The sequence below is a fragment of the Sphingomonas sp. SUN019 genome (genome assembly GCF_024758705.1).
Taxonomy (GTDB): Bacteria; Pseudomonadota; Alphaproteobacteria; order Sphingomonadales; family Sphingomonadaceae; genus Sphingomonas.
This window is the reverse complement of sequence record NZ_CP096971.1, coordinates 3584659-3693959: the sequence shown is the minus strand read 5'-3', so window position 1 is coordinate 3693959 and position 109301 is coordinate 3584659. Positions and strand designations below refer to the sequence as shown.

Sequence of the window (109301 nt, the reverse complement as noted above, 5' to 3'; positions counted from 1 at the left end):
GGTCGACGATCCCGTCGCGCCGCTCGGCGTCTATGGCGCGTCGAAGCTGGGTGGCGAACTGGCGGTGCGGACCGGCGGGGTGCGGCACGCGATCGTGCGGACGTCGTGGGTGGTGAGCGCGCACGGCAATAATTTCATCAAGACGATGCTGCGCGTCGGGGCCGAACGCGACACGCTGCGGGTGGTCGACGATCAGCACGGCGCGCCGACCAGCGCGGCCGATCTGGCGGCGGCGCTGGCGACCATCGCGATGCGGCTGGCGGACGATCCCGCGCTGCCCAGCGGCACGTACCATTTCAGCAATGCGGGCGAGACGACGTGGTGCGGCTTCGCGCGCGCGATCTTCGACCGTGCCGCGGCGCGCGGCGGCCCCTCCCCCACGGTCGAGGGGATCGCAACCAGCGACTATCCGACCCCTGCGACGCGTCCGATCAATTCGCGGCTCAGCCACGCGGCGATCGAAGCGGCCTATGCCATCACGCCGCGGCCGTGGCAGGACGCGCTCGACGACATCCTAGACGAATTGATCGGAACGCAATGAAGGGCATCATCCTCGCCGGCGGATCGGGCACGCGGCTCCACCCCGCCACGCTCGCGATCAACAAGCAATTGCTGCCGATCTACGACAAGCCGATGATCTATTACCCGCTGTCGGTGCTGATGCTGGCGGGCATTCGCGACGTGCTGATCATCTCCAGCCCCGAATATATCGGTAATTATCGCAATTTGTTCGGCGACGGATCGAACATCGGCATCAAGATGTCCTATGCCGAACAGCCGCGGCCCGAGGGGCTGGCGCAGGCGTTCACGATCGGCGCGGACTTCATCGGCGACGATCGGGTGGCGCTGGTGCTGGGCGACAACATCTTCTTCGGCGCGCACCTGACCGACCTGCTGGCGAGCGCAGTGGCGCGGACCGAGGGCGCGACCGTGTTCAGCTACCGCGTCGACGATCCCGAACGCTACGGCGTGGTCGAACTCGCCGCCGACGGCCGCGCGATCAGCCTGGAGGAAAAGCCCGCACACCCGAAATCGCACCATGCGGTGACCGGGCTGTATTTCTACGACAATCGCGTCGTCGGGCTGGCGCGCGACCTGAAGCCGTCAGCGCGCGGCGAGTACGAAATCACCGACCTCAACCGGCTGTACATGGAAGCGGGCGACCTGTTCGTCGAACAGATGGGGCGCGGCTATGCCTGGCTGGACACCGGCACGCACGATTCGCTGCTGGAAGCGTCGGAGTTCGTCCGCACGATCCAGCACCGCCAGGGCATCCAGATCGCGTGTCTGGAGGAGATCGCCTATCAATCAGGCTTCATCACCCGCGAACAGGCGATCGCGCGCGGCGAAGCGCTGAGCAAGACCGCCTACGGTCGCGCGATCCTGAACGCGGCGAACGAATAGACGTATCCCGCGCGGAAGGACCGGCATTGTGGCGACTGACCGATCAGAGGCTGCAGGCACGGTCGTCGGCGCGCTGGACAATGTCGAACAGGGCCACCGCGTCGCGGGCTGGGCGCGCATTCCCGGTGGTGGCGGTGAGCCGGTCGATGTCGAGATACTGGTCGACGGCGCTTTAATCGCGACCGTGACCGCCAATCAGTATCGCGACGATCTGTCGGCAAACGGCTGGGGCGATTGCGCGTTCTGGTGCGAGCTTCCGCCGGACCTGCTCGACGGGGACGAGCATCTGATTGGCGCGCGCTTTGCTGCGACGGCCGCTCCGCTCGGAAACGCCCCGCGCCTGTTTTCATTGAAGCCGGGCGACCCTGCCGTCCCCGCGAGCGTCCTGCGTGGCGCGCTCGACGGGATCGAGGACGGCGGCTGGGCGGCCGGTTGGGCGCACGCAGCATGCAACACCAAGCCGCAGACGGTAGATATATGGATCGACGGCGCGTTGATCGGGGCGGTGGTCGCCGACCAGTTCCGCGACGACCTGGACCGCGACGGCAGTGGCGATTGTGCGTTCTGGTTCGGGATTCCCGAAGCGCTGCTCGACGGGCGCGAGCATGAGATCGATGCGCGCTACGCCGGCACCAATCGATCGTTGCACGGTTCGCCGCAGACGTTTTGGATCCACGCCGCCAACGCGCTGCTGACCGATGGCGTGAACCTGATCCCGACCGCGGCGTTCGATTTCTGGCCGAACGGCCTGTGCGTGCAGCCGCGCGAGCGTTTCGAGGAGATCGTCAGCGGCTGGTATTATGATTTCCGCGGGGACCGCCCGCCGATCGTCACGATCGCGGCCGACAGGGATCACGATGCCGATCTGCCACGCCACGCTTACGCGATGCGCATTACGGTGGAGGAAGGCGGGACCGGCGGCGATATCCGCCTGATCGTGCCGATCGCAACCAGCCTGTGCGATCTGGCGCACTATCGTTTCACCATCGGCCTGTCGCGTCCGCCATCGGCCGACGACGACAGGCTTCACGTAGCGGAGATATTCATTGGCACGGTGAGGGGGTTGGCGGTGGAACCGCTGACGACCGTGCATCGCGCGCTGACACCGAACGGCGTGTATACACTTTCCGTCCCGCCTGCAGTCGACGATCCGGCATCGCTGCCGGACGTCGATCCCAACGCGACGCTCGCGTTGGTGATCGACCTTCGCGGTGACGGCGCGTTGTCGATCTTTTCGCCGGCGCTAATTCCGGCGTAGCCGCGCGCCCGTCAGTTTTCGCGCCGAGCGTCGACCAGCGCCGTCAAAACACGCGTTGCCCGACGACATTTCCGACCGGCGCATATCGGCAAACAAGATAATCGTCGCGCGCGTTCGATGCCGTCGCGCAACCCACGCGGGTCGAGCCGCGCCAGACGATCTGCGTGTAGTGCGCGACATCCTGCCAGCGGCCAGTGCGGCTGAACGCGGGGGTCGGTCCGTTGGTGAAATCGCGCTTTTCCGCGACCCAATGCCCGATCATCTCGTTATAGGCATAGGCGTCGCGCGTGCCGGTCCATAGATTCTCGCCCTCGCGCGCCGGTCCCTGCGGCTGTTTGGCGTGTTCGAAACGACGGGTGCGCGCCAGCGTCTGCGCATAGCCGCGGGCGGAGGCAACCAGGACCTCGTCCCACGATAGCGGCGCGACGTCGACCGCGGCGCGTGCGGCGTTATGCGCGGTCATCATCGTGCTTCGTAGCAGCGCCTCGCCGCGCGGCGCGGGGCCGTCAAAGCGATCGGCCTCGACGATGCGCTCCGGTCCTTGCGCGCACGAGGCCAGCAGGAGCAGGGCGGCAAGCCAATGGCGTTTCGCGGTCATCGCGACCATATCGGCGCGACCATGCCATCCGACAATGAACCATCAGAAGATTTGGCGCTGTACGTCCACTGGCCGTTCTGCGTTTCGAAATGCCCCTATTGCGATTTCAACAGCCACGTCCGCGCCGAGGTGGACCAGGCCGCGTGGCGGACTGCATTGCTGGCCGATCTGGCGCATGAAGCGGCGGTGCTGCCGGGGCGCCGGCTGGGGTCGATCTTCTTTGGCGGGGGCACGCCATCGCTGATGCCGCCCGCGACCGTTGCGGCGGTGCTCGATGAGGCCGAGCGCGCGTGGGGTTTCGCACCGAATATCGAGATCACGCTGGAGGCGAACCCGTCGTCGGTCGAGGCGGCGCGGTTTGCCGATCTGGCGGCGGTCGGGGTCAATCGCGTGTCGCTGGGATTGCAGGCGCTCGACGATGCGGCGCTCGCGTTTCTGGGGCGTGCGCATAATGTGGCAGAGGGTCTGGGTGCGCTGGATGTGGCGCAGCGCGCGTTCGATCGCGTCAGTTTCGACCTGATCTATGCGCGGCCCGGTCAGTCGGTCGCGGCGTGGGAGGCCGAACTAGTGCGCGCGCTGTCGTTCGGGACCGAGCATCTGTCGCTTTACCAACTCACGATCGAGCCCGGCACGCGCTTTGCGACCGAGGCGGCGGCGGGGCGGCTGGTGATCCCCGATGCGGACATGGGTGCGGACCTGTTCGAGGCGACGCGCGCGATGACCGCGGCGGCGGGCATTCCCGCGTACGAGATATCCAACCACGCGCGCGCCGGGGCGGAGAGCCGCCACAACCTGACCTATTGGCGGTACCGCGACTACGCCGGGATCGGGCCGGGCGCGCATGGGCGGCGCGGGAGGTGCGCGACCGTGCGCCATCGCAAGCCAGAGAATTGGCTGAACGCGGTCGCCCGCAACAGGCACGGCCTGCAGAGCGAGGAACCCCTGTCGCCCGAAACGCGCGCGACCGAGGCGTTGCTGATGGGGCTGCGGTTGCGCGAGGGCGTCGATCTGGCGTGGATCGCGGGGCGGACCGGCGTTCCGCTCCACGCTTTGGTGGACGATACGGCCGTGGCGCGCATCCCCGACCTTATCCGGCGCGACGGCGATCGGCTGCGCGTGACCGAAGCGGGGATGCTGCTGCTGGACGCTATCCTGCCCGAGGTGGTTCGGGCGGGTGAGGTGGTGTCGGCTTAGGTACTTCCGTCATCCCCGCGAACGCGGGGACCCATGGCCGAACTTCACCGACGCCACCGCGATATGTTGCGGCAAGCCGAACACCTTGGATCCCCGCTTTCGCGGGGACGACGGTTTACTTTGGCTACTTCCCGAAATTCGCCGGCGCGGGCGACACCGTCACCGTCGTTCCGCCACGAATCTCCTGCACTTCCAGCGCGCGTTCGGCCACCCCGTCGCGCCCGAAGCGGAACGCGCCGTCGATCCCGGCATAGCCCTCGCCCGACCGCAACCGCGCCTCGGGGAACGCCGCGCCTACGCGCCAGTCGCGCGAGATGCGCGCGGCGAGCAGCACCGCGTCGTAGCCAAGGCTGGACAACCGGTACGGCGCGCTGCCGAAACGCGCGCGATATTTCGCGGCATACTGGCGGTAGAGCGTATCCGACACGCTCGCGAACCACGCGCCGTTCAACGACGACTTGCTGACAATCGACGCTTCCGAATTCCACAATTCGGTGCCCAGCACGCGAGTGTTGGGACTCGCGCGTCGCAACAACGGCACCGCCATCGCAGCGGTCGTCCCGCTGTCGGCGATCAGCACGCCGTCGAATGGCGCGTCCTTGTCCATGCGGCTCACCGCGCCGGACAAGGCCCCGCCGCCGCGGTCATAGGTTTGCAGCGCCACGACGCGACCGCCCGCACTCTCTACCGCGCGCAGGAACGCGGTCGATGCGCGCGTGCCGTACAAAGCGTTGGGGACCAGCCCGCCGAAGTTCGTAACGCCGCGACCCTTGGCATAGGTCACGACGCGCTCGATCGACTGCGCCGGCGCATAGCCCATCACATAGGTGCCATCGCCCGCGACGCTGACATCGTTGGAGAACGCCAGCACCGGCACGCGCGCCTGTCGTGCGATCGGCGCGACCTGCCGCACATCCTCCGCCAGCAGCGGCCCCAGGATCAGTTGCGCACCGTCGGCGATCGCGCGGCTCGCCGCCGCCGCTGCGCCGGTCGCGGTGTCGTAATTGGTGATGCGGACCTTCTCGGTTTTGGTATCCAGCAACGCGAGCATCGTCGCGTTGGCGAGGCTCTGCCCCACGCCCGCATTCGGCCCCGACAGCGGCACCAGCAATGCGACGCGGTTGCGCGCCGAATCGCGGATCACACCTGTATCGACGCCCGTGTCGGGCCGCACCGGCGGCGGCGCGACACGATCCGGGCCGCGTGGCCCCTCCGCGCCGCGCGGGACGATCGTCGAACACGCGCCCAGCAGCATCGCCGCGCCAAGCGCAATTCCCCGAAATAGATCGCTCACCCGTTGCGGGACGGTTGCAGCCTCTGCCATGACACCTCTCGTGAACCCTCTTGTCCCCGGTCTGTACATCGTCGCCACCCCGATCGGCAATCTCGGCGACCTCACCGCGCGCGCCGCGGACGTGCTGTCGCGCGCGGACCTGATCGCGGCGGAGGATACGCGTGTCACCGCCGGGCTGTTGCGCCACATCGGCACCAAGCGTCCGATGACGCCGTACCACGATCACAATGCCGATGCGGTGCGGCCCGGCCTTGTCGCGCGGATGGGGATGGAGGCGATAGCGTTGGTGTCCGACGCGGGGACGCCGCTGATCTCCGACCCCGGCTTCAAGCTGGTGCGCGACGCGCGCGCGGCGGGGCACAACGTCGTGACGATCCCCGGCCCGTGCGCAGCGGTGGCGGCGCTGACGCTGGCGGGGCTGCCGACCGATCGTTTCCTGTTCGCGGGGTTCCTTCCCGCCAAATCGGTCGCCCGCGCGACCGCGATTGCCGAAGTCGCCGGCATCCGCGCGACGTTGGTCTTCTACGAGAGCGGGCCGCGACTCGGCGCGATGCTGGCCGCGCTGGCGGCGGGTCTGGGGGATCGCGAGGCGGCGGTGACGCGCGAGATCACGAAGAAATTCGAGGAAGCGGTGACGGGTTCGCTTTCCTCGCTCGCCGCCCGCTACGCCGACGCGCCGCCCAAGGGCGAGATCGTCGTTGTCGTCGCTCCACCCGGTGAGCCAGCGCCGCCCACCGCCGACGAAGGCGACGCGGCATTGATCGAAGCACTGGAACGGCTCCCGGCGTCGAAAGCCGCAGGCGAGGTGGCGAAGCGCCTCGGCCTCGATCGGAGGGCGCTCTATGCGCGGGCGATGGAGTTGAAGGCGTGAGGGACCGCCGCGTCGCCGAGGCCGCCGGACGGCGCGGCGAGCGGCTGGCAGGGTGGTGGTTGCGGCTGAAGGGCTGGCAGATTCTCGACCGGCGCGTGCGGACGCCTGCGGGCGAGGTCGATTTGGTGGCGAAGCGCGGCGACCTGATCGCTTTCGTCGAGGTGAAGACCCGCGCGACCGCGGCCGAACTGGACTTCGCGATCGACGAACGGCGCCTCGCGCGCGTCGCGGCGGCGGCCGAAATCCTGATGCCGCGCTATGCGACGAACGGCGAGGACATCCGCGTCGACGTAATCCTGCTCGCGCCCGGCGCACGGCCACGACATATCGAGAATGCGTGGATCGGGTGACTTCCCCGACCGCGCCCCCTACATCGCGCCGCATGACGCAATCGCTCACCGTCGCGGTCCAGATGGACCCGCTCGATTCGATCAACATTGCAGGCGATTCGTCGTTCGCGCTGATGCTGTCGGCGCAGGCGCGCGGGCATCGGCTGTTCCATTATAGCGCCGAAGACCTGAACTGGTCCGACGGGCGATTGTGGACGAAGGCGCACCCCGTCACGGTGCAACGCGTTGAAGGCGACCATTTCACCGTCGGCGATCCGGTGAAGCTCGACCTGGGCGATGAGGTCGACGTCGTGCTGATGCGGCAGGATCCGCCGTTCGACCTCGGCTACATCACCGCGACGCACCTGCTGGAGCGCATCGCGGACAAGACGCTGGTCGTGAACGATCCCGTCAGCGTGCGAAACGCGCCGGAAAAGGTCTTCGTGCTCGACTATGCGCGCTTCATGCCGCCGACGCTCGTCACGCGCAGCCTGGACGAAGCGCGCGCGTTCCTGAAAACGCATGGCGCGATCGTCGTGAAGCCGCTCCACGGCAACGGCGGCAAGGCGATCTTCCGCGTCGGTCCCGATGGCGAAAACCTGTCGGCGCTGATCGAGGTGTTCAACCAGACGTGGCGCGAACCGCATATGGTGCAGGCGTTCCTGCCCGGCGTCGCGAAGGGCGACAAGCGCATCGTGCTGGTCGACGGCAAGGTCGCGGGCGCGATCAACCGCCTGCCCGGCGAAGGCGAATTCCGCAGCAACCTGGCGGTCGGCGGCTCCGCGCAGAAAACGGAACTGACCGACAAGGAACGCGAAATCTGCGCCGCGCTGGGGCCGGAACTGAAGCGCCGCGGCCTGATCTTCGTCGGGATCGACGTGATCGCGGGCGAATGGCTGACAGAGATCAACGTCACCTCCCCCACCGGTATCGTCGCGATCGAGAAGCTCGACGGCACCGACGTCGCCGGGCTGATCTGGGACGCGATCGAGCGCAGGCACGCGGAACGAAGCTGACGCGCCCGCCGTTGGCGGATCATTCCATGACCGAATTCATCCTAAACCTGATCGCGTGGGGCGGCTATTTCGGCATATTCCTGCTGATGGCGCTGGAAAACGTCGTGCCGCCGGTTCCGTCGGAGGTAATCATGGGGCTGGGCGGGATGGCGGTCGCGCGCGGCGACATGGCGTTGGTGCCGTTGGTGCTGTGGGGCACCGCAGGAACCACGGCAGGCAATTACTTCTGGTATTTCATCGGCCGCAATATCGGCTACGAACGCTTCCGCCCGTTCATCGCGCGCCACGGCCGCTGGCTAACGATGGAGTGGCGGAACGTCGAGAACCTCCACCGCTTCTTTACGAAGCATGGCGGATGGGTGGTGTTCGTGTTCCGCTTCATGCCGACGTTCCGCACGATCATCTCGCTGCCTGCGGGCATGACCAGGATGCCGTTGTGGAAATTCCTGCTTTGGACGTTCGCCGGGTCGCTGATCTGGAACACCGTCCTGGCGGGCGCCGGCTTCTATCTCGGCTCGCGCTTTCAGGTGCTGGAGCAATATGTCGGCCCGGTCGCGATCGCGACCACCGTCCTGATCGCCATCGCCTACCTCTACCGCGTCGTCACCTGGAAACCGCGCGCCGAGCGCTAGGCACGCGGATGCGCGTTGCGATAGACGTCCATCAGATGAGCCGCATCGACCGCGGTATAGACCTGCGTCGAACTGAGGCTGGCGTGCCCCAGCAGCTCCTGCAGCGCGCGCAGATCCGCCCCGCGCCCGAGCAGATGCGTCGCGAACGAATGGCGCAGCGCGTGCGGCGTCGTCCGGTTTGACAGCCCCAGCCGCCCCCGCGCATCGCGCACGCCGGCGCGGATGACCCCCGGCGACAGCGGTCCGCCACGCGTCCCCCGAAACAGCGGCTGATCGCGCGACATCGCGTACGGGACCACAGCTACGTAAGCGTCGATCGCGTCGCGCACCTGCGGCAGCAGCGGCACGATCCGCGTCTTGTCGCGCTTTCCCGTCACCACCAGCGTCTCGCCCAGCGGCAGCACCGCGCCGGTCAGCGCCATCGCCTCCCCGATCCGCAACCCCGCGCCGTACAGCAGCAAGAGGATCGCCCAATCCCGCAGCCCGACCCACGGCGTCCGCGCCCCGTCCGCGACCTCCCCCGCCAGCGCCATCACCTCATCGGGAGCGATCGGCCGCGGCAGCCCGCGCTTGACGCGCGGCCCACGCAAGCGCGGGGCCGCCCCCTCACCGCCCGCCCAGTCAAGGAATCCACGCACCGCCGACAATTCGCGGGCGGCGGACGCATTGCCGAGCCCCTCGCCCCGCCGCAGCGCGAGGTAGGCGCGCAGGTCGGTCGCGCTCACCCGCGCCAAAGCCGCGCGATCGATCGGCTCGCCCCAATGTCGTTGCAAAAAGCCGATAATCCGCTCGGCCGTCGCGTGATAGGCGCGCACCGTATGCACGCTGCGCCGCCGGTCGCGCGCGAGATGATCGGCAAAGGCGCGGGGCAGGTCGGTCACCATGATCATCTATGCCAATCGACAAACAATATTAAGCGTTCGCGGATACCACGATCGTCATGGCTGTCGCGCGTTCACCGATCATCGACGAAACGAATCGTCTGGAGGCATTAAGGGCGCTGGGCGACCTGACGGACGGCACGGGGGCGGAGTTTTCGGCGCTGGTTGCGATGGCCGCGCGCTTCGTCGATTGTCCGATCGCCATGCTCAACCTGGTCGATCGCGACGCCCAACGCACCGTTGCAGGACACGGGATCGAACTCTCCGAACTGCCGCGAACCGTCGCATTCTGTAACCATACGGTACGCAAACGCGACCTGATGGTCGTACCGGACGCGCGCGAAGATGTCCGTTTTCAGATGAACCCGCTGGTGACCGGCGACGGCCTTCGCTTCTATGCCGGCATGCCGGTCCACGCGCCCGACGCGGACGGCACGCGCCAGCCGATCGGCGCGATCTGCGTGGTTGATACCGAACCGCGTCAACTGTCGCCCGCCGCCGCCGAGGCGTTGCGGCATCTGGCGACGGTCGCCGAGGCGCTGATTGCGGCGCGCGGAGCGGCGAACGAAAGCAAGCGGCAGGCGGAGCGGATGGCGCGTCAGGAGCGTGTCCTGCTGCAAGCCGAGCGTATGGCGATGATCGGATCGTGGCGGTTGCCGCTGGGCACCGATCATGTCGAATGGTCCGACAACGTCTATCGCATCCACGGTTTGGAGATGGGCGATCAGCCTGCGCTGAGCGAGGCGTTGGATTTCTATCCGCCACACGCGCGCGCCATCGTCAGCGGTGCGTTGGCGCAGTTGATCGACGAAGAACAACCGCTCGATATCGAAACCGATTTCGTGACGGCGCGTGGCGAGTTCCGCCGCGTTCGTTCGATCGCCGAACTGGAACGAAATGACGGCCAGCCGATCGCCATCGTCGGCATCGTCCAGGACGTCACCGATCGCTACACGATGGAACAGGCGTTGCGCCGCTCGGCCGAGCTCGACGACCTGACGGGAATCGCCAATCGCGCGGTGTTCAATCGCACGCTCGAAACCGAAATAACGATCGCACAGCGCGACGGCCTGCCGTTGTTGCTCGCGCTGGTGGACCTCGACGGGTTCAAGGCGATCAACGACACGCTCGGCCATCTCGCGGGCGACGATGTCCTGAAGGCGGTCGGGCGTCGCCTGGAACAGCCGTGGTTGAAAGGCAGCGTCGCCGCACGGCTGGGCGGCGACGAATTCGCGCTGATCGTGACCGATCCCGCTCTGGCCTCGAGCCCCGCCGCCTTCGTACGACGGCTGGAGGCGGCGCTGGCGGTGCCGGTCACCGCGAACGGCCTGACGATCATGACGGCAGGCACCGTCGGCGTCGCGCTCGTGTCCCCCGACACCGCCAATATCCGCGACATGATCCACCGCGCCGATACTGCGCTCTATGCCGCGAAGCGCGCACGCGTCGGTCTCGACCGGCGCGTGATGGAGCGCCGCGCCAGCTAGCCGCGCCGGTATCAAATCGCCATATGCGGGGCGTTCATGTCCCGCGCCCGCGTCCTCGTCCTCAATTCTGCGCTCGGCCCGCTCGACTACCGGGTGCCGCACGGCATGACGGTCGAGCCGGGATCGGTCGTCGTCGCGCCGCTCGGCCCGCGGCAGTTGCTCGGCGTGGTGTGGGAAGCCGATCGGATGCCGTCCGACGCGGAGGTCGGCGACAACCGGCTGCGCAACCTGCTGGGTGTCATGGACGTGCCGCCGCTCGCCGCGCCGCTCAGAAGGCTGGTGGAATGGACCGCGGACTATTACCTCGCGCCGCCCGCCGCAGTGGTGCGGATGGCGCTTGCCTCCACGTCGGCACTGGAGGGCGCGCGGCTGGTGGTGGAGTATCGCGCAACCGGCGTTACGCCCGACCGTCTGACCCCGCAGCGCGCGCAGGCGCTGGAACGGATCGGCGACCGCCAGGGGCTGATCCGCGAACTAGCGACGATCGCCGACGTGTCCGACGCGGTGATCCGGGGCTTGGTGAAGATTGGGGCGATCGAGGGGGTTGAGGTCGACATCGACAGCCCTTTTCCGCGTCCCGATCCGACCCACGCGCCGCCCAAACTATCCGACGATCAGCGTGCGGCGGCCGAGGTGCTCGCCGCGAACGTCGCGGCGCACGCATTCGCGCCAACCTTGCTCGACGGCGTTACCGGTTCGGGCAAGACCGAAGTGTATTTCGAGGCCGTCGCCGAAGCGATTTGCCAGGGCCGCCAGACGCTCGTGCTGCTGCCGGAGATCGCGCTGACCGAACCATTCCTGAAACGCTTTCACGATCGCTTCGGCTGCGAACCCGTCGCGTGGCATTCGGGGTTACGCTCGACCCAGCGCCGCCGCGCCTGGCGGGCGATCGCCAGCGGGCAGGCGCTGGTGACGGTAGGGGCACGCTCGGCGCTATTCCTGCCCTATGCAAATCTCGGTTTGATCGTGGTCGACGAGGCGCACGAAACCAGCTTCAAGCAGGAAGAAGGCGTCCACTATCACGCGCGCGACGTGGCGGTGATGCGCGGAAAATTCGAGGCCTGCCCGGTCATCCTCGCCTCCGCCACTCCCGCGATCGAGACGCGCCAGCAGGTCGAGATCGGAAACTATGCCGAACTAAGGCTGCCCGCGCGGTTCGGCGCGGCGGAGATGCCGACGATCGAGGCGATCGACCTGTTGCAGGAGAAGCCCGACCGCGGCCGCTGGCTCGCGCCGAGTCTGGTGACAGCGATGGAGGAGACGCTGGCGCGGGGCGAGCAGTCCTTGCTGTTCCTCAACCGGCGCGGCTACGCCCCGCTGACGCTTTGCCGGACCTGCGGGCATCGCTTCCAATGCCCCAATTGCACCGCGTGGATGGTCGAACACCGCCTGACGCGCCGTCTCGCGTGCCACCATTGTGGTCATGTCGAACCCGTCCCGCGCGTCTGCCCGGAATGCAGCACCGAAGATTCGTTGGTCGCCTGCGGCCCCGGCGTGGAGCGGATCGCGGACGAGGTCGCGGCGCTGTTCCCGGCCGCGCGGACCGCGGTCGTCACCTCGGACACGATCTGGTCCCCTGCCAAGGCGGCGGAGTTCGTCGGGCGGATGGAGGCGGGCGACATCGACATCGTCGTCGGCACGCAGCTGGTGACGAAGGGCTATCACTTCCCCAACCTGACGCTCGTCGGGGTGGTCGACGCCGATCTCGGGCTGGAAGGCGGCGACCTGCGCGCGGCCGAACGGACCTTTCAGCAAATTCGGCAGGTATCGGGCCGCGCGGGTCGTGGCGAGAAACCCGGACACGTCTTCATCCAGACGCACAGCCCGAAGGCGCAGGTCATGCAGGCGCTGATCACCGGCGACGCGACGGCATTCTACGAAGCGGAAACCGATGCGCGGCGCGAGGCGGGCGCGCCGCCGTTCGGCCGCTATGCCGCGATCGTCGTGTCGTCGGAGGATCAGCCCGCCGCGCTGGAAACCGCACGGCTGGTCGGGCGATCCGCCCCGACGGTCGACGGCATGGAAGTATACGGCCCCGCCCCCGCCCCGCTTGCCATGCTACGCGGCCGCCATCGGTACAGGCTGTTGGTTCACGCGCGACGCGCGCTGGATGTTCAGGACGTGATCCGCGACTGGCTGGGCGGGGTGGAGTGGGCCGCGAAGGTGCGGGTGACGGTCGACGTCGACCCCTACAGCTTCCTGTAGTCGACCACCTGCCGCACGCTCCAACTTCCGTTCGGGCTGAGCGAAGTGGAAGCCCATGCCCATGCCCTTCGACTTCGCTCAGGGCGAACGGAATTCAAGGTGCTCGCATACTCAATCCGCGTGCTCGGCCAGGACGGTCAGGCCCTTGGCGTTGACCTCGGCGAAACCACCGCGGATCGCGATCGTCTCGGGCGCTGCGTTCGCCGAACGCTGCACCAGCAGGTCGCCGTCGCGGATCGTCGACATTAGCGGCGCGTGACCCTCCAGCACCCCGAAATCACCTTCGGAACCGGGGACGGTGACCATGTACACCTCCTCCGACCGGACGAGCTTTTCAGGGGTGACGAGTTCGAAGTGAAGCATCTTTTTTCTCACTCCCCTCCCGCTTGCGGAAAGGGCTGGGGAGGTCTGTCGAGGGGCCGCCGCTTGCGGACAGCCCCACCCCTAACCCCTCCCGCTAGCGGGAGGGGAATCTTTTACGCGTCCTGCGCCATCTTCTCGGCCTTGGCGACGGCTTCGTCGATGCCGCCGACCATGTAGAAGGCGTTCTCGGGCAAGTGATCATATTCGCCGTCGACGACCGCCTTGAACGACCGCACGGTGTCCTCGATCGCGACGAACTTGCCGCTGATGCTGGTAAAGACCTCCGCAACGTGGAACGGCTGGCTGAGGAACTTCTGGATCTTTCGCGCCCGCGTGACCGTCAGCTTATCCTCTTCGGACAGCTCGTCCATGCCGAGGATGGCGATGATGTCCTGCAGCGACTTGTAGCGCTGGAGCAGCGACTGGACCGCACGCGCGGTGTCGTAATGCTCCTGCCCGACAACGCGCGGTTCGAGCACGCGCGAGGTGGAATCGAGCGGGTCGACCGCGGGGTAGATGCCGAGTTCGGAGATTGCGCGGTTCAGCACGGTCGTGGCGTCAAGATGGGCGAACGACGTGGCCGGGGCCGGATCGGTGAGATCGTCGGCGGGGACGTACACCGCCTGCACCGAGGTGATCGAGCCCTTGTTCGTGGACGTAATCCGTTCCTGCAGCGCGCCCATGTCGGTCGACAGCGTTGGCTGATAGCCCACCGCCGACGGGATACGGCCGAGCAACGCCGACACCTCAGCGCCCGCCTGCGTGAAGCGGAAGATGTTGTCGACGAAGAACAACACGTCCTGCCCTTCGACGTCGCGGAAATACTCCGCGATCGTAAGGCCCGACAGCGCGACGCGCGCGCGCGCGCCCGGCGGCTCGTTCATCTGGCCGAACACCAGCGCGACCTTCGAACCCTCCGACTGTGGATTGCCGTCGGCATCCTTGGCGATGACGCCCGCGTCGAGGAATTCGTGGTAGAGATCGTTGCCCTCGCGGGTGCGTTCGCCGACGCCTGCGAACACCGACGTGCCGCCGTGGCCCTTGGCGATGTTGTTGATCAGTTCCTGAATCAGCACCGTCTTGCCGACGCCTGCGCCGCCGAACAGGCCGATCTTGCCGCCCTTCGCATAAGGTGCGAGCAGGTCAATGACCTTGATGCCGGTGACCAGGATCGAGCTTTCGGTCGACTGGTCGACGAACAGCGGCGCGCTGGCGTGGATCGGCGAATGGAATTCTGAATTGACCGGGCCGCGCTCGTCGATCGGCTCGCCGATGACGTTCAGGATGCGGCCCAGCGTCGCCGGGCCGACCGGCACGGTGATCTGCGCGCCGGTGTCGGTGACGCGCTGGCCGCGGGTGAGGCCTTCGGTCGCATCCATCGCGATCGTGCGCACGGTATTCTCGCCCAGGTGCTGCGCGACCTCCAGCACCAGCCGGTTGCCGTTGTTGTCGGTCTCGAGCGCCGAAAGGATCGCGGGCAGGCGATCCTGTTCGAACGTCACGTCGACGACCGCGCCGATGACCTGGCTGATGCGGCCCACGTTGTTGCTGCCCGAGCTCGTCGTCGGGCGGATGTCTTCAGCGGCGGTTGCCATGTTCGCTTCCTTGCTTCGAATTCTTAGAGCGCTTCGGCGCCCGAGATGATTTCCACCAGCTCGGTCGTGATCGCGGCCTGGCGAGTGCGGTTGTACTGGATCGAGAGGCGGTTGATCATGTCGCCGGCGTTGCGCGTCGCATTGTCCATCGCGTTCATGCGGCTGCCCTGTTCGGAGGCGGCATTTTCCAGCATCGCGCGGAAAATCTGGATCGCGACGTTGCGCGGCAGCAGGTCGGCGAGGATCGATTCCTCGTCGGGTTCGTACGTCACCGCGGCGCCGCCGTTGTTGGCGGTTTCAGCCGTCTCCGGTACCGAGACCGGGATGATCTGGATGCCGGTCGGGATCTGCACCAGCGCCGACTGGAATTTCGCGAAGAACAGATGCGCGACATCGAACTCGCCCGCCTCGAACCGCGCGATCAGATCGTCGGCAAGCCCGCGCGCCTGATCGAAGCCCAGCACCTTGTGCTGCCCAAGTTCGTAATCGGCGGCGATCCCGTTCGGGTAGAAGCGCCGCAGCACGCGGCCCTTCTTGCCCGCAAGATAGAAGCGGACGGTCTTGCCATCGCGCTCCAGCTCCTCGGCCTTCTTGCGCGCGGCGCGGACGATGTTGGTGTTGAACGCGCCCGCCAGACCCCGTTCGGAGGTGGCGACGACGATCAGGTGCACCTGATCCTTGCCGGTCCCCGCGAGCAGCTTTGGCGTGCTTTCGCCGACCGTGACCTGCGACGCGAGCGACGCCATCACCGCCTCCAGCCGTTCGGCATAGGGGCGGCCCGCGATGGCGGCTTCCTGCGCACGGCGCAGCTTCGCGGCGGCGACCATCTTCATCGCCTTGGTGATCTTCTGCGTCGACTTCACCGAGCCGATGCGGATCTTCAGTGCCTTGAGACTGGCCATCGGGCGCCCTTACTTACGCAAACGTCTTCGCGAACGCGTCGAGCGCCGACTTCAGCTTGCCCTTCACCTCGTCACCCAGGTCGCGGGTATCGCGGATCGTGGTCAGGACATCGGCGTGGTTGGCGCGCAGATCGGCGAGCATCGCCTCTTCGTAGCGCACCACATCCTCCACCTTCACCGCGTCGATGAAGCCCTGCGTGCCCGCGAAGATCGACGCGGTCTGTTCCTCGAACGGCATCGGCGCGAACTGCTTCTGCTTCAGCAGTTCGGTCAGGCGCGCGCCGCGGTTGAGCAGCTTCTGCGTACTGGCGTCCAGGTCCGAACCAAACTGCGCGAACGCCGCCATCTCGCGGTACTGCGCCAGCTCCAGCTTGATGCTGCCAGACACCTTCTTCATCGCCTTAGTCTGCGCGGCGGATCCGACGCGCGACACCGACAGGCCGACGTTGATCGCGGGGCGGATGCCAGCGAAGAACAGGTCGGTTTCGAGGAAGATCTGGCCGTCGGTGATCGAGATCACGTTGGTCGGGATGTAGGCCGACACGTCGCCCGCCTGCGTTTCGATGATCGGCAGCGCGGTAAGCGATCCGCCGCCGTTCGCGTCGGACATCTTCGCCGCACGCTCCAGCAGACGCGAATGGAGATAGAATACGTCGCCGGGGTACGCTTCGCGGCCCGGCGGGCGGCGCAGCAGCAGCGACATCTGGCGGTACGCGACCGCCTGCTTCGACAGATCGTCGAACACGATCAGCGCGTGCATCCCGTTGTCGCGGAAATATTCGCCCATCGCGGTGCCGGTATAAGGCGCGAGGAACTGCAGCGGGGCGGGTTCCGACGCAGTCGCGGCGACGACGATGGAATATTCCATCGCGCCGTTTTCCTCGAGCGTCTTCACCAGCTGAGCGACGGTCGAACGCTTCTGCCCGACCGCGACATAGACGCAATAGAGCTTCTTCTTTTCGTCGTCGCCCTGGTTCGCCGCGCGCTGATTGATGAACGCATCGATCGCGACCGCCGACTTGCCGGTCTGGCGATCGCCGATGATCAGCTCGCGCTGGCCGCGGCCGACGGGCACGAGCGCGTCGATCGCCTTCAGGCCGGTCTGCATCGGCTCGCTGACGCCCTGACGCGGGATGATGCCGGGGGCCTTCACCTCGACGCGGCTGCGCTCGGTCGATTCGATCGGCCCCTTGCCGTCGATCGGGTTGCCGAGGCCATCGACCACGCGCCCGAGCAGGCCCTTGCCGATCGGCACGTCGACGATCGTGCCGGTGCGCTTGACGACGTCGCCTTCCTTGATCTCGCTGTCGGACCCGAAGATCACGACGCCGACGTTGTCGGCCTCCAGGTTCAACGCCATGCCCTGCACGCCGTTGCTGAATTCGACCATCTCGCCCGCCTGGACGTTGTCGAGTCCGTAGATGCGCGCGATGCCGTCACCGACGCTCAGCACCTGGCCGGTTTCGCTGACCGTGGCTTCGGTGCCGAAATTGGCGATCTGGTCCTTGATGACCTTCGAGATTTCTGCGGCGCGGATATCCATGACTTAACCTTTCATCGCGTGCGCGAGAGCATTGAGACGGGTGCGGATCGACGAATCGATCATCTGGGAACCGAGGCGGACGACCAATCCGCCGAGGAGCGCGGGATCGACCGAGAGATCGACGCTGACTTCGCGACCGACACGCGTCCGGAGAGACTGCTTCAATTCGCCGACCTGTTCGTCGGTCAGCGGATGCGCGCTGACGACCTCGGCGGTGGTTTCGCCGCGGTGCGCGGCGGCGAGCTGGCGATACGCGCGAATAATAGCGGGAAGCTGGGTCAGGCGGCGGTTTTCGGCCAGCACGCCGAGGAAGTTCTTCGTCGTCTGATCGACGCCCAGCGTATCGGCGGTGGCGGACACCGCCTTGGCCGCGGCGCCGCGTGCGACGACCGGCGACAGCGTGAGCGCGCGGAAATCGTCCGACTGGTCGAGCGCGGCGCGGACCTTCGTCAGGCTTTCCTCGACCACGTCGATCGTCTTCGCATCGCGCGCGAGTTCGAACAGCGCGGTCGCGTACCGCCCGCCGAGGCTCGCCTGAATACTGCCGCCTGTAGTACCGCTGGAACTATCCACGCGATTCGATTCCCTGTTCGGACAAGAATTGGCCCCAAGCGAACGAGCGGCGCGCTGAAGGCACCTTCGCTTGAGTTGGCGGGCGCGTAGCAAAGGGGTCGCGGGGATGCAATCCTTGCGTCATATCTCCCTCCGCAATCGGAGGAGAGAACCGGCGTGGGCGAGATGCAGACGATGACGATGTCGGACGGGGCCGCGGTGGCGGTTTATCATGCGGAACCGGAGGGCGAAAGCCGAGGCGGGCTGGTGCTGGTGCAGGAAATTTTCGGCGTCACCGACCATATTCGCGAGCTGTGCGACGAATATGCCGCCGACGGATATGAAGTGCTGGCCCCCGCGCTGTTCGATCGCGAGCATCCCGGATTCGAGGCAGAGTACAGCGGCCCCGGTTTCGAGCGCGCGGTGGAACTGGCGCGGAAACTTCACCCGTTCGACCTGTCGCTGAAGGACGTCCAGACCTGCATTGATGCGTTGAAGGACAAGGGGCCGGTGTTCGTCGTCGGCTATTGCTACGGCGGGTCAGTCGCCTGGTATGCGGCGACGCAATTGACCGGGGTAGCGGCGGCGAGCGGTTATTACGGCAGCCTGATCCCCGCCGCGAAGGACCAAGAGCCCAAGGTGCCGGCCATCCTGCATTTCGGGCGATTCGATTCAGGCATCCCGATCGAGGGCGTCGAGGAGGTCATCGCGAAGGATTGGCCGAACGCCGAGGTGCACGTGTACGACGCCGGACACGGCTTCAATTCCGACCGCCGCAAGGACTATCACGAACCGAGCGCCGATCTGGCGCGCGAACGGACGTTGGCGTTGTTCCGGGCGAATGGCGGATAGTCATTCGGCGGCCGCGCTCGGCTTGTCTCCCGCAGCCGCCATCACCGCCGCGCCTGTTTTTCCGGCGTCGAGCGCGGCGAGCATCCGCGTGGCGGGATTGTCGTTTCCCGCGTGGGGATCGTAGGCGAGCGGACGGAGCAGGCGTTTTGCGGCGTCGTTTTCCCTCGCCATGATCCGGCTCGCCGCCGCGGCGAAGCGCACCGACGGGTCTTGCGGCACCAGTTCCTGCGCGCGGTACAGACCGGTCATCGCCGATTTGATCGGCTCGCGGCCTTCCATCCCGAAGCTTTCCCAGAACAGCCACAACGGCTCCGCATCGTCGGGGTCGAGCCGGTTGGCGGCGATGATGGGTTTACGCGCCGCGGTCCAGGCGGCGGCATCGGCCTTCTGGTCTTGCGACAACGCACGCAATCGAACGCGCGCCTTGTAAAGCAGCCCCTGCACCGATTTCGCATCCGACGCGACGGCGCGATCGGCGGCCTTCTCCGCGACGGCGTTATCGCCCGCGTCATACGCCATTTCCGCAAACCAGCCCTGCGCCACTGAATCCTCTGGATACCGCGCGGCGATCGGCGCGGCCTTTGCGAACAACGGCGCGGCGGTTTTGGCATCGACGCCGCGGACCGATTCCATCCGCAGCCGGATCAGCGCTGCCTCCCCCGCACCAAGCGTCCGCACCGTCACTACCGGTTCGGGCGTGTCGCCCATCATCATCGTCATGCCCGGGATCGTCGATCGCCCGAGATATCCCGCCAGATCGCGATCGAGCGCCTTCAGGTCGCCGAACGCCTCGGTCGCCGCTACGACGCCGGGGGTGCCGGTATTAAGCAGGGTCAGATAGCGGACGAATTGTTTCCGGCGTTCGGGATTGAAGTGGAAATAATGCGTCATCAGCCAGCCGCGGCCATAGAATGCGTCGAAGCCGTCGCGCTTCAGCTTGCCCCATTGCGCGGTGTCGAACATCTGCGCGGCGCTCAGCCGCTGCCCGGCGAGCAGGCCCCAAGCGCGATGCTGCGCCGCGCTACCGATCAGCACCTTACCCGGCGATATCTTCATCGTGGAGGCGAATTCCGCGAACCCTTCCGAATACCAGGCCGGAAACGCGATGCCGTAACTGCCGAGCAGGAAATGGTGCGCATATTCGTGGAACAGCACGATCCGGCCGCTGTCCGACGTCCCCTCCCCCATGCCCACGCTCTTCGCGCTGAAGGCCACCGGCCCGTTGACGCGCGCCTGATAGAAGCCGGCGACGTTGTCGCATCGGCACAAGGACCGGATATCGCGTTCGCTGACGACGAACACCGTCAGCCTGTTCGATGCGGCCTCGGGCGGATCGTCGGTCTTCATGAAGCGGCGCAAACCCTGATCCATCCGCTCCAGCGCCACCGCCTGCTTGCGCAGACTGGCTTCGCTGGTGTCGGCGTACAGCACGAAATGCCGCGACGTCGCCTGCAGCCAATCGGCCGACGCGGGGCTGGCTGATGTGATCACGGTCAGCACCGCGGCTAAGGTCTCAAGAAGCTTCATGATTCTTCCCCCGGCGGAGAGATTATCGCGCGATCGGCAAAGCGCCAGACCCTATTGCGCCGGACCCTATTGCGATCGCCCGCGCGCCTGGACCGCCGCGCGGCGCGCCTCGACCGCTGCCGGAGTGACCGCGGCGTTCGCGGCCGATGACCGGCGATGCTCCAGCGCCAGCGCTTCGCCGAACGGCAGCGCGAAGCCGTCGTCGATCAGGCTCTTGTAGGCCGCGATGAAGGCGGCGTCGGCAGAGGCGATGTCGCGCGCGAGCAGCCGTGCGAGCGGCAGCAGGTCTTCGGGCGCGACGACGCGGTTGACCAGGCCCGAGCGCTCGGCAGTCGCCGCGTCGAGGAAGTTGCCGCTGAACGACAGTTCCTTCGCCCGCGCGATCCCGATCAACCGCGACAGTTTTTGGCTCAGTCCCCAGCCGGGCATCACCCCGACCCGCGCGTGCGTGTCGGCGAAGCGCGCGTTGGTCGACGCGATCAGGATATCGCACGCCAGCGCGACCTCGAACCCGCCGGTGATCGCCACGCCGTTGATCGCGCCGATCACCGGCTTGCGGCACGCTTCGATCGCCGTGACCGGATTTTCTTCGGCGCCGCGCGCATTGGCCGAGCCGAGCGCACCGGCAGTCGATCCCAGTTCCTTCAGATCCAGCCCGGCGGTGAACGCGCGTTCCCCCGCCCCGGTCAGCACCACCGCGCGCACCGCGTCGTCTGCGTCGACCGCCAGCATCGCGCGGTACAGTTCGGCCCGCAGCGCGGTGGACAACGCGTTCATCGCCTCGGGCCGGTTGAGCGTCACGGTGGCGACGCCGTCCGCGGTGTCTATGAGGACCAGATCGGCCATCCTCATCGCTCCTGCACCACATCGTGGCGCCCAAGAATCGCGCGCGCCGCGGCGGCAGGTTCGGCGATCACGGGAAGGACGCCCTCGATCTCCTCCGCGCGGTCGCGCCATTTGTCCGCTCGGGGGACGGAAACGACTGTCGGCGACAGCGGAAGCGTCGCAACCGCGCGATCCCACACCAAGCCCACAGCATTCGCCAGCGCGCGCATCGCCTTTGCCGGCGTCGCGGTGACAGCGGCATAGTCGATCGCATGAACCCGCCCCGGCGCCAACATGGCGAGGTCCGCCAACAAAACGTCGGTCGTCGCCGCCCATTGCCGCGCCACGATCTCGGGCAGCGCGAGACCATTCAGGTCGCGCCAGCCGGGTGTCAACAGCAGCGACCACGGCAATCCCCGCCAACCCGGCAACCGCGGATAGGTACGGAAGCGACCCGACGTCCACGCCTCGATCATGCTGGCCAGCGTTTCGCGCGGGTCGCGATAAAGATAGACGAACTGCGCATCGGGAAAGATGCGGTCGAGGAACGGAACGCGCAGGCTGTTCTTCGGCGTCTTTTCGATCAGTCGCACTCGCCCGGTTGGCGCGACCCCGTCACGGTCGCGCAAGTTGGCGTGAAAGCGGCGCGCCAGTTCTTCGGCGATCGGCGCAGTGGCGTCCTCGGCAGTCAGCCGGTTCGACGTCCATCCGCGCTGGAACGGGTGCAACCCAGGTACGCCTTCGATCAACTGGTGGCTTTCGCCGCCGATCGTGAAGGCGCCGGGCGCCTGCGCCAGCGAAAGGAACAGCATCGACGACCCCGCCCGCGGCGAGCTGACGATAAAGACCGGGCGGTCGAACTGCGCCCGCGCGGCTTGTTCGCTCAAGAGGCCAGCCGCACCGGTGCCGCCGCGGTCATCGGCAGGTCGAGCGTGTAGATCAGCTCGGCAATCTGGCGATAGACCGGCAACTGGTTGCGCAACAGCAATTGCTGTCCGCCCAGCCCAGGAAGATCGTCATCGAGCGCCTGCAATAGCCGCCGATAATCCGCGAAGCCCGCGGCATCGGCGCCATGCTGCGCCCAGATCCCGCGCCACGCGGCGACGAACCGGTCTAGCCGCTTCAGGACCATCGCCAGCCGCGGATCGGGTCGCGCGTGATCGGCGATGAAGCGGACGTGATGCGCCAGTTCCCACGGCGACATGACCGACGCGTCGTTCAGCCCCTCGAACGCCATGTCCTCCGCTCGGCCAGCGCCCGCCGGAATCGCAACGGCTGGTTCGCCAGCCGCAGCGCGTTCGACCATATCCCACAATCGTTCGCCGCCGACCGTGTCCATCACCAGATGGACCCGCGCCTCAGCGCTGTCGTTGCGGACATTGTGATGCGAAAAGGTGTCGAACATCCAGCATTCACCGGGCGCCATGTGCACCGTCTGCTGGCGGCAGGTGAACGACACCTGCGGCGTGGTGATGATCGGTACATGGATGCGGATGTGCCGACGCCAGTAGAAATTGGTATCGACGTGCGGCGGGACGACGGATCCGGGCGCCAGCTTCATCAACCGCGTCCGGCCCCATACCGCACCGATCGCCGCCATGACATGCATCGTATAGGGGGAGGCGCGCAGGAATTCAGTCGGCGCCATCGGGCCGGTCAGGTCTTCGTTGAGCCCGCCGTTCGTCGTGACCAGGAACGCCGCCTCATTGCCGGGCAGCTTGCCAGGATGCGGATGCCACGCCCGCGTCGGCAGCGCGCGTACTTCTTCCGCGAGCGCATCGGCATCGAACGCCAGCGGCAGTTTCACGAACGGATCGGTCTCGAACATCGCCTTTTCGTACCCCAAACCACGCGCGCTGTCATCGCCCCGCGCTTTGATCGCAAGGGGCGGGATGTCGCGCGCGGATCGATCGCCTACATCCCTGCTCATGACACAGACCATCGACATCAACGCCGCCTGGGATGCGTTCGAGCGGCGTGATCGGAATGCCGACGGCCGCTTCGTCGTCGCGGTGCGGACGACGGGCATTTACTGCAAACCCAGCTGCGCCGCGCGACATCCCAAGCGCGAGAACGTCAGCTTCCACGCCGACCCGGCAGCGGCGCGGGCGGCGGGGTATCGCGCGTGCCTGCGCTGCCTGCCCGATGCGGTGGGACGCGACCGGGTGGCGGTGGCCGAGGCGATCGCGCTGATCGAGGCGAGCGAGGAGCTGGTGCCGCTGGACGAACTGGCAGCGCGGGTCGGTTATGCGCCGCATCATTTCCACCGATTGTTCAAGCGCGCGACGGGGGTGACCCCCGCCGCTTATGCCCGCGGCCTGCGCGCGACCCGCGCGGGCGAGGCGTTGAAGAAGGAGGCGAACGTGACCAATGCGATCTACGAAGCGGGCTATTCCGCGCCCAGCCGCTTCTACGACCATGGCGCGAAGCGGCTGGGAATGAGTCCCAGCGCGTGGGCGCGCGGCGGCGCGGGGGTGACGATCCGCTGGACGGTGGCGGATACGAGTCTGGGCAAATTATTCGTGGCGGCGACCGACAAGGGGCTGTGCCGCGTTTCGTTCGACGAGAATGAAGCCGCATTGCGCGCGCGCTTCCCAAAGGCCGAGATCGTGCCGGGCGGCGGTGCGCTGGCGAAGCTCGCCGCGCAGGTGGTGGCGAGCGTCGAGTCGCCCGAGCGCGACCACGACCTGCCGTTAGACGTGCGCGGGACCGCATTTCAGGAGGCGGTGTGGCAGGCGCTCCGCGACATCCCCGCGGGCGAGACGCGGACCTATGCCGAGCTGGCGGCGATTGCGGGGAACCCGAAGGCGGTGCGTGCAGCGGGGTCGGCGTGCGGGGCGAACCATGTCGCGGTGGTCGTGCCGTGCCACCGCGCCCAACGCACCGACGGGACGCTTGGGGGCTACGCCTACGGGCTGGAGCGGAAACGGGTGTTGCTCGCGCGGGAGGGGGTTGAGGATTGAGACTTTCGATTTCCTCGTCATGCCGGACTGACGTTAAGTGGAGGGAGCCGCGCAATCTGTGAATCGTCGTTGCGAGCGCAGCGAAGCAATCCAGTGTCACGCGCGACGCTCTGGATTGCTTCGCTGCGCTCGCAATGACGGGTACAGATTTAGAGTTTGGCGCCCCAACCCGCGATCCGCGGTCCCAACTGCGCCGCGATCGCCTCGCAGCCCGCCGCATCCTCCGCATCAAAGTGGCCGACGTGCGGGCTGTCGAGGTCCAGCACACCGATCAGTCGATCCCCGACGACGATCGGCACGACCAGTTCGGAGGCGCTTTCCGCATCGCACGCAATGTGGCCGGGGAAAGCATGGACGTCCGCTATCAATTGCGTTTCGCGCGACGCCGCCGCCGCGCCGCAGACGCCGCTGCCGAGCGCGATGCGGATGCAGGCGGGTTTGCCCTGGAATGGACCGAGGACGAGTTCGTCCTCCACCAAGCGGTAGAAACCGGCCCAGTTGAGGTCGGGCAGATACTGCCAAAGCAGCGCCGCGGCGTTGGCCATGTTGGCGATGGAATCGGGTTCGTCCGCGGTCAACGCGTCGAGTGCGGAGACGATGTCGCGGTATAGTTCGGCCTTCGAGCCGGTCGATACGTCGAATTGGTACATTGGGACGCCTTAGCCCGCTCGTCACCCCAGCGAAAGCTGGGGTCTCATGCGATGGCGCGGGAAAGGAGCCGCTTGGGACCCCAGCTTTCGCTGGGGTGACGGGTTGGGGGTTGGGTGACCGGAAGAGTCAGTCCAGTTTCACCTTGCCACGCCCCGCCTTCACCGTGCTGCGGCCCTTCTTCTCGTCCACCCTACGCGCCTTCGCCGCCTTCGACGGCTTGGTCTTCACCCGCCGCGCCTCACGCGTCGCCGCCGCCTTCAGCAGTTCGTCCAGCCGTCCGCGCGCATCGGCGCGGTTCGATTCCTGCGTGCGGTAACGCCGGGCGGTGATGACAAGCGTCCCGCTCGCCGTCAGCTTGCTCCCCGCAACCAGCTTCAGCCGCCGGTACGTCTCGGGATCGAGGCCCAGCGCGAACACGTCGACGCGGAGCTGGCACGCGGTCGCGACCTTGTTGACGTTCTGCCCGCCCGGCCCGGTCGCGGCGAGGAAGCGTTCCTCGCTCGCCGCGTCGATCGTCGCCGCGTCAGGAAGCCGGATCACCCGCCGCGTCCGTTACATATTCCTCGGCGAAGCCGCCCGCGGCGAAGCGTTCGGGCCACGGCGCGACCGCGCCGATCGCTTCCTTTTCCCCGCGCGGGATCGTCAGTTCGATCGCGTGGAGCATCATTCCGCCGGGAAACGCGCTGCCATAGGTGGGGTCGCCGAGCACCGCGACGCCCAGCCCCTCCAGCGCATGAACGCGGATCTGGTGCGTGCGGCCGGTCGCAGGGCGGAACTCGACCAATGCGCGGCCGTCCCTTTCCGCCAGCAGCTTCCACGCCGTTCGCGCCGATTTGCCCTTTGGATCGCGCGTCATGCGCCAGCCTGTCTCGATCGTGGACACCTTGCCGAGCGGAATGTCGATCTCGCCCTCGCCACCCGACGGAACACCGTCCAGGATCGCGACATAGCGTTTGCTGACCAGTCCCTGTTCGAACGCCTGCTGGAACCGCGCGTGCGCCTTTGGGTTGCGTGACAGGAGCAGGCAGCCGCTGGTGTCGCGATCGAGGCGATGCACCGGCACGGGCCAGCGTTTGAAGCCGAAGGTGAGGTTCGACATATGATTTTCGAGGGCGATCGAGCCGTCGCGCGGGCGATCCACCGGCAATCCGGCGGGCTTGTCGATCACCAATGCCTCGCCATCGAGGAAGAGTACGCGCTCACCGATCATGCGCGGCCCCTTGCCACCCCCCGGCCCGGCGCGCCAGAGGCGGAGGCGTGATCCGCCACGCCTTCGTCCTTCTCGCAGTCGTCGCCGCGCCCGCGCAAGCGCAGATGTGCGATGGCGCGAACGCGACGATTTCGCCCGATGGTCGCGCGTTGGGCCATCTTCCTTATGGCGATGTGGCGGAGGGTGAGTTGGTCAGCGTGCCCGCGGGGCTGTCGGTGAACGGCTGCCGTGTGCGGCGCGATATGCTGCCCGATCTGGAGCGGTTGCTGGCCGCCGCGGCGGGCGATCCGGCGGTCGGCGGGCGTATTCTGGCGATGTCGTGCCACCGGTCGATCTCGCGGCAATCTGCGACGTTCTGCCGGACGAAGCAGACCGCGAGCGGGCTGGATCGTGCAATCTCGGTCGCGCCGCCGGGGCATAGCGAGCATGCGACCGGCTATGCGCTGGATTTCGCGGTCCGGCCCGCCAACGGGTGCCCCGATGCGGAGGCGTGCATGGCCGCGACGCCCGCCTTCCGCTGGCTGGTTGAGAATGCACCGCGCTACGGGTTCGAGATGTCGTTCCCGACCAGCAATACGCAGAATGTGAAATGGGAGCCGTGGCACTGGCGCTGGGTCGGGCGCAGCGCGAGCGTGCCGGGCGCGGCGCGGGCGCGGGCGCTGTTCGCAAAGGCGCGCGCGGCTTTCCCGGCCGACCCTCAGATCGTGCAGCCGCCGCGCGTCGTGCGGACGGTGACGCCGGTGTACATTCGGTTGCCGGTGCTGGAGCGGGACAAGAAGCGGCGGCGGAGGAAATAGATCCTCCCCGGCACGGGGAGGTGGCAGCGCGCAGCGCTGACGGAGGGGGCGGGCCGCGAGCGGCTCGCCTGCGGCCCGCCCCCCTCCACCAGCTTCGCTGGTCCCCCTCCCCGTGCCGGGGAGGAATTGATTACTTTAACTTCGCCGCGGTCTCCGCGATGCGCTTGCCCTGATACCGCGCGCCGTCCAGCTCCGCCGCGCTCGGCATCCGTGAACCATCGCCACCTGCGATCGTCGTCGCGCCATAAGGCGATCCGCCCTTCACTTCGTCCACGCCCATCTGGCCCTGGAAACCGTAATCCAGCCCGACGATCGTCATCCCCTGATGCAGCAGGTTCGTGATGATCGAAAACAGCGTGGTCTCCTGCCCGCCGTGCTGGCTGGCGGTGGAGGTGAACGCGCCGCCGACCTTGCCGACCAGGGCGCCACGCATCCACAGCCCGCCGGTGGTGTCCCAGAACGCCGCCATCTGGCTCGGCATCCGGCCGAATCGCGTCGGTGAGCCGACGATCACCGCATCATAGTCCGCCAGCGCATCGGGGCCTTCGATCAGCGGATGTGCGCTGTCGGTCTTGAAATGCGCGGCGGCCGCGACTTCGGGGGGCGCGGTTTCGGCGACGCGGCGGATGTCGACATCGGCCCCGCCGGCGCGTGCGCCCTCGGCGACGGCGTCGGCCATCTGCTCGATATGGCCGTAGGACGAGTAATAGAGGACGAGAACCTTGGTCATGGGATCAACCTTTCAATCGAAGAATGCCGCCCCGGCAGGGGAACCGGGGCGGCAGTGGTTGCCGCCCGGCGGGGGAGCCGGGCGGCGGGGGGAACTCATTCGGAATCAACGAGCACGATTTCGGCGTCTTCCTGCGCCGCGATCGTGACGGTCTGGCCGCCCGACAGCGCCGCGCCGTCACGCGCCTCGAACGGCTGGCCGTCGATCGTGATCCGGCCGGTCGCCGGGACCAGATAGGCGTGACGCCCCGCGCCGACCGGGTGCGTCAGCGTCTCACCTGCCTGCAGCGTCGCCGCCAGCACGCGCGCTTCGGCGCGGATCGGCAGCGCGTCGGTATCCTCTGCAAAACCGCTGGCAAGCGTCACGAAGCGGCCCGAACGGTCAGCCTTGGGAAAGGGCTTCGCACCCCAGCTCGGACTACCGCCGCTGGTGCGCGGCTCGATCCAGATCTGGAACAGCGTCGTCGTTTCGTCCTCAAGATTGTACTCGGCGTGGCGCACGCCCGACCCGGCGCTCATCACCTGCACGTCGCCAGCACCCGTGCGACCCTTGTTGCCCATCGAGTCCTGGTGCGTGATCGCGCCGGTGCGGACATAGGTGATGATCTCCATGTCGCAGTGCGGGTGTGGCGGGAAGCCGTTCTGCGGCTGGATCGTGTCGTCGTTCCACACCCGGATCGCGCCCCAGCCCATGCGGTCGGGATCGTGATAGCTGGCGAACGAGAAATGATGCCGCGCGTCGAGCCAACCGTGATTGGCATGGCCGAGACTGTCAAAAGTCCGGCGTTGAATCTTGGTGTCGGTGTCGATCATGGAAACCTCCATCTGTTGCGCTGGAGATAAGGCGCTGACCGACGCGCGAGAATAGAAACGATTGAAACGGATCGTTTCCCAACTTAAGTCCTCCCCGGAACGGGGAGGTGGATCGCGTAGCGAGACGGAGGGGGCGCGCCGCACAGGACCCGCTTGCGGCATCCCCCCTCCACCAGCTTCGCTGGTCCCCCTCCCCGTGCCGGGGAGGATTTTCTTATGCGCTTACCCGATCTCGAAGCCTGGGCGATCTTCGCAAGCGTCGTCGAGCACCGCTCGTTCAGCGCCGCCGCCGACGCGATCGGGCTGTCGAAGGCGACCGTGTCCAAGGCCGTCTCGCGGCTGGAAACCCAGCTTGGCCAGTCGTTGTTCAACCGCACTTCGCGGCACCTGTCGCTGACCGAGGCGGGGCGGCCGCTTGCCGAACGCGCCGCGCGTATCCTGGTCGAGGCGCGCTGCGCGGAGGAGGCCGCGCATGATTCGGCATCCGCGCCGGAGGGGCGCGTCCGGCTCGCCGCGCCGATGAGCTTCGGGGTGAAGAATGTCGCGCCGTTGCTCGCCGAATTTCTCGCCGCGCATCCCGGCATAGAGATTGAATTCCACCTGTCGGACGCGCGCGTCGACATCGTTGCGGAAGGATATGACCTCGCACTGCGCATCGCCGATTTGCCCGACAGTTCGCTCCGCGCACGTCGCCTTTGCAGTATCGCAGCGAGCATCGTCGCCGCCCCCGCCTATATCGCCACGCACGGCGAACCGACGCATCCGGGGCAGTTGGGCGAGCATCGCCTGCTCGGCTACACCAACATCACCGGCCCGTGGCGTTTCCGCGGTCCGGGCGGGGCGGAGGTGTCGGTCCGCGCCGAAGGGCCGCTGGCCGCCAACAGCGGAGAGGCGATGATGCCGACATTGCTCGCCGGGCTCGGCATCGCGCGACTGCCGGAGTTCATCCTCGGGGACACGCTGGAAACCGGCGCGCTGGTGCCGATCCTGAAAGACTGGACGCCCGCGCCGGTCGGGCTTCACCTGATGACCCCGCCCAGTCCCCTGCGTCCCGCGCGGGTCGAGGCGCTGATCGCGTTCCTGAGCGAACGGCTGCGCGACTAGTCAGGCCGCCCGAACACCAGGCGTTCCATCCGCGCCACGTCGTGGTCGACCACGCGCGCAGTGACGCTTTCGATCATGCGCTGCGCCTGCCGCCACGCGCCGGCACCGGGGAAGCGACGCTCGCGCGAGCTTTCTATTACCCGACTGCCCCAGTTTGCCGCCAGCAACCGGAGCCGGTCCGCGTCCCCCGCGCCCATATCGTGCGACACAACCAGTGACGGAAACGGCAGCGCGATTCGCGGCGAGGCGAAGCGCGCGGCAGTCTCGCCATCGCGATCGTCGGACGGCACGAACAGCAATGCCCCCGCGACACGCGAAACGTAATCTTTTGGCGTCAGCCGCGCCCACCATGCGGTGGCAAAGCAGCTCGCACCATTGGCGACCAGCAGCACGGCGCGATCGGCGTGCGCCACCGCAGTGTCGAGTTTCGCCGCCCATTGATTGCGCTGCGCCACGGTATCCGCCGACAGATCGACGTGCGCGTCGCCGAAGCGCGGCCAGGCGAACATCGTCTCCCACGCAGGCAAGGAAACGCCGCGATCACCCAGCGTGACGATCGAAAGATGCGCAGCATGAGAGACCATCAAATCGGACCTTTCAGACGACCGTGCCGAAACGCAATGATATTCCCATCGATCGACTATGCAATATCGCCGCGCCGGATGGGTCCGGATGCGGGACGGGTGCGAAGCGGCTGGGCTAGCCTCGCGGATTCTGCCACGATCGGTTCATGTGCCATGCGTTTCTCCGGCGGCGATGAACCGCCTGTCCCCCGATGCCGACGATGCGCGCTATGTCCGGCGGCTGATCCTGACATTGTTGGTCGCGGCTGTGGTTGGCGCGATCTATCTGGCGAGCGACCTGCTGATCCTGGCGTTCGGTTCGATCCTGGGCGCGATCGTGATCCACGCCATCGCCGAAATCTATGTCGAGCGGCTGCGCGTGCCGGCGAAGCCCGCGCTGGGCCTGGCGATCGTCACGGTGCTGGCGATCATCGGCCTGCTCGGCTGGCTGTTCGGGGTCGAATTCCGCGCGCAGGTCAACCTCCTCGTCACGCGCCTGCCCGGCCTGCTCGATCAGTTGGGCGCGTATATGGCGCAGACGCCGGTCGGCGCGCGGATCGCGGACGCGGTGCGGGCGGCGTTCGCGGGCAGCCGGATCGCGCAGGACATCGGCGGCGTCGCAGAGGGCGCGGGCGCGCTGATCCTGAATTCGCTGCTGGTGCTGGTCGGGGCGATCTTCTTGGCGGTCGATCCGAAAGTGTACGAACGTGGTTTCCTGCTGCTGATGCCGCGGTCGAAGCGCGCCGCGATGGAGGATGCGCTGGCCGACACCGCGGCGACGCTCCGCCTGTGGCTGCGCGCGCAACTGATCCAGATGACGACGATGGGGGTGATGGTCGGCGTCGGGCTGTGGATCGCGGGCGTCCCCTCGGCGCCCGCGCTGGGGTTGTTGACCGGCCTCAGCGAATTCATCCCCTATGTCGGGCCGCTGGCGGCGATGCTTCCCGCGCTCGGCCTCGCCGCGACGCAGGGGACCAGCCCGATCATCTGGACCCTGGTCGTGTTCGCGGTCGCGCGGCTGTTGCAGACCAACCTCATCACGCCCTTCGTCACCGCGCGGGTCGTCGCGATCCCGCCCGCGATCACCTTGTTCGCGATCCTCGCGATCGGCGCGGTGTTCGGCCTGTTCGGGCTGTTTTTTTCCGCCGCGCTGCTGGTGGTGATCTATACGCTGATTCGCAGCCTGTATCTGCGCGAGACATTGGGCGAGGACATTCCGACCGCCGAACACCGCACGCTTTTCACTCCGTCCGGCAAGCGGCGCGACTCGCCGGAATCACTCGATTAAGTCGAAATTAACCTTTTGCGTTCAGACGCAGTTTAGTTAATGAATCTGACGGGGGCCGGGCCACAGGGGGTCGCGGTTGCTCGAACGGGGGACGCGACGATGCGGGTGCTGCTGATCGAGGACGAGCCGACGACCGCCAAGGCGATCGAGCTTATGCTCACGACCGAAGGCTTCAATATCTACACCACCGATCTGGGCGAAGAGGGCCTCGATCTGGGCAAGCTGTATGATTACGACATCATCCTGCTCGACCTGAACCTGCCCGACATGCACGGTTACGACGTGCTGAAGAAACTGCGCGTCGCGCGCGTCGGCACGCCGGTGCTGATCCTTAGCGGCGTGAACGAAATGGATTCGAAGGTGCGGTCGTTCGGCTTCGGTGCCGACGATTACGTGACCAAGCCGTTCCATCGCGAGGAACTGGTCGCGCGCATCCACGCCGTCGTCCGCCGGTCGAAGGGCCACAGCCAGTCGGTCATCAAGACCGGCAAGCTCGCGGTCAACCTGGACGCCAAGACCGTCGAAGTCGACGGCAGCCGCGTCCATTTGACCGGCAAGGAATATGCGATGCTGGAGCTGCTCTCGCTCCGCAAGGGCACCACGCTGACCAAGGAAATGTTCCTCAACCACCTCTATGGCGGAATGGACGAGCCCGAATTGAAGATCATCGACGTCTTCATCTGCAAGCTGCGCAAGAAACTGTCGCTGGCGTGCCAGGGCGAAAACTACATCGAAACCGTCTGGGGCCGCGGCTACGTGCTGCGCGAACCCGAGGAAACGGTCGCGACCCAGGTCGCCTGACGTACACTCCCCGACGACGGGAGCAGGCCGCGACACTGGGGGGTGTCGCGGCCTTTCCCGTTTCAAAAAGCGCCGTAGCCATCGCGACATATATCTGTCACCCGTCTGACTTGTTTCGGACGGAGGCGTGTATGCCGTTCAGGTCGGTACGGGGAATTGCGGCGGTATCGCTGCTGATGCTGGTGGCCATTGCAGCAGCCTACGCATTGAACGCAAAGTGGTTTTTCGTCGAGGACGGCGTGGTAGAATGGGCGTCGGCGACGCTGTTTCTGGGCGCGGCCTACCTGGCGGCGATATCCCTGCTTCGTTCGGACGGCGTCGCCGATCGTATCGCAACATCCTATGTCCTGCTCTTGTCGGCTCTGTGCTTTCTGTCCGAAGTAAGCTTCGGCGCGCGCATGTTCGGTTGGGATATGCCCAAGATGGCGGGCGGGGGCGAACTGGATGGCGGACAGGATCTCGTACAGATCGCCATCACCGCAGAATGGAATCTGTATCTGTATCTGGTGTTGCCGAGCCTGCTTGCTGCGGTCGCAGCGATGGCGTTCTTCAGGAAACCATTGACGACCAGAATTTTGGATCCCTTCGTTCAGTATGTCCGGCGGGAAAGTGCGTTTGAATTCGTCCTGTTCGCGTCCATGGCGCTGTTGACGGCGATGGCGGTCGACATAGCGGAAAAGTGGCAACTTCGAATCCTCGAAGAGTCGCTTGAACTTGGCGCAGCCATGACGCTGTTCGTTTCCCAATACCGGTTCAGCGGGCGGAAAGCGGGGCGATTTGCAGCCGATCCCGCGAACCGATCGCGGTTGAACGCTGCTCGCAGCGGTCAAAGAAAGACCTTGGCTACGGCGTGCCTGTCTTCGGAGCAGTCCGATGAAGGTTGAGCAAGCCGATGGTCGCCAGATCTTCGGCTTGCTCAATTTCCCGCATCGCGCGCGCTGCCGTTCAGATCATCACCAGCCGGTCGGCTTTCCCTTGTTCTGCTGGTCAAGCCACGTCTTCAGCGGCGCGAAATAGTTCACCAACGCCTTGCCCGACATCTCGCGCGTACCGGTGAACGCCTCCAGCGCGTCGGGCCATGGCTTCGACATGCCCATTTCGAGCATCGTGTTCAGCTTCGCGCCGACCGCCTTGTTGCCGTAGAACGAACAGCGGTGGAGCGGCCCCTTCCATCCCGCCTGACGGCACGCCGCCTCGTAGAACTGGAATTGCAGCACGCGCGCCAGGAAATAGCGGGCGTAGGGCGTGCTGCCCGGCACATGGTTCTTCGCGCCCGGATCGAACCGCGTCTCGTCGCGTTTCACCGGGGGCACGACGCCCTGATACTTCAGCCGCAGCGCATCCCACCCGGCCTGATATTGGCCGGTCGGGATCGATCCGTCGAACACGCCCCAGCGCCATTTGTCGATCAGCAGCCCGAACGGCAGGAACGCGACCTTGTCCATCGCCTGCCGCAGCAGCAGCCCGATGTCCTTGTCCGCACTCGGCACCTTGGCGGGGTCGAGCAGGTTGATCTTAACCAGATAGTCGGGCGTGATTGATAGCGCGACGAAATCGCCGATCGCCTCATGGAAACCGTCGTTCGCGCCGTTCAGGTACAGATACGACTGCTTGTTGTAAGCGCGCTGATAGTAATTGTGGCCGAGTTCGTGGTGGATCGTTACGAAATCGTCGCCGTTCACCTTCGTGCACATCTTGATCCGCAGATCCTCGACATTGTCGACGTCCCACGCGCTTGCATGGCATTGTACTTCGCGATCGCGCGGCTTGGTAATCTGCGACCGTTCCCAGAACGTCGGTGGCAACGGTGCAAAGCCGAGCGAGGAGTAAAAACCTTCGCCGGTTTTCACCATCTTGATCGGGTCATAACCCTTGGCGACCAACAATTCGCCGGTGTCGAAGCCCAGATCGCCCGCGCCCTTCGGCGCGACGACGTCGTAGATGTTGCCCCATTCCTGCGCCCACATGTTGCCGAGCAGATCGGCGCGGATCGGGCCGGTCTTCGCCTGCACCGCATCGCCGTATTTCTCGTTCAATTTCCAGCGCACGAACGTGTGGAGCGATTTGTACAGCGGCTCGACCTCGGCCCAGATCTTGTCCGTAAGCTGCGCAAATTCGGCCGGCGGCATGTCGTAGTTCGACCGCCACATCGCGCCGAGATCGGCATAGCCAAGTTCCTTCGCGCCCTCGTTCGAAATCGCAGTCATCTTCGCATAGTCCGCGCGCATCGGCGCGCCGACCTGGTCGTGCCAGCTAACCCACATCTCCTTGGTCTTGTTCGGGTCACGTTCGGCGCCCATCGCGGCCTCGATATCCGATCCGCTGATCGGCTGGCCGTTCAGCGTGCCCTTGCCCTTGCCGTAGGCGGACTGGAGCTTGGTCGAGACCGTCGCCAACTCGCTCGCCGCCCCCGCGCGGGTCGGCGCAGGCAGGACGATGCCGGCGCGCAGGATGTCCAGCTTGCGCTTGGTGTCCGGCGACAGCCCCGGCGCGGTCGCGTATTTCGCGGCCTCGACCGCATACTTCACCGCCATCTCGGTCAGTTTCGCGCCGCTCGTCGCGGCCAACGCGTCGGTATCGTCGGTAATGTAGGTCGCGTTGACCCAGGCGGTGCGCGCGCCATCGACCGATTCGCGCGCCATCGTCGCCTCGGCCTCCGTGATGAAGGCGTCGGCCTGCGCCGCGGTCGGCTTGGCCGGCGCGGCGATCTGCGCGATGGCGGGAACAGCGGAAATGGCCGCGGCGAGCGCGGCGAGCGAAATGGCGTTGCGGATCATGGCTACCCTTGGTGTATCGTTATGCCGATACACTGGAACCGCCGCCCGGCCCGGTCAAGCGGCGAGAAAATCCGCCATCGCCTGACCCAGCTCGGGTTTCACCACCGCGCTCATATGCCCGCCCGGCACCTCGACATAGCGCGCATTCGGCAGCGCATCGGCCAGCGCCGCTGCCGACCCGTTGTCGTCGTCGTCCGCGCCGTTGACGCACAAAGTCGGCCAGTCGAACGCTTCGATCTCGGTCAGCGGCGTGCTCACAAACGTCTCGATGATGCCCAGCAGTGCGACCGGATCGCCGCCGGTCGTCTTCAGGAACGCCTCCGCCAGCCATTCCGGACTGCCGCGTTCATGGCTCCCGAGATTGGTGAGGATATTGCGGAAATGCCCGGCGCGCCGATCCGCGCCGGTCAGCCCTTCCAGCCCCATGCCGGAAAAGATCACCTTCCCCGGCGTCGCGCCCGTCGCCAGCATCCGCGACGTCGTGCGCGCGCCGAGCGAATAGCCGCCGAGATCATAGTCGGTCAGCCCGAGATGCGCGATCAGCGCGTGCCCGTCCTTCGTCAGCGCATCGGGCGGATAGGCAGCCGCGTCGTGCGGCTTCGCGCTTTCACCGTGCGCGCGCAGGTCCGGCATGATGACGCGGAAGCCCTTCGCGGCGATGGCGGCGGCGTGGCCGAATTTGATCCAGTTGGTCTCCGCGTCGGAGAAAAAGCCGTGCAGCAGGACGACCGCCCGGCCCGCCCCCATTTCGCGCCATGCCAGCCGCGTGCCGTCGAAACTGTCGAAATATTCAATCGGGCCGACCACCAGCCTTCTCCCATCGTTCGTTCAGCGGCGCATAGGTGTCGCTGCGCTGTTCGGGCAAGCCGCGTGTGTCCAGCCATGCCTCGTGCCGGCTCTCGACGCCAAAATGGCTGGTCGGTTTGAACCGCGCCGGATCGTCGAAGCTGCCGACCGTCAGATCCAGTTTGTCCGAACCCTCGTCGAATTCGAAGGTGAGCGGCGTTCCGCACGCCGAGCAGAATCCGCGCCGGGCGAATGGCGAGGAGCGATAGCGATCGGGTTCACGTTCCCACGCCACGTCCGCGCGCTTCACGTTCTTGAACGCGATCGACACCCCGCCGGTGGCGCGCTGGCACATGCGGCAATGGCATAGATACGCGTCGTCGCTGTCGATCTTCACCGTGTAGCGGATGCGGCCGCACTGACAGCCGCCGGTCATATTGCTCATCACTGCTCTCCCGATTGCAGAAATGACATTCGTCGTCTCGATCTTCGCATGAGACAGCTATTCCAATATATAAGCACACTCATTATATGCGCAGCCATGAGCGACAGTTTTGGATTTTTGTTGAGCGACGTATCGCGCCTGATGCGGCGTCGTTTCGATGAGCGGGCGCGGACGATCGGCGCGACGCGTGCGCAATGGCGCGCGCTGACCTCGATCAGCCGTAACGAGGGAATCAACCAGGGCGGTCTGGCCGACCTGCTGGAGGTGGAGCCGATCACGCTGTGCCGCATGGTCGATCGGCTTGAGGAAGCCGGGCTGGTCGAGCGGCGGCGCGATCCGAATGATCGCCGCGCATGGCAGCTTTTCCTGCTCCCGAAATCGCATCCGATCCTCGAATCGCTGCGCGGGATGGCGGACGAACTGTTCGTCGGCGCGCTTGACGGTCTTTCTTCCCGCGATCAGGCTCATCTGAGCGCGTCATTGTCGCGCATCCGCGAAAATCTGCTCGACCTTCCCGAACCGCGGGAGGCCGCGCATGGCTGACGCCGATCCGCGCCGCGATTTCGTCGCCGAAGAAGAACTCGGCATCCCGAGCGCGCCGCCAGAAACTCGGCCGAAACGCCGATGGGACCGGCTGGCGCTGATGATCAGCGTGCCATTGCTGCTCGCATTGGTCGCCGGCTATTTCTGGCTGACCTCGGGCCGCTTCATTTCCACCGACAATGCGTACGTCCAGCAAGACATGATCTCGATCAGCCCCGACGTGTCGGGCCGCATCGTCGAGGTCAACGTACGCGAGAACCAGCGGGTGAAGGCGGGCGACGTGCTGTTCCGTATCGATTCGCGCCCGTATCAGATCGCGCTCGATCAAGCGAATGCGTCGCTGTCCGCGGCGCGCGTGGAGGTCTCGACCATGGCGACCGACGCCGGCGGCGCGGCGGCGGACATCGCCAGCGCGCAGGCCGACATCCGGCTCGCGCAGGTGACCTATGACCGGCAGGACGCGTTGATGCAGCGCGGTTTCACGACACGCGCGGCGGTGGATGCAGCGACGCAACAGGTCGCCGCGGCCCGGTCACGCCTTTCCAGTGCGCAGGCCGATGCGGCGAAGGCGCGCCAGCAGGTCGGCAGCGGCAATGGCTCGGGCACCCCCGCCGCGATCCAGTCCGCGCTGGCGCAGCGCGAGAAGGCCGCGTTCGACCTCGAACGCACGACCGTTCGCGCGACCAAGGACGGCATCGTCAGCCAGACCAGCCGCCTGCAGGTGGGCAACATCACCCCCAGCGGCGTCCCCGCGCTCAGCCTGGTCGTTAGCCAGCAGCCGTGGGTGGAGGCGAACTACAAGGAAACCGACCTCGATCACATGCGCGTCGGACAACCCGCGACGATCGAACTCGACGCCTATCCAGATATGAAGGTGCGCGGCCGTGTGCAGTCGATCGGCGCGGGCACGGGCAGCGAATTCTCGGTCCTCCCGGCGCAGAACGCCAACGGCAATTGGGTGAAGGTGACTCAGCGCGTGCCGGTGCGGATCGCGATCGAAGGCAATCCGCCGCGGCAGATGATCGCCGGGCTGAGCGCCGACGTGTCGATCGACGTCCAGTCGCGCTGATGGCCAGCGCCGCGCAAACGCCCAGGATCGGCTCGGGCGCTGGCCCGATCACGCCGGCCGAGGGCAAGCCTTTGCTCGCGACGACGAACCGCGGGCTGCTGACGGTTGGCGTGATGGGTGCGATGATCATGCAGATCCTCGACACCACGATCGCCAACGTCGCGCTGCCGCATATGCAGACCAGCCTGGGCGCGACGGTCGACACCGTGACGTGGGTGCTGACCAGCTATATCGTCGCGACCGCGATCGCGCTGCCCGCGACCGGCTGGCTTTCCGAACGCCTGGGATCGCGCAACCTGTTCCTGATCGCGACCGGCGGCTTCGTCATCGCATCGATGCTGTGCGGCATCGCGACCAGCCTGGAGGAGATGGTCGCGTTCCGCATCCTGCAGGGCGTGTTCGCCGCCTTCATCAACCCGCTGTCGCAGACCGCGATGCTCGATATCAACCCGCCCGAACGCGCCGCGAAGGCGATGAGCGTGTGGGGCATGGGCGTGATGGTCGGCCCGATCATGGGTCCGGTGATCGGCGGCTGGCTGACCGAGAGCTATAACTGGCGCTGGGTTTTCTACGTGAACGTCCCCGTCGGCATCGCAACCTTCGCGATCCTGTGGTTCCTGTTGCCGTCGCGGCCGAAGGCGAAACGGTCGTTCGACTATGCCGGGTTCGTCTATCTCGGCGTGGCGGTCGCGGCGTTCCAGCTGATGCTCGACCGCGGGCAGAGCGAGGATTGGTTCGCCAGCTGGGAGATCATCATCGAAGGGCTGGTCGCGGTGGGCGCGGCATGGCTGGCGGTGATCCATTTCGTCACCGCGCGTGCGCCATTGTTCGACCGGCACCTGTTCCGGAACCGCAATCTGGTGATGGGGATGATCTTCATGGTCGTCGTCGGCATCTCGACGATGGCGCCGATGGCGCTGCTGCCGCCGATGCTGCAGCAATTGTTCGGTTATCCCGTGATCGACACCGGGCTGATGATGGCCCCGCGCGGCGTGGGCGTGCTGTTTACGATGTGGCTGGCGGGGCAGTTGATGGGGAAGGTCGACACGCGGATCGTGATCGTCGTGGGCCTCATCATCTTCGCCGCGTCGCTGCGCATGATGGCGAACTATTCGCTGGAGATGGATTACTGGCCGGTAGTGGTCAGCGGCTTCATCCAGGGCCTCGGCATGGGGCTGGTGTTCATGCCGCTGAACAGCCTGGCCTTCGCGACGCTGGAGGGCAAATACCGTACCGACGGCGCAAGCCTGCTCAACCTGATGCGCTCGATCGGACAGTCGGCGGGCATCTCGATGGTGACCGTCCTGCTCGCGCGCAACATCCAGACCAGCCATGCCGACCTTGTCCAGCACGTCACCGCGAACACGATCCCCGCGATGGATTTGGGTGCGCTAGACCGCTTTGGCTCACTGTCCGACGCGGCGATGATGGCGGCCGACGGCATGATCAATCAGCAGGCCGCGATGATCGCCTATATCGACGATTTCTATCTTATGGCGTGGATATCGATCGCGGTCGTGCCGCTGGTGCTGCTGCTGAAGAAGCCGAAGGGCAAGATAGAGGTCGTGCACGCGGAATAGGGAGGGTCGCTACTTGAGCAGTTCCACTTGCGTTGCGTATCCGGCGGCAATCGCACGACGCACGAATTTCTCGTCATGGGTGACGACCAGAGCATCGTGCCGTATCGCCAGCGCGAGATACAGGCAGTCGTACACCGCGTGTTGCAACTGCAAGGACAGCGCAAACGCTTCGTCGATCAGGTCGAGCGACGCCGCCGTCTCCGTAAGATAACTGTCCACTGCTGCCAGCGCCATGGTCGCGACCTGCGCGGGCAGACCGTCGGTACGGACTTTTTTCGACAACGCGGACGCCACCTCAAGTCGTACCCAGTCAGGTGCCAGTCGATCGGTCTCTTTGCTGATGCGCGCTAAGGCGGCGTCGGCCCCCGGCTCGCGCGTTATCAGTTTTACGGCAACCGTCGCATCGATGACGATCATCGATCGTCGCGCATCGACCGAATGTACGAGGTGCTGTCCACTACCGCGGCGCTTTCCGGCGTCATCGCCCACAATCGCTGCGACAATTCGGCGAGTTCCTCCACGGACGGCCTGTTCTTGGGGCGGCCTTGCGCCAACGCTGCGCGCAGTTCCGCCTCAAGCGAGCGACCATTGTTCTTCGCCGCCCGACGATAGTCGGTCAGCAACGCATCATCCAGATTGCGGATAAGAACCTGTCCCATGATCGAATGATAGCATCATGCTATCACAGCCTCAAGCCGCCTTCTTCAGATGCCGCCGCCCCAGCAGCTCCGCGATCTGCACCGCGTTCAGCGCCGCGCCCTTGCGGAGATTATCGGATACGCACCACAGGTTCAGGCCGTTCTCGACGGTCGAATCCTCGCGCACGCGGCTGATGAAGGTCGCGTAATCGCCGACGCATTCCACGGGCGTCACGTATCCGCCGTCCTCGCGCTTGTCGATCAGCATGACGCCGGGCGCTTCGCGCAGGATATTCTGCGCCTGCTCGGCCGAGATTTCGTCCTCGAATTCGATGTTGATCGCTTCGGAATGGCCGACGAAGACGGGGACGCGCACGCACGTCGCGGTTACCTTGATCTTCGGGTCTAGGATCTTCTTCGTCTCGACCACCATCTTCCATTCCTCCTTGGTCGAACCGTCGTCCAGGAAACTGTCGATGTGCGGGATCACGTTGAACGCGATCTGCTTGGTGAATTTCTGCGCGACCGCGGGATCTCCGACGAAGATGTTGCGGCTTTGTTCGAACAGCTCGTCCATCCCCTGTTTCCCCGCGCCCGATACCGATTGATAGGTCGCGACGACGACGCGCTTGATCCGCGCGACGTCATGCAGCGGCTTCAGCGCGACGACCATCTGCGCGGTCGAGCAATTCGGGTTCGCGATGATGTTGCGCTTCGTATAGCCGCTGATCGCCTCCGGATTCACCTCGGGCACGATCAGCGGCACGTCGGGGTCCATGCGGTAGAGCGACGAATTGTCGATCACGGTGCAGCCCGCCTTCGCAAACTTCGGCGCGTAAACCGCGGTCGCCTCGCTGCCGATCGCGAACAGCGCCATGTCCCAGCCCGTGGGATCGAAATGCTCGATGTTCTGAACCTTGAGCATCTTGCCCGTTTCGCCATATTCGATCTGCTCGCCCTGGCTGCGCGAGCTGGCGACCAGCGCGATCTCGTCGGCGGGAAATTCGCGTTCGGCCAGGATGTTGACCATCTCGCGCCCGACATTGCCCGTCGCGCCCGCGACCACGATCCGGTAACCCATTTCGACGTTCCTCATTGCGGTATCCGGCGCGCCCATAAACCGGGCGCGCCGCGTGCGCTACATAGCTTTACTTGGGCTACTTGTCCTTCACGTGGCGGTCGAGGAAATCGAGGATCGTGGTCCACGGATGCACGTCCTTCCCCGCGCCATGCGTCTTGCCGGGGTAGAACATCATTTCGAACGGCACGTTCTTCGCCTGCAGTTCCGCCGCCACCGCGGTCGAATTGTCGAGGAAGACGTTGTCGTCGGCCATGCCGTGCATCAGCAGCAGCGGATCCTTGATCTTGCCCGCGTCCGCCACCGCGCCCGATCCGGCATAGGCTTTCGCGTCCCTCTTCGGATCGCCCATATAGCGTTCGGTGTAGTGCGTATCGTACAGCGCCCAGTCGGTCACCGGCGCGCCCGATACCGCCGCGGCATAGACGCCGGGGTTCTTCTCCAGCATCTTCAGCGACATATAGCCGCCATAGGACCAACCATAGGTCGCGATCTTACCAGCGTCGACGAACGGCAGCGTCTTCAGATACTTCGCACCCGCAAGCTGATCCTCGACCTCGACCGATCCCATGGCGCGGAAAATCTGGTCCTCGAACGCCTTGCCGCGATTGTACGATCCGCGATTGTCGATCTGGAAGAATATCCAACCGCGATCGACCAGATATTGCGGCAACGCTCCCTGCCAGCCGCGCGTCACTTGTTGTCCGGTGCCGGGGCCGCCGTAATGCTGGAAGAATACGGGGTATTTCTTGCCCGCCACCAATGGCGGCGTAATCATCTCCCAATGCAAGGTCGATCCGTCCGCCGCCTTGGTCGTACCAAACTGCGTCGTCCGGTGGCTGGCGAGATATGGTGCATAGGGATGGCCAGCGACCACCGCATTCTCGTTGATCCAGTTCAGCCGCTTACCGCTGGTATCGGCGAGGTACGCTTGCGCCGGTTGCCTGGGATTCGACCGGGTGACGATCATCCGTGACGCCGCGCCGTCCATCCGCGCGCTATTGGTCCAGCCGCGTTCGGTCAGGCGTGTCAGCACGTTCGGTCGGGCGATATCGAGCGCATAGACGTGGCTTTCGAGTACGTCGTCCTTCAGCCCGCTCAGATAGATGCGGCCCTGCGCCTCGTCGACGCCGACCAGATCGGTGACGACCCAGGGCCCCTTGGTCAGCTGTGTCCAGCGGCTGTCGGCGTAGCGGTACAGATGACTGTAGCCATCGCGCTCCGAATTCCAAATCAGGCTGCCGTCGCGCAGGAAGCGGTAGTTGCTGGTGAGGTTTAGCCAGCTCTTCGCGCCCGCTTTCTCGGTGAAAACCACGTGCGTCGTGCCGGTAGCGAGGTCCACCTTCAGCATATCGAGCGTGCGCTGGTCGCGGCTCTGCCGCTGGACGTAGAGCGACCCGTCGGGCGCCCAGTCGACCCGCGCGAGATAGATGTCGCGGTTCGCGCCGAGATCGACCTTCACCTGTCCACTGCCGTCGGGGCGCATGACATAGAGGTCGACCAGCACGTTGGGCGTGCCCGCCGCGGGATAGCGCTGATCGTACAGCTTCGTCCCCGTCGCGCCGATCGCGGCGCGGGTAAACACCTTCACCGGCGCTTCGTCGAAACGCTCGACCGCGACGTGCGCGTCATCGGGCGACCACCAGTAACCCGTGCGGCGATCCATTTCCTCCTGCGCGACGAATTCCGCCTCGCCGAAATGGACCGTCCCGCCGCCGTCCTTGGTCAGCGCGCGCGGGGCGCCGCCGCCGAGCGGCTGAACCCAAAGGTTCTGATCGCGGACGAAGCTGACGAAGCCACCGCGCGGGGAGATTGCTGGGTTGAGCGCGTCCTTCGCTTCCAGCTTCCGCGCCGTGCCGTCGAGTCCGGCGAGATAGAGGTCTCCGTCGAGCGGGACGAGGATCGATTTCCCGTCGGGCGACCAGTCGTACTGCACGATCCCGGTCTTGCCGGTCAGCGATCGATCGCGCTCGCGCTGCATCTTCTCCGCCTCGGACAATTCCGCGCCGCTGCCGATCTTCTTCGAGTCGAGCAGCATCCGTGACATGCCGGTGCGCGTGTCGAGCGCCCACAGGTCGAACCGCGCCTTCTCGTCATCCCGGTTGCGCACCGACGTGATCAGCGTCCCGTTGGGCGACAGTTTCAGCGACTGCGGCTGCGCACCGGCCAGATCGGGACTGCCGAAGATGCGCTCCAGCGTCAGCGCCGCGGGTTTTTGCTCAGCGGCCAACGCGGGCGTTCCGAACAGCAAAGCCACATTTGCAACCCCGACCAACCATGCACGCATCCGTCTCTCCGGTGGAACCTTCGCGGCCGACCCGCCGCGCGTGCGGAGGGCTTAGCGGGTGGCGGGGCGGGCGGGAAGGCGGGTTGCGACCGGGGACGGGAGCGGCGCGGAAGGTTAGGGTAAGGTTAGGCCAAAAACGCTTTCGGCGCTTTTCAAAAGTCACGATAAGTTCACGCCAACGCACGCGGTTTGGGGGCGGGTTGGCAGGGACAGTCCGTTCATCAAAGTTCACACAAGTTCACACGAAACTAGCCGCCGGCATCAGGTCGCACCGGCGCGGGATGGGCGCGATGCACGCCGGCCCAGCCTCGACGAACGCGGCTCAAAATTGGCCAGGGTTCTGGCGGATTGCGCCGCGAATGTTGAGAATGTTGAGACGCTGACGCAATTTTCGTCGCGAATGTCGAGAACAGCGATTGGCGCGCTGCAGCGGGATGGATCGGCGAAGTCAAAGAGCGGCGGGCAATCAGAAAGCCGTAGCAGATCGACATCGTGTAGGAAAATGCAGCGACGGCTTCCGTCCACTCCCCGCCATTCAACCAATCAACGCGACACGCCGAAAGTCCCGTTTCTCCGTGTCCCATCGGCAGTTTTGGGAAAACGCAATCGGGAACATTTTTTAGGAACGTGGTGCGATCGGCGGTAGTCCGGCGACCTTCCCCGATGCGCTTTCCCGCTGAACGTTCCCAATCGGGAACGCTGCGGGGCAGGAAGCGGTCGTTTGCGTTATTGTCAGCGGGCCAGCACAGGCTGCTTCGACAGAGACTTCTCAGCCTCGTTTCGAGACGGGAAAATCCTAATTTCTCCGGATCGCGGCTGCGAATTGGAGCCACATTCGTTGGCGAGGTCATCAAAGAGTTTCTTGCCGATCGCAACAACCCTATCCAGTTTAGTCACGGCATGCGGCGGTAGGCGAGCGCGGAAGCGCTGATTGCGGTTGAGTTTAACCTCTACATCGCACCATGGATTGGGTACCGTGACCATGGTGCATGTCATTGCAACCGGGCTTCGATTGATGACACCTTGGAAGTAGGTTTCGTCATCGGCATAAGAGCCACCTCTCGCTTGCGCGGCATTCAACAGGGCGCTGGCGGACGCGATGGGCTTGACCTTGCCCTGCCTGTTCATGGGGGTTTGCCATTCCCACATGCCGTCCCCTCCGTATCGAGCTGGAAAGCCAAAAGAGACGCGCCGACTTTCATCAACACCCTCGGGCGCGCGCTCGTCCGTTTTAGGATCATCAAGATAGCTGAGAGGTATAGCCAAAGGGTCGTTGAAACCGCCCGGCACGACCTCAAACGGTTTCGACAACTCTATGTATCGACCACATGCCGCATACCTGTGGCGTGGATAGCCGCTCCAAGTGACGCTGGTTGGATCACCATTCGCCGGAACGACATAGCCGTTGGTTCTCTGTTCGTCAGGTCGCGTATCACCACAGCCGACGAGGAAAAGGAAGAGAAGGGGGAGAAGGGGGAGAAGGGGGAGAAGGGGGAGAAGGGGGAGAAGGGGGAGCGAACGCATAGCTGCCGTCTACACCAACATTCAACGGGTGCCGATCGCCGCCAAGCGGCACGCCTCTGCAAATCCCGAAATTGGATTACTTCTGGGACGAATAGGCCGCTAAATCTGCCCCGCCGCTACCAGTCGGCCCAGCAAGGCGTTCACGCGGGTCTGCCATCCGGGCCCGCTCCCACGCAGATGCTCGACCGTCGCGGCGTCCAAGCGGATTTTGACTTCCACTTTCGGCGTTTCCAGCCTCGGCCGACCGCGCCGGGAAGGCGTCATGCCAGCCATGAACGCAGCATCCAGCGGCGGGTTGTCGTCGTGAATTTCGGGATCAAACTTGGCCATAATAGAACCTCCCCTCGTGCTTTTCAGCGGGGCGCAGGCTGACGGCACGCACCGCATTTTTGTGAGAGCCTTCGGTGAACACCAGCACATGCAATCGATCACCGATCAGACCAAGGGCCACGAACCGGATCTCTCCGTAATCGAAGCGGTCGTCCTCGCGCTCCAACGCCGTATCCCACTCGAACCCTTCCGCCGCCGCCAGCGACATGCCGTGCTTGGCGGCATTGGCGCGATCCTTGGCAGGGTCGAACTCGATCTCCATAGATTCTGTACACCCGTTTTAATGGCGCTGACAATGATTATTGTGCACCCGTAAATCGGGTACGCGTCCCAATTTCTAGGTCGGTTCACGACCGACAGGCAGCGCGTTAAGGGATTCCCAGAACACCATCCTTTTCGGGAAAGCCCGTTACGTCGTGGGACGGCAGCCAATGGCTGGCGCAGACCTGAAACCGGCCCGTCGGCGGTCCCTCCGTTTCGATATCCTGACCCCCGGCAACGAAAAAGGGGCGGGGTGACGACCATCGTCACCCCGCCCCTTTCGTATCGATAGTCCCGTCCGATTACTCGGCGGCGACGGCGCCCTTTGCCGGCCGCGGGTCGCGGCGTTCGGCGATGCGGGCTGCCTTGCCGGTGCGGCCGCGCAGATAGTACAGCTTCGCACGACGGACGACGCCCTTGCGGACGACTTCTATCGAATCGATGTTCGGCGAATAGAGCGGGAAAACGCGCTCTACGCCCTCACCGAAGCTCATCTTCCGCACGGTGAAGGACGATCCCATGCCGCGATTCGCGCGGGCGATGCAGACGCCTTCGTAATTCTGGACGCGGGTGCGCTCGCCTTCGACCACGCGGACGCCGACCTTCAGCGTATCACCGGGGCGGAATTCGGGGATCGCGCGCTTGGCGGTCAGCTTTTCGATCTGCTCGGCTTCGAGCTGCTGGATCAGGTTCATGTGCGTCTACCTTCTTCGCGCCGCGCGCCAGAGGGAGGATCGACCCGAGCGCCCTCATGGCGCTCCCAAAGGTCCGGCCTCCGTAGCCGTGTATCGGTCTCGGCCATCGACTTTCGCCAGGCCGCGATCCTTGCATGATCCCCCGATCGCAGCACTTCGGGGATCGTGCGCCCTTCCCACATTTGCGGTCGGGTATAATGCGGATATTCGAGGAGGCCGCTTTCGAAGCTTTCCTCGTCCCCGCTGGAAGCCGCGCCCATTACGCCGGGAAGCAGCCGAACGCAAGCGTCGAGCAGCACCAGCGCCGCCATTTCCCCGCCCGACAGCACGTAGTCGCCGATCGACACTTCCTCGATCTGGCGCGCGTCGAACAGGCGTTCGTCGAAACCCTCGAACCGGCCGCACAGGATGATCGCGCCGGGGCCGGTCGCGAGACCGCGAATGCGGGCTTGTGTCAGTGGCTTTCCGCGCGGGGTCATCGCGAGGATCGAGCGGTCCTGCGGCTGGGCGTCCAGCGCGGCGGCGACGATATCGGCGCGGAGCACCATCCCTGCCCCGCCGCCCGCGGGCGTATCGTCGACGGTCCGGTGCCTGTCGGTCGCGAAGTCGCGGATGTTGACCGCATCGAGCGACCATTTTCCCTCGGCCAGCGCGCGTCCGGCGATGCTGTGGCCAAGCGGGCCGGGAAACATGTCGGGGTAGAGCGTCAGGATCGTCGCGGCGAAGGTCATTGGTGTGGTGCGACGGTAAAGCGCAGTTCCTGGATCGTCGGCTGATCGGTCGGGGCGAGCAGAATCGAGCCGTTCACGTCGGCGGTCGCGCATTTCCAGGTGAAGCGGCCCGCCATCGCGGTGGTCGGCTCGATCGGCGCGCTCGTGTCGCACGCGCCGGTCTGGCCTTGCAGTCGCGTCAGTTCGGCCTTCCAGTTGGCGGCTGGGCGATCCATCAGGAAATTCATCGCCAGCGATGGGCGGGCGGCCGCCACATCGCCAGCGCGCCAGATCGTCTGAGTCGCAGTGTAGGCGGCTTTGACGCGGGGGCTGAGCGGAACGGCTCGCGGCGTCAGCAGCCCCGCCGCCTTCATCGTCCGCAGCGCCTCGTAAGCGGCAGGCGACGGCGCGCCATAGGTGCGGCTGGAGAAAGCGAACACGCCGATCCCTGCCTCCGGTACCAGCATCACGACCGATCCGTAGCCCGGATAACCGCCGGTATGCGTGACGTAGGACAGGTCGCAATCGGTGACGACCTGCCACCCCATCGCGTAGCTGTTCGTGCGCGGGCACGCCGGGCCGAGCGCGGCCGGACGCGGGGCGACGACTGTGAAGTTCGATCCCTGCACGATCTCCCTCACGGTCGATCGCTTCAGCGGTCCCTTCTCGGCATCATCGCGCGCGGGCCACGCGGAGAGCAGCCATGCGACGTATTTCGCATAATCACTGGCGGTCGTCTCCACCCCGCCCATCGCACCGAATGCGCCATCCGCCATGTCGGGTTCGCGGACGAAGCGTTCGTTTTCCCAGCGATAGCCGATCGCCCGGCTGCCAGCCGGGCTTTTCGCGATGTCGTAGCCGGTAGAGTTCATACCGAGCGGGGCCATGATCCGGTCGCGGATATATTGCTGGTACGGCTTGCCCGAGACGTTGGTCACGATCCGGCCAAGCGTGGCGTAGCCGAAGTTCGAATATTCCATCGCCGATTGCGGGGCGCGGCTGAACGGGACGCCCGCCGCCAGCATCTTCGTGAAGTCCGCCTCTGGCAGCGATTGCTGCCGGTCGCCCCAGGGATTGTCGTCGACGAACCCGGCAACATGGTTCAGCAGGTCGCGGACGCGGATCTTCGAGCTGTCGGCGGTCGGATACTTCCACCCACGCAGTTCGGGGACGTAGGTTTCGGCGGGCGCATCGAGCGACAGCTTGCCCTGGTCCCGCAGGTCGAGGATCGCGAGGGCGGTGAACGCCTTCGACATCGACGCGATGCGGAACCGCGTATCGGCGTCGACCGCGCGCCCGCCGTCCAGATCGCGCACGCCCTTTCCGCCCGTCGCGATCAATTTTCCGTCCGCGACGATGCCCCAGACGAGGCCGGGCGCGTGCTGCGCGTCGGCCCACGCCTCGAACCCGCGCCGGACCTGCTCGACGGTCGCCGCCTCCGGCGCGCGGGCCTGGGCCGGGACCGTCAGCATGATCAGCGCGACTGTCAGATATCGCATTCGGCCATCCCCTTTTGCGACCAGTTTTCGACGATCAGTCCCGGGACATCCGCGAAATGCCGTTCATTGTCGGTGACGACGGTAAGCCCGTGGGAAAGGGCATGCGCTGCGATCAGCCGATCGTAGCTGGCGCGCTTGAAGGGCAACGACGCGTAGGCAAGCGCCGCCTTGTAGTCGAAACTCAAGACCTGCACCTCCTCGACGAACGCGCGAAGCTGATCGAATGCCGGAGGACGTTCACGCACCGAACCGTAAGCAACCTCGGCATACGCGATGGCGGAGGTCACCATGTCGCCTTCGTCGCACGCGGCGGCGCGGCGAATCACGCCGTCATCAGCGTTCATGACCAATGCGATGATGACGTTGCTGTCCAAGAGATATTTCACCGCCCGACGTCCGGATCCGATTCTCTCACCGGTTCATCTTCGAACAGCCTATCTTCATCACTGAGAAATCGCAGATCGTGCGCTGATCCCGCCACCTTACCGATGTTGAATTTGCGCTTCGTCGGCTCGATCGGCGTAAGATACAAGGCGTCGTCATTTTCAACGTCGAGGTCCATTTCGGCACCTGGCTTCAGACCCAAAGCGGCAGGAAGCCGCACCGCTACCGAATTGCCTGATTTGAAGACTTTTACGCGATAATGCTTACGCTCACCCGCTTTGAGCCAAGGCATTGACCCATAAACACGATCCAACTGCGTTTGCCGCCCCGACTCCTCGTTCGATGATCCCTCCGCCATCCGATCCTCCGTATCTACATAATGTATATACATACGGATTCGGCGATCGCAAGGAACCTCTCGCCCCGTCGTCGCTTGGCGCACGATCATGGACGATTGCATCATCATCGGCGCGGGGCCGGCCGGGCTGACCGCGGCGATCTATCTGGCGCGGTTTCACCTGTCGATCCGGCTGTTCGATGCAGGTGACAGCCGGGCGGCGTTGATCCCGACCAGCCATAACCATGCGGGCTTTCCTGACGGCGTCGGCGGGACCGAACTGCTCGCGCGGATGCTGGAGCAGGCGGAATTGTATGGTGCGGTGCGCGAGCAGGCGAAGGTTACCGCGCTTACGGTAACGGATGAAGGCTTCGCGGTTCGCGTGGGCGATCGCGCCTACGCCGCGCGCACCGTCCTGCTGGCGACCGGCGTGGTGAATCACCGTCCCGATATCGACCCCGACTTGCACGATCGCGCGCTGGCGCTTGGGGCGTTGCGCTATTGTCCGATCTGCGACGCGTATGAGGTCACCGACCAAAGTGTCGGGGTTATCGGCACGGGCGATCACGGCACGCAGGAGGCGCTGTTCCTGCGCGGTTATACGAAGAACGTGACGCTGATCGCACCCGGGGCGGAGCATATGCTCGATGAAGCCTGCGCAGCGAAGCTCGACGAAGCAGGGATCGTTCGCGTCGACGGGCCGTGCGGCGGCTATGCGCTGGACGGCGAGCGGCTGGCGCTGGACACCGCGCGCGGGCGGATGACGTTCGATAGCGTCTATCCCGCGCTCGGCTCGCGCATCCGGTCCAGACTGGCGGTGGCGGCGGGGGCGAAAGCGGACAAGGACGGATGCCTGGAGGTCGATCACCACCAGCGGACCAGCATCCCCGACCTGTTCGCGGCGGGCGACGTGGTGAAAGGGCTGGATCAGATCAGCAATGCGATGGGCCAGGCCGGGGTCGCCGCGACGACGATCCGCAACCTGCTCGACGATCAGCGCCCGATCCGGCGCTGACGCGGTTATTCGACGAACGCCGCGTCCACGACGAGCAGTTCCGCGCTCCATTCAGGCACCGCGGCCATCGGGGTCATGAAACGCTTGCCAGTATCGCGTTCGATCTCGATCACGTCACCGGCGCCGAAATTCTCTATCGCGACGACACGACCGAGCGCGGTCCCGTCAGTCGACACCGCGGGCAGCCCCAACAAATCGGCGTGGTAATACTCGCCCTCGGCGAGCGGCGGCAACGCGCTGCGCGGGACCGACAATTCGGTTCCGCGCATGGCCTCCGCCGCGTTACGATCGCGCACCTCGGCGAAGCGTGCGATCGCGCCATTGCCACCGTGGCGCAACGACGTCAGCGTCAGCGCGCCCTGGTTGAACGATCGGTGCGGCGTCAGGTCTTCGGCGAAGACCTTCAGCCGCACCTCTCCCGCAATGCCATGCGCGCCGATGACGACGGCCAGCGTGACGGGAGCATCGTTCGGCATCAGCCCTCGGCCGGGGCCTGGGCGCTCTTGCCCTCGGCGGTTTCGGCGCTGTCGCCGGCATCGCTGTCGGGTGTCGCTTCGTTCGCGGTTGCTTCTTCTGCCGGGGCAGCGGCGGGCGCTTCCGCTACGGCTTCCTCGACGGGCGCTTCCTCGGCGAGCGCTTCGGCGACCGGCTCAGGCGCAGGCTCAGCGGCCTTGGCGGCGGCAGCGGCCTTCGCCTCTGCGGCGGCTTCCTCGGCGGCCTTCACCTTCTCGGCGCGCTCGTCTGCACGTTCGGTCGCCTTTTCACCGGGCTTGCCCTTGTTCGGGTTGTTGCGCGCGGGGCGCTCCTTGATCCCGGCAACGTCCAGGAAGCGCGCGACACGGTCGGTCGGCTGCGCGCCGACGCTCAACCAATGCTTCGCGCGGTCGCCGTCGAGCACGACGCGCTTCTCGTCGTCCTTCGACAGGAGCGGATTGTAGTTGCCGATCTTCTCGATGAACTTGCCGTCACGCGGGCTGCGCGCGTCGGCGACGACGATGCGGTAGTACGGACGCTTCTTGGAGCCGCCACGCGACAGGCGAATGCTGAGTGCCATTGGTAGATTTTCCTTCTTCGTATTTGTAGACGTTGATTGTTTTTTGGGGTTATTTCTTGCCGAACTTGCCGAAGCCGGGAGGCAGGCCCTGACCGCCGGGAAGTCCCGGAAGCCCGCCGCCGCCCTTGCCGAGGATATCGCCGAGGTCAGGACCGCCGATCGCATTGCCGATGCCGCCCAGACCACCGCCCATGCCGCCCTTGCCCAGCATCGCCATCATGCCCTTTATCCCGCCCATCTTGCGGATCTTCTTCATCGCGCTGGACATTTCCATGTGCATCTTCAGCAGCTTGTTGACATCCTGCACGTTCGTTCCGCTGCCCTTGGCGATGCGGATCTTGCGCTTGGCGTTGATGAGTTCGGGTTTGCCGCGCTCCTTGGGCGTCATCGACCCGATCATCGCATCCATATGGACCAGGATCTTCTCGTCGACCGCGCCGTTCGCCATCGCGGCCTGCGCCTTCTTCATGCCCGGCATCATGCCCGCCAGCGCGCCGAGGCCGCCCATGCGGCGCATCTGAGCCAACTGCCCGCGCAAGTCGTTCATGTCGAACTGACCCTTGGCCAGCCGCGACGCCATGCGTTCGGCGTCCTCCTGCTGGATCGATTCGGCGGCGCGCTCGACCAGCGACACGACGTCGCCCATGCCGAGGATGCGGCCCGCGACGCGGCCGGGATGGAACGCCTCCAGCGCATCCATCTTTTCGCCCGTGCCCGCGAACTTGATCGGCTTGCCGGTGACCGCGCGCATCGACAAAGCCGCGCCGCCGCGAGCATCGCCGTCCATGCGGGTCAGCACCACGCCGGTCAGCGGCACCTGATCGGAGAAATTCTGCGCGACGTTGACCGCGTCCTGCCCGGTCAGCGAATCGACGACGAGCAGGATTTCCTGCGGACGGCTGACGTCGGCGACCGCCTTCATCTCGTCCATCAGCGCCTGATCGACGTGCAGGCGGCCCGCGGTGTCGAGCATCAGGACGTCGTAGCCCTGCAGCTTCGCCGCCTGCAGCGCGCGCCGCGCGATGTCGACCGGCTGCTGCCCGGCGACGATCGGCAAGGTCGCGACCTCGACCTGTACACCCAGCGTCGCAAGCTGTTCCTGCGCGTTCGGGCGATTGACGTCGAGCGACGCCATCAGCACCTTCTTGCGGTCGCGTCCCGCCAAACCCTGAGCAAGCCGTTTCGCGATCTTCGCGGTGGTCGTCGTTTTGCCCGACCCCTGCAGACCGACCATCATGATGACGGCGGGCGGGGTGACGCCGAGTTCAAGCTCGACCGCCTGATCGCCGCTGTCCCCGCCGAGCATCTCGACGAGCGCATCGTTGACGATCTTGACGACCTGTTGCCCCGGCGTGACCGAGCGCAGCACGTTCTGCCCGATCGCCTTTTCGGTCGCATCGTCGACGAATTTGCGCGCAACGGGCAGCGCCACGTCGGCTTCGAGCAGTGCGACGCGCACCTCGCGCATCGCCGCGCGCACGTCCGCCTCGGTCAGCGCGCCACGGCCGCGCAACCGATCGAACACACCGCCAAGACGATCGCTCAGGCTATCGAACATCGACAAACTCCATCCGCCCGAAAGCCCAAACGCAAAAGCGCCAGCGGGCGAAACCTCGCCGGCCAGCGTGCGCCCCGGAGCATCTGCTCATGCGCGTGTCTTTGCGTTCTTTGTCGGAACGTGGCCGGGCCAATAGCCGAGACGCGGCAAAAGGGCAAGCCGCGCGCCTTAACCGCTTCTAAATCGCGCCGTGCGACATGGTGATTCAGTATCGCCAAAGGATTGACAATGGCCGCGTATCCAGCCGGTGGAGGAGCGAAGAACAGAGCGAACGCGATCGTGGCGATCACCGCCGTCGCCATCGTGATGTTTGTCGCAATCGGCAGCACCGTCCTGTCGACGGTCCTGAAACAAGTTTCCGGAGGCGACGCGCATCTCGACCGGCTGCTGGTCGTGGCGCTGGTCCTCAATATCGCGCTGATCCTGCTCGGCTGGCGGCGTCACCGCGACTTGTTGAGCGCGTTCGTTCCGAAGGGCGCCGTGGAGGCGCGCGCGCGCGAAATAGCATCGCGTGATTCGCTGACCGGATTCCTGACCCGCCGCAGTCTGGCCGAGGACGGCGCGGCGTTGCTGGCGAACGTGCGGCGGCGGCGCAAGGCGGTCGCGATGCTGATGCTCGACCTCGATCATTTCAAGGGCGTCAACGACCTGCACGGCCATGCGGTCGGCGACGCCTTGCTGGTGCGGGTCGCGGGCGAGATCGCCGACGCGATGCCGCCGCAGGCGCTGGTCGCGCGGCTGGGCGGCGACGAATTTGCGTGTTGCATCGTGTTCGATCCGAATCATCCCGAGACGGTCGACCGCGTCGCCGAACGCATCGTCAGCCGGCTCGGCCAGCCGTTCCGCGCCGAGGGTCAGCATCTCCACGTTTCCGCGTCGCTCGGGGTCGCGCGATCCGATTTCGAGGACAGCACGATCGACGCGCTGATGCGATCCGCCGACATCGCGATGTATGCCGCCAAGAAGGCCGGGCGGAACCGCTATGTCTGGTTCGACCGCGCGATGGAACAGGCGCTGCGCAGCCGTTCGGAGCTGGAAGCGGGGCTGCGCGACGCCATTCCCAAGGGTCAGGTGGTTCCCTGTTTCGAACAGCAGATCGATCTGGGCAGCGGCCGCCTGACCGGGTTCGAGGTGCTGGCGCGGTGGGAGCATCCGACGCGCGGCCATATCGGCCCCGACAAGTTCATCCCGATCGCCGAGGAATGCGGCCTGATCGCCGATCTGTCGTTGTCGATCATGCAGCAGGCGTTCACCGCCGCGCGCGACTGGCAGGCGGATCTGACGCTGTCGGTCAACATCTCGCCGATCCAGTTGCGCGACGCGTGGTTACCGCAGAAGATCATCAAGCTGCTGACCGAAACGGGCTTCCCTGCGCACCGGCTGGAGATCGAGATCACCGAAAGCGCGTTGTTCGACAACCTCGCGCTCGCGCAGTCGATCGTCGGCAGCCTGAAGAACCAGGGCATCCGCATCGCGCTCGACGATTTCGGAACGGGTTATTCGAGCCTGGCGCACCTTCGCGCGCTGCCGTTCGACCGGATCAAGATCGACAAGAGCTTCGTCACCTCGATCGTCGACAATCCCGAAAGCGCCGCGATCGTCACCGCGATCGCGCGGTTGGGCGACAGCCTGAACCTGCCTGTCACCGCCGAGGGGATCGAGGACGCGGCGATCCAGGACAGGCTGCGCGCGATCGGTTGCGCGAAGGGACAAGGATATCTTTACGGGATGCCGCTGACGGTCGCCAACGTCCGTCGCCTGCTCGCCGAGCGCCGGATGCTGGCGAGCCAGACAGCCGAGGCGGAGCCTACCAGCCGGCGTCTGGCTGGCTGAGATAGTCCAGTTCGTCCGGCGTCGAGATCCGTCCCAATGCCGCGTTGCGCGATGGGTAGCGGCCGAAGCGTTCAATGACGGCGGCGTGGTCGCGCGCGAATTTCAGATTGTTGGCGATGCCGAGTTGCTCGAGTTTCGTGACGCTCAACGCCTGTAGCGGGGCATCCTCCGCGTGCATCAGCGGCATGTAGACGAAAGCACGCCGGTCGGGCGGGAGACGCACATCCCAGCCGCGATCGATCGCTAGCAGCGTTAGGGACACCGCCAGATCATCAGCCTCGAATGCGCGCAGCGTATCGCGGTGGATGTTGCGCGAGAATTGATCGAGCAGGATGATCGCGGCGAGCAGCGTATCGGGATCGTCGCTCCAGTCCTTGGCGTCATTCTCGAAGACCTCGTCCCGCAATTTGCCGAAACGCGTGGTGATTTCGCGGTCCAGCGCCGCGTCCTTCGCGAAATGCTGTTCCTCGGTCAGCCCGAACCAGAAGTCGAGCACGGCCCGCGCCTGTGCGTGGACTTCGCTGTCGGTCATCCCTAGATCGCTTGCCATGTTGCCTCCCCTCGGCCCCGACGTCATCACGCTGGGCTGTCGCCTGAACATCGCCGAAAGCGAAACGATCCGCGGTGCGCTGGGCGAGCGGCGCGACGTGGTGGTCGTCAACAGTTGCGGCGTGACGAACGAAGCGGTGAAGCAGACCCGCGCCGCGATCCGCCGCGCGCGGCGTGGCCGGCCGGGGTCGGAGCTGGTCGTGACGGGTTGCGCGGCGGAGATGGACCGCGCTTCGTTCGCGGCGATGCCTGAGGTCGATCGGGTAGTCGGGAACACGGCGAAATTGCTGCCCGCGACCTGGGGCGGCTTTCCCAACGCGCTGCCCCCACGCCGTCATGCACGTGCGTTCGTCGGGGTGCAGAATGGGTGCGATCATGCCTGTACGTTCTGTGCGATTCCTTCGGGGCGAGGCGCGAGCCGATCAGATCCTGTGGGCGAGGTGGTTTATCGCATCGCCGGGCTGGTGGAGGCGGGGCACAAGGAGGTAGTGCTGAGCGGGGTCGACCTGACCAGCTACGACGACCGCGGGATCACGCTGGGCGGCCTGATCGAGCGCATCCTGCGCGACGTCCCTGCCCTGCCCCGGCTACGGCTGTCCTCGCTCGACACGATCGAGATCGATGACCGCCTCTTCGACCTGCTGACCGGCGAGGTGCGGGTGATGCCGCATCTGCATTTGTCGCTGCAGGCGGGGGACGATCTGATCCTGAAACGCATGAAGCGACGCCACTTGCGCGCCGACGCGGTGCGGATTGTCGAGCGGCTCAAGGCGAAGCGCGACATCGCGATTGGGGCAGACCTGATCGCGGGCTTTCCGACCGAGGATGCGGCGATGTTCGCGAACACGCGGGCGCTGCTCGACGATTGCGACATCGTTCATGCGCATGTGTTTCCCTATTCGGCGCGTGCGGGGACGCCCGCGGCCCGGATGCCGCAAGTCGCGCCCGAGGTGCGGCGGGAGCGAGCCACGGTGTTGCGTGAAGCGGCGGCAGCGCGGAAGCGGCGTTGGCTGAGCGGCTTGGTCGGGACGACGCAGGCGGTTGTCGTCGAGAAGCCCGGCGACCGCGGCCATTCACCGGGCTTCGCCGAAATCCGTATCGACGCCCCATTGTCGGTCGGTTCACTCGCCCACCTGCGCATCGCCTCGGTCGACGACGCCCATCTCATCGGAACCCTTTCATGAGCACTTCCTGGCACGACAAATTGCTCGGCGGCTTCAAGCGTACGTCGGATCGGTTGGTCGGAAATCTCGCGGGGCTCGGCACCGCGCGGCTCGACGAGGCGACGCTCGACGATATCGAGGAGGCGCTGATCGCGTCCGATCTCGGCCCGCAGACTGCGGGGAAGATCCGCGGGCGGCTGGCGGAGGGCAGTTTCGAGCGCAACATGGAGGAACTCGGCATCCGGCTGGTGGTGGCGGAGGAGGTCGAGAAGGTATTGCGGCAGGTCGCGACGCCGATCGCGATCGAGGCGTTTCCGCGGCCGCAGGTGATCCTTGTGATCGGCGTCAACGGCAGCGGCAAGACGACGACCATCGCCAAGCTGGCGCATCTGTTCATGGAACAGGATTACGGGGTGATGCTGGCTGCGGGCGACACGTTCCGCGCCGCCGCGATCGGGCAGTTGCGCACCTGGGCCGACCGCGTGGGCGTTCCGATCGTCACTGGCCCGGAGGGCGGCGACGCGGCGGGCGTGGTGTGGGATGCGGTGAAGAAGGCGACCGAGACCGGCATCGACGTGCTGATCGTCGACACCGCCGGACGACTGCAGAATAAGCGCGAACTGATGGACGAACTGGCGAAGATTCGCCGCGTGCTGGGGCGGATCAATCCGGCGTCTCCGCATGACGTGGTGCTGGTGCTGGATGCGACGACGGGGCAAAATGCGCTCCAGCAGATCGAGGTTTTCAAGGAAGTGGCGGGCGTCACCGGGCTTGTCATGACCAAGCTGGACGGGACCGCGCGCGGCGGCGTGCTGGTCGCGGCGGCGGAGAAGTACGGGTTGCCGATCCATGCGATCGGGGTCGGCGAGGGGATGACCGATCTCCGCCCGTTCGATGCGAATGAGGTCAGCCGGATCATCGCCGGGGTGGATGATCGGCAGAGCTGAATCTTCGGCATCGGCACACTTGCCGCACTGGCGGGTTACGATCACATCGACATCGAAACTGGACCCCGGCCTGCGCCGGGGTGGTAAAGGACGCTATGACCGACACCCGCCCCGCCCCCTCCACCGGCCTGCGCATGGCGATTGACTACGGACCGCTTGCAATCTTCTTCGCGGTGAACTTCCTCACTCCTGGGCCTGCGCTGGCGCGGGTGCTGGCGGCGACGGGGGCGTTCATGGTGGCGACGATCGTCGCGATGATCGTGAGCCGGGTGAAGACCGGGCATATCTCGGCGATGTTATGGTTGTCGGGCGCGCTGGTGTTGGTGTTCGGCGGGCTGACGCTGTATTTCCACGACGAGACGTTCCTGAAGATGAAGCCGACGATCGTCTATGCGATGTTCGCCGCCATCCTGGCGTTCGGGCTGGCTACTGGTCGTCCGCTGCTTCAGGGATTGCTGGGCGCGGCCTATCCGGGGTTGAGCGGCGAAGGCTGGCGCAAGCTGACGCGCAACTGGGCGCTGTTCTTTCTGTTCATGGCGGTGCTGAACGAGATCGTCTGGCGATCGACGACATGGGACGTGTGGGTTTCGTTCAAATTGTGGGGCGCAGTGCCGATGACGTTGGTGTTCGCGATGGCGAACGTTCCGATGCTGATGCGGCATGGGCTGAAACTGGGCGAGGATGCGCCGCCGGTGCCGCCCTCGGCGTAACGTAATTCCTCCCCGGCACGGGGAGTGGGATCATCGAAGCTGATGGAGGGGGCTTGCCGCAAAGACATCGCCCGCAGCCAGCCCCCTCCGTCAGCCTACGGCTGCCGCCCCCCCCGTGCCGGGGAGGATTTGCGTTACGCGGCGTCGAAGCGCTTGCCGGCTTCGTCCCAGTTCACGACGTCCCACCATGCCTTGAGATAGCCGGGGCGGTCGTTCTTGTAGGTCAGGTAATAAGCGTGTTCCCACACGTCGTTGCCGAGGATCGGGGTGCCCTTTTCCTTGGCGTCGTCCATCAGTGGATTGTCCTGGTTCGGGGTCGAGGTGACCTTCAGCGCGCCGCCCGCATCCTTGATGACCCACGCCCAGCCCGAGCCGAACTGGCCCGCGCCCTTGGTGTTGAAATCTTCCTTCAGCTTGTCCAGCCCGCCGTAGGTTTCGATGGCGTCGGCCAGCGCGCCTGACGGCTTCGTCGAACCCTTGGCGGCCATGATTTTCCAGAAGAAATCGTGGTTCCAGAAACCGCCACCATTGTTGCGGACGAGCGGAGGAAGGGTCGAGATCATGCCGAGGATGTCCTCGATCGACTTGCCCTCCAGCTTGGGATCGGCAGCGACGCCTTCGTTCAGTTTGGCGGTGTAGGCGGCGTGGTGCTTGTCGTGGTGGAAGGTCATCGTTTCCTTCGAGATGACCGGCTCCAGCGCGTCATAATCGTACGGCAGCGGGGGAAGTTCGAACGCCATGGGAATCTCCTGTGGATGTTGGCGAAGGTAACGCGGAACGGGCCTAAACGCTCCGTGATCGTTACGCCACCGTTCCGATTAGATCATGACGACGGAGCGCGTGGCGAAGCTGGTCGTAGCTGAGGCCCAGCGCCTCTGCGGTGGCGCGCTGGTTGAAGCGGTGGTCGGCGAGTGCCCGGGTCAGCATGTCGCGTTCGAATTGCGCGACGCGGGATTTGAAATCCGACGGACCGACGTCGCAGGCCGCAACCTCGTCCCCGTTGTTGTCGGATGTTTGCACTGCCGGTGCCGAAGTTGGCACTGACGTGCCCGGACGGTACGGCGATGTGAACGGGTCGAATTCGATCCGCTCGATCGGATCGTCGGCGTCCCAGCGATAGACCGCGCGTTCGACGACGTTGCGGAGTTCGCGCACGTTGCCCGGCCAGCGATAGTCGCGCAGCGCCTCCTGCGCCTCTGGCGCGAAGCCGGGAAAGCTGTCCCAGCCCAGTTCGGCCGCCATGCGGCGCGCGAAATGGTCGGCGAGGATGAGGATGTCGGATTTACGTGCGCGCAGCGGGGGCAGCGTCACGACCTCGAACGAGAGACGATCGAGCAGGTCGGCGCGAAATTCGTGACGGTCGACCTTGTCGGGAAGGTGTTCATTGGTCGCCGCGACGATACGCACATCGACGCGGGTGGCGCGCGACGATCCGATGCGGTGGATCTCGCCATATTCGACTGCGCGCAGCAGCCGTTCTTGTGCGCCCATCGACAAGGTGCCGAGTTCGTCGAGGAAGAGCGTGCCGCCGTCGGCCTCCTCGAACCGCCCGACCCGCGCCTTCGTCGCACCGGTGAACGCGCCCGCCTCATGCCCGAACAATTCGGCTTCGATCAGCGTTTCGGGCAGTGCGGCGCAGTTCATGATAACCAGCGGCTGGTCCCAGCGTGGGCTGAGGCGGTGGAGGCGTTCGGCGACCAGTTCCTTACCCGTGCCGCGCTCGCCGATCACCAGCACCGGGCGGTCGAGCGCCGCGGCGCGGCTGGCACGTTCCAGCGCGTCGAGGAACGCGCCCGATTGCCCGATGACCTGAGTCGCCCGCTCCATTCCCAACGATTGGCGCAATTCCCCAACGCTTGGCAAGATGAGAAACGCATCGAGACCGAAACGATCGCACGAAACGACGCAAATCCGCCGTTTTCCGAATTGGCACGCACCCTGCAGAGCATCGTGCAACCTGCCAAGGAGCGGTTGCTAAAGTTCAGGAAAAGAGGAGTTTCGCCATGATCAAGTTCGAGAACATCGGCCGCACGCTTGCCGCCATCGCCTGCACACTGGTTCTCAGCACCACGATGGTGCTGGGCGCGGTAGGCCCGGCAGCGGCGAACAACGCGCCGGCGAAGATCGTTCGCGCGATTGCGTGAACGGGGCCGCCGGGGTGGCGCTGATCCCTCGCCCTGCCCCGGCGGTCAGTATATAAAGGGCCCGTCCTACAGGAGTTTCGTGAATGGGCATTTTTTCCCGCACCCGCGACATCGTCGCCGCCAACATGGCCGAACTGCTTGAGAAAGCGGAAGACCCGGCCAAGATGATCCGCATGATCATCCTGGAGATGGAGGAGACGCTGGTCGAGGTGCGCGCGTCCGCCGCGCGCACCATCGCCGACAGCAAGGAGATGCGGCGCCATATCGCCAAGCTGGAAGGCCTGGAGGTCAACTGGACCGAAAAGGCCGAGCTGGCGCTGTCGAAGGACCGCGAGGATCTGGCCAAGGCCGCGCTGGTCGAACGCCAGAAGGCGACCGACATGGCCGATCAGCTTCGCGCCGAGGTGAAGGTGCTAGACGATGCGTTGCGCAGTTCGGAGGAAGACATCGGCAAGCTGCAGTCGAAGCTCCGCGAGGCCCGCACGAAGCAGAACGGCATCGCGACGCGGCTGGAAAGCGCGAACAACCGCAGCCGCCTGCGCGAAATGTGGAACGGGCCGAAGACGCACGAGGCGTTCAGCCGGTTCGACGTGCTGGAACGCCGCGTGGACGAGGCCGAAGGCCGCGCCGATGCGATGGGCCTGGGCGCGCTGCCGAAGTCGCTGGACGAGGAAATCGCCGAACTGCGATCGAGCGAGCGCGTCGATGCGGACCTGGCGGCGCTGAAGGCGCGGCTGAACAAGAATAACGAAGCTTAGGGATCAAAGAGATGGAAGACGTTCTCGTACCGATCATGGTCGTCGGAATGCTCTTCATCGGGCTGCCGTGGGTCATCCTCCACTATATGACGAAGTGGAAGCAGGCCCCGCGGATCACCGATGAGGATGAGAAACTGCTCGACGAGATGTTCAACCTCGCGCGCCGCCTGGAAGACCGTGTCAACACCGTCGAACGCATCGTCGCCGCCGACAATCCCGAATTTCGCTCGCAGGTCGGCGATTACCGGCCACCAGCCGACTACCGGCTGGAAGACCAGAATCTGAGGAGGAACTGATGGCTGACAGCCGCACCAAATTCTACCTCGACCGCCAGAACCGCAAGTGGAAGGGCGTGTGTTCGGGGATCGCCGATTACACCGGCGTCGAAGTCCTCTGGGTCCGGATCGGATTGATCCTTCTGACGCTGGCGGGCGGGTTTCCGTGGACGCTGATCGCCTACATGCTGGTCGCCTGGATGGCACACGACAAGCCGATGGGCCTGTACGAGACGCCGGAGGACGCCAAATTCTGGCAGGGCGTCAGGTCCAACCCGAAGCGGTCGACCACCGAGGTCCGCAGCAAGTTTCGCGAACTCGACCGGCGCCTCGCCGACATCGAGACGCACTACACCAGCCGCAACACGCAGCTGGCCAATGAGATAGAGAGCCTGCGCTAAGCGCAGGCTCCACCAGGAGACGATCGATGCATTTTGGTGGACCGGGTTTCGTGCTGGCGATCATCGCGATCAGCACGATCGGTTGGGTGCTGACGACATGGATCCGCGCGAAGCACGGCTATCCGGTCGAAAACGAATGGAGCGGCGCGACGCATCGCGGCGACCCCGACGGCACGCGGAAGGTGCAGTTGCTGTCGAGCGAGAACGAGCGTCTGACCGGTCAGGTCAGCCGGCTGGAAGAGCGGATCGCGGTGCTGGAACGCATCGCCACCGATCCCGCCGAGCGGACCGCCCGCGAAATCGACGCGCTGCGCTGAATTCTGAAAGGATAGGATATGTCGCCCGAGAAACTTGCCATGTTGCAGACGCTGTTCCCGTTCATCGCGATCCTGGCGTCGCTGGGGATCGGCGGGTGGGTCATCACCACCTGGCTGCGGATCAAGAACGGTTACCCGCTCGACGGGCAATGGGGCCAGGCGCTGTATCCGAAGCGCGACGACGAGACGATCGAGCGCGTGAAGCTGCTGACGCAGGAGAACGCCGGGCTGCGCGCCGAACTCGGGTCGATCAAGGACCGGCTGCAGAACGTCGAGCGGATCGTGACCGACAGCGGGAATATGCTGAGCCACGAGATCGAAAACCTCCGCGACCGCGCGAACTGAGGGGCCGACATGCAGGACAAATACTGGTTCGTACTCGCCTTCTTCATGATCGTGGTCGGCCTGCCGGTGATCTTCGGCGTGGGCGGCGACATGTTCAAACGCTGGCTGAAGCACAAGGAGAAGCTGGCGGAGGCGCTGAACCACGAAACCGCGGAACGGGCGGCGCAATATGCGGCGCACACCGAGCGGCTGGAACAACGCGTTCGCGTACTGGAGCGGATCGCGACCGACAAGGGCGCCGATCTGTCCGACGAGATCGAACGGCTGCGCGAATTGCCCGGCCCGAACGCCCACCCGATCAACTGACTGTCTTTTCAAGGAGTACAGGAATGCCCTGGTCAGTCGCCCTCATGGTCATCGCGATCGTATTGATCGCCACGATCGGACGGATTTCAAAGGAACGTTACCGCGCGATGGGCCGCGCCGAGGTGCAGCCGATGGCTGGCCCGGACGCCGCCGCCGCGCGCGAGGAACTCCGCAAGCTGAAGGAGCGGGTCCAGGTACTGGAGCGCGTCATCACCGACGATCGCAAGAGCATCGATCTCGACCGTGAGATCGAGCGGTTGCGCGATAACTGATAGGAGGTTTGGCCGTGGCCGATCCCAATTTCTATCTCACCATGGCGTCCGCGGCGTTGGCGGGGCTGGCGATGCTGGTCTTTGCGGGCCTGTCGGGCTGGCGCGGCTGGCTGGAGCTGAAGCAGCGGCAGATCGTGACCGAGCATGACGTGCGGTCACCACAGCCGCCGAGCGCGACCGCGCGGATCGAGATCGCCGATCTGAAGGAGCGCATCCGCAAGCTGGAGGCGATCGCGGCGGGGGTGGATTTGTGAGCGGATCAAAACTCCTCCCCTGCAAGGGGAGGTGGCTCGCGAAGCGAGACGGAGGGGTGTCGACCTCTCGATAGGGTGATACCCCTCCGACGCTACGCGCCACCTCCCCTTGCAGGGGAGGATGAAGATGTCGCGTTAGTTGCCCCTGATGCCCGCACGCATTAATCGCCCCCCATGCCTGACGCTCCCCGCACGATCGCCGACATCCACGACGAATATGACTTCCTCGACGCCGACGACCGCTATCGCCTGCTGATCGAGCTGGGCCGCGCGCTGGAGCCGATGCCCGAGGCGCTGAAGACCGATGCGACGCTTGTGCGAGGGTGTTCGGCGTCGGTGTGGGTCTATCCCACGCGCGCCGACGCCGTTGGTTCAGAGGGGGGTGCGCTGCATTTCCTGGCGGACAGCAACGCCGCGATCACCAAGGGGATCATCGCGCTGGTGCTGGCGACGGTGCAGGATCGGACGCCCGCGGACATCCTGGAGACCGACATTGCGCGGGAACTGGCGCCGTTCGATCTGGGTAAACAGCTCAGCTCGAACCGGACGCAGGGCATCCCCAACATGATCGCGCTGATCCGAGAGACGGCAGGGCGGTATACCTCAGCCTAGCGATCGTCCCTGCGCGCCATAACCGTCATTCCCGCGAAAGCGGGAACCCAGGGCCAAACATCGCCAAGCCTACCGCCGGTTCGCCGGAGGATAGTGTCGGCGATGGGTTCCCGCTTTCGCGGGAATGACGGAGGAGTTGCGCGAGATGAACAGCATCCGTCGCTTCCGGCACCACCAGCCAGCGTTCCGGGCCGCGGGTGTCGACCACCGTCACCGCGCGTTTCGGGCAGAGGCCGAGGCATTTCGTTTCCACCACGCCGATCGCGGCCTTGCGCTTGCGGCCGAAGCCGTCCTGTTTCGACAGCGCCTTGGCGAGCGGGGTGCGGCCCTTCGGACCGAAGCCGCCGTCCAGCTTTTTCGAACATTTGCCGCAGACCAGAACGCAGCCGTGCCAATGCGACTTGGCAAGTTTCAGGGCTTCCACGTCCGCGCTTCCTCGGCCGCGCGGAGCACTTCGTACGCCGCCTGGATCGCCTGGAAACGCGTCGCGGCGTCGGCGTCGCCGGGGCGGACGTCGGGGTGGTTGGACTTGGCCAGCATCCGCCACGCCGCACGGATCGCATCGAACTCGACGTCGGGTTCCAGCCCCAGCACATCGAGCGCGCGCATCTCGTCGCGTGACCGGCTGCCGTCGCCCGGCCCAGCCCATTTGTGGTGGCGCGATTCCTCATAGCCGGAGGTGTCGCGGGTTTCCTCCGCCTCGCGCGCGGCGGCTTCCTCGGCGGTCAGCCCTTCGAAATAATTCCAGCCGCGGTTGTATTCGCCGGCGTGCTGTTGGCAAAAATACCAGCGTTCGGGGCTGTTGGGGGATTTCGGGGCGGGACAATCGCCGGGTTCGGTGCAGCCGTGACGGTCGCAGATCCGCACCGCCGTCGCCGCCGTGCCCGAGCCATAGCTGCGCCAGCGGGGAAAACCCCAGTCGTTACGGGAGGAAGAGCGGGCCATTGTGGGTGCAGGTAGAGGTTAGGGCGCAATGATGAAAGACCGGACACGCGAGTAAATCGCGTGTCGTCGGTCGTCGCTGGCGCGACGCCGGCCGGCTTCGCGCGCGCGTTCCGCGCCGCCGCCTCGTTTCCGAGGCGGCTCGCGCGAAGCACCAGAGGGCCTGTAAGCCGGGTTCTGTCCTCCCCTTGCGGAGATGTGCGACCATTCCTCTAGGCGCGCCGTTGCCGGCGCGCTCAAGCAATCAACCCGGGCGACGGGCCGGAACGAAGCCCATTTGCCGCCCCTATTCGATCTTGCTCCCGGTGGGGTTTGCCGTGCCGTCGCCGTTACCGGAAACGCGGTGCGCTCTTACCGCACCCTTTCACTCTGACTGGACCTAAGCCTTAGCCGTCTGCTCTCTGTGGCACTTTCCCTAAGGTCACCCTCGCCGGGCGTTACCCGGCACCGTCGTTCCGTGGAGCCCGGACTTTCCTCGCGTGCAAGCACCCGCGGTCGCCCAGCCCTCTGGTAGGACGGCTCCTACTCGTCCCCGGTCGGTTTGGGAAGCAGCAGCGCGAGGAGGATGCAGCGACATTCGGCGTCGATCTCGCCGTCGACCAGTTCGGAACGGAAGCGGCGCTGGAAGGCCATGATCGCGGCCATCCGGTCGGTCACGTCGTACCCGAACCTTTCTAGCGCGAGGCAGAAGCCCGCCTCGGTCCAGAACGGGTCCATCAGGTTTTTCGTCGGGCGCGGGAGGGCGAGACGGAGGCGGGCGAGGCGGTGCCACGGGAACAGTTCGCCGGGATCGCGCTTGCGTGCGGGGGCGACGTCGGAATGGCCGACGACGTTGCCGCGCGTGATCTCGTGCCGGTCCTTGATCTCGGCGACGAGGCGCACGACCGCATCGACCTGTTCCTCGGGGAACGGGCGATAGCCGAATTCGTGGCCGGGATTGACGATCTCGATCCCGACGCTGGCGCTGTTCACGTCGTCGATCTCGCGCCAGTGCGATGCGCCCGCGTGCCAGGCGCGTTTTTCCTCTTCGACCAGTTTCATGATCGTGCCGTCCTCTGCGACGACATAGTGCGACGAGACCTTGGATGCGGGATCGCGCAGGCGTTCGATCGCCGAGGGACCGTCCTTCATGCCGGTGTAATGGAGCACGATCATGCTGATCGGCAGCGCGCGGTCGTCGAAATTGGGCGATGGCGCGTCGATCGGTTTCATTTGGCCTCCCCGGCGCGCGCGGTGCGGACGGTGACGATCGCGACACCCAGCATCGCGATCGCCCCGCCCGCCAACATGGCCAATCCCAACGGACTGTCAAACCAATAGGCGGCGGCGAAGACCGAGATGACCGGCGCGGCGAGCGTCAGCGGAGTGACGGTGGAGACGGGATGACGCTGTAGCAGCCACACCATCGCCCCCTGCCCCAGCACGCTCGATCCGATCGCGGAGAACGCGACCCAGCCGAGCGACTGCAGGCGTATGTCGCCGACGCCAAGCATCGCATCGCGCTCGAACGTCCACGCCATCGCGCCCATCACGATCGACCCCATCAGCCCGACCCAGGCGTAGATGGTCAGGATCGGCACCCCGATCAGCTTGCGCTGGAGCAAGGAGCACACCGCCCAGATGAAGCTGGCGATCGCGGTCAGCGCGAGGCCCGGCCCCTCCTTCGCCGCGGCGGGATCGAACACCAGCAGCCCGACGCCCGCGAACGCCAGCATGATGCCGGTGATCCGTGCGGCGTGGATCTTCTCCCGAAAGACGAGGATCGCGAGCAACATCGAGAAGGGCACGCCCAATTGCCCGGCGATGGCCAGCGCGCCGACATTGTCCGCCACCGCCAGGCTGAGGTTGACCGCGACGTAGAATACGCCGCCCGACAATATGCCGAGCGCGACCAATGTCTTCATCCGGCCAGGCACGATGCGCAGCGCCCCGCCGCAGACTAACAGGACCATCGCCTGTCGCAGGAACCCGGCGGTCAGCGGCGCGATCTCTGTCACCGCCATCTTCACCGCGATGATGTTGAGGCCCCACAGCACGTTCATCGCCAGCACGACCAACAGGTCGCGCGGGCCGAAGCTGGTGGGACGCGGGGCGGTCATGCCCCACGCGTTGCGGCGATCAGGACGCGTTGTAAACCGCGCGCGGCTCCGCTGGCGGGGTTACCGCTTCATAGAAGCCGCGGAAACGGCGGCTGGGGACGAAGCGTTCGGTCTGCCCGATCACCGTTTCCCCGGCACCCAGCACGAGCAGCCCGCCCGGGCGCATCGCGGTGGCGATCCTGTCGAGCACCTGAGTCCGGAGCGCGGGGGTGAGATAGAACAGCACGTTGCGGCAGAATATCGCATCGAACGGCCCCGGCGGCGGACGGTCCGCGACCAGATTGTGACGGCGGAATGACACCATCTTCAGCAAATCCGGCGCTGCGACCCAATCCGCGCCATCGGGTTCGAACCATTGCATCATGCGCCGGATCGGCAGTCCGCGCTGGATTTCGAATTGATTGAAGCGACCGGCGCGCGCGCGCGCGATCGTCGCAGCGGACACGTCGCTGGCGATGATCTCGGGCCTGGCGCCATCGCCCTCCGCGAACGCCATCGCGAGCGACAGCGGCTCCTGCCCCGCCGCGCATCCCGCAGACCAGATCCGCGGTACGCCGGTGGCGATTTCCCGCACCGCCGCGGCGGTCGATTCGATCACGCCCGCGTCGCGGAAAAACGAGCTTTCCTGATTCAGCATCGCGTCGACGATGCGGTCGCCGACCGCCGTATCGCGTCCATCGAGCAATTGCCCGACGAGCTGTTCGATCGTGTCGAGCCCGCGTTCGACGAGCAAGGGCTTAAGACTGGTGTCGATCCGCCACGATCGATTGGCCGCGATCTGCTGCCCGGTCCTCGCCTCCAGCAAGGCGGCCAGCACGTTGACCGCGCCGGTGGTGGCGGGTGGCAGACCGGTCATGCGCCGCGCCGTCCGCCGGCGATCAGCGCGCCGATCTCGGCCGGGGTCAGCACTGCGTCGGCCAGCCCCGCGTCCACGACTGCGCCGGGCATTCCCCACACCACCGACGACGCCGGATCCTGCACCACGACCATTCCCCCCGCATCGCGCACCCGCCGCGCGCCCTCCAGACCATCCCGGCCCATCCCGCTCAGCACGATCGCGAGCAGGCGCGGGCCGAAGACGTTGGCGAGCGTGGCGAACATCGGATCGACCGACGGGACGTTGCCGTTTACCACCGGATCGCGCGATAGCCGTGTCGCCGCGCCACCGTCCGTCAGCGCGACGGCGGTCAGATGCGCGTCTCCGGGCGCGATGACCACGCGGCCGGGACGCAAGCGCACGCTATCCGCGGCGACGTCGCACGGACGCCCGGCCAGCAACGCGACCTGGGCCGCGAAATACGGGGTGAACGACGCCGGAAGATGCTGCGTCACGACGATCGGTTGCTGGAAATCGCGCGGCACCGCGGCGAACAACTGCCCGAGCGCGTGGATGCCGCCGGTCGATGCGCCGATCGCGACGAGGTCGAAGGCGTTCGGCTGCGGCGTGGACACGACGATCCGCGCCTGTCCTGCGGCCGTCCGCTCGGTCAGCCGCGTGATTCTTTCGACGAGGGTATCGGCAAAGCGCCCCGACAAGCCGCCCGCGCCGGGCTTTACGAGCGTATCCGCCGCCCCCAGCGCCAGCGCGCGAAGCGTGGCCGCTGCGCCATCGCCGCAGTTCGACGATACGATCAGCACCTTCGCCCCGCCACTGGCGCTGAGCAGTTCGGGCAGCGCGCTGAGCCCGTCGACGCCGGGCATTTCCAGGTCGAGCAGGATGACGTCGACGGTTTCGTTCGCCAGCAAGGCGAGCGCACGGTGAACGTCGGGCACCGCCCCCGCCAGCGTAAAGCCGCCCGTCTCCACCATGCGCGTCATCACGGTTCGCGCGACCACCGAATCGTCAACGATCAACACCCGTGGGCGCGACCGGGCGAGCGGACTCGCAGAGGATGTGACAGATGGCACGATCAGGCGTTCAGGCGACGCCGACGATCTGCAGCTTGCTTTCCAGCGTATCGCGGTCGAACGGCTTCATGACGTATTCGTCGGCGCCCGCCTCGATCGCGGCGCGGATGTGCGCCATGCCGTTTTCGGTCGTGCAGAACACCACCTTCGGCCGTGACGGCAGATCGGTGTCGCGCATCGCGCGCAGGAATTCCATCCCGCTCATCACCGGCATGTTCCAGTCGAGCAGGATCACGTCGGGCGTGCTGGCGATGCAGGCGTCGAGCGCCTCGCGACCATCGCACGCCTCGGACACGCTGAAATCCAGCCCCTCCAGAATGTGACGCGCGACCTTTCGGATCACTTTCGAATCATCGACCACCAAACAGGATTTCATGATGCTACCTTGAGCTTTGCGACCGGCATCGGTGATGCCAGAACAGGTGTGACGACCGGGTTAACCGGCGGGTTTCGACACCGCGTCGACCAGCCGGTGCAGGTCGATCGCCAGCATCGGTTCGCCTGCGCGATCCGCGCTGCCGGTGGCGACATCGGCCCAGCACGCGCCTAGCGCGACGCCGCTGGCCAGCGGCTGCACCGCGAATGGCGCGACGTCCTCCAGCGCGTCGACCAGCACCGCATAACAATGACCATCGACCTGCGTCACCGCCGCGCGCCGTGGCTGACCCTGCGGCGGCGGCAAGTCGAGCAGTTTCCAGGTGTCGATCACAGTCACCACGCGGCTGCGCAGCGCGGCGAGCCCGCGGATGGCGGGCGCGCTGCCCGGCGCCGGCACGATATCGCCGACGTCGATCACGGAATCGACCTGCGACGCGTCGAGCAGCAACCCGCGGCTGGCGATGTGCGCGACGAGGTGAAGACGTTCGGTCACGATACGATTTCCTTCGCCAGCGCAGCCATAACACCGGTGCGGTCGGCGCGGTGCAGGCCGCGGGTGCGGTCGCGGCTGAGCCGGACGACGCGCGGCGCGGGCGGATCGGAATCGTCCTCCATCGCCAGCGCGACCGCGGGCGTTTCGCCAGCGGCGAGACGGCGCGCGACGCGGTAGCCCGCGGCCTCGATCGCGGGCTTCAGAAATGCTTCCATCCAGTCCGAATCGGCACCGTGCAGCAGGCAGATCGGCGCGACGCGGCCTTCGGTGCGGAGCGTCGCATCGAGCAGCCACAACGGATCGACCAGTTCGACCGGTTCGCCCGCGATCAGCACGACTCCGGCGATCGCGCCGACCGCAGCGGCAGGAGCGATTTCCGACGGGAGCGTCACGATTTCCAGCGCCTCGGCGATCGGGTGCGCCACCGCGCCGCGATCGTCATGCAGACGCAGCATCGTCATGTTCCCGTGCCGGGGCGGCGCGGCGCTCAGCGGCACCATTCCGTCGGGCGTGGTCATCCACCACCGGCCCGCCGCGAAGCGCACCGCATCCGCGGTCGCGCCCTCGATCCGGTCCACCGCGGCCAGCGGGATCGCGCGGCGCGCGCCGTCGACGTCGTCGAACAACAAGGCGCGAACGCCCTCCTCGACCGGCGCTTCAGGGGCCGCCTCCTCGACGAATTCCGCGCGGGTGAAGGTCAGGCCCGCCACGGTCGCGATCCCCGCGCAGTCGAGCAGCAGCAACGGCCGCCCGTTGTCGGGCAGGGTCTGGCCCGAATAAATCCCTGCGCTCATCACCGCGGGCGCGGCGGGCTTCACCACCAGTTCCTCGGTATCGAGCACCGCGTCGACCGCCAGCGCATAGGCTCCGCCCGGCACCTGCAGGATGACCAGCATTTCGGGCGGGACCGCACACCCGCCAAGCACGGCCTCCAGCGCGACCAGCGGCAGCCGCCGATCGCGCACGGTCACGATGTCGGCGTCGCCGATCCGGTCGATCCGGACGACCGACGAATGGCCCGAGACGATCTCGTCCACCGCCTGGCGCGGCACGGCGAAGCGGACACCGTTCGATTCGATGACGATCGCGGACAGGATGGCGAGCGTCAGCGGCACCTCGATCGTGACCGCCAGCCCGTGCCCCGGCTGATTGGCCAGCGTGATCGCGCCGCCGATCTGTTCGACGTTGGTGCGCACCACGTCCATGCCCACGCCGCGCCCGGACAGGCTGCTGACGTCGTCGCGGCTCGACAGGCCGGGTTCGAAGATCAGGTCGAGCCGCCCGCGTTCGGACAAGCGGTGCAGCGCCATTTCGCGCGACGGGTCCGCGGCGGCGAGCTTCGCAACCAGCCGCTCGGTATCGACCCCGCGGCCGTCGTCGGCGATCTCGACCAGGATGCGATTGCCCGACTGGCGCGCGCAGACGTGCAGCCGACCCACCTCGCGCTTGCCCGCCGCGCGGCGTTCGGCGGGGGTTTCGATGCCGTGGTCGAGCGAGTTGCGCACCATGTGGACGAGCGGATCGCGCAGCATCTCGATCATCTCGCGATCGAGCTCTACGTCCGCGCCGTCGATCGTCAACGCGACCTGCTTGCCGAGCGATGCGGCGGTGTCGCGCACCACGCGGGGCAGCGCCGAAAACAATGCGTCGATCGTCTGCATCCGCGTCCGCGTCACTGTTTCGCGCAATTCGGCGACGGTCAGCGACAGCCGGTCGAGCGTCGATTCGATTCCCGTGTCGCCGCTGTCGCGCACGCGGCGGGCGAGTTCGTTGCGCGCCAGCACCATTTCCGACACGCCGCTCATCATCCGGTCGAGCAGATCGACCGACAGGCGTATGCTGCGGGTCGGCAGGCGTGGCGCGGCCGGGGTGGCGACGCTCGCGGCGGGCGCGTTCTGCGGTTCGGCGGATTCGTCGAGCGCGGCGATCAGCAGGTCTTCGCTGGTGTCGGGCAGCGAGGCGCCGGCGTCGATCGCCTCGACGATCTCGCCGATCCGGTCGACGATTGCGAGGACCGCGTTGACGAGGACGGGGTCGGGCGTCCGATCACCGCTGCGTACCGCGGACAGCACGTCTTCCGCTGCGTGGCTCAGACGTGCGAGGCGGGGCAGATCAAGGAAACCGCAACTGCCCTTTACCGTATGGACGAAGCGGAAGATCGCATCCAGCCGCGCGCGATCGGCGGGGTCCGCCTCCCATGCGACGATTTCCCCCGCGAGCGCGCCGAGCGTCTCGCGGGTTTCGGCGATGAATTCCTGCAGCAGATCGTCCATGTGCCCCCGGTGGCGTTGCTGCCGACGGGGATGGACCAGGGGTGGTTAAGGTGGTGTTTACTTGGCCTTCATCGATGCGCCGAATAGCAGCACGCCGTCGCCCGGCTCGCTGACGAGGACCGAACCGCCAGCGTCATGCGCGATGGAGTGAACCAGGAACGCCGCCGCGGCGCGCGGGGTGACCGTGGAATCGTCGACTTGCCCCCCGACCAGCATCGCGCGCAGTTCGGGATCGAGCACGATCCGCGGCCCTTCCGCCTTCAGCACGATCTCGACCAGCCCGTCGTTATTCTCGCCGCCGATGTCGAGCGTGCCGCCGCGGACCAGCGCATCGCCCGCGATCATCGCCAGGTTCAGCAGCACCTTGATCGCGGGTTTGGGAAGCTGCGGTTCCTCGACCAGCCAGTTGAGCGTCAGGCGCTTGTTGTCGCCGAGCAGTCCGGTGATCGCGGCCTGCGCCTCACGCGAATCGACCGCATCGCCGAACCCGCCCGCCGCGCCGAACGCCAAGCGGAAAAACTTCAGCTTGTTCGCCGAGGTGCGCGCGCTTTCCGCCAGCAATTCCATGCAACGTTCGCGCATCGCGGGATCGGTTTCGTCCGCCAGCAGCTCGAGCCCGTTGTTGAGCGCGCCGATCGGCGACAGAAGGTCGTGGCACAACCGCGAACAGAGCAGGCTGGCGAAATCGACCGGACTGATGGTCACTGAAAATTCCCGATTAAATGAAGCCGCGTCTTCTGGCGGACGCATGAGTCGCGCGCAAGGTCAGGCGCGGATCAATTCGACCGGATCGAAGCGGCCATGCACCGCCCCGTCGCGCCCGGCGCGCCACGCCGCCAGCGTGCGGCCATCGGTGATGATCCAGATCGCGCCGTCGGGCGCGGCGTCGGCGGCGTCGCGGGCGGATGGCGTCGTGACGCCAGAGGGATGCGAATGGTAATGGCCGATCACCGACGGCCCTCCCGCGCGAGCGGCGCGGTGCGCGGCGATCAGCGTGGCGGGGTCGATCTCGAAGAAGCGCGCGGGATCGGCGGCGACGTTCTTGCAGGGGACGAGTGTTTCAATATTCCCCTCCCTACCGATCAGCAGCCCGCAGATTTCCTCGCTCGATCCTCGCGCAAACGCGGCGATCGCGTCGTGGTCGGCGATTGAAATTTCGAGCCTGATCCCCATATCCGACGTCAGATGGACCTGGGGGTTAAGGTAATTCAAGCGACGATCACGGGCACGGCCGATGGCTGGCGGCTCGATCGTGCGCTTGCCGACGCGGTGCCGACGCTGTCGCGCGAACGGCTGAAGGTGCTGATCGCCGCAGGTCAGGTCACGCGCGATGGTATCGCCACCCGCGATGCCGCGAAGAAGGCGGCGGCGGGCGACCTTTTCAGCGTCACCGTGCCGCTTCCCACCCTGCCGCATAACGAGGCGCAGGATATCCCGCTGGCGGTGGCGTTCGAGGACGAGCATCTGATCGTGATCGACAAGCCCGCCGGGCTGGTCGTCCATCCCGCCGCGGGCAACCTCGACGGGACGCTGGTCAATGCGCTGCTGCATCATTGCGGCGGGTCGCTATCGGGTATCGGCGGCGTCGCACGGCCGGGGATCGTCCACCGCATCGACAAGGACACCAGCGGACTGATGGTCGCGGCGAAGACCGATCGTGCGCACGAGGGACTGGCCAAGCAGTTTGCGGCGCATTCGATCGACCGGCGTTACAAGGCGATCGTCAACGGGCGACCGATGCCGCCAGCGGGCAAGGTCGACGCCCCCCTCGCGCGCTCCCCTAGTAACCGAAAGAAGGTCGCGATCGTATCCACCGGCAAGCGCGCGGTGACGCATTTCACGACACTAGCGCCGCTGAAGGAGGCGACGATGGTCGAATGCCGGCTGGAGACTGGGCGCACGCATCAGGTTCGCGTGCACATGGCCTCGATCGGCCACGCCTTGCTCGGCGACCCGGTGTACGGTAGAACAAAGCAAGCTCACCGGGCGATTCTCGAAACGCTTGGTTTCCGTCGCCAGGCCTTGCACGCCGCCCGGTTGGGGTTCATCCATCCGGTGACAAGCACCGCTTTGGCGTTCGAAAGCGAGATGCCTGCAGACATGCAGGAACTGTTCAGTCAGCTTAACGTATAGCTTCAAGCCGTTCTTCGCTGCAGTGCGATACCGCATTGCGACAGGACGTGCCTCCAAAAGGGAGACGATGATCATGGCAGCCCGCAGCAACGTCCCCGCGACGATCCCTGCCCTCGGCGGGGAGCAGAGCCTCAACCGCTATCTGTCCGAGATCAAGAAATTTCCGATCCTGGCGCCCGAGCAGGAGTTCATGCTCGCCAAGCGTTTTCAGGAGCACGGCGACACCGATGCGGCGGCGCAGCTCGTCACGTCGCACCTGCGGCTCGTGGCGAAGATCGCGATGGGCTATCGCGGCTACGGCCTGCCCGTGTCCGAGCTGATCTCGGAGGGCAATATCGGGCTGATGCAGGGCGTGAAGAAATTTGAGCCCGATCGCGGCTTCCGCCTCGCCACTTATGCGATGTGGTGGATCAGGGCGTCGATCCAGGAGTTCATCCTGCGTAGCTGGTCGCTGGTGAAGATGGGCACCACTGCGGCGCAGAAGAAGCTTTTCTTCAACCTGCGCCGGATGAAGGCGCGGCTGGACGCGTTTGAGGACGGCGACCTGCGGCCCGAACACGTCGCGAAGATCGCGCATGATCTGGGCGTGACCGAAACCGAAGTGACCAGCATGAACCGCCGCATGGCGATGGGCGGCGATACGTCACTGAACGTCCCGATGCGCGAGGATGGCGAGGGCCAGTGGCAGGATTGGCTGCAGGACGATGCGCCATTGCAGGACAAGGTCGTCGCCGACGCGCAGGAGGCCGACGTGCGCCATGAAATGCTGACCTCGGCGATGGATGACCTGAACGACCGGGAAAAGCACATCCTGACCGAACGCCGTCTGACGGACGATCCCAAGACACTGGAGGAATTGTCGCAAGTGTACGGCGTGTCACGCGAACGGGTGCGCCAGATCGAGGTCCGCGCGTTCGAGAAGCTGCAAAAGGCGATGATGAAGATCGCGGGCGAGAAGCGACTGCTGACGGCGTAGGCATTTCAACCACCCCGACGAAAGCCGGGGTGGTGTGGAGTGTGCGGCCAGTGTAGCGAACCCACAAAGGGGGCGCTCATGTGGCTGGATATCAAGCGAATCTATTCCGACAGCGGCGCGTTTGCGCGGGCGTTGCCGTTCCTGTTCCTGATCCCGGTCCTGATCGAATTCGCGCAGCACGTCGTCGAGATCAACATCGGGATGTACGACAGCCGCGCGGCCGCGCGCGGGGTGTCGGCAGATGATTCGCGGCTGGCGCTCGGCTACGCCAAGGTGCTGGCGCTGACTCTGCCCGGCTATTGGTTCGTCCGTTTCATGGCGTGGGACCGCAGTGCCGCTAAGGCACGCGCAGTCGAACGACCCGCGGCGATGCTATTTGTGGTGCAGTTCGCGATCCTGGCCGCGGTTCAGTTGTTCGGCCTGTTCGGCCCGCCGGTCGGCGTGCTGCTGGGGCTTGAGGGCACCGTCGCCACAATCGCGGCGGCGGTGGCGGTGGTGATCCAGACGATTATCGGCGTCTATCTGACCGCATGGTTCGTCGCATGGCCGCTCGGCAATGCGGCGATCGGGCCGGTGCGATCGTTCGGAGTGATGTCGGGCAGTTTCTGGCGCGCGATCGGCTATATCATCGCCGGCGCGCTGCCGCTGATGGCGCTGCATTACGCGCTCGGCCTCGGCGCGATCGGCCTGCCGCGCGCGGTCGTATGGGTGATGATGGCGGTCGATGCGATCGTCGTCGGCTTTCTCGCGCTGACGATGATGGGGGCGAATTACACGGCGGCGCGGCGCGCGGCCGAGCGAAAAGGCGTGTCGCTGCTGCCCTGACCGCTTGCCGTCGACGGTGGCCACGATACAGACTTTAGCGATGCTTGCCCGCAGCCTCCGCTTCGTCCTGAAACTCGTCCTATGGTTCGTGCTGGCGTCGCTGCTGCTGGTGCTCGCCTATCGCTTCGTGCCGCCGCCGATCACATTCACGATGCTGGGCGATCTGCTCGGCGGCCATTCGGTGACGAAGGACTGGACGCCGCTGGACGACATCGATCCCGACATGGCGCGCGCCGCGATTGCGGGCGAGGATTCGCGGTTCTGCGAGCATCACGGGTTCGACTATCGCGCGATCGCGGGGGCGGCGCTGCGCAATGCCAAGGGCGGGCGCATTCGCGGCGGATCGACGATCAGTCAGCAGACCGCGAAGAACGTCTTCCTGTTCCAGGGCGGCGGTTACGTCCGCAAAGCGTTCGAGGCGTGGTTCACGGTCCTGATCGAGGGGCTGTGGGGTAAGCGCCGGATCATGGAGGTCTACCTGAACGTCGCGGAGATGGGGATCGGCACCTATGGCGCGGAGGCCGGGGCAATCCGGTATTTCAACCATTCGGCGAAGACGTTGTCCCCCAGCGAGGCCGGGCGAATTGCCGCGGTGCTGCCGCTGCCGAAGAAGCGCGAGGCGGTTGCGCCGCGGGGGTTTGTACGGCGGCACGGAAATGCCATCGCCAGCCGGATCGGCGTGGTGCGGCGCGAGGGACTGGATGCGTGTTTGAAGTAGCCGCCAAATTACCGTCGTCCCCGCGAAAGCGGGGATCCATGGCGTGACGCCGCCAGCAATACCGCGCCGGTAATGGACGACAATGCTGGCAATGGATCCCCGCTTTCGCGGGGACGACGGACAACCTCTATTCCACGCTCTTCTCGATCGCCGCGCCGGCCTTGTCCGCGGTGTCGCCGACGCTTTTCGCCGCCGAGGTTACCGCGTTGGTCTTGGCATTGTCGTTCTGCGACTGGTTGAACAGGAAGAACGCGGCGACCGCGACGAGCAGCAGTACCGCCAGCCCGATCAGCAAGCCGCCGCCACCGCCGCGCCGTTCGATCACAGTCGTGTGGGTGCTGGTGGCGACGGGTTCACCTGGGGCACGGGTTTTGACGATACGTTCTTCGACCATGATTTACGCTCCTGTTGTACTGGAGCGATCGAACGTACGCCTGACGGAGATTGTTCCCGTAGCGAAACGGTTAACGCGGTTTGAAGTGACCGGGACGCGGCGCGGCAAAGGCGCGCCGTCGGACGGCGCTCCCGCGCCGCCGGCCGCGCTTGGGCGTCTCGCCGCGACGCGGTCGCGGCGTGCGCCCTTGCGCGTTAAAACGGCAACTTGAATCCGGGCGGCAGCGGCATCCCGGCGGTCATCTTCGACATTTCGGACGAGGACACCGCGTCGGCCTTCGTCCGCGCGTCGTTGAAAGCGGCGGCGACCAGATCCTCCAGCATCTGCTTTTCAGACGGCTGGAGCATCGATTCGTCGATCGTCACGCCGATCACGCGGCCCTTGGCCGACGCCTTCACCTTGACGAGGCCGCCGCCGGCCGCACCCTCGACCTCGATCGTGTCGAGGTTTTCCTGCGCCTTCGCGAGTTCGTTCTGGACGTTCTGCGCCATCGCCAGAATGTCGTTCAAATCCTTCATAAAACGTTCCTTTTCGGGGTCCAGTCAATCAGTTCGGAAGCCGGAAACGTCTCGAACGCTGCCTTCACCATTGGCGTGTCGAGCACCGCCTGCCGCTCGGCCGCGGCGGCGGCATCCTCGATTTCCTTCAGCGTCGCCTCGCCGGGCGCGTCGCGCATCGCTATCTTCCACGGCATTCCGGTCACGCTCTTCAACGCCGCCGTCAGGTCGCCCAGCGTATCGGTGGCGATCGGGCGCGTGCCGCTAAACGCGATCGCGCCCGGGGTATAGTCGACGATCCGCGCGCCGTGCTTGAGCCGGGCGGCGAGCGCGTGGTGGCCCTTGTCCTCCAGCAACGCGACAAGCCCGGCGAAATCGGCGGGCGCGCCGGTGCGTGCAGGTTCGGGTATGGGCGCAGGCGCGGCGGCGGGCGCGGCGATCACTGGCGTCGCACCGCTGGCGATCTGTCGCGCCAGATCGCCCGGATCGGGCAGGCTGGAGGCGTGGATCGCGCGCAGCAGCGCCATTTCCGCCGCCTCGATCGGCAATGCGGCGCGTGCGACCTCCTCATGCCCCTTCAGGAACAATTGCCATAGCCGGTGGAGCGCCGGAAACGACAGCCGGTCGGCCCAGTCGCGATAGGCGGCGCGCTCCTCGGCCGGTTGCGCCACGTCGTCCGCCGCACCGACCTTCAGCAAGGTCACGCCGTGGACGCCCTCCAGCAAGGCGCGCAGCACGCCAGCCGGATCGACGCCGTGGTCGTATTGCCGCCGCAGACCCGCCAGCGCGCCGGGGGCGTCAGCGGCCAGAACGCTCGCCATCAGATCGCGGATTGCACCGCGATCGGACAGGCCCAACATCTCGCGTACCGCGCCCGCCGTGACGCCGCCGCCCTCCAGATCGGCGTGGGCGATGCCCTGATCGAGGATCGACAGCCCGTCGCGCGCCGACCCCTCCGCCGCGCGCGCGATCAGCGCCAGCGCCTCGGGTTCGGCGACCACGCCTTCAGCCGTACACACCGCAGCGAAATGCGCCGCGAGCTTTTCGGCTGGGATACGCCGCAGATCGAACCGCTGGCAGCGCGACAGGACGGTAACGGGCACCTTGTTCACCTCGGTCGTGGCGAACAGGAATTTCACATGGCCGGGAGGTTCCTCCAGCGTCTTCAGCAGGCCGTTGAACGCGGCCTTCGACAGCATGTGGACTTCGTCGATGATGTAGATCTTGTAGCGCGCGCTGACCGCGGCATAGCGCGACGCCTCGATGATCTCACGGATGTCGTCGATGCCGGTGTGGCTCGCCGCGTCCATCTCGATCACGTCGATATGCCGCCCCTCGGCGATCGCGCGGCATGGTTCGCACACACCGCACGGATCGATCGTCGGACCGCCGTTTCCGTCGGGGCCGATGCAGTTGAGCGCCTTTGCGATCAGCCGCGCGGTCGAGGTTTTGCCTACGCCGCGTACGCCGGTGAGCAGGAACGCGTGCGCCAGCCGGTCGCGCTTGATCGCATTGCCGAGCGTCTGGACCATCGCGTCCTGGCCGATCAACTGGCCAAAGGTCTGCGGACGGTATTTGCGCGCGAGGACGCGGTAGGCGTCGCCTTTCGCCGCGGGTTGCGGGGGCTCGCCGAGGTCGAGGGAGTCGCTCATTCAGGAACCGCGAATGTTGAGAATGTTGAGACGGTAGCGCACGGGTTCAACATAGGCGGTCGTGGGCGGGAAGTCAGGGGGAGATTGCGGGGTGCGGGGCATGGCGGGCGTCATGGCAGGGTGCGGGCGTGTAGGACAGGGGTGTGCTAACGGCCGCTCGGCTCATGCAAGGTCATCACATTGTGGCGAACGACAAGCCACGTCATTGTCGATAGCAAGATAAAATATGCGACTCTGAGTATCTCGAAGGAAATCAGCCCATTGACCGACTCACTTGCGAACAAGACCGGGGCGGTGAAGGCTGCAACTACCCACCAGCCAAAGTCGCCATCGTACTGCCAGCCAAGCGTGCTGCTCAAAAGCAATGCTGCCGGGACGGACCACAGATAGACAGAAAGCCAAGTCAGCACGATCCATCGACGCGACGATTGTCCGATCATAGATGACATAGAGCAGGCCAGCCGACCGCCCGCAACTTGTTCCGCCGCCTTCGCTACGAATCCACGCCGCGGCGAAGCCGCGTCGTCAGTCGGCGCGTTCGCGCCGCTGGCCGCGCTGGCGCATCTCGAAGGCGGCGCGCCTTCGTGTGCGCTGCGCGTTGCGCGGTGGGAGCCGGACGACCCGTGGCGAAATCGTTGTGGCTGCTTCCTTCCGGACCTGACCAAGTTGGCGACGACCACGTCCGCCCGACTCCCGCGCGCCATATGGCGGAGCCGGGCAGTGTGTTCAAGGTGGTGGTTGCGCCCCTCCCCGAAAGAAGGAGCGGCCACGTTCATCAGCGCCAGACGCGGAAGCAGCGGCGCTGCGGTCCGTAATAGCCGTCGACCCAGCGGCACACCGTGCGGCCGCGGCCGCGCCACCGGTTGCCGCGCCAGCCCCGATTCCACCCACGGTTCCACCCGCGATCCCACCGGTCACCACGCCAGCGGCGGTCGCCGCGCCAGCCGCGATCCCCGTCACCACGCCAGCCGCGGTCCCGGCCCCAGCCACCATCCCGATCGCCGCCGCGCCAGCCGCGATCGCCATATCCATATCGTTGTGCTTCGACCGGCATCGGCGCCAGCGCGGTCGCGGCGACCAGTCCGGCGGCCGCCAAGGCAAGCATCCTCATGTTCGTTACTCCCGATTTACACGCCCGTTTACGCACGAGCATCGGTAAGCTGCGCTATCGACCCTGCATGTTACGTGAACCGTCGGGGACGCGCACCGTCAGGCCCCCGAGCGATTCGTCGAGCACGATCTGGCAGGCGAGCCGGCTGGTCCGCGTCGCGCCATAGGCGAGGTCGAGCATATCCTCCTCGTCCTCGCTCGCCGCGGGCAGACGGGCGAAATCGGCGGGGTCGACGATGACGTGGCAGGTGGCGCAGGCCATATCGCCCTCGCATGTCCCCTCCAGCGGCTGACCGTCGCGCTGCGCCACGTCGAGCAGGCGTTCACCGAGTGTGGCTTCGCGTTCGCGGACGGAGCCGTCGGGGGCGACGAAGCGGACCTTCATGCCGCGATCCTCTGCGCATCGGCGGCGGCGGTGATGCGGTCGAGCACGTCGGCCAATTCGGCCTCTGTCGTGTAGCGGCCGAAGCCGAGGCGGATCGAACTGCGCGCCTGCGCGTCGGTCAGGCCGATCGCGCGAAGAACGTGGCTCGGACGGCCCGATCCGCTGGCGCACGCCGAGCCGGCGGAAAAGGCGATGTCGCGCAGGTCGCTCATCAGTCGCGCGACGTCGAGCCCGTCGCGTCGGATGTTGAGGTTGCCGTAGTAGCGGTGGTCGGTCGATCCGTTGATCGTCCAGCCGCGCAGGCGATCGGTGGCGAGCGACCAGAGGCGTTCGAGGTGTGCGCTGTCCTCGTCATGCCGCTCCGCCATCAGGCGCGCGGCGATGCCGAAACCGGCGCACAGCGCGGGCGACAGCGTGCCGGATCGCCCGCCCTCCTGATCGCCGCCGTGGAGCAAGGGTTCGAGGCCGACGCCATCGCGGATCCACAATGCGCCGATGCCCTTCGGCCCGTGGATCTTGTGCGCGGAGATGGCGATCAGGTCGCAGGTGCCGGGAATCGCGACGCGGCCATAGCCCTGCACCGCGTCGCACAGCATCAGCGCGCCCGCGTCGTGCGCCCGCGCGGCGAGGTCGGCGATCGGCTGGATCACGCCGATCTCGTTATTGACCAGCATCGCGGCGACCAGCCCCGTGCCGTGCCTGATCGCGTCGATCGCGACCAGACCGTCGTGCCGTACGCCTTGCACCGTCAATGGGCGGCCGGTCGCCTGCACGGTATCGAGCACCGCGGCGTGTTCGGTCGCGAGCGTGACGATGCCGCCGCGGGTGCTCTTGATCGCCCAGTTCAGCGCCTCGGTCGCGCCGCTGGTGAAAACGATTCGGCCGCCCTTCGGCAGCAGTGCCGCGACCTGTTCGCGCGCGACCTCGACCGCAGCCTTCGCCGCACGCCCCGGCCGGTGCGCGGAATGCGGGTTCGCGTGCTGGTCGCGCAGCCACGGAAGCATCGCGTCGAACGCCTCGGGCGCGAGCGGGGTTGTCGCCTGATAATCGAGGTAGGTCATGCCGCCCCCCTCATGCAGCAACCGTCCGAGCGCCCCGCGCGATGCCGCGCCAGGCGGCGATGGCGCGGTCGATGTCGGCCACGGTCGTGGTGCGGCCGAAGCTGATCCGCACCACTTCGCGCGTCGCTTCCTCGCTCCAGCCCATCGCGCGCAGGACATGGCTGGGCTTCAGGCTGCCGCTGGCGCACGCGCTGCCCGCAGACACCGCAATGCCCTGCATGTCGAATCGGATCAGTTGCGCGGCGGATGCGACGCCGGGCATCCGGTAGCTGCCGATCGCGGGGTGGCGCGGCCCGCCCTCCCCCACCACGATTCCGCCCGACCGCCGGATCGCGTCGTCCAGTTTCGCGCGCAGCGGCGCGTGATCGGGTTCGGCCTCCGCCAGCGCGGCGGCATAACCCATCGCGGCGGGCAGGTTTTCGGTGCCGGGCCGATAGCCGCGTTCCTGCCCGCCGGTCGGGTGCAGCGTCGCGAGGTCACGGACCAGCAACCCCCCGATCCCCGGCGGCCCGCCGCGCTTGTGTGCGGACAGCGCGATGAAATCGGCGTGCTCGGTGAGGTCGGGGCCGGCGGGCATCTGCGCGGCGTCGACCAGCAGCAGCGCGCCTGCGGTGTGGACGGCCTCGGCGATGGCGGCGATCGGCTGACGGACGCCGGTTTCGCTGTTCGCCCATTGGATGGCGACCAGATCGCCCGAGCCGAGCACCAAGGAGACCGGGTCGATCATCCCGTCCGCCCCCACCGGCAGAACCGTCGCCTCGCCCGCCGCGCGGATCACCGCATCATGCTCGACCGCGGAGATCACCCGTCGCGCCGCCACTGAGCGGCCAAGCGCGATCGCCAGCGATTCGCTTGCGCCGCTGGTCAGCAGCGTCTCGCCGCGCCAGCCATAAGCCGCCGCGATCTCCCCCCGCGCCGCCTCCAGCGCCGCCCGCGCCGCCCGGCCCTCGGCATGGGGCGAAGACGGGTTCGCCCACATCCCCTGCCCCGCGGCGACGGCTTCCATCGCGCGCGCGGTCATCGGAGTCGTGGCGGCGTGGTCGAGGTAAAGCCGGTCGGGCAAAGGACGTTCCATATTTCGCAAGGCCTGCCTATATAATGCAGCATCCCGCGGGGAGCACCCCGCCGCCCTAATTCACGCGAGTATCCATGCCAGAAGTGATTTTCCCCGGCCCCGAGGGTCGTCTCGAAGGGCGATTCGCCCCCGCCCCCAAGCCCCGCGCGCCGGTCGCGATGATCCTTCATCCTCACCCCGCGGCAGGCGGGACGATGAACAACCGCATCGTGCAGGAACTCTACAAAACCTTCCAGCGCCGCGGTTTCGCGACCCTGCGCTTCAATTTCCGCGGCGTGGGGAAAAGCCAGGGGACGTTCGACAACGGCATCGGCGAACTCTCCGACGCGGCGAGCGCGCTCGACTGGGTGCAGAGCTTCCACCCCGAGGCGTCGACGACGTGGATCGCGGGCGTCAGCTTCGGCGCGTGGATCGGGATGCAATTGCTGATGCGCCGCCCCGAAATCCGCGGCTTCATCTCGGTCGCGCCGCCGGCGAACATGTACGACTTCACGTTCCTGGCGCCGTGCCCCTCATCGGGCATCATCATCCAGGGCGAGGCCGACGAAGTCGCCACCCCCGCCGCGACGCAGAAGCTGGTCGACAAGCTGCGCACGCAGAAGCACATCACGATCCACCACGACACCATCCCCCGCGCGAACCATTTCTTCGAGCATGAGATGGAGTTGCTGATGGGCAGCGTGGACAATTATCTGGATATGCGGCTGGCGCCGGATAGTCCTATTCGCTGAGGTTGGCCGAGCGGATTAGCGCTCGCTAATCCGCGTCGCGCGGCCAACCCCGGCCGGCGGCGCTTCAGCGCCGACCGACGGCATGGGCTTTGCCCATGGTCGTTAGCGTAGTTCCGTTTCTCATAAGGAAGCTAGGAATTACACGCTGAAAGTGGCACGTTTGGCGTCGTGGACTTCTCTGGCATCCTGATTATTCCAATGAGCGCGATTATAACTGCGCTATTCATCATTGGCACCGCGATCTTCTCCCGACGAGAACCAGGCTTTCGCTTGCCTTTCGTCACGTCTTTTTTGCTTGGCGTCGCATTCCTTCAGCCTTGGCACGTCACCTCGATGGCCCAAGCGGGAATGGTCGTGCTTATGCTTACAATGATTTGCCTCTGGGCGGCAGCAGGATGCATCATTGGCGCAATCCCGGCATTGATCGCAGTCGCCATTGCCAAGAAGATCCACGGCTTAATCCGGTTGCGAGCGTGATGGCCAAGCCGGATCAGCCTCGTTTGACGAGGTTGACGCGGTCGCAGCTAGCCATCCCTTAGATCGTCCAGATCATCACATTCCCCACCAGCACCGCCGCCATCACCAGCAGCAGCACGCCCTTCCGCCGATCGCGGTTCCTGGCGATCATCCAGCCGCCGCCGATCGCGCAGGCGAAGGCGGCGAGCATCGCGATTGCGGGGGCGGTGTTGGCGAGGGATTGGAGGGGTGGGGTCATGGGTGGGCCGTACCTCATCCTCCCCTGCAAGGGGAGGTGGCGCGTAGCGCCGGAGGGGTGTCGCGTTATCGAGAGGATGACACCCCTCCGTCAGGCCTTCGGCCTGCCACCTCCCCTTGCAGGGGAGGATTATGTTTGAGTCATCGCCCGCCCATACGCCGCCAGGTCCACATTCCCGCCCGACAGCACCACCAGCATCCCGGCTTTCACCGCGACCTTTCCCGCCAGCACCGCGGCCAGCGCCACCGCGCCGCCGGGTTCCACCACCAGCCGTAGCTTCTCCGCCGCCCAGCGTTGCGCGGCGGCGGTTTCGGCTTCGCTGACCGCTACGCCGGTCGCGTCACGCCTCGACAATACGTCGAAGGTCAGCGGTGAGACCTGCTTCGTCATCAGCGCGTCGCACGCGGTCGGCGGGGCGTCGTCGGCGACCGGCAAAATCCACGACGCCTCCAGGCTGCGCTTCATGTCGTCCCAGCCGTCGGGTTCGACGACAGTGATCGCCGCATCGGGCAGCGCCAGCGCGATGCCCGCCGACAGCCCCCCGCCGCCGCACGGCACGACCGCCCGAACAGGCGAACCCAGCCCCAGCGCGGTCATCTGCGCCGCCGCCTCCAGCCCCGCGCTCCCCTGCCCCTCGATGATCCACGCATCGTCGAAGCTCGGCACCAGTGTGCTACCGCGCGCCTCGGCCAGTCGCGCGGCGATCGTCTCGCGCGATTCGGTCGCGCGGTCGTAGGTCACGACCTCAGCCCCCAGCGCCAGCGTCGATTCGACCTTCACCCGCGGCGCGTCGGACGGCATCACGATCGTCGCGGCGATTCCCAGCCGCTTCGCCGCCCACGCCACCCCCTGCGCGTGATTGCCCGAAGAAAACGCGACGACCCCCCGCACGCGCGCTTCGCTGCCCAAAGCAGTCAGCCGGTGCCACGCCCCGCGCACCTTGAACGCCCCCACCGGCTGCAGCGACTCGGCCTTAAAGGCCACGTCCACACCATTGATCGGCAACACGAAAAGCGGCGTCGGCGGCAGGATCAGTGCGATCTTCGCCGCCGCGTCGCGGACCCCGGCCCGCGTTGGTTGTCGTAAAATCGTCACACCCCACCCCCGTTCGGCGCAAACCACTTTACATCCGTGAGTTGCAACCATAGATCGCCCATCCGCTGCCCCATGGGACTTCCAACCGCAAGGCAGCTTTTTTCACCGTAGGCGCAAGCCACTTGGAGGTCCCTTGAGTTGCACAAGCATCATATTGCGCTGGGGCTAGCTGCCCCCTCGACCGTCTCCGCTTCCTCGGTTGCCGGAGCTCTCGATATTGCCAAGCGGAAGCCGGTCCAGCCGGTTACGCTGATTCGTCCCCACGCCGCGGCGCGGGCCGCCCGATTCTTCGTCGAGAAGTTTCCGGGCCGGTCGATGTATGCGGTGAAGGCGAATCCGTCGCCCGAACTGATCCGCACCCTGTGGGATGCGGGCGTGACGCATTACGACGTCGCCTCGATCGCCGAGGTGCGGCTCGTCGCACGGTTGCTGCCCGACGCCACGCTGTGTTTCATGCACCCGGTGAAGGCCGAGGAAGCGATCCACGAGGCGTATTTCACGCACGGCGTGCGCGTGTTCAGCCTCGACAGCCTGGAAGAGCTGGAAAAGATCATGCGCGCGACCGCCAGCAGGGATGGGCGCGATGCGACCGACCTGACGCTGTGCGTCCGGCTGCGCGTGTCGTCGGAGCATTCGAAGCTGAGCCTCGCGTCCAAGTTCGGCGTCGCCCCGCACGAGGCGAAGCCTTTGCTGTTCGCGGCGCGTCAGGCGGCGGATGCGCTCGGCATCTGCTTCCACGTCGGGTCGCAGGCGATGGCGCCCGAGGCCTATACGCAGGCGCTGGAGCGCGTGCGTGCGGCGATCGTCGATGCGGCGGTGACCGTGGACGTGATCGACGTCGGCGGCGGGTTCCCCTCGTCCTATCCGGGCATGGAGCCGCCCCCGCTGGAGCGGTATTTCGACGCGATCCACCGTGCGTTCGAATCTTTGCCGGTCAGCTATTCGTCCGAATTGTGGTGCGAGCCGGGTCGCGCGCTCTGCGCCGAATATGCATCGCTGATCGTGCGCGTCGAAAAGCGCCGCGGGAACGAGCTGTTCATCAACGACGGCGCGTATGGCGCGCTGTTCGATGCGGCGCATATCGGCTGGCGCTTTCCGGTCACGTTGCTGCGCGAACCGGAGTCGACCGTGCGCGATCATCCGTTCTCGTTCTACGGCCCGACCTGCGACGATCTCGATCACATGGCGGGGCCGTTCGAACTCCCCGCCGACGTGGTGGCGGGCGATTATATCGAGATCGGGATGCTCGGCGCGTACGGTTCGGCGATGCGCACCGCGTTCAACGGCTTCGGATCGGACGAAACGGTGATCGTCGAGGACGAACCGATGGCCTCGCTGTACCTCGACGAGGACGAGCAGGTCGCGTCGAACGTCGTCACGCTGTAACGAGCCATTGCAATTGAACGGTCGTCCCCGCGCAAGCGGGGACTCATGGGCTGACGTTCGGCCATGGGTCCCCGCTTGCGCGGGGATGACACGGAAGGATTTGAAATGACCGACACCCTCGCCCCGAACGACACCCGGCCAAACGACCAGAGAAAAGCCGAACTGCTGTCCAAGCAGGTCAAGCATATCGACATCACCAGCTTCGACGCGCGGCCGATCGTCGATGCGATGGCGGACATGAGCTTCACCAGCCGCGACCTGGGCCGCGCGACCAGCATCTACAACCAGATGCTGGCGGACAAGGATTGCACGATCGTGCTGGTGATCGCCGGATCGACCAGCGCGGGCGGGTGCATGGACCTCTATGCGGAGCTCGTCCGCAACAACATGGTCGACTGCATCGTCGCGACCGGCGCGACGATCGTCGACATGGATTTCTTCGAAGGGCTTGGCCACAAGCATTATCAGGCGCTCGAGGTGCCCGACGATGACACGCTGCGCTCGCTGCTGATCGACCGCATCTACGATACGTACATCGACGAGGAGCAGCTCCAGCACGTCGACCATACGATCTTCGAGATCGCCGAGACGCTGGAAGCCAAGCCCTATTCGAGCCGCGCGTTCATCCGCGAGATGGGCAAATATCTGGTCGAGCACGGCAAGAAGGACAACAGCCTGGTCAAGCTGGCGTACGAACATGACGTGCCCATCTTCTGCCCGGCGTTCGTCGATTCGTCCGCGGGCTTCGGGCTGGTCAAGCATCAGGTCGATTCCGCAAAGGCGGGCAAGCCGTACATGGTGCTCGACGCGATCGCCGATTTCCGCGAACTGACCGACATCAAGATCAAGGCTGGCACCACGGGCCTGCTGATGATCGGCGGCGGCGTGCCGAAGAACTTCATTCAGGATACAGTGGTGTGCGCCGAAATCCTCGGCCATGACGATGTCGCGGTTCATAAGTACGCGGTGCAGATCACCGTCGCCGACGTCCGCGACGGGGCGTGCTCATCCTCGACGCTGCAGGAGGCGGCAAGCTGGGGCAAGGTGAACACCGGCATCGAACAGATGGTGTTCGCCGAAGCCGGTTCGGTCATGCCGCTGCTGGCCAGCGACGCGTACCACCGCGGGCACTGGAAGGACCGCGCCAAGCGCAAATGGGCGACGCTGTTCGCCGATTGATACTTAGGAGTAGCTGACGATGGCCAAGGGTGAACTGTTCGAACGCCATCGTCAGCCGTGGACGACCGACGAAATCCAGAAACTGCACACGCTGGCCAAGAAGGGCATGGCGCTGAAGGCGATTTCAAAGGCGCTGAAACGGTCCGAGGAATCGACCAAGGACCGTGCGAAGGCGGACGGGCTGGCGATCGCGAAATTGCGTTAGGTCACGCCGGACACGGCCGCGGCCCCAGCACCTTCGCCGCACCGACCAGCGACTGCACGCTGGATTGCCCGTCGGCATAGCGGATCGTCACGATATCGCCCTGCCGCAGATTGCTCCACAATTCGCGCAACTGCTTCGACCTGGCGGATTTGCCCAGTTCGATCCCGCCCCTCGCATCGGTGGCGAAACGCATTTCGTGCGATCCGCGTCGTGATGACGTCGTCAGTGTGATGGCGCTGTTCGCGGGCGGTTCCTTGCCGTCGATCTGGGTCATGATCGATGCGGTTCCGTCGGTCGTGCGGCAGTTGACCAGCAACGCGCCGCCGGTCGGCGAATCCCACGTGCCGGTCGAATATTCGCCGATCCCCTGACCGAACGAGAAGTTCCAGAAGCTCCGGCCGCCTTCGGCGAGCGCAGGCGACGAACCGATCAGCGCGAAGATGGCGATTGCTTCCAAGGGTTTCATGGGCATTCTCCAGACCTTGCGAACGATACCAACGTGAAACGATACCGCCGTGTTCCGCGTTCATCGCTCCGGCGTCGGGTCGCGCTCCACGGTCCAGATGTGGTTCTGCACGATCACCGACGCCACTGGCCGGCCACTAACATCGCGCGACGGTTTGAAGCGGAAGCGTTCGCGGATCAGGCGGCACGTCGTTTCGTCCAGGATCGCGCTGCCGCTGGAGCGCACGACGCTGCATTCGGGCACGCGCCCGTCGGTGGCGACCACATACCTTACTTCGACCGTCCCAGAATTGCCCGCGTCCGCCGCTGCCTCCGGGTAATCGCGGTCGCTGATTCGGCCCTTTGTCTGGCGCGGCGGCGTCTCGTCGCCCCCGCCGCCATCGCCGTCACCCCATCGTCCGCTACCGGTGCCGTCGCCGATCCCTCCCGCGCCGGTGCCCGGCCCCGCGATATCCGCCGCCCCCGCCGACGTTTCAAAACCCAGCCCGGCCTTTGGCGCGGCGAGCACCGGGGGCGGGATGATCAGCGGGACGATCGGCGGCGGCGCGACGATTTCCGACGCGCGCGCGCGCAGGTTCGGGGGCGAGGCTGCGCCCTCGGGCCGCTTGCTCTTCACTTCATGTGGCTTGGTGGTTGGCGGTGGTGGCGGTGCGGCCTCGGGCAGCGCGTCGAAGATCTTCAGGCTTTCGCCGATCGTCTGCGGCATTTTCACCGACAGCCCGGCGATCAAGACGTAGAGCAACACGCCCTGCACCAGCACCGCGAACAATGCGCCACGGACGCGTTCGTGCGGGTCGGTGTGACCGTAACCGGAGGCGGGAAACTCGTTCATTGCCGATTAGATGGTGGGCGAACGGCGATGAACCAGTGCTTGCGGCGGTCAGCCGAACAGCCGCTTCAAACTCTTCTCCAGCATCACGAACTGCCACAATGTCCGGCCATGCTCGGCGCGCCCGCTGCGATGCGCCTCGGCCATCCGCCCCAGCGCGTCGAGGTCGAACCAGCCGGTATCGCCCAGCATCTTCGATCTGCCCAGCGCCGCCGCCTCCGCCGCCAGCCCGCTGCGGAACCACGCGCTGACGGGGGTCACGAACCCCATCTTCGGCCGGTACAGGATTTCGCGCGGAAGATAGCGTTCCATCGCCTTCTTCATCAGCCACTTGCCTTCGCCTCTTCGCAAGCGAAGCGAAGCTGGCAGGGTCGCGGCGAATTCTACCAGCCGGTGATCGAGCAGCGGTTCGCGCGCCTCCAGGCTGACCGCCATGCTGGTGCGATCGGACTTGGTCAGGATGTCGCCGGGCAGCCAGATTGTCATGTCGGCATATTGCGCGCGGTCGATCGCGTCGAGCGCGGGAGCGTCGCGCATCGCGGCGACATAGCGGTCCTCGGCGCGATGACCGCCCAGCGAACGTTTCGCAGCGTCGGAAAACAACGCGTGCCGGATCGCGGGCGTCGTCACCCCGACCGAGCGGGCATAGGCTTCCGCGCTATCGTCGGCGAGCGCCAGCAATGTGGTCTTTGCGCGCAGCGGCCGCGGTGCCCAATCGGCCTTGGGATAGAGCCGCCCCAGCGTGCCGAACACTTTCGCGCGCAGATGCGGCGGGATCAGGCCGCGGACGCGTTCCTCCGCCGCCTGGAACCGATAACGGCGATACCCCGCCATTGCCTCGTCCGCGCCATCGCCCGACAGCGCCACGGTCACCGTCTCGCGCGCCAGCTTGCACACCTGATACGTTGCCAGCGCACTCGCATCGGCGAAGGGTTCGTCGAAGGCATGAACGAGCGTATCGATGAGCCCGAAATCGTCCGATCGCACCACGCGCGTCCGGTGATCGGTCGCGAAGCGATCCGCGACGGTCTGCGCGAACGCCCGCTCATCATGCCCCGCCTCGTCGAATCCGATCGTGCAGGTCTGCACGGCCTTCGGGCTCGCCTCCGCCATCAGCGCGACCACCGCCGAACTATCGACCCCGCCCGACAGGAATGCGCCGAGCGGCACGTCGGCGACCATCCGCGAACGGACCCCGTCGCGCAGCCGTTCGAGCAATTCCTCTTCCAGCGCCGCCGCCGATCCCCGCGCGCGATCGGCGAAGCTCAGCTGCCACCAGCGGCGCGGCTGCGGCATGGGCTTGCCGCGCTCGACCAGCAGGAAATGCGCCGCGGGCAGTTTCTTCACGCCTGCGACGATGCAGGCGTCGTCGGGGACGTAGCCTAACGCGAGATAGTCCTCTACCGCGCGGATATCGGGATTTCGCCGCACCAGAGGATGCGCCAGCAACCCCTTCAATTCTGACGCGAACGCCATCGCGCCGTCGGCGAGTTCGACGTAATAGAGCGGCTTCACCCCCATCCGGTCGCGCGCCAGGAACAGCGAATTGGTCCGCGCATCGTGGATCGCGAAGGCGAACATGCCGTTCAGCCGGTCCAGCAAAGACGGCCCCCACGCGCCGTATCCGGCCAGCAGCACCTCGGTATCGCCCTCGGTCCGGAACCGCGCGCCCTTCGCCTGCAATTCGGCGCGCAGATCGGCGAAATTGTAGATCTCGCCGTTGAATACGATCGTCAGCCCGGCGCTCTCGTAATGCATCGGCTGCGGCGATCCCGCGACGTCGATGATCGACAGCCGCCGATGCCCCAGCCCGACGCCGGGGGCGGTCCATACCCCCGACCCGTCCGGCCCGCGATGCGCCATCGCATCCGCCATGACGCGGACCCGCGCCGGATCGACCGGCTTGGGCGTGGCGGGGTAATACAGCCCCGCGATACCACACATCTACCGGATGCCGATCGCGTGGTCGGCGGCGCGGTCGACCGGGCCGAGGCTCCTGAGGAAGCGTTCGATCGCAGCCCCGGCGCGCGGTCCCTCGGCCGACAGATGCAGCGCCACCGCGGCGGGCGGACCGCCGAGCATTCGCGCCTCAAGCGTCGCGAGTTTCACCTTTTTATCGTCCCCCGTCACAATCCCGCCGAGCCGATACCATGTCGCGACGACACGCTCCACCGGCGTTCCGTCGCGCGCGGTCGCGGTGATCCGCATCGCCGATCCCCCCGCGATTTCGGGCAGATCGGCGACGCGCACCCAGCGATCGCCCTCGCGCAGCACGCCGGTGCCGAAGCCGACCAGCTCCTTGCCCTCATGCTGGCTGGCGAACGCCGCGATAGAGAGGTCGACCGCCACGCCCTGCGCATCGACATAGCGGCCGATCAGCAGATGGTCCGCGCCGGGATAGTTCGGCTGCCACGGCGCGGTCGCACTCAGCGGCGCACGAGTCCAATTGGAGACCTCGGGCAGGGCCATCCGCGTGGGCGACACCTGCGTCCGCGCTCCGATCGCGCTCGCCCACGCCGGAAAGATTGCGGCGGTCGTCAGGATCAAGGCAGCGGCGACGCCCATGTCGATCCGCCCGAACCGCGGTTGCGGCAGGCTGGCGGGATCGAACGCCGCATCGTCGGGTGCGCGGTCGAACCAGCGCCAGCCGATCGCCATCACCAGCGCCATGACGACGCCGAAGAAAATCCACCCATAGACGATATGGTCGAACCCGGTGGCCGCCTCGACGCTGGTCAGATGCGCGGCATAGATCGTCCCGAATGCGCGGACGCCATTGGCCAGCACGGGCACGACCAGCGCGACGACCATAAACACCGCCCGCCGCTTCCACGACCGGAAACAGACGTTCGCGACCAGCACGCCATAGGCCAGCATCGCGATGACGAACTTCGCGCCCGAACACGCCTCCGCGACCTCGAACCAGTAACGCCCGGCGTGGATCAGCACCCCGTCGACCACCGCGGGGACGCCGAATAGATGAAGCAGCGGCATGACGATCTCGACCGTCACCGCCTGCAACGGCGGCTCCAGCTCCTCGCCAAACGGGACCATGAAAAACGCGTAGGCCAACGGGAACAGCAGCCCGCGCGCGACCTGCGCGCCGAGCAGCGTCACGACCGCGCCCTGCAGCATCATCACCAGCCCGAGCTGCCGCGCGAGCGCTACCCCCGCCGCATCGCCCAGCAGCCAGCCGAAACCGCCCGCCGCGACGATCAGCAATCCGGGCGACAACGCCTGCGGGGTCAGTCGCGCCAGTTCCGTGCGACGGTTCCAGACGAGCCAGCCGACGACCGGCGCGATGAACAGGCAATGCCCGAAGGTCGTGCTCGTCCACCAGATATGGACCAGATCGCCGACATCGCGGCGGAACAGCGCGAGGATGATCGCTGCGACCACCGCCAGCGTGACGAGCGGCCTACGCCAGGCGACTTCGTGACCGAACGCGCGCGGCAACGCCACCGTCACGCCGCAACGCTTTCCGGTGTTTCCAGTCCCAGCAGCCCGTCGAACGGCGCGAGGCAGGCGTCCCAGCCGTAGCGCGCGATCACCCGCGCGCGCGCAGCCGATCCCAGCGCCGCGGCGTTTCCGGGGTCAGCGATCAGTTGCTGGACGATGCTGGCGAACGATGCCGCATCATCGGCGATGCGGATCGTGCCGGCGTGGTCGATCCCCTCTCCTGCGGCGTGCGTTGCGACGACGGGGCGCGCCATCGCCATCGCCTCCAGCACCTTGTTCTGGATGCCGCGCGCCAGTTTCAGCGGCGCAACGACGACTGTCGCGGCGGCGAGCCAGCCGCGCACGTCCGGAACCTCGCCGGTCACGACCACGCGATCGTTCGCCAGCGCGCGGACCGCCGCGGTCGGCGCGCGGCCGACGATCGCGAAGCGTGCGGTCGGGATCAGCGGCAGGATGTCACGCGCGAACCACGTCACCGCATCGATGTTGGGGCGGTAATCCATCTGTCCGGTGAAGACGATCAGCGGCTGCGCCTGTTCGATCCGCGCGAACGCGCCGGACGGGTCGAAGGCATCGGTGTCGATGCCGTTTTCGACCGCGATGCCGCCCGGCAGCAACGCCGCCTCGGGCGCGCTGACGAACAGGCTGGCGTCAACCCGCGCCGCGACCTGTCGCTCGAACGCCCCGAGCAGCCGCGCTTCGCGCCGCATCAGCCAGCGTTTCGCGCCCGTAGCATCGTCGGCGTAGGCAGCGAACTTGGCCGAATCGAGATCGACGAAATCCATGATCGCGCGCGGGCCGCGAACAGGCAGATGCGCTGGCAGATACTGGGCCATCTGCCCCGAAAAGACGTAGATCGCATCGATCGGACGGCGCGCGAGAATGTCCGCCACCGCCGCCGCGATGCGCGGATCGGCGAAGGCGGTCAGCGACAGTGGCTTCCCGCTCACCAGCGCCTCCGCCCCGGTACGCGCGCGCGATTTGGTCCGCGGCACGATCACGCATTCGTCGACCATCGCGCGGAATCGCGGCGCGGGTTCGACCTCGGCCGCGCTGTCGGCGAACGCCACCAGATGCACCGTCGCGCGCGCGCTCAGATGCTTCAGGATGTGAAAGCTCCTGATCCGGTCGCCGCGGTCGGGCGGGAACGGCGCGCGGTGCGCGAGGAGCAGGATCTCGCTCACCCCAGCCCCCGGCTGATCCACGGCCCGATCAGGTTCGCGATCGGCAGCGGCAGGCGCTTCCACGTCCGCACCATCAGCGCATATTTCGGGTTCAGCGGATTGATGTCGCGCTTCGCCCCTTCGCTCCACGACGCATAGGACAAAGGTCGCGGCTCAAAGCCCCAGTTCTTCTTGAACGCCGCAGGGCCACTCCCCGCCTTCGACCGCCCGAAATCGAACCGTGTGCAGCCTCGTGCTCGTGCATGGCTCATCAGTGCGAAATACATCCGGTCGTTCGCGCGCAATCCCCGCGCCGCCGCCGTCCCGCCACCCCAATAGGGATAGACGATACCGTTGAAATATAACGACAGGACGCTCGCGACCGCGCGATCTTGATGACGCACGGTCAGGATATTGGCGTCCATCGCCGCCAGCATCTCGCGGAACAACGCGCGCGGAAATGCCGGCGTGCCGAGGTTACGGACTGATTCGGCGTAGATCGCATAATGTTCGCGGGCGAATGTGGGGTCATTGCCCGTCACGACCTCCAGATCGTTCGCCAGCGCCTTGCGCACCTCCGCGCGCTGCTTGCGCGGGATGGCGAGCAGTTCGGCTTCGTCATCCGCGACAAGATCGCGCGCAAAGCCGAGCGAGGTCGTATCGTCGATCGCCCAGCCGGCCGGTGCAGGCCCGCCGCGCAATTCGACCGACGGATAGCCGAACGCGCGCGCCGCGGCGGCAAGTTCATCCGCCCCTTCCCCCAACACCCCGCCGTCCACCCCGAACCCGGTCGAGACGAGTGCCCGGCCGACCAGCGCCGAATGCATCGCGGTCAGCGGCAGGTATCCGACGATGACGCCGTCGCGCTCTGCGATCAGCAGATGGGCCTTCTGCCCACACGCCCGCTCGACCGCACGCGACCATGTCGGAAGATGGAAGGGGGTGGCGTCAGGGTGCGCACGAACGAACACTTCGATGCGAGCATCGTCGCCCTCCCCCGCCTCTCGCACGGCAAGCCCCGCCCGCACCGCCGCATAAGCGTTCACCGCGCGATCTCCCGCGCCGCGACCGCGTCCACGCGTCCCCATTCATGTCGCGCGATCAGCCCGCGCAATTTCCCCGCCATCGCACCCAGGCGGCTGTAGTGCCGCACGCGCGACTTCAGCGGTGCGCCCTCAACACGTGGCTGGCCGGGATCGACTTCCCACGGATGGAAATAGAAGATGCCCGCGCGGTCCTGCGCATTGACCTGCCGCACCGCGAAATCGGTCAGCGCGGCGGGCAGCAGGCGAAAAAAGCCGCCGCCGGTCGCCATCCGCCGCCCCGCGACTTGGGCCACCGTCACCGGCAATTCGATCAGCGCCGAATCGCTCCGCGGCCGCCAGGCAAAGCGCGGCGAATCGCGCCAGCCGTAGTGGTCGTGTGCGACCGGCGCGACGCTGGAGGAATAGGCATAACCTTCCTCCGCCAGCACGATATGCGCCCACGGCGTGCGCTGATCGATCGAGAAACTCGGCGCGCGATAACCCGTGACCTTCACCCCGCCCGCATTCTCCAATGCGCCGCGCGCGCGCGCTAGGTCGGCGCGAAATTCGTCGGCGGTCATCGTGAAGACGCGTTGATGGTCCCAGCCGTGGCTGGCGATCTCATGCCCCTCGGCCACGATGCGGCGGATTAGCGCCGGGTGCCGATCGGCCACCCAGCCCAGCGTAAAAAACGTCGCCTTGACCCCGCTCTCGGCGAACAGGTCCAGCACCGCCCCGGTATTGTGCTCCACGCGCGGCGCGTACCGGGGCCAGTCGGCCTTTGCGATCGTGCGCTCGAACGCGCCGACCTGAAAATATTCCTCGACGTCGACCGACAGTCCGTTGAGCATCGCTACGCCGCGGCGCCGCGCACCGCCTCCCGCCTGGCGTTGTTGGGCGCAGCCTCGCCCTCGACCCAATCGACCAGCAGGGTCAGCACGCGCCGCAACGCCGCATCCTGCTCCTCGATCCGCGCCTCCAGCGCCGCCATGCGATCGGCAAGGCCCGAATCCACCGGCGGCGTGCCCAGCTTGGCCTCCAGCGCGGCGAGCCGCAGCGCGATATCGCTCTCCGCAGCCGGAGCAGCGACCGCAAACGGCTTCTTCACGACCGGCGGCGCGACCGGCGTGTCGCGCGCCGCATCGGCCCGCACCGCGTTGATGAGCGCGGCGTCAATCAACGTCGCATCGGTGATCGCGGCGTGGAGCATCACGCGCCCCATCAACTGGTTCAGCCGCCGCGGCACGCCGTCGGTGGCGCGGAACAGCACCGGAAACGCATCGTCGGCGAAATCGGGATTGCCCCGCCATCCCGCCACCTGCAGCCGGTGGCCGACATAGGTCGCGATCTCGTCCGGCCCCATCGGGTCCAGATGATGCAGCGCGATCACCCGCTGCCGAAGCTGCTCCAGCGAATCCGATCCGTGCAGCCGGTCGCGAAATTCGGGCTGGCCGAGCAGGAAAATCTGCAGCATCGCATGGCCGCCGGCCTGAAAATTGGACAGCATCCGCAGTTCTTCCAGCGCCGACACCGGCAGCGCCTGCGCCTCGTCGACGATCAGCAACGTGCGCCGCCCGGTACGCGCCACCGCGTGCAGCCCGCGCTCGATCGACTTCAGCAATTCGGCCTTCGACAGCCCTTCGCCGTCCACGCCCAGCCCGGCGGAGACGATCCGCAGCAGATCGTCGGCCTCGATCGCGCTGGACACGATATGGATCGGGTTCAGGTTCGCCGGGTCGATCATCTTCATCAGATGCCCGACCAGCGTCGTCTTCCCCGCGCCGATATCGCCGGTGATGACGATGAAGCCCTCGCCCTGCGCCAGCCCATAGCCGAGGTACGCCATCGCTTTGCGATGCGTAGCAGTATCGACCCAGAATTTAGGGTCCGGCGTCAGCTGGAACGGTTTGTCGCTCAGCCCGAAATGTTCCTCGTACATCCTTGCTTTCCCTAGAATGTATAGCGTGCGCCGAACAGCGCCTGAGCCGACCATTGGCTGTCGAAGCCCTCTTGGTCGAAAGTATAGACGCCGATCGACGCCAAGGTGCCGAGCCGTCCGAACTGATGGCTGTAGGTGCCCGATGCGCCCGCGCCGAAGACGCCGTCCGCCCCCGCGAGTCCGCTCTGATACCAGTTGCCGTACAGGTTCAGGTCGAGCTGCGAAGCGCGGGTGAGCGATCGCGACCAGAAGGCCTGCGCGTAATAGCTTTCGTCGGTCACCCCGAACACGGTGATGCCGGGGCCAACATCAGGCGCGTTCAGCTTGCGGTTCGAATACCCCGCGCCAAGGCCCATGCTGGTCCGCCCGCGCACGGTGGAAACCACCGCGTCGATGCCGCGCGCGCGATAGCTGGCGGTGGAGATCGACTGGAACGCGTCGTTCAGGCAGCTTCCCGCCCCGCTTGTACCAGGCTGGGAAGCGAAGATGCACCCGCCGAACTGCTGACCGAACGGATCGGGCCGCGTCTGGAACTGCGTCGGCGCATCGCGCAAGCCATCGCGCAACTGACGCCCGAACGTCTCGATCCCGTCATAGACGAGGACATTCAGGCCGGTATCGCGCTGGAATTGCCACGCCAGGCTGCCGTAATAGGTTTCGCCGCCGTAGCGCCAGCCTGCGTTCGCCTGCAGTTCCAGCCGCGGCGATGGCCGCCATATAACGCCCGCGTCGTAGATCAGGCCGTCGGTGTTGTACGCGATGCGCTGCGGCGAATTGGGATCGGTGACGAAGCGGCCGTTGCGGTCGAGCACCGCATCGCCGTTCGCGTCGACCAGCGCGTCCTTCTGGCTCGCCTCGATCTTCTCATACCCGACGCCGCCGCGGATCGCGACGGTTCGGCTGACCGGCAGCACGACGTCGCCGCGGCCGTAATAGCCCTCGTATTTCTGGTTCAGCTGCCCGGCGCGTTCCAGTTCATATGCGCCGCTGATGGTAACGCCGACCGGCAGTACCGTGCCAGCCGCCGTGCCGACCGAGGCGGTTGCGACGACGCCCTTCGAATCGTCATAATAGTCCAGCCGCGGCTGCCCCGGTCCGACGCCGGTGGCGTTCGGAACCTCGACCTTGGTGTAGCCGACGCCGAGCCCCGCCGCGACCTGCACCGGTCCGACCGTCTTCGACAGCGTCGGCCCGGCATAGACCGAATAGACCTGCGTCACGTTGTCGACATTGCCGACGAAATTGCCCGGCGCGGACCCGCGGATGTCGCTGCGCGCGCGTGTCGCCAGCGCACCCGCCTCGAAATTCAGCCCGCGACCGTCGTTGATTCTCGCGCGCGCCAGTCCGGAATGAACGTCGCCGTCGGCGATCCGGTCGTCCCATTCGATCCGCCGTTCGTAGCGATAGCTGACCTGCGCCTCGACATTGCGCCCCTGCACGCCCGCATCGATGCCGACTGCGATCTGCGAATAGGTCACGACATCGTCGTTCGACAGGTCCGCGTCGACGATCTGCGCCAGTTCAATATACGGCTGGATATAGCGCGATTTCTGCGACGTCTGGGCGTGCGCGGGGGCGCTGCCCGCCGCAACCGCCGCGATGGCGAGGACGATGGTCCGAGGCACGGTCACTTCTCCTGCCCGTAATAGCTGCCGAACCGGCCACGGCCGGGTTCGTAGGAAACCGAATTGAGGATCAGGCTGATCTGGTCGCAGCCATCGAGCAGGTTCACCGCCTCCCGAACGTCGCTTTCGGTGGTGCGATCCGCGCGCACCACCAGCATCACCTGCCCGACCAGCAGCGCCAGCACAGAAGCAGGTGAGGCCGCCAGCGCGGGCGGGGTGTCGAACACGATGATCCGCTTCGGATTCGCCGCGAGCAACCGGTCGAGCATCACGCCCGTCCGATCGCTGGCGAGGAGTTCGGTGTCGGCGTGCGTCCGCTTGCCCGCAGGAAGCAGGCTCAGTTGCGGCACGTCGGTGCGCACGATGCAGCTTTCGGGATCGAGCGTAGAGTCGCCGAGGATATCGAGAAAGCCGAGCGAATCATCCAGGCCGAGCGTCGCCATGACGTCGGGTTTGGCGAAATCGCCGTCGACCAGCAGGATCTCCACGTCCTTTTCCGCCGACAGCGACAGCGCCAGATTGATCGCGCAGAACGTCTTGCCCTCGCCCGGTTTGCCCGAACCGACCAGGATCGTCCGCGCGCGCTGCTTCAACGGTCCTTCGCTGACCGCGCGAGCATTGAGCAACAACTGCCTCTTGATAAGGCGAAATTCTTCCGCCAGCGCCCCCACCGGGGCGCCAGGGACCAGCATCCCCTTTTCCGCCAGCATGATGCGGTCGATCGCGGCGATGTTCGCCGGCGCGGCCCATTCCGGAAGCAGGTCGATCGGCGACGGGGTGTATGCCCGACCCTCGGCTCGCCCTGAGCTTGGCGAAGCGTTCGCGCGCTCGGCCACAGGTTCGTCCGCGACCGGTTCGACAGGCTCGGGACGAACAACGGTGGTGGCAGTTTCGTCGGATGAAACCGCGCTCGGCCCACGCAGATGCGCCCCGAAATCATAGACCCGCGCGGCGCGCTCGATCAGCGATTCCTCGGCAGGTTTCGTTGCCCGGTTCATGCCGCCATCCCCCGCTGGAGCATCTCGACGCCCAGCAGCGCAACGTAACTTACGCCCAGCGCGCCGACGCCGCCCGCAAACCACTTCAGCCGCTTCGCACGTTCTTCAGACTGGATGCGCGTCAGCATCTCGCCGACCTGACCGATCACGTTCATGCCCGACGCGATCTCCAGCCGCTGCGCGGTCGGGAAGGTCGCCTGCACCTTCGCCATGCCGAAGGCCGCGCCCAGCCCGCCGAGCAGCCCGGCGATCAACACGCCGGTCAGCAGCATCGGGCGGTTGGGCGCGATCGGCGTGCGCGGCGACGTTGGCGGATCGATGACGCTGAACTTGACCGAATCGGTTTGCGTTTGCGCCTGGCTGCGCAAATTGGTCTGCTCACGCTGTGCGAGCAATTGGTCATACTGCGCTTTGAGGACGGTATAATTCCGGTCGATCTCGCCCTGCTCCGCGGCGACCGCGGGATCGTCGGCCAGCTTTGCGTTCAACGTGTCGAGGTCACCCTGCAGCTGGCTCTTGCGCATTCTGAGCGCCGACACGCTCGCCTGGCGATCGGCCTGCATCGACTGCAGCGACAGATAGGCCGGGTTCGATACGCCCCCGCCGCCCGCGCCAACCGGCTCGCCCTTCGCCGCCGCCAGCGCCTGCGCCAGTTGCGTCTTCAGCGCGACCACGTCGGGGTGGCTTTCGGTATAGCCGCGCCCGCGCGCATCGGCGAGCTGGCCCTGGATCGCCGCGACGCGCGCGCGCGCCGGGCCGACGCCGGGCGCAATCCCCGCGCCTGCGACCGTCGCGGGGGTTCCCGCCATCTGCCCCTGCAGCGCGGCCAGGCTCGACTGCGCCGCGGCCAGATCGTTGTCGACCTGGCTCATCTGCGCACGCGCCGCGCCGATCCGGTCGGCGACCGAACCCGTGCCCGGCAGCGACCCGAGATAGCGGTTCTGGAAATCGGCGCGCTTGGCCTCCGCATCCTGCAATTTCGTGCCGAGCGACTTCAATTGCTGATCGAGGAAGGTCAGCGTCTGGCTGCTCTGCGACCGGTCATCCGACAGGTTCGTTTCGACGAAGATGTCGATCAGCTTCTGCGTGATCGATTTCGCCAGCGCCGGGCTGGATGAAGTGGTCGTGATCTCGAACAGATTGTCCTGCTGCGCGGTGATCTTGATCGCTGTGGCGAGGCCAGCGACGCGGTCCGCGATGTCGCGATCGGTAGCGACGGTCTTCGCCAATTCGGTGCCGCGGACGACCTTCTCAAGGTTCACCGCCGACGTCAGCGTCTGCCGCACCGTGTCCACGTCGCGCTGCTGATCGTTCAGCTGCGTCCCGTCGACGCCCGCGGGCAGGACCGATCGCATCTGCACGAAGACGCGAGCGCGCGATTCGTAGCGGCTCGGGATCTGGCTGACGACCAGCCAGCCGAGCACGCATACGCCCCACGCCACCGCCAGCGCGAGCCAGCGGCGCGTCCACATCGCGTGCACCGCGATCCTGAGTTCCTCGTAAAGACCGGTCACGCCATCAACCTCAGAACATGCTCTCGGGGATGATGATTACGTCGCCGGGTTCCAGCTTCACGTTCGCACTGGCGTCGCCGTCCTTCAGCAGGCGGTTCACGCGCAGCTGATATTCGCGCTGCTTGCCGGTCGCGCGGTCGTAGCGGATCAGGCGCGCCTTGTTGCCCGCGGCATATTCGCTGAGGCCGCCGACCGCGATCATCGCGTCGAGCAGCGTCATGTTCGCGCGGTACGGCAGCGACGCGGGCTTCTCCGTAGCGCCGACGATGCGGACCTGCTGACTGTACGTACCGCTGAAATTCTCGACGATGACCGAGACGATGGGATCCTTGATATATTCCCCCAGCGCCAATTTCATGTCGGCCGCCAGCATCGACGGGGTCTTTCCCACCGCGGGCATGTCGCTGATCAGCGGCGTCGTGATGCGGCCGTCAGGGCGGACCTGCACCTTCGACGACAGTTCGGGATTGCGCCACACGAAGATCTGCAGCGAATCGAGCGGGCCGATGATATATTCCTCGCCCGGCTGCTCCTTCGACGCCACGAACGAAGCCGGCGGCAGTTCGGTCAACGCACCGCCGCCGCTGCCCATGCAGCCGGTGAGCGCAGTCGATGCCAGAGCCGTCGCCAGCAAGCCTCTGGTGAACCCCGAGAAACGCATTCGAACCTCCATCGCTCGCGGGTGCCGCCAAGGAGACGTCTCTCCAACGGGTCGCGATCAGCCTTGGCTATGCGATGAAGAGGTGAAGATAGCGTTTAGGAAGCGGTTGCGAGAACCTCGATCGGCGCGGGATGGCCGAGGAACGCGGTCGGACTGGCGGTGACGCCATACGCCCCCGCCAGGAAGATCGCGATGACGTCACCCACGTCCGCGCGGGGCAGTGCGACGCGATCGGCGAGACGGTCGAGCGGGGTGCACAGGCAACCGACGACCGATACAGTTTCGGTCGCCTCCGCGCCCGTCGCGTGCGCCACGGCGACCGGGTAATTCCGCCGCACGACGGTGCCGAAATTGCCGCTGGCGGCGAGTTGATGGTGCAGGCCGCCATCGACGATCAGGAAGGTCTCGCCACGGCTTACCTTCCGGTCGACGATGCGCGTCAGATACACCCCGCATTCGCCGACCAGCCAGCGGCCGAGTTCGATCGCGAACCGCGTTTCCGCGAGGATTGATGCGCGTGACGCCAAGCCGTCGGACAGCGCATCGCCGATCCGGCCCAGATCGACCGGCGTGTCGCCCGCGAAATAGGGAATGCCGAAACCACCGCCGAGATTGACCAGCGGAGGCGATGCGCCTGCTTCGTCGGACAGCCGGGCGGCGAGCGCCAATGTGGCTGCCTGGGTCTCGACGATCGCCTCGCTGTCCAGCGCCTGGCTCCCGGCGAAGATGTGGAAGCCGCGCCAATCGGCCTCCGCGTCGCGAATCTCGCGCACCAGCGCCGCGGAACGCTCGGCGTCGATCCCGAACGGCGACGGCCGCCCGCCCATCTTCATGCCCGATCCGCGGAGTTCGATGTCCGGATTTACCCGCACCGCCAGCCGTGGCGCGATCCCCAGCCGATCGCCGATCGCGAAGGCGCGCCGCGCCTCGCCCTCGGATTCGACGTTCAACGTCGCACCCGCGACGATCGCGACCTTTAGTTCGGCATCGCGCTTGCCCGGCCCGGCGAAGCTGATCGACGCCGCGGGTTTGTGGTCGAGCGCCAGCGCCAGTTCACCTCCCGACGCCACGTCCAGCCCGTCCACCAGCGGCGTTATCGCCGCGAGCAGGGGTGCGTAGGGATTGGCCTTCACCGCGTAGTGCAGATCGACACCGGCGGGCATCGCCGATCGAAACAGTGCGATGCGCGCCGCGATGATTGCGGGGTCATAGACGAAGACCGGCGATCCGTATTGCGCAAACCATTCGGTTGCGGTCCGGCCAGCGATCGTCAGCGATCCGTGTTGATAGGCGAACTCGGGGGGCAGCGGGCCAAAGGGTTTCGTCACGCATTCCCCCGGATTTCTCGTGTCAGCGCAGCGCGGTCCAGCTTGCCGTTCGCATTACGCGGCAGATCGGCGCGCCAGTCGATCCGCGCCGGTTGCATGAAATTGGGGAGGTCGCGCTTCAATCGTTCACGCAGGCGAACCTCTCCCGAAGCATCGCCCCGCGCCACGACGACGATCGCCTGCCCCAGCCGCGCGTCGGGAACGCCGATCGCAACCGCCTCCGTCGCTTCGCCGCCCGCGGTCACGACCTCCTCGACTTCGGCCGGGCTGATGCGGTTGCCCGCGCTCTTGATCATCTCGTCGTCTCGCCCGACGAAGCGCAGCAGGCCTTCGGCATTCGCGATCACCGTATCGCCGGACCACACCGCCGTGCCGCCATAGCGGGAAAAGTCGGGCGCGGGGCGGAAGCGCTGCGCGGTCCGCTCCTCGTCGCGCCAATAGCCCTGCGCGACCAGCGGCCCGGCGTGGACCAGTTCGCCCGCCTCGCCCGCCGCTGCCTGCGTCCCGTCGAGGCGAACGACCAGCACCTCGGCGTGGGGGATGGCGCGGCCGATCGATTCGGGGTGCGCATCGACCAGCGCTGGCGGCAGATACGTCGACCGGAACGCCTCGGTCAGCCCGTACATCGGATAAAGATCGGCATTCGGGAATTTCGCCCGAAGATCGCGCACCATCCGCACCGTCAACGCTCCACCCGAATTGGTCAGCCGCCGCAGCCGCGCCACAGTCTCGACGGGCCAATCGGACTCCAGCAACTGCGTCCACAACGGCGGTAAGCCTGCCAGCGTCGTAGCCTCAACGCGCTCAACCGCCTTCACCACGTCGCGCGCGGTCAGATAATCGAGCGGCGCAACCGCCGCCCCTGCCGCCCACGTCGAGAACAACTGGTTCTGACCGTAGTCGAAGCTGAGCGGCAGCACGCCCAGAATGCAATCATCCGTTTCTATCTCAAGGTAATAAGCGACGCTGTTCGCACCGAGCCACATATTTGCGTGGCTCAGCATCACCCCCTTCGGTCGTCCGGTCGAGCCGGAGGTATAAAGGATCGCCGCCAGCGAATCAGGATCAGCCGAGGACCGCGGGAGCGCGTCGCCTGCGCCCGCTTCGATGACGACGATCGCCTCCGCCGCATCCCCCGTCTCCAGAGTCGCCGCCCGCGCCTCCTGCGTCAGCAGCAGCGCCGCGCCGCTGTCGGCCAGGATATGCGCGACCTGCGCGCGTTTCAGCAGCGGGTTGATCGGCACGTGGACCAGCCCCGCCCGCGGCGCGGCAAGCGGGATCAGGCACGCCGCGCGCGTCTTAGGCAACCACGTCGCCACGCGTGATCCCGGTGCCAAACGGTGATCCGCCAGCCAGCCCGCCAGCCGCGCCACCGCATCCTCGACCGCGGCATAGGTCAGCACGCCGCCACGCTCGATCAGCGCAGGCGCTTGCGGGTCACCCGCCAGCACATGGTCGATCGGACGCGGAACGGGGTCGAGGGTCACCATTACCCCCTCATAGCCGCAGGACGTTGCGGAATTCATCCCCCCGTCCTAACGCGCCCCGCAAGTGGTGACGCTAGGGGACAAATGTGATTCCTGAAGGATCGAACGAGGTTTCGGCGACGGTGCGCGCGGTGTTGCGAGACGTGCTTGGTCTGTCGGCCGACCGCGTCGCGGCGTTCCACGATCAGACGCCGCTGTTCGGCGCGCTGCCCGAACTCGATTCGATGGCGGTCGCAGGCGTGCTGACCGAACTCGAGGACCGGCTCGGCATCGTGATCGAGGACGACGAGGTCGATGGCGAAATGCTGGAGACGTTCGGCGCGCTAAAGGCCTTCGCCGTCGGCAAGGCGCTGGTCTGACCGCGTTCCGCATCGCGGACTATCAGTGGCGCGGCGGGCGCGAGGCGATGCTGCGCTTTGGCCCGGACACCGGCCCCACGGTGATCGCGGCGCTGCCGCTGTTCGAGGAAGCGAACCGGACGCGGGCGGCGATGGTCGACGTGTTGCGGCGGCTGGCGGCGCACGGGATCGGCGGCGCGCTGCCCGATCTGCCGGGGACGGGCGAGAGTCTGGTCGAGACGCGCGATGCGACGCTCACCGATTGGCGCGAGGCCTTCGCCGCGGCGGCTGCGACGCTGCCTGAGCCGCTGCACATCGTCGCGTGGCGTGGAGGCGTGTTGGTCGATGTCGGCGCGGTCGCTGCTGGTAGATGGCATCTGGCCCCGACCGATGGAAACGCTTTAGTTCGCGAGTTGATGCGGGTTCGCGATCTAGGTGGTTCAGACGATTACGCCGGGAACCTGATATCTGACAGTATGATTTCCGAAGTGCAGAATGCGAGTTCGAACGCGTCTGGAACCCGCACCGTTCGGCTCGCGAGTGATCCCCGCCCCGCCGATGCGCATATCCCCGGCTCACCCTTGTGGCGCGCGAGCGAACCCGGAACGGACGCCGCGTTGCAGGCGGCGATCGCAGACGACATCGTGCGCTGGATCGCCTCATGCGCCGATTGATCGCATTCGATTGCGCGGACGAAACGCTGGTCGGCACACTCGACGAGGCTGCGGGCGTGACGGGTCTGCTGATCATATCGGGCGGCAATGAAATCCGCGCCGGAGCGCATCGCGGGATGGCGCTGATGGCTGCTCGACTGGCGTCGGAGGGCACGCCCGTCTTCCGATACGACCGCCGCGGCGTGGGGGATTCGACCGGACCTAATACCGGCTATGAAGATGCGCGCGACGATCTGATCGCCGCGGTCGACACGTTCCGCGCCAACGCGCCGAAGGTCACCCGCATTGTCGGCTTCGGCAATTGCGATGGCGCGACGACGCTGGCGCTATTCGGGCGTGCGGCGGGGATCGACGCGGGGATCCTCGCCAATCCCTGGGTGGTCGAGACGACCGACGCCCTCCCGCCCCCTGCCGCGATCCGCGCGCGCTATGCGGCGAAGTTGCGCGATCCGCGCGAATGGTGGCGACTGGCGCGGGGGGATGTGTCGATGGTCAAATTAATCAGTGGATTACGACGGATATCGACAAAAGCGAATGAAGATCAAAGCCTGTCTGAGCGAGCTGCGCGGGCGATCGCGGGCTGGAGTGATGATGCGACGGTCGTGCTAGCCAAGGATGACGCGACCGCGCTCGCATACGTCGATGCCGCGCGTCGCGCCAACATCGCGCCGCGGACGATCACGATTGATACCGCCTCCCACAGCTTCGCCCGTTCCGGCGATGCCGCGTCGCTGGAAGCGGCGATACTCGACGCGCTTTCCCGCTAAATCCACCTCCCCGGCGAAGGCCGGGGCCCAGTCGCTTCGAATGTCGTTGCGACGCGTATCGCGCGCCAATGATCTTCGGTGAAACTGGGCCCCGGCCTTCGCCGGGGAGGATTAACCTACTCCGCCGCCTCCTGAAGCTCCGCGAAGTCCGCCGCCGCCAGGAACTTCTCCGCATCCAGCGCCGCCATGCAGCCGGTGCCCGCCGCGGTCACCGCTTGGCGGTAAATCTTGTCCATCACGTCGCCGCACGCGAACACGCCGGGCACGTCGGTGCGGGTCGATCCCGGTTCGACCGCGATATAGCCGTCCGAGTCGAGTTCCAGATGCCCGCGGAACAGCTCGGTTGCGGGATGATGGCCGATCGCGACGAAGCCGCCCTCCACGTCCAGCCGCGAATGTTCGCCCGTCACCGTGTCCTTCAGGTCGAGCGCCACCAGCCCCGCGGTCCCGCCGCCGTCGACGAATTCGCGCACTTCCTTGTTCCAGATCACGCTGACGTTCGGGTGCGCGAATAGCCGTTCCTGCAGGATCCGTTCGGCGCGCAGCGAATCGCGGCGGTGGATCAGCGTCACGTGCGGCGCGTGATTGGTCAGGTACAACGCCTCCTCCACCGCGGTGTTGCCGCCGCCGATCACCGCGACGTTCTTGCCACGGTAAAAGAAGCCGTCGCACGTCGCGCAGGCCGACACGCCCTTGCCCTTCAAGGCATCCTCGCTGTCGAGTCCCAGCCATTTCGCCTGCGCGCCGGTGGCGATCACCAACACCTCGCCCTCATACACGTCGCCGCCGTCGCCGATCAGCCGGAACGGGCGCTGCGAAAGGTCCACCTCGGTGATCGTGTCCCACATCATCCGCGTGCCGACATGCTCGGCCTGCGCCTGCATCTCCTGCATCAGCCACGGACCCTGGATCACCTCGCGGAAGCCGGGGTAGTTTTCGACGTCGGTGGTGGTGGTCAGCTGGCCGCCGGGCTGGATGCCCTGGACGACGATCGGGGCCATCCCGGCGCGCGCGCCATAGATGGCGGCGGACAGCCCCGCGGGGCCGGAGCCGAGGATGAGCATCTTGGTGGTGTGCGTGGTCATGGTTCGCCATTTAGGGAGCGACGCACGACTTGGAAACCGCGCGTTGCATGGGGGCGATAGTCCTGCTTTGGTCGCCCCATGACCGACTTCGCCACTCTGCTCCAGCCCGACCGCGGCCAACCCGCCCGCACCATCCACGTCGTCCATCCCGATGGGTGGGACACATGGCTGTCGGCGCAATCGCCACGCACGCGCACAGCGGTCGCCGCGCATGGGTTGAAAGGCAAGCCCGGCAACCGCGCAGTGCTGCCCGGAGACAGCGCGGACGATTGGGCGATGCTACTGCTGTGCAACGAGGATACGACCTCGCCGTGGCGGATCGCCTCACTCGGCGACGGCCTGCCCGAGGGGACGTACCGGCTGGCCGAGGGCGAGCCGGGTGCGGCGATGCTCGGCTGGTGCCTCGCCCAGCACCGGTTCGACCGATACCGCAAGCCCGACGATCGCGGCCCGCGCGTGTTGCTGACCAGCGAACCCGCGCGGATCGAGGAGACGGTGCGGCTGGCCGAGGCGACCGCGCTGGTCCGCGATCTCGTCGATACCGGCGCATCGGATCTCGGCCCGGCCGAACTCGCCGACGCGGTGGAGCGCCTCGCGAAACGCCATGACGCCATGGTCACGATCACGAAGGGCGATGCGCTCGCCACCGGCTATCCGATGATCCATACCGTCGGCATGGCGGCGAGCAAGGACCGCGCGCCGCGGCTGATCGAGCTCGAATGGGGCGACCCGAAACATCCGCGAATCGCGCTGGTCGGCAAGGGCGTGTGCTTCGATTCCGGCGGGCTGAACATCAAGCCTGGCTCGGGGATGCGCGCGATGAAGAAGGACATGGGCGGCGCGGCGCATGCGCTGGCGCTGGCTGGCCTCGTCATGGCGGTGAAGCTGAAGGTCCGCCTGCACCTGCTGATCCCCGCGGTCGAAAATGCGATTGCCGGCAATGCCTTTCGGCCCGGCGACGTGTTGAAGACACGCAAGGGCCTGACGGTCGAGAACACCAATACCGACGCGGAGGGGCGGCTGGTGCTGGGCGACGCGCTGACCAAAGCGGTCGAGGGCGATCCGGCGCTGATCCTTGATTACGCGACGCTGACCGGCGCGGCGCGGGTGGCGCTGGGGCCGGACCTGCCGCCGCTGTTCGCGAACGACGATATACTCGGCGACGAACTGCTCGCGGCGGCGGGGGCGGTGCATGATCCGTTGTGGCGGATGCCTTTGTGGGACGGGTATGAGGACATGCTGAAGTCAGACGTCGCCGATCTGGTCAACGCGCCGGACAGCGGCTTTGCGGGCGCAGTGACCGCGGCGCTGTTCCTTCGCCGATTCGTCCCAAGCTCGATCCCCTGGGCGCATATCGACACATTCGCGTGGCGACCGTCCGCCAAGCCGGGACGCCCCAAGGGCGGCGACGCGCTGGGACTGCGCGCGGCGTGGGCGGTTTTGAAGGCCCGTTACGGCTGACGAGTCATTCGACCACCACCGCGCCCTTCATGCCGAAGGTCGAATGCAGGAAGTGGGTGCAGCGCACATCATACCGGCCAGCGGCAGGCGCAATCAGATGCACGTCGCGCGCCTCCCCGCCCTTCAGCTTCACCGCGCCCCCCTGAACCGATGCCGCATCCGCGGGGGCGACGCGCGCGGCGGCGAAGAATTGCTTCGCGGCAAAGTCATGCCCGCCGTCCGACGCGTTAACGAAGTGCAGCACATAGGCCACGCCGTGTTTCAGCCGGATTTCCGGCGGCTCGAACTTGAAGCTCTTCAACGTGATGTCGACGCGCTGTTCCGGCGTCTGCGCGACGACCGGGGATGCGAGCAACACGGCGAGCGCCAGCAACGACAAACGCATGGTCCGTCTCCTCACCCCCCGGCATCCGCGCAATCTACACCGCGGCGCGCGTTTGCGGTAGCGCCGCTTCGATGATCGGCACGAATTTCGCCGCGGTCAGGCTCGCTCCGCCGACCAGCGCGCCATCGACGTTAGGTGCGTGAAGCAACGCCGCGGCGTTGTCCG

Annotated in this window: 123 protein-coding genes, 2 other RNA genes and 1 pseudogene (2 of these 126 only partly in view); 48 read left to right on the top strand and 78 right to left on the bottom strand. The window is 66.3% G+C overall.

Annotated elements, in window-relative coordinates:
* The 3 genes in view from rfbD to M0208_RS17905 are tightly spaced (at most 28 nt apart) and all read left to right on the top strand, a layout consistent with a single transcriptional unit that may run on beyond the window.
* Positions 1 to 541, top strand: partial view of a dTDP-4-dehydrorhamnose reductase gene (gene rfbD / locus M0208_RS17915; RefSeq protein WP_258893024.1) — the 3' portion only. The gene continues 344 nt to the left of window position 1, outside the view; only the last 541 of its 885 coding nucleotides appear in the window; its start codon lies off the left edge, out of view; its stop codon occupies positions 539 to 541.
* The gene (gene rfbA, locus M0208_RS17910; RefSeq protein WP_258893023.1) at positions 538 to 1404 is read left to right on the top strand and encodes a glucose-1-phosphate thymidylyltransferase RfbA; all 867 of its coding nucleotides are present in this window, start codon (positions 538 to 540) and stop codon (positions 1402 to 1404) included. Before rfbD ends, rfbA begins: the two co-directional genes overlap by 4 nt.
* 28 nt (positions 1405 to 1432) lie before the next feature.
* Entirely contained in the window at positions 1433 to 2662 is a 1230-nt protein-coding gene (locus M0208_RS17905; protein WP_258893022.1) for a hypothetical protein, read from the top strand.
* A 43-nt stretch (positions 2663 to 2705) separates the two neighbouring features.
* Here the strand turns inward: M0208_RS17905 and M0208_RS17900 are convergent, their stop codons facing one another.
* On the bottom strand, positions 2706 to 3260 hold the full coding sequence (locus M0208_RS17900) for a CAP domain-containing protein (RefSeq protein WP_309547023.1): 555 nt from the start codon (positions 3258 to 3260) through the stop codon (positions 2706 to 2708).
* Between the two features lie 21 nt (positions 3261 to 3281).
* On the opposite strand from M0208_RS17900, the gene hemW reads away from it, so the two are divergent.
* Positions 3282 to 4454 carry a radical SAM family heme chaperone HemW gene (gene hemW, locus M0208_RS17895; RefSeq protein WP_258893020.1) on the top strand — a complete coding sequence of 391 codons (1173 nt, stop codon included), beginning with the start codon at positions 3282 to 3284 and terminating at the stop codon, positions 4452 to 4454.
* A 124-nt stretch (positions 4455 to 4578) separates the two neighbouring features.
* Here the strand turns inward: hemW and M0208_RS17890 are convergent, their stop codons facing one another.
* On the bottom strand, positions 4579 to 5778 hold the full coding sequence (locus tag M0208_RS17890) for a penicillin-binding protein activator (protein ID WP_258893019.1): 1200 nt from the start codon (positions 5776 to 5778) through the stop codon (positions 4579 to 4581).
* Between M0208_RS17890 and rsmI the strand changes: the two genes are divergently transcribed.
* The 4 genes from rsmI to M0208_RS17870 are packed head-to-tail and all read left to right on the top strand — an operon-like array spanning position 5777 to position 8596.
* Positions 5777 to 6619: a 16S rRNA (cytidine(1402)-2'-O)-methyltransferase gene (rsmI, locus tag M0208_RS17885; protein WP_258893018.1), complete on the top strand. Its 843-nt coding sequence runs from the start codon at positions 5777 to 5779 to the stop codon at positions 6617 to 6619. The two genes, M0208_RS17890 and rsmI, sit on opposite strands and share 2 nt — an antisense overlap.
* Entirely contained in the window at positions 6616 to 6969 is a 354-nt protein-coding gene (locus tag M0208_RS17880; RefSeq protein ID WP_258893017.1) for a YraN family protein, read from the top strand. The genes rsmI and M0208_RS17880 overlap by 4 nt, the downstream gene beginning before the upstream one ends.
* 32 nt (positions 6970 to 7001) lie before the next feature.
* Positions 7002 to 7964, top strand: coding sequence for a glutathione synthase (gene gshB, locus M0208_RS17875; RefSeq protein WP_258893016.1), 963 nt, complete (start codon positions 7002 to 7004; stop codon positions 7962 to 7964).
* Positions 7965 to 7990: 26 nt separating this feature from the next.
* Positions 7991 to 8596: a DedA family protein gene (locus M0208_RS17870; RefSeq protein WP_258893015.1), complete on the top strand. Its 606-nt coding sequence runs from the start codon at positions 7991 to 7993 to the stop codon at positions 8594 to 8596.
* Here the strand turns inward: M0208_RS17870 and M0208_RS17865 are convergent.
* A complete protein-coding gene (locus M0208_RS17865; RefSeq protein WP_408988120.1) occupies positions 8593 to 9486 on the bottom strand; it encodes a tyrosine recombinase XerC in 894 nt (297 codons plus the stop codon). The two genes, M0208_RS17870 and M0208_RS17865, sit on opposite strands and share 4 nt — an antisense overlap.
* Positions 9487 to 9536: 50 nt before the next feature.
* On the opposite strand from M0208_RS17865, the gene M0208_RS17860 reads away from it, so the two are divergent.
* Positions 9537 to 10964 (top strand): diguanylate cyclase domain-containing protein, encoded by a 1428-nt coding sequence (locus tag M0208_RS17860; RefSeq protein WP_258893014.1) that lies wholly within the window; start codon positions 9537 to 9539, stop codon positions 10962 to 10964.
* A 36-nt stretch (positions 10965 to 11000) separates the two neighbouring features.
* Positions 11001 to 13169 carry a primosomal protein N' gene (locus M0208_RS17855; protein WP_258893013.1) on the top strand — a complete coding sequence of 723 codons (2169 nt, stop codon included), beginning with the start codon at positions 11001 to 11003 and terminating at the stop codon, positions 13167 to 13169.
* 111 nt (positions 13170 to 13280) lie between these two features.
* Here M0208_RS17855 and M0208_RS17850 read toward each other — a convergent pair whose 3' ends face one another.
* From M0208_RS17850 to M0208_RS17830, 5 genes are all read right to left on the bottom strand, one after another.
* Positions 13281 to 13532, bottom strand: a complete 252-nt coding sequence (locus M0208_RS17850; protein ID WP_258893012.1) for an ATP synthase F1 subunit epsilon — start codon at positions 13530 to 13532, stop codon at positions 13281 to 13283.
* A 113-nt stretch (positions 13533 to 13645) separates the two neighbouring features.
* The gene (gene atpD, locus M0208_RS17845; RefSeq protein WP_258893011.1) at positions 13646 to 15127 is read right to left on the bottom strand and encodes a F0F1 ATP synthase subunit beta; all 1482 of its coding nucleotides are present in this window, start codon (positions 15125 to 15127) and stop codon (positions 13646 to 13648) included.
* Between the two features lie 23 nt (positions 15128 to 15150).
* On the bottom strand, positions 15151 to 16029 hold the full coding sequence (locus tag M0208_RS17840; protein WP_258893010.1) for a F0F1 ATP synthase subunit gamma: 879 nt from the start codon (positions 16027 to 16029) through the stop codon (positions 15151 to 15153).
* Between the two features lie 13 nt (positions 16030 to 16042).
* On the bottom strand, positions 16043 to 17572 hold the full coding sequence (gene atpA / locus M0208_RS17835) for a F0F1 ATP synthase subunit alpha (protein WP_258893009.1): 1530 nt from the start codon (positions 17570 to 17572) through the stop codon (positions 16043 to 16045).
* 3 nt (positions 17573 to 17575) lie between these two features.
* On the bottom strand, positions 17576 to 18145 hold the full coding sequence (locus M0208_RS17830) for a F0F1 ATP synthase subunit delta (RefSeq protein WP_258893008.1): 570 nt from the start codon (positions 18143 to 18145) through the stop codon (positions 17576 to 17578).
* Between the two features lie 165 nt (positions 18146 to 18310).
* On the opposite strand from M0208_RS17830, the gene M0208_RS17825 reads away from it, so the two are divergent.
* Positions 18311 to 18976, top strand: coding sequence for a dienelactone hydrolase family protein (locus M0208_RS17825; RefSeq protein WP_258893303.1), 666 nt, complete (start codon positions 18311 to 18313; stop codon positions 18974 to 18976).
* On the opposite strand, the gene M0208_RS17820 is transcribed toward M0208_RS17825, so the two are convergent.
* The 4 genes from M0208_RS17820 to M0208_RS17805 form a co-directional block, all read right to left on the bottom strand.
* Positions 18977 to 20503, bottom strand: a complete 1527-nt coding sequence (locus tag M0208_RS17820; protein ID WP_258893007.1) for a hypothetical protein — start codon at positions 20501 to 20503, stop codon at positions 18977 to 18979.
* A gap of 66 nt (positions 20504 to 20569) precedes the next feature.
* Positions 20570 to 21349 carry an enoyl-CoA hydratase gene (locus M0208_RS17815; protein ID WP_258893006.1) on the bottom strand — a complete coding sequence of 260 codons (780 nt, stop codon included), beginning with the start codon at positions 21347 to 21349 and terminating at the stop codon, positions 20570 to 20572.
* A 2-nt stretch (positions 21350 to 21351) separates the two neighbouring features.
* On the bottom strand, positions 21352 to 22215 hold the full coding sequence (locus tag M0208_RS17810) for a sulfotransferase (protein WP_258893005.1): 864 nt from the start codon (positions 22213 to 22215) through the stop codon (positions 21352 to 21354).
* On the bottom strand, positions 22212 to 23258 hold the full coding sequence (locus M0208_RS17805) for an aspartyl/asparaginyl beta-hydroxylase domain-containing protein (protein WP_258893004.1): 1047 nt from the start codon (positions 23256 to 23258) through the stop codon (positions 22212 to 22214). The genes M0208_RS17810 and M0208_RS17805 overlap by 4 nt, the downstream gene beginning before the upstream one ends.
* On the opposite strand from M0208_RS17805, the gene ada reads away from it, so the two are divergent.
* Positions 23257 to 24291: a bifunctional DNA-binding transcriptional regulator/O6-methylguanine-DNA methyltransferase Ada gene (gene ada, locus M0208_RS17800; protein ID WP_258893003.1), complete on the top strand. Its 1035-nt coding sequence runs from the start codon at positions 23257 to 23259 to the stop codon at positions 24289 to 24291. The two genes, M0208_RS17805 and ada, sit on opposite strands and share 2 nt — an antisense overlap.
* A 149-nt stretch (positions 24292 to 24440) precedes the next feature.
* Here ada and M0208_RS17795 read toward each other — a convergent pair whose 3' ends face one another.
* The 3 genes from M0208_RS17795 to M0208_RS17785 form a co-directional block, all read right to left on the bottom strand.
* The gene (locus M0208_RS17795; RefSeq protein ID WP_258893002.1) at positions 24441 to 24941 is read right to left on the bottom strand and encodes a GAF domain-containing protein; all 501 of its coding nucleotides are present in this window, start codon (positions 24939 to 24941) and stop codon (positions 24441 to 24443) included.
* A gap of 127 nt (positions 24942 to 25068) precedes the next feature.
* The gene (gene arfB, locus M0208_RS17790) at positions 25069 to 25482 is read right to left on the bottom strand and encodes an alternative ribosome rescue aminoacyl-tRNA hydrolase ArfB (protein ID WP_258893001.1); all 414 of its coding nucleotides are present in this window, start codon (positions 25480 to 25482) and stop codon (positions 25069 to 25071) included.
* Complete coding sequence (locus M0208_RS17785; RefSeq protein ID WP_258892999.1) at positions 25466 to 26152, bottom strand: RluA family pseudouridine synthase; 687 nt, start codon at positions 26150 to 26152, stop codon at positions 25466 to 25468. Before M0208_RS17785 ends, arfB begins: the two co-directional genes overlap by 17 nt.
* 47 nt (positions 26153 to 26199) lie before the next feature.
* Between M0208_RS17785 and M0208_RS17780 the strand changes: the two genes are divergently transcribed.
* Positions 26200 to 26949 carry a M15 family metallopeptidase gene (locus M0208_RS17780; protein ID WP_258892998.1) on the top strand — a complete coding sequence of 250 codons (750 nt, stop codon included), beginning with the start codon at positions 26200 to 26202 and terminating at the stop codon, positions 26947 to 26949.
* Between the two features lie 130 nt (positions 26950 to 27079).
* Here M0208_RS17780 and wrbA read toward each other — a convergent pair whose 3' ends face one another.
* Positions 27080 to 27679 carry an NAD(P)H:quinone oxidoreductase gene (gene wrbA / locus M0208_RS17775; protein ID WP_258892997.1) on the bottom strand — a complete coding sequence of 200 codons (600 nt, stop codon included), beginning with the start codon at positions 27677 to 27679 and terminating at the stop codon, positions 27080 to 27082.
* 95 nt (positions 27680 to 27774) lie between these two features.
* Complete coding sequence (locus M0208_RS17770; RefSeq protein ID WP_258892996.1) at positions 27775 to 28491, bottom strand: pirin family protein; 717 nt, start codon at positions 28489 to 28491, stop codon at positions 27775 to 27777.
* A 216-nt stretch (positions 28492 to 28707) separates the two neighbouring features.
* Here M0208_RS17770 and M0208_RS17765 point away from each other — a divergent pair, with 216 nt between their 5' ends.
* Positions 28708 to 29595 carry a LysR family transcriptional regulator gene (locus M0208_RS17765; RefSeq protein WP_258892995.1) on the top strand — a complete coding sequence of 296 codons (888 nt, stop codon included), beginning with the start codon at positions 28708 to 28710 and terminating at the stop codon, positions 29593 to 29595.
* Here the strand turns inward: M0208_RS17765 and M0208_RS17760 are convergent.
* On the bottom strand, positions 29592 to 30179 hold the full coding sequence (locus M0208_RS17760; protein ID WP_258892994.1) for an alpha/beta hydrolase: 588 nt from the start codon (positions 30177 to 30179) through the stop codon (positions 29592 to 29594). The genes M0208_RS17765 and M0208_RS17760 overlap by 4 nt on opposite strands.
* Before the next feature lie 172 nt (positions 30180 to 30351).
* On the opposite strand from M0208_RS17760, the gene M0208_RS17755 reads away from it, so the two are divergent.
* From M0208_RS17755 to M0208_RS17745, 3 genes are all read left to right on the top strand, one after another.
* On the top strand, positions 30352 to 31446 hold the full coding sequence (locus tag M0208_RS17755; protein WP_258892993.1) for an AI-2E family transporter: 1095 nt from the start codon (positions 30352 to 30354) through the stop codon (positions 31444 to 31446).
* A 99-nt stretch (positions 31447 to 31545) separates the two neighbouring features.
* Positions 31546 to 32247 (top strand): response regulator transcription factor CtrA, encoded by a 702-nt coding sequence (gene ctrA / locus M0208_RS17750; protein ID WP_258892992.1) that lies wholly within the window; start codon positions 31546 to 31548, stop codon positions 32245 to 32247.
* A 131-nt stretch (positions 32248 to 32378) separates the two neighbouring features.
* Entirely contained in the window at positions 32379 to 33131 is a 753-nt protein-coding gene (locus M0208_RS17745; RefSeq protein ID WP_258892991.1) for a hypothetical protein, read from the top strand.
* A 69-nt stretch (positions 33132 to 33200) separates the two neighbouring features.
* On the opposite strand, the gene M0208_RS17740 is transcribed toward M0208_RS17745, so the two are convergent.
* The 3 genes from M0208_RS17740 to M0208_RS17730 are packed head-to-tail and all read right to left on the bottom strand — an operon-like array spanning position 33201 to position 36258.
* Positions 33201 to 35024 carry a M2 family metallopeptidase gene (locus tag M0208_RS17740; protein ID WP_258892990.1) on the bottom strand — a complete coding sequence of 608 codons (1824 nt, stop codon included), beginning with the start codon at positions 35022 to 35024 and terminating at the stop codon, positions 33201 to 33203.
* A 54-nt stretch (positions 35025 to 35078) separates the two neighbouring features.
* Positions 35079 to 35771 (bottom strand): alpha/beta fold hydrolase, encoded by a 693-nt coding sequence (locus M0208_RS17735; protein ID WP_258893302.1) that lies wholly within the window; start codon positions 35769 to 35771, stop codon positions 35079 to 35081.
* Positions 35772 to 35814: 43 nt separating this feature from the next.
* The gene (locus M0208_RS17730; RefSeq protein WP_258892989.1) at positions 35815 to 36258 is read right to left on the bottom strand and encodes a GFA family protein; all 444 of its coding nucleotides are present in this window, start codon (positions 36256 to 36258) and stop codon (positions 35815 to 35817) included.
* Positions 36259 to 36351: 93 nt separating this feature from the next.
* Between M0208_RS17730 and M0208_RS17725 the strand changes: the two genes are divergently transcribed.
* From M0208_RS17725 to M0208_RS17715, 3 genes are read left to right on the top strand one after another with little or no spacing between them, the layout of a single operon-like run.
* Positions 36352 to 36798: a MarR family winged helix-turn-helix transcriptional regulator gene (locus tag M0208_RS17725; protein ID WP_258892988.1), complete on the top strand. Its 447-nt coding sequence runs from the start codon at positions 36352 to 36354 to the stop codon at positions 36796 to 36798.
* Complete coding sequence (locus M0208_RS17720) at positions 36791 to 37867, top strand: HlyD family secretion protein (protein WP_258892987.1); 1077 nt, start codon at positions 36791 to 36793, stop codon at positions 37865 to 37867. The genes M0208_RS17725 and M0208_RS17720 overlap by 8 nt, the downstream gene beginning before the upstream one ends.
* The gene (locus M0208_RS17715) at positions 37867 to 39447 is read left to right on the top strand and encodes a DHA2 family efflux MFS transporter permease subunit (protein ID WP_258892986.1); all 1581 of its coding nucleotides are present in this window, start codon (positions 37867 to 37869) and stop codon (positions 39445 to 39447) included. The genes M0208_RS17720 and M0208_RS17715 overlap by 1 nt, the downstream gene beginning before the upstream one ends.
* Positions 39448 to 39456: 9 nt before the next feature.
* Here M0208_RS17715 and M0208_RS17710 read toward each other — a convergent pair whose 3' ends face one another.
* The 12 genes from M0208_RS17710 to M0208_RS17655 all read right to left on the bottom strand — a co-directional run bounded on the left by M0208_RS17710 (position 39457) and on the right by M0208_RS17655 (position 49211).
* Positions 39457 to 39864 (bottom strand): type II toxin-antitoxin system VapC family toxin, encoded by a 408-nt coding sequence (locus M0208_RS17710; protein ID WP_258892985.1) that lies wholly within the window; start codon positions 39862 to 39864, stop codon positions 39457 to 39459.
* Positions 39861 to 40106 carry a FitA-like ribbon-helix-helix domain-containing protein gene (locus M0208_RS17705; RefSeq protein WP_258892983.1) on the bottom strand — a complete coding sequence of 82 codons (246 nt, stop codon included), beginning with the start codon at positions 40104 to 40106 and terminating at the stop codon, positions 39861 to 39863. Before M0208_RS17705 ends, M0208_RS17710 begins: the two co-directional genes overlap by 4 nt.
* A gap of 31 nt (positions 40107 to 40137) precedes the next feature.
* A complete protein-coding gene (locus M0208_RS17700) occupies positions 40138 to 41166 on the bottom strand; it encodes an aspartate-semialdehyde dehydrogenase (RefSeq protein ID WP_258893301.1) in 1029 nt (342 codons plus the stop codon).
* A gap of 76 nt (positions 41167 to 41242) precedes the next feature.
* Positions 41243 to 43450, bottom strand: coding sequence for a S9 family peptidase (locus M0208_RS17695; protein ID WP_258892982.1), 2208 nt, complete (start codon positions 43448 to 43450; stop codon positions 41243 to 41245).
* A 732-nt stretch (positions 43451 to 44182) separates the two neighbouring features.
* Positions 44183 to 44761: a hypothetical protein gene (locus tag M0208_RS17690; RefSeq protein ID WP_258892981.1), complete on the bottom strand. Its 579-nt coding sequence runs from the start codon at positions 44759 to 44761 to the stop codon at positions 44183 to 44185.
* Between the two features lie 312 nt (positions 44762 to 45073).
* On the bottom strand, positions 45074 to 45304 hold the full coding sequence (locus M0208_RS17685; RefSeq protein ID WP_258892980.1) for a BrnA antitoxin family protein: 231 nt from the start codon (positions 45302 to 45304) through the stop codon (positions 45074 to 45076).
* Positions 45291 to 45566, bottom strand: coding sequence for a BrnT family toxin (locus tag M0208_RS17680; protein WP_258892979.1), 276 nt, complete (start codon positions 45564 to 45566; stop codon positions 45291 to 45293). Before M0208_RS17680 ends, M0208_RS17685 begins: the two co-directional genes overlap by 14 nt.
* 301 nt (positions 45567 to 45867) lie before the next feature.
* Positions 45868 to 46260, bottom strand: coding sequence for a 50S ribosomal protein L19 (gene rplS / locus M0208_RS17675; RefSeq protein WP_258892978.1), 393 nt, complete (start codon positions 46258 to 46260; stop codon positions 45868 to 45870).
* On the bottom strand, positions 46257 to 46991 hold the full coding sequence (trmD, locus tag M0208_RS17670; RefSeq protein ID WP_258892977.1) for a tRNA (guanosine(37)-N1)-methyltransferase TrmD: 735 nt from the start codon (positions 46989 to 46991) through the stop codon (positions 46257 to 46259). Before trmD ends, rplS begins: the two co-directional genes overlap by 4 nt.
* Positions 46988 to 48469, bottom strand: a complete 1482-nt coding sequence (locus tag M0208_RS17665) for a serine hydrolase (protein ID WP_258892976.1) — start codon at positions 48467 to 48469, stop codon at positions 46988 to 46990. The genes trmD and M0208_RS17665 overlap by 4 nt, the downstream gene beginning before the upstream one ends.
* Positions 48457 to 48855: a type II toxin-antitoxin system VapC family toxin gene (locus tag M0208_RS17660; protein ID WP_258892975.1), complete on the bottom strand. Its 399-nt coding sequence runs from the start codon at positions 48853 to 48855 to the stop codon at positions 48457 to 48459. Before M0208_RS17660 ends, M0208_RS17665 begins: the two co-directional genes overlap by 13 nt.
* A complete protein-coding gene (locus M0208_RS17655; RefSeq protein WP_258892974.1) occupies positions 48852 to 49211 on the bottom strand; it encodes an AbrB/MazE/SpoVT family DNA-binding domain-containing protein in 360 nt (119 codons plus the stop codon). Before M0208_RS17655 ends, M0208_RS17660 begins: the two co-directional genes overlap by 4 nt.
* A gap of 88 nt (positions 49212 to 49299) precedes the next feature.
* Between M0208_RS17655 and M0208_RS17650 the strand changes: the two genes are divergently transcribed.
* Positions 49300 to 50205, top strand: a complete 906-nt coding sequence (locus M0208_RS17650; RefSeq protein WP_258892973.1) for an NAD(P)/FAD-dependent oxidoreductase — start codon at positions 49300 to 49302, stop codon at positions 50203 to 50205.
* A 5-nt stretch (positions 50206 to 50210) separates the two neighbouring features.
* On the opposite strand, the gene rimM is transcribed toward M0208_RS17650, so the two are convergent.
* The 3 genes and pseudogenes from rimM to ffh form a co-directional block, all read right to left on the bottom strand.
* Entirely contained in the window at positions 50211 to 50681 is a 471-nt protein-coding gene (gene rimM / locus M0208_RS17645) for a ribosome maturation factor RimM (RefSeq protein ID WP_258892972.1), read from the bottom strand.
* Positions 50682 to 50785: 104 nt separating this feature from the next.
* Positions 50786 to 51259: pseudogene (rpsP, locus tag M0208_RS17640) on the bottom strand (30S ribosomal protein S16); the annotation flags it as partial.
* Positions 51260 to 51308: 49 nt separating this feature from the next.
* Positions 51309 to 52817: a signal recognition particle protein gene (gene ffh, locus M0208_RS17635; protein WP_258892969.1), complete on the bottom strand. Its 1509-nt coding sequence runs from the start codon at positions 52815 to 52817 to the stop codon at positions 51309 to 51311.
* Between the two features lie 228 nt (positions 52818 to 53045).
* Here ffh and M0208_RS17630 point away from each other — a divergent pair, with 228 nt between their 5' ends.
* A complete protein-coding gene (locus tag M0208_RS17630) occupies positions 53046 to 54650 on the top strand; it encodes a bifunctional diguanylate cyclase/phosphodiesterase (protein WP_258892968.1) in 1605 nt (534 codons plus the stop codon).
* Here the strand turns inward: M0208_RS17630 and M0208_RS17625 are convergent.
* Positions 54625 to 55200: a DUF924 family protein gene (locus M0208_RS17625; protein ID WP_258892967.1), complete on the bottom strand. Its 576-nt coding sequence runs from the start codon at positions 55198 to 55200 to the stop codon at positions 54625 to 54627. The two genes, M0208_RS17630 and M0208_RS17625, sit on opposite strands and share 26 nt — an antisense overlap.
* Here M0208_RS17625 and M0208_RS17620 point away from each other — a divergent pair.
* The 3 genes from M0208_RS17620 to M0208_RS17610 all read left to right on the top strand — a co-directional run bounded on the left by M0208_RS17620 (position 55199) and on the right by M0208_RS17610 (position 58019).
* On the top strand, positions 55199 to 56383 hold the full coding sequence (locus M0208_RS17620) for a MiaB/RimO family radical SAM methylthiotransferase (protein WP_258892966.1): 1185 nt from the start codon (positions 55199 to 55201) through the stop codon (positions 56381 to 56383). The genes M0208_RS17625 and M0208_RS17620 overlap by 2 nt on opposite strands.
* Positions 56380 to 57309, top strand: coding sequence for a signal recognition particle-docking protein FtsY (ftsY, locus tag M0208_RS17615; RefSeq protein ID WP_258892965.1), 930 nt, complete (start codon positions 56380 to 56382; stop codon positions 57307 to 57309). The genes M0208_RS17620 and ftsY overlap by 4 nt, the downstream gene beginning before the upstream one ends.
* A 95-nt stretch (positions 57310 to 57404) precedes the next feature.
* On the top strand, positions 57405 to 58019 hold the full coding sequence (locus M0208_RS17610; RefSeq protein ID WP_258892964.1) for a septation protein A: 615 nt from the start codon (positions 57405 to 57407) through the stop codon (positions 58017 to 58019).
* Positions 58020 to 58153: 134 nt separating this feature from the next.
* Here M0208_RS17610 and M0208_RS17605 read toward each other — a convergent pair whose 3' ends face one another.
* Complete coding sequence (locus tag M0208_RS17605) at positions 58154 to 58759, bottom strand: superoxide dismutase (RefSeq protein ID WP_258892963.1); 606 nt, start codon at positions 58757 to 58759, stop codon at positions 58154 to 58156.
* A gap of 61 nt (positions 58760 to 58820) precedes the next feature.
* On the bottom strand, positions 58821 to 59846 hold the full coding sequence (pspF, locus tag M0208_RS17600; RefSeq protein ID WP_258892962.1) for a phage shock protein operon transcriptional activator: 1026 nt from the start codon (positions 59844 to 59846) through the stop codon (positions 58821 to 58823).
* Between the two features lie 176 nt (positions 59847 to 60022).
* Between pspF and M0208_RS17595 the strand changes: the two genes are divergently transcribed.
* The 10 genes from M0208_RS17595 (at position 60023) to M0208_RS17550 (ending at position 63703) form a co-directional block, all read left to right on the top strand.
* Complete coding sequence (locus tag M0208_RS17595) at positions 60023 to 60163, top strand: hypothetical protein (RefSeq protein ID WP_258892961.1); 141 nt, start codon at positions 60023 to 60025, stop codon at positions 60161 to 60163.
* Positions 60164 to 60246: 83 nt separating this feature from the next.
* The gene (gene pspA / locus M0208_RS17590; protein WP_258892960.1) at positions 60247 to 60921 is read left to right on the top strand and encodes a phage shock protein PspA; all 675 of its coding nucleotides are present in this window, start codon (positions 60247 to 60249) and stop codon (positions 60919 to 60921) included.
* An 11-nt stretch (positions 60922 to 60932) separates the two neighbouring features.
* Positions 60933 to 61217: an envelope stress response membrane protein PspB gene (gene pspB / locus M0208_RS17585; protein ID WP_258892959.1), complete on the top strand. Its 285-nt coding sequence runs from the start codon at positions 60933 to 60935 to the stop codon at positions 61215 to 61217.
* A complete protein-coding gene (gene pspC, locus M0208_RS17580; protein WP_258892958.1) occupies positions 61217 to 61597 on the top strand; it encodes an envelope stress response membrane protein PspC in 381 nt (126 codons plus the stop codon). The genes pspB and pspC overlap by 1 nt, the downstream gene beginning before the upstream one ends.
* Before the next feature lie 26 nt (positions 61598 to 61623).
* Positions 61624 to 61914, top strand: a complete 291-nt coding sequence (locus tag M0208_RS17575) for a hypothetical protein (protein WP_258892957.1) — start codon at positions 61624 to 61626, stop codon at positions 61912 to 61914.
* 18 nt (positions 61915 to 61932) lie between these two features.
* Positions 61933 to 62259: a hypothetical protein gene (locus M0208_RS17570; protein WP_258892956.1), complete on the top strand. Its 327-nt coding sequence runs from the start codon at positions 61933 to 61935 to the stop codon at positions 62257 to 62259.
* Between the two features lie 90 nt (positions 62260 to 62349).
* Positions 62350 to 62565: a hypothetical protein gene (locus M0208_RS17565; RefSeq protein ID WP_408988160.1), complete on the top strand. Its 216-nt coding sequence runs from the start codon at positions 62350 to 62352 to the stop codon at positions 62563 to 62565.
* A gap of 23 nt (positions 62566 to 62588) precedes the next feature.
* Complete coding sequence (locus M0208_RS17560; protein ID WP_258892954.1) at positions 62589 to 62837, top strand: hypothetical protein; 249 nt, start codon at positions 62589 to 62591, stop codon at positions 62835 to 62837.
* 14 nt (positions 62838 to 62851) lie between these two features.
* Entirely contained in the window at positions 62852 to 63091 is a 240-nt protein-coding gene (locus tag M0208_RS17555; RefSeq protein ID WP_258892953.1) for a hypothetical protein, read from the top strand.
* Positions 63092 to 63265: 174 nt separating this feature from the next.
* A complete protein-coding gene (locus M0208_RS17550) occupies positions 63266 to 63703 on the top strand; it encodes a SufE family protein (protein WP_258892952.1) in 438 nt (145 codons plus the stop codon).
* 25 nt (positions 63704 to 63728) lie between these two features.
* Here the strand turns inward: M0208_RS17550 and M0208_RS17545 are convergent, their stop codons facing one another.
* The 12 genes from M0208_RS17545 to M0208_RS17490 all read right to left on the bottom strand — a co-directional run bounded on the left by M0208_RS17545 (position 63729) and on the right by M0208_RS17490 (position 72963).
* On the bottom strand, positions 63729 to 64127 hold the full coding sequence (locus M0208_RS17545; protein WP_408988119.1) for a (2Fe-2S) ferredoxin domain-containing protein: 399 nt from the start codon (positions 64125 to 64127) through the stop codon (positions 63729 to 63731).
* A complete protein-coding gene (locus tag M0208_RS17540; RefSeq protein ID WP_258892951.1) occupies positions 64115 to 64648 on the bottom strand; it encodes a J domain-containing protein in 534 nt (177 codons plus the stop codon). Before M0208_RS17540 ends, M0208_RS17545 begins: the two co-directional genes overlap by 13 nt.
* A gap of 147 nt (positions 64649 to 64795) precedes the next feature.
* Positions 64796 to 65156, bottom strand: an RNA gene (gene rnpB, locus M0208_RS17535) — RNase P RNA component class A.
* A gap of 11 nt (positions 65157 to 65167) precedes the next feature.
* Complete coding sequence (locus M0208_RS17530; protein ID WP_258892950.1) at positions 65168 to 65857, bottom strand: N-acetylmuramoyl-L-alanine amidase; 690 nt, start codon at positions 65855 to 65857, stop codon at positions 65168 to 65170.
* Entirely contained in the window at positions 65854 to 66744 is an 891-nt protein-coding gene (locus M0208_RS17525; protein ID WP_258892949.1) for a DMT family transporter, read from the bottom strand. Before M0208_RS17525 ends, M0208_RS17530 begins: the two co-directional genes overlap by 4 nt.
* A gap of 19 nt (positions 66745 to 66763) precedes the next feature.
* On the bottom strand, positions 66764 to 67600 hold the full coding sequence (locus M0208_RS17520) for a protein-glutamate O-methyltransferase CheR (RefSeq protein WP_258892948.1): 837 nt from the start codon (positions 67598 to 67600) through the stop codon (positions 66764 to 66766).
* Positions 67597 to 68601 carry a chemotaxis protein CheB gene (locus M0208_RS17515; RefSeq protein WP_258892947.1) on the bottom strand — a complete coding sequence of 335 codons (1005 nt, stop codon included), beginning with the start codon at positions 68599 to 68601 and terminating at the stop codon, positions 67597 to 67599. Before M0208_RS17515 ends, M0208_RS17520 begins: the two co-directional genes overlap by 4 nt.
* Positions 68602 to 68662: 61 nt before the next feature.
* On the bottom strand, positions 68663 to 69028 hold the full coding sequence (locus M0208_RS17510) for a response regulator (protein ID WP_258892946.1): 366 nt from the start codon (positions 69026 to 69028) through the stop codon (positions 68663 to 68665).
* Positions 69029 to 69088: 60 nt separating this feature from the next.
* On the bottom strand, positions 69089 to 69523 hold the full coding sequence (locus M0208_RS17505) for a chemotaxis protein CheW (protein ID WP_258892945.1): 435 nt from the start codon (positions 69521 to 69523) through the stop codon (positions 69089 to 69091).
* Positions 69520 to 71796 (bottom strand): chemotaxis protein CheA, encoded by a 2277-nt coding sequence (locus M0208_RS17500; protein ID WP_258892944.1) that lies wholly within the window; start codon positions 71794 to 71796, stop codon positions 69520 to 69522. The genes M0208_RS17505 and M0208_RS17500 overlap by 4 nt, the downstream gene beginning before the upstream one ends.
* 57 nt (positions 71797 to 71853) lie before the next feature.
* Positions 71854 to 72501: a histidine phosphotransferase family protein gene (locus M0208_RS17495; RefSeq protein WP_258892943.1), complete on the bottom strand. Its 648-nt coding sequence runs from the start codon at positions 72499 to 72501 to the stop codon at positions 71854 to 71856.
* 60 nt (positions 72502 to 72561) lie between these two features.
* On the bottom strand, positions 72562 to 72963 hold the full coding sequence (locus tag M0208_RS17490; protein WP_408988159.1) for a Mov34/MPN/PAD-1 family protein: 402 nt from the start codon (positions 72961 to 72963) through the stop codon (positions 72562 to 72564).
* Between the two features lie 18 nt (positions 72964 to 72981).
* Between M0208_RS17490 and M0208_RS17485 the strand changes: the two genes are divergently transcribed.
* From M0208_RS17485 to mtgA, 4 genes are all read left to right on the top strand, one after another.
* Positions 72982 to 73929 (top strand): RluA family pseudouridine synthase, encoded by a 948-nt coding sequence (locus M0208_RS17485; protein ID WP_258892941.1) that lies wholly within the window; start codon positions 72982 to 72984, stop codon positions 73927 to 73929.
* Positions 73930 to 74002: 73 nt separating this feature from the next.
* Positions 74003 to 74905 carry an RNA polymerase sigma factor RpoH gene (gene rpoH, locus M0208_RS17480; RefSeq protein WP_258892940.1) on the top strand — a complete coding sequence of 301 codons (903 nt, stop codon included), beginning with the start codon at positions 74003 to 74005 and terminating at the stop codon, positions 74903 to 74905.
* Positions 74906 to 74983: 78 nt separating this feature from the next.
* Positions 74984 to 75730, top strand: a complete 747-nt coding sequence (locus M0208_RS17475) for a hypothetical protein (protein ID WP_258892939.1) — start codon at positions 74984 to 74986, stop codon at positions 75728 to 75730.
* Positions 75731 to 75770: 40 nt separating this feature from the next.
* Positions 75771 to 76448, top strand: a complete 678-nt coding sequence (gene mtgA / locus M0208_RS17470) for a monofunctional biosynthetic peptidoglycan transglycosylase (protein ID WP_258892938.1) — start codon at positions 75771 to 75773, stop codon at positions 76446 to 76448.
* Between the two features lie 127 nt (positions 76449 to 76575).
* Here mtgA and M0208_RS17465 read toward each other — a convergent pair whose 3' ends face one another.
* From M0208_RS17465 to M0208_RS17430, 8 genes are all read right to left on the bottom strand, one after another.
* On the bottom strand, positions 76576 to 76842 hold the full coding sequence (locus M0208_RS17465) for a hypothetical protein (protein ID WP_258892937.1): 267 nt from the start codon (positions 76840 to 76842) through the stop codon (positions 76576 to 76578).
* Between the two features lie 194 nt (positions 76843 to 77036).
* Entirely contained in the window at positions 77037 to 77360 is a 324-nt protein-coding gene (locus M0208_RS17460; RefSeq protein ID WP_258892936.1) for a YbaB/EbfC family nucleoid-associated protein, read from the bottom strand.
* Entirely contained in the window at positions 77357 to 78991 is a 1635-nt protein-coding gene (locus tag M0208_RS17455; protein ID WP_258892935.1) for a DNA polymerase III subunit gamma/tau, read from the bottom strand. Before M0208_RS17455 ends, M0208_RS17460 begins: the two co-directional genes overlap by 4 nt.
* A 601-nt stretch (positions 78992 to 79592) precedes the next feature.
* Positions 79593 to 79689, bottom strand: an RNA gene (gene ffs, locus M0208_RS17450) — signal recognition particle sRNA small type.
* A gap of 77 nt (positions 79690 to 79766) precedes the next feature.
* Positions 79767 to 80102: a hypothetical protein gene (locus M0208_RS17445; RefSeq protein ID WP_258892934.1), complete on the bottom strand. Its 336-nt coding sequence runs from the start codon at positions 80100 to 80102 to the stop codon at positions 79767 to 79769.
* A 54-nt stretch (positions 80103 to 80156) separates the two neighbouring features.
* Positions 80157 to 80486, bottom strand: a complete 330-nt coding sequence (locus M0208_RS17440) for a 2Fe-2S iron-sulfur cluster-binding protein (protein ID WP_258892933.1) — start codon at positions 80484 to 80486, stop codon at positions 80157 to 80159.
* Positions 80483 to 81547: a cysteine desulfurase family protein gene (locus M0208_RS17435; RefSeq protein WP_258892932.1), complete on the bottom strand. Its 1065-nt coding sequence runs from the start codon at positions 81545 to 81547 to the stop codon at positions 80483 to 80485. Before M0208_RS17435 ends, M0208_RS17440 begins: the two co-directional genes overlap by 4 nt.
* A gap of 10 nt (positions 81548 to 81557) precedes the next feature.
* Positions 81558 to 82622, bottom strand: coding sequence for a cysteine desulfurase family protein (locus tag M0208_RS17430; RefSeq protein WP_258892931.1), 1065 nt, complete (start codon positions 82620 to 82622; stop codon positions 81558 to 81560).
* 74 nt (positions 82623 to 82696) lie between these two features.
* Between M0208_RS17430 and M0208_RS17425 the strand changes: the two genes are divergently transcribed.
* Both M0208_RS17425 and M0208_RS17420 read left to right on the top strand, forming a co-directional pair.
* Positions 82697 to 83353, top strand: a complete 657-nt coding sequence (locus tag M0208_RS17425) for an alpha/beta hydrolase (RefSeq protein WP_258892930.1) — start codon at positions 82697 to 82699, stop codon at positions 83351 to 83353.
* Positions 83354 to 83521: 168 nt separating this feature from the next.
* The gene (locus M0208_RS17420) at positions 83522 to 83830 is read left to right on the top strand and encodes a hypothetical protein (RefSeq protein WP_258892929.1); all 309 of its coding nucleotides are present in this window, start codon (positions 83522 to 83524) and stop codon (positions 83828 to 83830) included.
* A 58-nt stretch (positions 83831 to 83888) separates the two neighbouring features.
* Here M0208_RS17420 and M0208_RS17415 read toward each other — a convergent pair whose 3' ends face one another.
* Both M0208_RS17415 and M0208_RS17410 read right to left on the bottom strand, forming a co-directional pair.
* Positions 83889 to 84068, bottom strand: coding sequence for a hypothetical protein (locus tag M0208_RS17415; protein ID WP_258892927.1), 180 nt, complete (start codon positions 84066 to 84068; stop codon positions 83889 to 83891).
* Between the two features lie 129 nt (positions 84069 to 84197).
* Positions 84198 to 85163, bottom strand: coding sequence for a threonine/serine dehydratase (locus M0208_RS17410; protein WP_258892925.1), 966 nt, complete (start codon positions 85161 to 85163; stop codon positions 84198 to 84200).
* Between the two features lie 138 nt (positions 85164 to 85301).
* Here M0208_RS17410 and M0208_RS17405 point away from each other — a divergent pair, with 138 nt between their 5' ends.
* The 3 genes from M0208_RS17405 (at position 85302) to M0208_RS17395 (ending at position 87933) form a co-directional block, all read left to right on the top strand.
* On the top strand, positions 85302 to 86549 hold the full coding sequence (locus M0208_RS17405) for a type III PLP-dependent enzyme (RefSeq protein WP_258892924.1): 1248 nt from the start codon (positions 85302 to 85304) through the stop codon (positions 86547 to 86549).
* 105 nt (positions 86550 to 86654) lie between these two features.
* Positions 86655 to 87728: a 1,9-bis(guanidino)-5-aza-nonane synthase gene (locus M0208_RS17400; RefSeq protein ID WP_258892923.1), complete on the top strand. Its 1074-nt coding sequence runs from the start codon at positions 86655 to 86657 to the stop codon at positions 87726 to 87728.
* Between the two features lie 19 nt (positions 87729 to 87747).
* Positions 87748 to 87933, top strand: coding sequence for a hypothetical protein (locus tag M0208_RS17395; protein ID WP_258892922.1), 186 nt, complete (start codon positions 87748 to 87750; stop codon positions 87931 to 87933).
* Between the two features lies 1 nt (position 87934).
* Here the strand turns inward: M0208_RS17395 and M0208_RS17390 are convergent, their stop codons facing one another.
* The 14 genes from M0208_RS17390 to M0208_RS17325 form a co-directional block, all read right to left on the bottom strand.
* Complete coding sequence (locus M0208_RS17390) at positions 87935 to 88399, bottom strand: hypothetical protein (protein WP_258892921.1); 465 nt, start codon at positions 88397 to 88399, stop codon at positions 87935 to 87937.
* Between the two features lie 60 nt (positions 88400 to 88459).
* A complete protein-coding gene (locus tag M0208_RS17385; protein ID WP_258892920.1) occupies positions 88460 to 89230 on the bottom strand; it encodes an energy transducer TonB in 771 nt (256 codons plus the stop codon).
* Positions 89231 to 89278: 48 nt separating this feature from the next.
* Positions 89279 to 91171, bottom strand: coding sequence for an XrtA/PEP-CTERM system amidotransferase (locus tag M0208_RS17380; protein ID WP_258892919.1), 1893 nt, complete (start codon positions 91169 to 91171; stop codon positions 89279 to 89281).
* Positions 91172 to 92695 (bottom strand): exosortase A, encoded by a 1524-nt coding sequence (xrtA, locus tag M0208_RS17375; RefSeq protein WP_408988118.1) that lies wholly within the window; start codon positions 92693 to 92695, stop codon positions 91172 to 91174.
* A complete protein-coding gene (locus tag M0208_RS17370; RefSeq protein ID WP_258892918.1) occupies positions 92692 to 93870 on the bottom strand; it encodes a TIGR03087 family PEP-CTERM/XrtA system glycosyltransferase in 1179 nt (392 codons plus the stop codon). Before M0208_RS17370 ends, xrtA begins: the two co-directional genes overlap by 4 nt.
* Complete coding sequence (locus M0208_RS17365; RefSeq protein WP_258892917.1) at positions 93867 to 94937, bottom strand: FemAB family XrtA/PEP-CTERM system-associated protein; 1071 nt, start codon at positions 94935 to 94937, stop codon at positions 93867 to 93869. Before M0208_RS17365 ends, M0208_RS17370 begins: the two co-directional genes overlap by 4 nt.
* Entirely contained in the window at positions 94892 to 95725 is an 834-nt protein-coding gene (locus tag M0208_RS17360) for an XrtA system polysaccharide deacetylase (protein WP_258892916.1), read from the bottom strand. Before M0208_RS17360 ends, M0208_RS17365 begins: the two co-directional genes overlap by 46 nt.
* Before the next feature lie 2 nt (positions 95726 to 95727).
* Positions 95728 to 96813: an ExeA family protein gene (locus M0208_RS17355; RefSeq protein WP_258892915.1), complete on the bottom strand. Its 1086-nt coding sequence runs from the start codon at positions 96811 to 96813 to the stop codon at positions 95728 to 95730.
* A gap of 11 nt (positions 96814 to 96824) precedes the next feature.
* Entirely contained in the window at positions 96825 to 98438 is a 1614-nt protein-coding gene (locus M0208_RS17350; protein ID WP_258892914.1) for a hypothetical protein, read from the bottom strand.
* A 2-nt stretch (positions 98439 to 98440) separates the two neighbouring features.
* Positions 98441 to 99436, bottom strand: coding sequence for an AAA family ATPase (locus tag M0208_RS17345; protein ID WP_258892913.1), 996 nt, complete (start codon positions 99434 to 99436; stop codon positions 98441 to 98443).
* Positions 99433 to 100950 carry an XrtA system polysaccharide chain length determinant gene (locus M0208_RS17340; protein WP_258892912.1) on the bottom strand — a complete coding sequence of 506 codons (1518 nt, stop codon included), beginning with the start codon at positions 100948 to 100950 and terminating at the stop codon, positions 99433 to 99435. Before M0208_RS17340 ends, M0208_RS17345 begins: the two co-directional genes overlap by 4 nt.
* A gap of 10 nt (positions 100951 to 100960) precedes the next feature.
* Positions 100961 to 101611, bottom strand: a complete 651-nt coding sequence (locus M0208_RS17335; RefSeq protein WP_258892911.1) for an XrtA/PEP-CTERM system exopolysaccharide export protein — start codon at positions 101609 to 101611, stop codon at positions 100961 to 100963.
* 95 nt (positions 101612 to 101706) lie between these two features.
* Complete coding sequence (locus M0208_RS17330; RefSeq protein ID WP_258892910.1) at positions 101707 to 102939, bottom strand: pyridoxal-dependent decarboxylase, exosortase A system-associated; 1233 nt, start codon at positions 102937 to 102939, stop codon at positions 101707 to 101709.
* Positions 102936 to 104429, bottom strand: a complete 1494-nt coding sequence (locus tag M0208_RS17325) for an acyl-CoA ligase (AMP-forming), exosortase A system-associated (RefSeq protein WP_258892909.1) — start codon at positions 104427 to 104429, stop codon at positions 102936 to 102938. The genes M0208_RS17330 and M0208_RS17325 overlap by 4 nt, the downstream gene beginning before the upstream one ends.
* 83 nt (positions 104430 to 104512) lie before the next feature.
* Here M0208_RS17325 and M0208_RS17320 point away from each other — a divergent pair, with 83 nt between their 5' ends.
* From M0208_RS17320 to M0208_RS17310, 3 genes are read left to right on the top strand one after another with little or no spacing between them, the layout of a single operon-like run.
* Positions 104513 to 104785 carry an acyl carrier protein gene (locus M0208_RS17320; protein WP_258892908.1) on the top strand — a complete coding sequence of 91 codons (273 nt, stop codon included), beginning with the start codon at positions 104513 to 104515 and terminating at the stop codon, positions 104783 to 104785.
* A 47-nt stretch (positions 104786 to 104832) separates the two neighbouring features.
* A complete protein-coding gene (locus M0208_RS17315; RefSeq protein ID WP_258892907.1) occupies positions 104833 to 105438 on the top strand; it encodes a hypothetical protein in 606 nt (201 codons plus the stop codon).
* Complete coding sequence (locus M0208_RS17310; protein WP_258892906.1) at positions 105426 to 106205, top strand: hydrolase 1, exosortase A system-associated; 780 nt, start codon at positions 105426 to 105428, stop codon at positions 106203 to 106205. Before M0208_RS17315 ends, M0208_RS17310 begins: the two co-directional genes overlap by 13 nt.
* Before the next feature lie 116 nt (positions 106206 to 106321).
* Here the strand turns inward: M0208_RS17310 and trxB are convergent, their stop codons facing one another.
* The gene (gene trxB / locus M0208_RS17305; RefSeq protein ID WP_258892905.1) at positions 106322 to 107290 is read right to left on the bottom strand and encodes a thioredoxin-disulfide reductase; all 969 of its coding nucleotides are present in this window, start codon (positions 107288 to 107290) and stop codon (positions 106322 to 106324) included.
* 78 nt (positions 107291 to 107368) lie between these two features.
* On the opposite strand from trxB, the gene M0208_RS17300 reads away from it, so the two are divergent.
* Positions 107369 to 108751, top strand: coding sequence for a M17 family metallopeptidase (locus M0208_RS17300; RefSeq protein ID WP_258892904.1), 1383 nt, complete (start codon positions 107369 to 107371; stop codon positions 108749 to 108751).
* 4 nt (positions 108752 to 108755) lie between these two features.
* Here M0208_RS17300 and M0208_RS17295 read toward each other — a convergent pair whose 3' ends face one another.
* Together M0208_RS17295 and tpiA are read right to left on the bottom strand one after the other, a co-directional pair.
* Positions 108756 to 109136 carry a cupredoxin domain-containing protein gene (locus M0208_RS17295; RefSeq protein ID WP_258892903.1) on the bottom strand — a complete coding sequence of 127 codons (381 nt, stop codon included), beginning with the start codon at positions 109134 to 109136 and terminating at the stop codon, positions 108756 to 108758.
* A 34-nt stretch (positions 109137 to 109170) separates the two neighbouring features.
* Positions 109171 to 109301: the 3' portion of a triose-phosphate isomerase gene (gene tpiA, locus M0208_RS17290; RefSeq protein ID WP_258892902.1), read on the bottom strand. It continues 631 nt past the right edge of the window; only the last 131 of its 762 coding nucleotides appear in the window; the start codon falls outside the window, past its right edge; it ends in the stop codon at positions 109171 to 109173.

What these genes read in the sequence shown, in the direction of transcription:
- rfbA (WP_258893023.1), top strand. Translation starts at nt 538, where the DNA reads ATGAAGGGCATCATCCTCGCCGGCGGATCGGGCACGCGGCTCCACCCC.
- M0208_RS17900 (WP_309547023.1), bottom strand. Translation starts at nt 3,260, where the DNA reads ATGACCGCGAAACGCCATTGGCTTGCCGCCCTGCTCCTGCTGGCCTCG.
- hemW (WP_258893020.1), top strand. Translation starts at nt 3,282, where the DNA reads ATGCCATCCGACAATGAACCATCAGAAGATTTGGCGCTGTACGTCCAC.
- rsmI (WP_258893018.1), top strand. Translation starts at nt 5,777, where the DNA reads ATGACACCTCTCGTGAACCCTCTTGTCCCCGGTCTGTACATCGTCGCC.
- M0208_RS17890 (WP_258893019.1), bottom strand. Translation starts at nt 5,778, where the DNA reads ATGGCAGAGGCTGCAACCGTCCCGCAACGGGTGAGCGATCTATTTCGG.
- gshB (WP_258893016.1), top strand. Translation starts at nt 7,002, where the DNA reads ATGACGCAATCGCTCACCGTCGCGGTCCAGATGGACCCGCTCGATTCG.
- M0208_RS17870 (WP_258893015.1), top strand. Translation starts at nt 7,991, where the DNA reads ATGACCGAATTCATCCTAAACCTGATCGCGTGGGGCGGCTATTTCGGC.
- M0208_RS17865 (WP_408988120.1), bottom strand. Translation starts at nt 9,486, where the DNA reads ATGATCATGGTGACCGACCTGCCCCGCGCCTTTGCCGATCATCTCGCG.
- M0208_RS17860 (WP_258893014.1), top strand. Translation starts at nt 9,537, where the DNA reads ATGGCTGTCGCGCGTTCACCGATCATCGACGAAACGAATCGTCTGGAG.
- M0208_RS17855 (WP_258893013.1), top strand. Translation starts at nt 11,001, where the DNA reads ATGTCCCGCGCCCGCGTCCTCGTCCTCAATTCTGCGCTCGGCCCGCTC.
- M0208_RS17850 (WP_258893012.1), bottom strand. Translation starts at nt 13,532, where the DNA reads ATGCTTCACTTCGAACTCGTCACCCCTGAAAAGCTCGTCCGGTCGGAG.
- atpD (WP_258893011.1), bottom strand. Translation starts at nt 15,127, where the DNA reads ATGGCAACCGCCGCTGAAGACATCCGCCCGACGACGAGCTCGGGCAGC.
- M0208_RS17840 (WP_258893010.1), bottom strand. Translation starts at nt 16,029, where the DNA reads ATGGCCAGTCTCAAGGCACTGAAGATCCGCATCGGCTCGGTGAAGTCG.
- atpA (WP_258893009.1), bottom strand. Translation starts at nt 17,572, where the DNA reads ATGGATATCCGCGCCGCAGAAATCTCGAAGGTCATCAAGGACCAGATC.
- M0208_RS17825 (WP_258893303.1), top strand. Translation starts at nt 18,311, where the DNA reads ATGCAGACGATGACGATGTCGGACGGGGCCGCGGTGGCGGTTTATCAT.
- M0208_RS17820 (WP_258893007.1), bottom strand. Translation starts at nt 20,503, where the DNA reads ATGAAGCTTCTTGAGACCTTAGCCGCGGTGCTGACCGTGATCACATCA.
- M0208_RS17815 (WP_258893006.1), bottom strand. Translation starts at nt 21,349, where the DNA reads ATGGCCGATCTGGTCCTCATAGACACCGCGGACGGCGTCGCCACCGTG.
- ada (WP_258893003.1), top strand. Translation starts at nt 23,257, where the DNA reads ATGACACAGACCATCGACATCAACGCCGCCTGGGATGCGTTCGAGCGG.
- M0208_RS17805 (WP_258893004.1), bottom strand. Translation starts at nt 23,258, where the DNA reads ATGAGCAGGGATGTAGGCGATCGATCCGCGCGCGACATCCCGCCCCTT.
- M0208_RS17795 (WP_258893002.1), bottom strand. Translation starts at nt 24,941, where the DNA reads ATGTACCAATTCGACGTATCGACCGGCTCGAAGGCCGAACTATACCGC.
- M0208_RS17785 (WP_258892999.1), bottom strand. Translation starts at nt 26,152, where the DNA reads ATGATCGGTGAGCGCGTACTCTTCCTCGATGGCGAGGCATTGGTGATC.
- wrbA (WP_258892997.1), bottom strand. Translation starts at nt 27,679, where the DNA reads ATGACCAAGGTTCTCGTCCTCTATTACTCGTCCTACGGCCATATCGAG.
- M0208_RS17770 (WP_258892996.1), bottom strand. Translation starts at nt 28,491, where the DNA reads ATGATCGACACCGACACCAAGATTCAACGCCGGACTTTTGACAGTCTC.
- M0208_RS17765 (WP_258892995.1), top strand. Translation starts at nt 28,708, where the DNA reads ATGCGCTTACCCGATCTCGAAGCCTGGGCGATCTTCGCAAGCGTCGTC.
- M0208_RS17760 (WP_258892994.1), bottom strand. Translation starts at nt 30,179, where the DNA reads ATGGTCTCTCATGCTGCGCATCTTTCGATCGTCACGCTGGGTGATCGC.
- M0208_RS17755 (WP_258892993.1), top strand. Translation starts at nt 30,352, where the DNA reads ATGAACCGCCTGTCCCCCGATGCCGACGATGCGCGCTATGTCCGGCGG.
- ctrA (WP_258892992.1), top strand. Translation starts at nt 31,546, where the DNA reads ATGCGGGTGCTGCTGATCGAGGACGAGCCGACGACCGCCAAGGCGATC.
- M0208_RS17745 (WP_258892991.1), top strand. Translation starts at nt 32,379, where the DNA reads ATGCCGTTCAGGTCGGTACGGGGAATTGCGGCGGTATCGCTGCTGATG.
- M0208_RS17740 (WP_258892990.1), bottom strand. Translation starts at nt 35,024, where the DNA reads ATGATCCGCAACGCCATTTCGCTCGCCGCGCTCGCCGCGGCCATTTCC.
- M0208_RS17735 (WP_258893302.1), bottom strand. Translation starts at nt 35,771, where the DNA reads ATGGGGGCGGGCCGGGCGGTCGTCCTGCTGCACGGCTTTTTCTCCGAC.
- M0208_RS17725 (WP_258892988.1), top strand. Translation starts at nt 36,352, where the DNA reads ATGAGCGACAGTTTTGGATTTTTGTTGAGCGACGTATCGCGCCTGATG.
- M0208_RS17720 (WP_258892987.1), top strand. Translation starts at nt 36,791, where the DNA reads ATGGCTGACGCCGATCCGCGCCGCGATTTCGTCGCCGAAGAAGAACTC.
- M0208_RS17715 (WP_258892986.1), top strand. Translation starts at nt 37,867, where the DNA reads ATGGCCAGCGCCGCGCAAACGCCCAGGATCGGCTCGGGCGCTGGCCCG.
- M0208_RS17710 (WP_258892985.1), bottom strand. Translation starts at nt 39,864, where the DNA reads ATGATCGTCATCGATGCGACGGTTGCCGTAAAACTGATAACGCGCGAG.
- M0208_RS17705 (WP_258892983.1), bottom strand. Translation starts at nt 40,106, where the DNA reads ATGGGACAGGTTCTTATCCGCAATCTGGATGATGCGTTGCTGACCGAC.
- M0208_RS17700 (WP_258893301.1), bottom strand. Translation starts at nt 41,166, where the DNA reads ATGGGTTACCGGATCGTGGTCGCGGGCGCGACGGGCAATGTCGGGCGC.
- M0208_RS17695 (WP_258892982.1), bottom strand. Translation starts at nt 43,450, where the DNA reads ATGCGTGCATGGTTGGTCGGGGTTGCAAATGTGGCTTTGCTGTTCGGA.
- M0208_RS17685 (WP_258892980.1), bottom strand. Translation starts at nt 45,304, where the DNA reads ATGGCCAAGTTTGATCCCGAAATTCACGACGACAACCCGCCGCTGGAT.
- M0208_RS17680 (WP_258892979.1), bottom strand. Translation starts at nt 45,566, where the DNA reads ATGGAGATCGAGTTCGACCCTGCCAAGGATCGCGCCAATGCCGCCAAG.
- rplS (WP_258892978.1), bottom strand. Translation starts at nt 46,260, where the DNA reads ATGAACCTGATCCAGCAGCTCGAAGCCGAGCAGATCGAAAAGCTGACC.
- trmD (WP_258892977.1), bottom strand. Translation starts at nt 46,991, where the DNA reads ATGACCTTCGCCGCGACGATCCTGACGCTCTACCCCGACATGTTTCCC.
- M0208_RS17665 (WP_258892976.1), bottom strand. Translation starts at nt 48,469, where the DNA reads ATGCGATATCTGACAGTCGCGCTGATCATGCTGACGGTCCCGGCCCAG.
- M0208_RS17655 (WP_258892974.1), bottom strand. Translation starts at nt 49,211, where the DNA reads ATGGCGGAGGGATCATCGAACGAGGAGTCGGGGCGGCAAACGCAGTTG.
- M0208_RS17650 (WP_258892973.1), top strand. Translation starts at nt 49,300, where the DNA reads ATGGACGATTGCATCATCATCGGCGCGGGGCCGGCCGGGCTGACCGCG.
- rimM (WP_258892972.1), bottom strand. Translation starts at nt 50,681, where the DNA reads ATGCCGAACGATGCTCCCGTCACGCTGGCCGTCGTCATCGGCGCGCAT.
- ffh (WP_258892969.1), bottom strand. Translation starts at nt 52,817, where the DNA reads ATGTTCGATAGCCTGAGCGATCGTCTTGGCGGTGTGTTCGATCGGTTG.
- M0208_RS17630 (WP_258892968.1), top strand. Translation starts at nt 53,046, where the DNA reads ATGGCCGCGTATCCAGCCGGTGGAGGAGCGAAGAACAGAGCGAACGCG.
- M0208_RS17620 (WP_258892966.1), top strand. Translation starts at nt 55,199, where the DNA reads ATGTTGCCTCCCCTCGGCCCCGACGTCATCACGCTGGGCTGTCGCCTG.
- M0208_RS17625 (WP_258892967.1), bottom strand. Translation starts at nt 55,200, where the DNA reads ATGGCAAGCGATCTAGGGATGACCGACAGCGAAGTCCACGCACAGGCG.
- ftsY (WP_258892965.1), top strand. Translation starts at nt 56,380, where the DNA reads ATGAGCACTTCCTGGCACGACAAATTGCTCGGCGGCTTCAAGCGTACG.
- M0208_RS17610 (WP_258892964.1), top strand. Translation starts at nt 57,405, where the DNA reads ATGACCGACACCCGCCCCGCCCCCTCCACCGGCCTGCGCATGGCGATT.
- M0208_RS17605 (WP_258892963.1), bottom strand. Translation starts at nt 58,759, where the DNA reads ATGGCGTTCGAACTTCCCCCGCTGCCGTACGATTATGACGCGCTGGAG.
- pspF (WP_258892962.1), bottom strand. Translation starts at nt 59,846, where the DNA reads ATGGAGCGGGCGACTCAGGTCATCGGGCAATCGGGCGCGTTCCTCGAC.
- M0208_RS17595 (WP_258892961.1), top strand. Translation starts at nt 60,023, where the DNA reads ATGATCAAGTTCGAGAACATCGGCCGCACGCTTGCCGCCATCGCCTGC.
- pspA (WP_258892960.1), top strand. Translation starts at nt 60,247, where the DNA reads ATGGGCATTTTTTCCCGCACCCGCGACATCGTCGCCGCCAACATGGCC.
- pspB (WP_258892959.1), top strand. Translation starts at nt 60,933, where the DNA reads ATGGAAGACGTTCTCGTACCGATCATGGTCGTCGGAATGCTCTTCATC.
- pspC (WP_258892958.1), top strand. Translation starts at nt 61,217, where the DNA reads ATGGCTGACAGCCGCACCAAATTCTACCTCGACCGCCAGAACCGCAAG.
- M0208_RS17575 (WP_258892957.1), top strand. Translation starts at nt 61,624, where the DNA reads ATGCATTTTGGTGGACCGGGTTTCGTGCTGGCGATCATCGCGATCAGC.
- M0208_RS17570 (WP_258892956.1), top strand. Translation starts at nt 61,933, where the DNA reads ATGTCGCCCGAGAAACTTGCCATGTTGCAGACGCTGTTCCCGTTCATC.
- M0208_RS17565 (WP_408988160.1), top strand. Translation starts at nt 62,350, where the DNA reads ATGTTCAAACGCTGGCTGAAGCACAAGGAGAAGCTGGCGGAGGCGCTG.
- M0208_RS17560 (WP_258892954.1), top strand. Translation starts at nt 62,589, where the DNA reads ATGCCCTGGTCAGTCGCCCTCATGGTCATCGCGATCGTATTGATCGCC.
- M0208_RS17550 (WP_258892952.1), top strand. Translation starts at nt 63,266, where the DNA reads ATGCCTGACGCTCCCCGCACGATCGCCGACATCCACGACGAATATGAC.
- M0208_RS17540 (WP_258892951.1), bottom strand. Translation starts at nt 64,648, where the DNA reads ATGGCCCGCTCTTCCTCCCGTAACGACTGGGGTTTTCCCCGCTGGCGC.
- M0208_RS17530 (WP_258892950.1), bottom strand. Translation starts at nt 65,857, where the DNA reads ATGAAACCGATCGACGCGCCATCGCCCAATTTCGACGACCGCGCGCTG.
- M0208_RS17525 (WP_258892949.1), bottom strand. Translation starts at nt 66,744, where the DNA reads ATGACCGCCCCGCGTCCCACCAGCTTCGGCCCGCGCGACCTGTTGGTC.
- M0208_RS17520 (WP_258892948.1), bottom strand. Translation starts at nt 67,600, where the DNA reads ATGACCGGTCTGCCACCCGCCACCACCGGCGCGGTCAACGTGCTGGCC.
- M0208_RS17510 (WP_258892946.1), bottom strand. Translation starts at nt 69,028, where the DNA reads ATGAAATCCTGTTTGGTGGTCGATGATTCGAAAGTGATCCGAAAGGTC.
- M0208_RS17500 (WP_258892944.1), bottom strand. Translation starts at nt 71,796, where the DNA reads ATGGACGATCTGCTGCAGGAATTCATCGCCGAAACCCGCGAGACGCTC.
- M0208_RS17485 (WP_258892941.1), top strand. Translation starts at nt 72,982, where the DNA reads ATGGACCTGGGGGTTAAGGTAATTCAAGCGACGATCACGGGCACGGCC.
- rpoH (WP_258892940.1), top strand. Translation starts at nt 74,003, where the DNA reads ATGGCAGCCCGCAGCAACGTCCCCGCGACGATCCCTGCCCTCGGCGGG.
- M0208_RS17475 (WP_258892939.1), top strand. Translation starts at nt 74,984, where the DNA reads ATGTGGCTGGATATCAAGCGAATCTATTCCGACAGCGGCGCGTTTGCG.
- mtgA (WP_258892938.1), top strand. Translation starts at nt 75,771, where the DNA reads ATGCTTGCCCGCAGCCTCCGCTTCGTCCTGAAACTCGTCCTATGGTTC.
- M0208_RS17465 (WP_258892937.1), bottom strand. Translation starts at nt 76,842, where the DNA reads ATGGTCGAAGAACGTATCGTCAAAACCCGTGCCCCAGGTGAACCCGTC.
- M0208_RS17460 (WP_258892936.1), bottom strand. Translation starts at nt 77,360, where the DNA reads ATGAAGGATTTGAACGACATTCTGGCGATGGCGCAGAACGTCCAGAAC.
- M0208_RS17455 (WP_258892935.1), bottom strand. Translation starts at nt 78,991, where the DNA reads ATGAGCGACTCCCTCGACCTCGGCGAGCCCCCGCAACCCGCGGCGAAA.
- M0208_RS17445 (WP_258892934.1), bottom strand. Translation starts at nt 80,102, where the DNA reads ATGAGGATGCTTGCCTTGGCGGCCGCCGGACTGGTCGCCGCGACCGCG.
- M0208_RS17440 (WP_258892933.1), bottom strand. Translation starts at nt 80,486, where the DNA reads ATGAAGGTCCGCTTCGTCGCCCCCGACGGCTCCGTCCGCGAACGCGAA.
- M0208_RS17435 (WP_258892932.1), bottom strand. Translation starts at nt 81,547, where the DNA reads ATGACCTACCTCGATTATCAGGCGACAACCCCGCTCGCGCCCGAGGCG.
- M0208_RS17430 (WP_258892931.1), bottom strand. Translation starts at nt 82,622, where the DNA reads ATGGAACGTCCTTTGCCCGACCGGCTTTACCTCGACCACGCCGCCACG.
- M0208_RS17425 (WP_258892930.1), top strand. Translation starts at nt 82,697, where the DNA reads ATGCCAGAAGTGATTTTCCCCGGCCCCGAGGGTCGTCTCGAAGGGCGA.
- M0208_RS17415 (WP_258892927.1), bottom strand. Translation starts at nt 84,068, where the DNA reads ATGACCCCACCCCTCCAATCCCTCGCCAACACCGCCCCCGCAATCGCG.
- M0208_RS17400 (WP_258892923.1), top strand. Translation starts at nt 86,655, where the DNA reads ATGACCGACACCCTCGCCCCGAACGACACCCGGCCAAACGACCAGAGA.
- M0208_RS17395 (WP_258892922.1), top strand. Translation starts at nt 87,748, where the DNA reads ATGGCCAAGGGTGAACTGTTCGAACGCCATCGTCAGCCGTGGACGACC.
- M0208_RS17390 (WP_258892921.1), bottom strand. Translation starts at nt 88,399, where the DNA reads ATGAAACCCTTGGAAGCAATCGCCATCTTCGCGCTGATCGGTTCGTCG.
- M0208_RS17385 (WP_258892920.1), bottom strand. Translation starts at nt 89,230, where the DNA reads ATGAACGAGTTTCCCGCCTCCGGTTACGGTCACACCGACCCGCACGAA.
- M0208_RS17380 (WP_258892919.1), bottom strand. Translation starts at nt 91,171, where the DNA reads ATGTGTGGTATCGCGGGGCTGTATTACCCCGCCACGCCCAAGCCGGTC.
- M0208_RS17365 (WP_258892917.1), bottom strand. Translation starts at nt 94,937, where the DNA reads ATGGGGACGCGTGGACGCGGTCGCGGCGCGGGAGATCGCGCGGTGAAC.
- M0208_RS17360 (WP_258892916.1), bottom strand. Translation starts at nt 95,725, where the DNA reads ATGCTCAACGGACTGTCGGTCGACGTCGAGGAATATTTTCAGGTCGGC.
- M0208_RS17355 (WP_258892915.1), bottom strand. Translation starts at nt 96,813, where the DNA reads ATGTACGAGGAACATTTCGGGCTGAGCGACAAACCGTTCCAGCTGACG.
- M0208_RS17345 (WP_258892913.1), bottom strand. Translation starts at nt 99,436, where the DNA reads ATGAACCGGGCAACGAAACCTGCCGAGGAATCGCTGATCGAGCGCGCC.
- M0208_RS17335 (WP_258892911.1), bottom strand. Translation starts at nt 101,611, where the DNA reads ATGCGTTTCTCGGGGTTCACCAGAGGCTTGCTGGCGACGGCTCTGGCA.
- M0208_RS17325 (WP_258892909.1), bottom strand. Translation starts at nt 104,429, where the DNA reads ATGGTGACCCTCGACCCCGTTCCGCGTCCGATCGACCATGTGCTGGCG.
- M0208_RS17315 (WP_258892907.1), top strand. Translation starts at nt 104,833, where the DNA reads ATGCTGCGCTTTGGCCCGGACACCGGCCCCACGGTGATCGCGGCGCTG.
- M0208_RS17310 (WP_258892906.1), top strand. Translation starts at nt 105,426, where the DNA reads ATGCGCCGATTGATCGCATTCGATTGCGCGGACGAAACGCTGGTCGGC.
- trxB (WP_258892905.1), bottom strand. Translation starts at nt 107,290, where the DNA reads ATGACCACGCACACCACCAAGATGCTCATCCTCGGCTCCGGCCCCGCG.
- M0208_RS17300 (WP_258892904.1), top strand. Translation starts at nt 107,369, where the DNA reads ATGACCGACTTCGCCACTCTGCTCCAGCCCGACCGCGGCCAACCCGCC.
- M0208_RS17295 (WP_258892903.1), bottom strand. Translation starts at nt 109,136, where the DNA reads ATGCGTTTGTCGTTGCTGGCGCTCGCCGTGTTGCTCGCATCCCCGGTC.